Genomic DNA, 115,343 nt, shown 5'->3' on the forward strand with positions numbered 1-115,343 from the left:
ACTTATGCTGATTATTGTTTTCTGCTGTACCAGATGCTTGAGTTCTTCTTCAATGCTGTCTTCTGCTATACTTGGTAGCTAGCTTTCTTCCTCAGTTTTATACTTGCCTTGTTTCAGCTTTGGCTTTGGAGCGCTCCAAGCCCGCGAGGGCTCGTCCTTTGCCATCGCACTGTGGCGTGAAGCTGCCCTAGCGGGCTGCCTTGCAGGCACCGCAACACACCAAGGCGCTCAACCCAAGGACTGGGATCAATCCGATAGCTACTGTTTATACTTTAGTATAAGTATAAGCTTCAACTTTATCAGCATTGTATTTACGTAGGGACAGGTCGCGACCTGTCCGCGCGATGGCAGCTGCCATGAAACTTCAGCCAAAGTATAGCAGAAGCAGAAAGTCCCCCTTTGAAGGGGGTAGGGGGATGTTCTTTCTTTATCCGAAACTAAGCAGCTTATTCTTCGGCTCAAGTATAAACTTACTCTTCATGCCTCTTTCCTATTCTGTCATCCTGAAAGGATCTTGGTGGAAGGGAGTTTAAGCTATTACTACAACGCTTATACCTCAACAGCAGCAACGAAAGGCTCCCCTCCTGGGGGTAAGGGCACTCTTAAAAACAAGGAGGGATCAGGGTGGTTGGACCCGGTACTACTCCGTTTATACTTGTAAAGAGTAATAACCTACCCCCTCACCTATTTGAGAGTGGAGGACAATTAAAGTTAAACAAATACGAATAAAAACAGCAGATACACTACAACACCCGCATTTCGATACGACGGTTCTGCTGCCGGTTTTCTTCGGAAGTGTTAGGTTTTTGGGGTTTTGTTTCGCCGTAGCCTTTGTAGCGGATGCGGTTTTTAGAAATGCCTTTTGCAGCCAGGTAATCTACTACGGCCTTCGCCCGCTTCTCCGACAGCACCAGATTATCCGAATCAGAGCCCACATCATCGGTGTGGCCCGAAATCTCTACTTTCACCTGCCCGTTCAGCTTCAGGAAAGCTATCAGCTTGTCGAGCTCCGTTTTGGAATTCTTTTTCAGGTCGTAATTACCCGAGTCGAAGAACAGGTTATGGAGCACCACTGCGGCGCCTGCTTCCAGGGGCTCCAGGTATACATCCAGCGCTACCGGTGTCAGGGCTTTTTTTGAGGTATAATCGAAGCTCAGGCTGTTCATCAGATAACGCGGCGCGCTCACGTATAGGGCATACTGCTTGCCTTCAGTCAGCACCACCGTATACTCGCCCGAAATTTTATCGGAGCCTACCTGCTGCACCAGCGAGTCGGCTTCCACATCGTAGAGCTGCACCTGCGCCTCCACAGGTTTCTTTGTTTTGATATCCAGCACGCGGCCCTGAGCATATGTACTGTTCACGCTGCTGCGCCACTCCTGGGGTACCTCAAACTGGTAGAGCTGGATGGTGCCATACCCATCGTCCGAATTTATCTGCCGCGAGTAAAAGCCGGCCTTGTTATCCGACGTAATGAACAGGGAGCCTTCATCGGCCGGGGTATTGAGCGGGTAGCCCAGATTTTTGGGGGCCGACCACTGCTTGGTAGCCTCTCTGGTAGCCATAAACACATCCAGGCCGCCCATACCCGGGTGCCCGTCGCTTACAAAGTATAAGGTAGAGCCGCTGCTGTGGATGGACGGTGCCATGTCGCGGCCGGTGGAGTTAACCGGCTCGCCGAGATTAACGGGTTTTGTCCAGGTGCCATCCTCGTTGAGCTGCGTCAGCCATATATCTTCTTTGCCCACACCGCCGCCACGGGTAGAGCTGAAGTATAACGTGCGGCCATCGGCCGAAAGACTGGGCTGAGAATCCCAGGCTTTGGAGTTGACCGGGTTACCGATATTTTTGGGCTTGCTCCAGTCATCGCCTGTCCGGAACGAAATGTACAGATCGCAGTCACCCTGGCTGTCGGGGCGGTTACAGGAAGTAAACACCAGTGTCTTGCCATCGCCCGAAATAGTAGCTGCCCCTTCGTTAGCCGACGAATTGATAGCATCGGAGATAGAAACAGGCGCCTGCCAGCTATCGCCCTTGCGCTGGCTCACATAGATGTTTTCGTCTTGCTCGGGCTTTATTCCCACGCGCGCGGTATAAATAAAGAATCGCTGGTCGGCAGTTGTATACGGGAAGTATTGAAGTCGGAAGCTGTTGATATTTTGGGGCAATGCCACGGGCTTAAAGTCGATGGGTTGCTGCATGGCTTTTTCAGCAAAATCAGCGGAGGCCATTTGCTGCTTTGCCCAGGCTACGGCAGCAGGCTTGCGCGGCTTTGCTTTCAAGAAGTCGGCATACCGTTCTTTGGCCTGCTGGTACTTGCCCTGATCAAAGTATAGCTCAGCCAGTTCGAAATAATAATTGCCCAGCGTTGCACTGTAAGGCAGCAGTTGCAGCCCTTTCTCCAGGTTCTGGAAAGTAGCCGCTTTGTTGCCCATCATTTTGTGCAGGTTGGCCGCCTTCAGATATGCTTCCGCAAAGTTGGGATCTTTGGAAGTTGCTTCGGCCAGGGTGGCCAGCGCCCGGTCAAAATCACGTGCTTTTACGTACTCGTCTGCTTTATAGTATAAGCGCTCCGCCTTGGTCGAGCTGGTGCTCAGGGGACTTGTTTGGCAAAAACCAGAACCGGTTGTTCCCAGAAACAGGAAAAGCGCGGCGAGTAGAATTTTATACATAAAGGCTTACGGGATATCCATGTACTTGTGCGTCTGCAACGACACACGCCATTGGGGGTTATTTTTGACGTATTCTACTAATAAAGGCATTAATTGGTTAGCCTTGCTCCACTCGGGCTGCAGGTATAGCTTGCAGCCTGCCCCTACCCGGGCGGCATGTTCCTCGGCCCAGGCAAAATCGCTTTTGTTAAAGATGATCACCTTCAGTTCGTGGGCAAATGGATACACCGAGGTGTCCGGCGCCTTAAACTTCTTAGGCGACAGGCACACCCAGTCCCAATGGCCACTGATGGGATAAGCACCCGACGTCTCAATCATTGTTTTGATGCCGCGCTCCTGCAGTTGCGTGGTGAGCGGGTGTAAGTTATAAAGCAGCGGCTCCCCTCCTGTGATCACAACTGTTTTGCCCGGAAAGGCATCGGCCATGTCCACGATGGCTTCTACCTGGGTGAGCGGGTGCAGTTCCGCATCCCAGCTTTCCTTCACGTCGCACCAGTGGCAGCCCACGTCGCAGCCACCCAGCCGGATAAAATATGCAGCCGTGCCGGTGTTGCCGCCTTCGCCCTGTATGGTATAAAAAGCTTCCATCAACGGTAATTCGCTGCCGTCTTTGGGCACCGCATGAATAGAGGCTGTCTTGTATGGTTTAATTGCTTCCAAAATTCTAAAATCGCCGGTCATACTTTGAAAGTATAACCCCTTGGTTAAGAGTAAAAGTGATTGTGTGCAGTCCTTGTTATAAAAGCCATGCCCAACTTGCAAAGGTAGCTAAAAAAGCAACAAGATAGGTAGTGTCTTCTGTTCCGTTTGGAGTGATTAAGAAGGATGGTGATGTGGTTGTTTTAAGGTTAGTGAGAGAACTGATATCCTAATAGCTGGCCATATTCCTCAGTTTTATACATGGGATATACTTAGTATCTGCATGTTTTACTTAGTTTTATACTTAGGCTTTACTTGCTAGCTGCTTGTATTCCTCAGTCTTATACTTGTCCTGTTTCACCTTATACTTTGGAGCGCTCCAAGCCCGAGGGGGCTCGTCCTTTGATATCGCGCTGTGGCGTGAAGCTGCTCCTCGCTCATGCTGCGGGCTGCCCTACGGGCACCGCAACACACCAAGGCGCTTAACCCAAGGACTGGAATCAACTCGATAGCTCCTGTGTATACTTCAGTTTAAGTATAAATTCTATGTATTCTGATTTCCTTTATTCTCCTCTTCTTTGTCATCCAGAAAGGACTTGGTGGAAGGGAGGTTAAGCCATTACTAAGCAAGTATTCTGTTGCACTTCCCTCAGCCCAAAGTCCCCCTTTGAAGGGGGTAGGGGGATGTTCTTCTTTATCATAAACTAACCTGTTTATACTTTGGCTCAAGTACACTTGTGTCCCCACATGCAAAAACCACAGGCAAACTGTCATTTCGACGATAGGAGAAATCTGTTACAGACAGATGAAGTGGTTTTCAAACAGATCTCTCCTTGCGTCGAGATGACAGTATGGCGGGCGTGATTCTTTTCGCTTTAGCCTAAACCTACAACGCTTATACTTCCCAAACAGCAATTACAGGCTCCCCTCCTTCAACAACGAGGGGTTAGGGGTGGTTTGACCCGGGACTGCAATACCTCAACTTCAAAAAGAACCAACAGCCTATTCCCTCTCCTTTTATGGTGGTAATGGCCCTCGATACAAGTGGAGTGCTGGAGTAAAACCAGAATGATAAATCTGTAAGCTATCTCCCCTACCCACCAACTCAAAATAAAATAAGCTAGAATCAAATACAAAAAAGCCTCGCAGCATCAACGAGGATATTGCGAGGCTTTTATACTTTATAAAACGTGCTTAGGCGTATACTTCCTGCTTGGCTGCTTTCAGGGTGTTTTTCAGCAGCATGGCAATAGTGAGCGGCCCTACACCTCCGGGAACCGGGGTAATGAAGCTGCACTTTTCTGCTACGCTGTCAAAATCCACATCGCCACGCAGGCGGTAGCCAGCCTTACGTGTGGCATCAGGCACACGGGTGGTGCCTACGTCGATTACCACGGCGCCATCTTTTACCATATCAGCCGTTACCAGGCCGGGCTGCCCCACGGCAGCAATGATAATATCTGCCTGGCGGGTATAATTGGCCAGGTCCACGGTGTTGCGGTGGCAGAGCGTAACAGTGGCATTTCCAGGGTAAGCGGCTTTGGCCATCAGGATGCTCATTGGGGAACCGACGATGTTGCTGCGGCCTATCACTACGCAATGTTTTCCTTTTGTCTCGATCTGGTAACGCTCCAGCAACTGCAGGATGCCGGCAGGCGTGGCTGGCAGGTAAGCGGGCAAGCCAGCCACCATACGGCCCACGTTTGTTGGATGGAAGCCGTCCACATCTTTCCGCGGATCAATCGACTCGATCACTTTTTCCGAATCAATATGCTTTGGGAGCGGCAGCTGCACAATAAAACCGTCTATTTCCTCATCCTCGTTCAGCTCCTTTATTTTTTGAAGCAGCTCGGCTTCGGTCACGGTGTCTTCGTAGCGGATAAGCGACGAACTGAAACCCACTTTCTCGCAGGCCAGCACTTTGTTGTTTACATACGTTACCGATCCGCCATCATTGCCCACCAGTACGGCTGCCAGGTGCGGCGTTTTGTAACCATTGGCTTTAAGTTCTGCTACTTCTGCAGCAATTTCATTCTGGATAGCTTCGGATGTTTTTTTACCGTCGAGCAGGGTCATCTTTTTGGAATTACGAATTAAGAATTATGAATTACAAATGGGTTTCTGTTTGGGAGAGGTTGGCTAAAAGCGACAAGCCCCGGCGTGCAGCAGCACACCGGGGCTTGTTTATACTTGTTAATCCAGTTTGAGCACAGCCAGGAAGGCTTCCTGCGGAATTTCTACGTTGCCGACCTGGCGCATACGTTTCTTTCCTTTTTTCTGCTTTTCCAGCAGCTTGCGCTTCCGCGAAATGTCGCCGCCGTAGCATTTGGCCAGTACGTTCTTGCGCATGGCTTTTACCGTTTCGCGGGAGATGATCTTCTGCCCGATAGCTGCCTGGATAGCAATCTCGAACATCTGGCGTGGCAGCAGCTCGCGCAACTTTTCGCAGAGGCGCTTGCCCCAGTCGTAAGCTTTGTCGCGGTGCACAATGGCGCTCAGCGCATCCACTTTCTCACCGTTAAGCATAATATCGAGCTTGACCATGTTGGAAGGCCGGAAGCCGATCAGCTCATAGTCGAGTGAGGCATAGCCCCTGGAAATGGTTTTCAGTTTATCAAAGAAGTCGAACACGATCTCGGCCAGGGGCATTTCAAACGAAAGCTCCACACGGTCGCTGGTCAGGTAAGTCTGGTTCTTGAGGATCCCGCGCTTATCCATACAAAGCGTGATGATGGGGCCCACGAACTCGGACTTGGAGATGATCTGCGCTTTGATGAACGGCTCCTCGATATGATCGATATAGTTAGGCTCCGGCATTTCGGACGGCGCATTCACCTTGATCATTTTCTCTTTGGTAGTATAGGCATGGAACTGCACGCTCGGCACAGTGGTGATCACCGTCATGTCGAACTCGCGCTCTAGGCGCTCCTGCACAATTTCCATGTGCAGCATGCCTAAAAAGCCGCAACGGAAACCAAAGCCTAGCGCCGCCGATGTTTCTGGCTCCCATACCAGCGAGGCGTCGTTGAGCTGCAGCTTTTCCATTGAGGCGCGCAGTTCTTCGTACTCGCTTGTTTCTACCGGGTAGATACCGGCAAACACCATCGGTTTCACATCCTCAAAGCCCTGTATACTTTCACCTGGCTTATCAACATGCGTAATGGTATCACCAACTTTTACCTCTTTGGCATTTTTAATTCCCGAGATCAGGTAGCCCACATTGCCGGCGCCCATTTCCAAGCGCGGCTCCTGGTTTAGCTTCAGCACACCAATTTCATCGGCCTCGTAAGTCTTGCCGGTGTTGATGAACTTTACCTTCTCCCCTTTCTTCAGAGTGCCGTTAAAAATACGGAAGTATACTTCAATGCCACGGTAGGAGTTAAACACCGAGTCGAAAATGAGTGCCTGCAGCGGCGCGGCCGGATCGCCTTTTGGCGCAGGAATACGGTCGCAGATGGCCTGCAGGATCTCCTCAATGCCGATGCCCGCTTTGCCCGAAGCATGGATGATGTCCTCCCGGTCGCAACCGATCAGCTCAATGATCTGGTCCGAAACCTCTTCCGGCATGGCATGAGGCAGGTCTATCTTGTTAAGCACCGGAATAATTTCCAGATCGTTGCCGATAGCCAGGTATAAATTCGAGATCGTCTGCGCCTCAATACCCTGTGAGGCATCCACGATCAGCAGTGCGCCCTCGCAGGCGGCAATGGAACGCGATACTTCGTAGGAAAAGTCCACGTGGCCGGGGGTATCGATGAGGTTAAGGACATATTCTTCGCCTTTATAAGGGAAGTTCATCTGGATGGCGTGGCTCTTGATGGTGATGCCGCGTTCCCGCTCCAGGTCCATGTTGTCCAACAGCTGGTTTTGCATCTCACGCTCGGCTACCGTCTGGGTAAACTCCAGCAGGCGGTCGGCCAGGGTGCTTTTACCATGGTCGATGTGGGCGATGATGCAGAAATTACGAATGTTCTTCATATAGTAGTAATACGAAACAAAGTTAAGAAGAAAGTGGCTTTGTTGCAGCTTCTGGCGGTAAGATTTATAGAATACAGGTAAGCCGCAGGTTCGGATCAGAGCACCTGAAGGAAATAATTGCTGCCAATACCGCTGGTTCAATTATAAAAGTGACTGAAAAAGCCGTCACTAGCCCAAAAATCACCTTCGCCCTACTCTCCCGGCCCGTATACATCAGCGTTATTTATGAAAATGTTATGAACACACGCGAAGACAATAATACCGCTCCTGACGAAACAGGAAAAATGACGGAGGTGGTGGAGCGGAATATCAAGGCTTTGCTGGAACGCAAGCAGCAGGAAGACCGCAAAAGACCGTTTCAGGACAAGGTAGCCGATGCCATTACCCGCTTTGCCGGCAGTATGGCCTATGTTTACATTCACCTGGTGATCTATGGCCTTTGGGTGATCTGGAACCTGGGCTGGTTAGGCCTGAAACCGTTTGACGAATCCTTTGTGGTACTGGCTATGATCGCCTCGGTGGAGGCCATTTTCCTTTCCACGTTCGTCCTGATCAGCCAAAACCGGATGGCCGCCCAAGCCGATAAACGGGCCGAACTGGATCTGCAGGTCAGCCTCTTATCGGAACATGAAGTAACCAACCTGATCAAATTGGTGCGCGCTATTGCACACAAAATGGACATCAAAGAAGCACTCAACCCGGAATATGATGAATTGTCCAAAAACGTTGCTCCCGAAAAGGTGATGGACCGCATGGAAAAGCACGAGCAGGATATAAACGGCAAAACAGGCAGCTAATACTTCTTTCAATCATAGTATCCGGCACGCTTCTGACCAAATGCTACAGCAACCGGTAACTTCCGGTCTGGCGGGCAGGGCTGTTGCAGGGACTTGCCGCCTTCTGAACTTCATACCTTAAAAGTTGCTATATTCGCATCAAATTTGAAAAAGTACTGTTAAGTATATATGACCTATACTACTGTAGAACCATATAAGCCTGTTAACCATATCCGTATTGTAACAGCAGCCTCTTTGTTCGATGGCCACGATGCAGCCATCAACATCATGCGCCGTATTATTCAGGCCTCGGGCGCCGAAGTAATTCACCTGGGCCACAACCGTTCGGTGCAGGAAATCGTGGACTGCGCCATTCAGGAAGATGCCCAGGCCATCGCAATCACCTCCTACCAGGGAGGCCACATCGAATATTTCAAGTATATGCACGACTTGCTCGAGGAGCGCGGCAGCGGCCATATTCGGTTGTTTGGCGGCGGCGGCGGGGTTATACTACCTTCCGAGATCGAGGAGCTGCAGGGCTACGGCATTGCCCGCATTTACTCGCCGGACGACGGTCGCGCAATGGGCCTGCAGGGTATGATCAACGACATGCTACAGAAATGCGACTTCCCGACAGGCAAGAACCTGAACGGTGAGTTTAAGCAACTGAAAGAAAAGAACCCCAAAGATATTGCCCGCCTGATTTCTGCCGCAGAGAACTTCCCGGAAGAAGCCAGAGCAATACTGGACGAGGTAAAAGAGCAGGCAAAAGAAGTGAAAACACCTGTGCTGGGTATCACCGGTACCGGTGGTGCCGGCAAATCATCGCTTGTAGATGAGTTGGTGCGCCGTTTCCTGCAGGATTTCCCGGACAAGAAAATAGCCATCATTTCGGTAGACCCATCGAAGCGTAAGACAGGCGGCGCCCTGCTGGGCGATAGAATCCGTATGAACTCGATCTCCAACGAGCGGGTATACATGCGCTCGCTGGCAACCCGCCAAAGCAACCTGGCCCTGAGCAAGTATGTGCAGGATGCCGTGGACATCGTGAAGGCTGCAGATTTTGACCTTATTATACTAGAGACTTCCGGTATTGGCCAGTCGGATACTGAAATTATCGAGCACTCAGATATGAGCTTGTATGTGATGACGCCAGAATATGGTGCCGCCACGCAGCTCGAGAAGATCGACATGCTCGATTTTGCTGATGTGATCGCCCTGAACAAATTTGACAAGCGTGGCGCACTGGATGCTATCCGCGACGTGAAGAAACAGTACAAGCGCAACCACCAGCTCTGGGACGTGAACGATGATGCTATTCCGGTATTTGGCACCATCGCCTCGCAGTTCAACGACCCCGGCATGAACCGCCTTTACCGTGCCGTGATGGCCAAGATACAGGAGAAAACCGGCGTGGAGTTCAACTCCAACCTGCATACCTCGCAGGAGATGTCGGAGAAAGTATACATCATCCCTCCTGCCCGCACCCGTTACCTTTCTGAAATTTCGGAAACGATCCGCAACTACGACAAGTGGAGCAAGGATCAGGCAGAAGTAGCGCAGAAACTATACGGCATTAAGAAGTCCATTGAAGCAGTTCAAAGTATAGATATCGCGGATAAAGACCGTCTGGTAAAGCAATTGGAAGAAGCTTATGCTGAAGTTGCTTTAAGCCTGGATGGACAGAACAAAAAAATACTGGAGAACTGGAAAGACAAAGTACAGGCCTACAAGAACAAGTTCTACGTGTTCAAGGTGCGCGACAAAGAACTGAAGATAAAAACCCATACTGAATCGCTTTCGCACCTGCAGATACCTAAAGTATCCACACCACGCTATGAAGCCTGGGGCGATTTGCTCAAATGGAACCTGCAGGAGAACGTACCGGGCGAATTCCCTTACACGGCGGGCGTGTTCCCGTTCAAGCGCGAAGGCGAAGATCCTACCCGTATGTTTGCCGGCGAAGGCGGTCCGGAGCGTACGAACCGTCGCTTCCACTACGTGAGCCTGGGCATGCCAGCGAAGCGTTTGTCAACAGCTTTTGACTCGGTAACGCTCTACGGCGAAGACCCGGATTTCAGACCGGACATTTACGGTAAGATCGGTAACTCCGGCGTTAGCATTTGCTGCCTGGATGATGCCAAGAAACTGTACTCCGGCTTCAACCTGGCCGACCCGATGACTTCGGTTTCGATGACCATCAACGGTCCCGCTGCTATACTTACCGGCTTCTTTATGAACGCCGCCATCGACCAGCAATGCGAACTATACATTAAAGAGCACGGCCTGGAAGAGGAAGTAAACGCGAAGATCGAAGCCATCTACAAAGAGAAAGGCGTGGCCCGTCCGCGCTACCAGGGCGAGCTGCCAAAGGGCAACGATGGCCTTGGTTTGATGTTACTCGGCGTGACTGGCGACCAGGTACTGCCGGCCGAAGTATACGAGCCGATCAAAACGCGTACGCTGGCAGCAGTGCGCGGCACCGTGCAGGCCGATATTCTCAAAGAAGACCAGGCGCAGAACACCTGTATCTTCTCCACGGAGTTCTCGCTGCGTTTGATGGGGGACGTGCAGCAGTACTTCATCGATAAGAACGTACGTAACTTCTACTCGGTGTCGATCTCGGGTTACCACATTGCAGAAGCGGGTGCCAACCCAATCTCGCAGCTGGCCTTTACACTGGCCAACGGCTTTACGTTTGTCGAGTACTACGTGAGCCGCGGCATGGACATCAATAAGTTTGCGCCGAACCTGAGCTTCTTCTTCTCCAACGGCATCGACCCGGAGTACGCGGTGATCGGCCGTGTGGCACGTAGAATCTGGGCCAAAGCGATGAAGCACAAGTATAACGCCGACGCAAGATCTCAGATGTTGAAGTACCACATCCAGACCTCCGGCCGTTCGCTGCACGCCCAGGAGATCGACTTCAACGACATCCGTACCACGCTGCAGGCGCTGTATGCGATCTACGACAACTGTAACTCGCTGCACACCAACGCATACGACGAGGCGATCACCACGCCAACCGAGGCTTCGGTACGCCGCGCGATGGCCATTCAGCTGATCATCAACCGCGAACTGGGACTTGCCAAGAACGAGAACCCGCTGCAAGGCTCCTTCATCATCGAAGAGCTGACCGACCTGGTGGAAGAAGCTGTCCTGATTGAATTCGATAGAATAACAGAGCGTGGCGGCGTGCTGGGTGCGATGGAGACGATGTACCAGCGCGGCAAGATCCAGGAAGAGAGTTTATACTATGAGACACTGAAACATACGGGTGAGTACCCGATCATCGGCGTGAATACCTTCCTTTCGTCAACCGGCTCTCCTACAGTGCTTCCGAAAGAAGTGATTCGTGCCACGGAAGAAGAAAAGCAATACCAGATCGCTATGCTCCAGGCGCTGCAAAAAGGAAATGAGAACCGGTCCGGCGAGATGCTCAAGCGTATCCAGCAGGTAGCCATCAACAACGGCAACATCTTCGAAGTGATGATGGAAACGGTGAAGTTTTGCTCCCTGGGCCAGATCACCAACGCCTTGTTCGAAGTAGGCGGCCAGTACCGCCGCAATATGTAATCCGTTACGAATTATACTTCCGAAATAAAAAAGGTCAGGCGCATTGCCTGACCTTTTTTATACCTGGAGTTAGCTTACCGTCAACAACAATACCGCTGGCCGGTACGTACGTAGGGGTAACATATCCCGGAAGAACATGAAACTGACAAGCCCCCTTTCCCTGGCCCTGGTTGGCACCGCCTTTTTGATCATCGGTGCAGCAGCTTATATTTACCTGACCATCAGCTATGATGAAACAGATGCGGCCATTGATCTGTCAGAGGAAGTGGAAGGCGATTACCTGTAACGGCTTTAAGTATAAGTATAAAATAAAATGCCCGCAGCTGCTCCCAGCTGCGGGCATTTTATTTTAAGCATCTATCTAACCGTTCTTGCGTGCAGTGAGGGAAATCAGTTCAGCATGTAATTCTGCTGCAAGGTACTGGAAGCCGTATTTTTGGAGAAGTAGATTTCTTTAAAGCTGAGCGTTTTGCCCTGCTCCACTCTCCTGAACACCTTGTCAGGGGTAATCGCATCCAGGGAGTCAAATCCGCAAGCTTCCATCACCTCGACGGTGGAATGCATGGTGTTGCCGTGGAAGTTAGCCACCCGCACGCGTTTATCGGCCACATCCAGGCCGCTGTACAGGTTCTTGTCCTGGGTGGCAATGCCTACCGGGCAACGGCCCGAGTCACATTGCAGCGCCTGGATACAGCCCAGTGCAAACATCATCCCGCGGGCGCTGTAGCAGATATCTGCCCCCAGCGCAATGGCTTTGATAATGTCTACTCCCGTAATGATCTTGCCGGCAGCCAGTACCTTTATCTCCTTGCGCAGGCCATACTTCCGCAGCATGTTTTGCACAAAGGTCAGCGCGTCGTAAAGCGGCATGCCGAGGCTATCGGTAAACTCAAGAGGAGCCGCGCCGGTACCTCCCTCCGCGCCATCGATAGTGATAAAGTCCGGGAAGAGCTGGTTGTGCATCATCTCCTGGCAAAGGCGCTCAAACTCCTGTTTGTTACCGATGCACAGCTTGATACCGATAGGCTTTCCATTCGAAAGCAAACGCAGCTTCTCTACAAAGAGCAGGAGCGTAAATTGATCCTGGAAAGCCGCGTGTGCCGGCGGCGAGGCCACCGTCGTATAAGGCTCCACCTTGCGGATAGCAGCGATCTCCGGGGTATTCTTAGCCGCCGGAAGGATGCCGCCATGCCCAGGCTTTGCTCCCTGCGACAACTTGATCTCTACCATTTTGATATTCGGATGCGCAACCTGTTCGCGGAACAGCTCTTCCGAGAAATGCCCGTTCTTATCGCGGCAGCCAAAATAACCGGTGCCGATCTGCCAGATAAGGTCGCCGCCACCCTCCAGGTGAAACGGACTCACGCCCCCTTCGCCAGTATTATGCGCAAAGCCGCCCAGTTTGGCGCCCGCGCTTAAGGCCGTAACAGCTGTTTTGCTGAGCGAGCCATAGCTCATGGCTGAAATATTATAAATGCTGGCGCTGTAGGGCTGCGTGCAACGGCTGCTTCCCACATTTACGCGCAGGGCTTCGGCCTTTACTTTCACCGGGAACATCGTATGGGCAATCCACTCATATCCTACCTCCTGGCTATTGCTCTGCATACCGAAAGGCACCGTCTGCCGTTCGTTCTTTGCCCGCTGGTACACAATGGAGCGCTGGCGGCGGCTGAAGGGCTTACCGTCTGTATCGGACTCAAAAAAATACTGTCGGAACTCCGGACGAAAGCTCTCGAAGATATAACGCAGATAGCCTACCAGCGGGTAGTTGCGCAGCAGCGTATGCCGGTTCTGGCGGATATTGCGGAAGTATAGCAGGTGCAGGGGCGCAATAACGGCCAGCAGCCACAGCATGGAAGGCGTTAGAATGGAAAAGAATAGAATTACCAGGTACGTTGCGATGAACGCATACGAAAGCGTCTGCCTGACGCTGATCTTACTTGCCATGATTGAATAGGATTTAGAATGCTTTGCTACTTGCTTTAGACAGGTTTCTCCCAGAGTTGCCGGCTAGTGGCAAACGCTGGCTTACTTGTTAAAGGCTTTGGGCGTAGTTAAAAAGCAGAGGCAATACCCGTTCAGCACATCATGCAGGGATACATGATGCGAAGCGGCAACAAGCCGTACAACCGGTTGCTGCTGCCCTAAGGTTTTTGTTCGGGATAGGAATGGTGCCATATACTGCATAGTGCAATTAAGTTACAAAGGTAGTAGAAAGAAAAATGAAAGCCACATATTCCGGCAAGATAAATCATACCTTCTTCCGGCAGGCCGCCAATACCTCCGCGCTGCTTCTAAAACACTTGCAGGTAGCTGTTTAAGGCAGCAGCCACTTACTTGGGGCAGAGGGCTGATTCCGAATAAATTGGTAGATAACTTTATACTTATATTCCCGTTTAGAGATATAATTTTCCTCCCCTAAATCCTGCTTATATGAGAAAAATTTCGACACTTTCCTCTTTGTTTTTATTGGGCACTACTGTAAGCCTGCTCATGAAGAACTGGCTGCTGCTGCAGGCCCTCAAACCAGGCACCCCGGAAGATGAGTATCACCTGTATCTTTAGTATAAACGACCTATAACGCAAAATGCCACACCCCGAAAAGGTGTGGCATTTTGCGTTTAAACCGAAGCGGGCTTAATGCACGTCCGTTGGAATGTTGGCGTTGCGCTTAAACTTCTGGGTAAACACCAGCGGAATGGCGCACAGCATCACAATACCGGAGATCCAGTAGGCATCCAGGTAGGTAAGCAGGTAGGTTTGCTTCAGCACCATGCCTTCAATGGCCCGATAAGCGGCTTTCTGAGCCTCCAGTGCCGAGTAGCCCTTGGCTACAAACGTATGGATCAGCCCCTGGAAACGCTGCACAAAGGCCGGGTTATACTCGTTTATATTAACCAGCAGGTTGTTGCGGTGGATGCCCTGGCGAATGTGGATGAGCGTGGTCAGGGCGGCGATACCAAAGGAGCCGCCGAGCTGGCGCATCATGTTGTTAAGGCCTGTTCCCTGCCCGATCTCCTTGCCCCGCAAATCCTGAATAGCCAGGGTTGTGAGCGGCACAAAGAGCAGCGCCATACCAATGCCCCGCACCACCAGCGGCCAGAAAAACTCTCCGGTGCCGGAAGCCAGCGAGGAATTGCTGAGCATCTGGGAAAAGACAAAGAACAGGAGCATGCCCGTCGCGGCCATAAACTGCGCCGGTACGCCTTTCTTGAGCATGGTGCCCACAAACGGCATCATGGCAATGGTGACCAGGCCGCCGGGCAACAGGATCTCGCCGGTTTGCTGCGCCGAAAAGCCCAGCAGGTTCTGGCAGAACACCGGGAACACGAACATCGAGCCGTACAGTCCAAAACCTAGCACAAAGGAAGTGAACATGCCGATGGAAAAGCTGCGGTGGCGCATGATCTTGAAGTTCACCACCGGGTAATCGATCGTCATCTCACGCCAGATAAAGAGGATCGTACCCAAAACGGCTACAATCACCAGCACCGTAATATAAGTGGCTTCGAACCAGTCTTCCGACTCTCCTTTTTCCAGCACTACCTGCAGGCTGCCTACGGCCAGCGCCAGCAGGGCAATGCCCCACCAGTCGATCGGCTTGCCCTGTTGCTCGCGGGGTGTTTTCCGGATAAAAGTATAGGTGGCAAAAGCCGCCAGCGCGCCTACCGGTATGTTCACGTAAAAGATCCAGGGCCAGGAATAATGATCCGTGATATACCCGCCAATAGTTGGGCCTACCGTAGGACCCACCACGGCACCAAGGCCGAACAAGGCCGTGGCGATGCCCACCTCAGCGGGTGGCCAGGTTTCCAGCAGAATGGCCTGCGAAGTGGAGATCAGGCCGCCGCCCGCCAGTCCCTGCAAAATACGGAAAGCAACCAGTTCCTCCAGCGTCGTGGCGTTGCCACACAAAAAAGAGGCAATGGTAAACACGATAATCGAAGCCAGGTAATAATTTTTCCGCCCGAACATACTTCCCAGCCAGCCAGACATCGGAAGGATGATCACGTTGGCTACGGCGTAACCAGTCGTAATCCAGGCAATATCTTCCAGCGTGGCCCCCAGGTTGCCTTGAATCTGAGGTATGGACACGTTCACGATCGTGGTATCAATCAGTTCCAGCAGCGCTGCAACAATAACCGTAATGGTGATGATCCATTTTCTTGCACCTGTTTCAGCCATAGTATACTTTAGTCTTCTTTAACAAGCACCGAAACTTTCACGCTCATACCCGGGCGCAGCTTCTGAATGATTTCTTTGTTGGCGTTGATCTTGATCTTCACAGGCACGCGCTGCACCACTTTCACAAAGTTACCGGAGGCATTATCCGGCGGCAGTAACGAGAACCGTGCACCCGTGGCTGGCGAGAAGTTGTACACCGTACCATTGATGGGCGTATCCGGAAAAGCATCTACTACGAGGTTGACATGCTGCCCTTCGCGTAGTTTTTCCAGTTGTGTTTCCTTAAAGTTGGCCGTCACATACAGGCTGCTGTCGTTCACGATAGAGAACAGCGTCTGGCCCGGTTGAATGAGCTGGCCCACCTGGATGTTCTTTTTAGAAGTAACGCCGCTTACCGGGGCTTTGATAGTGGCATACGAAAGCTGCAGTTTGGCAAAATCCACATCTGCCTGGCGCTGGTCCACACCCGTGTGCGACACAGCCAGCTGCGATTTAGTGGTTTGCACCTGCTTAAGCGCTGCCTGGTAGTTATCCTGAGCGGCCTGGTACGACGCCTGCGCGGCATCGCGCTGCGCTTTTGCCTGCTCAAACTGCTGCTGTGTTACCGAGCCGTCTTTCACCAGGTTGGCGTAGCGCTTGTAATCCTGGTCTGCCTGCCAGAGCTTTACTTTGGCCGCCTCGGCATTGGCACGGGCAGTTGAAGAATTTGCCTGGGTGGTACTGATCTGCGACTGCGCCACGGTAGTACCTGCGGCTGCGCCCTGCTGGGCGGCCTGCGCCTGCTCGAGCTTGATCTGGTAATCGCGCTCATCCAGCTTCACCAGCGTCTGGCCAGCCTGCACATGCTCGTTTTCCTCAAACATGATTGCATCCACATACCCACCTACCCGAGCCACAACCGGGCTGATGTCGGCGTCGATCTGCGCATCATCCGTATCTTCGTGCTTGCTCAGGTATAGGTACTCCCGAATACCAAAGATGGCCCCTACCAGCAATACCAGTCCAAGAATGACGGGGATTATTTTCTTAGATTTTTTCTTTTCGGTCTCCATGATGCGTTAAAGCTATTTTTGTGTTAATGTTCCGGTTGATTTTAATAAAGTATAATAGGCTACGCCGGCATCGGCTTTGGCCAATTCCAGGTTTATCTCGGCCTGGAAGAGTTGGGTCTGGGCATCGATGCGCTCGGTAGCCGAGACGATGGCATTCTGGTATTGCGATTCCATCATGCGGTCGTTTTCGCGAGCCTGTTCTATAGCCGACTGAGAAATGCGTATCCGCTCCAGGGCCTGCTGGTATTTCTGATAACTTTGGTTCACCTGTGTTTTTACCAGGTCAAGGGCCGCATCCCGGCTGATCTCCACTTCTGTCTTTTTCACTTTGGCTTCGGCCACTTTGTTTTTGTTCAGCCACAGCTGGTCAAAGTTCCAGGCCACCGTCAGCCCAGCCGACAGAGGCGCCAGGTAGCTGTTTCCTGGCGGAATAAACGAGCCGCTCGGGTTAATATAATTGGCACCGGCGCTGGCCAGCACGGAAGGCATTACCTCCGCCTGCACGGATTTGATCTGATTGTCGGCCACTTTGCTTTGCAAGCCCAGCGCCTTAAGCTCCTGACGGTTTACGAGGGCCGTATCCACATAAGTTGCCAGGGTAGCCGCCAATTGGTCAGGGGTTTTAATCTCATCTACCGCCAGGTCGGTATCCACGGGCAAACCCAGCATAATGTTGAGGTTGTAGACCACTATTTTGCGGTTCGTTTCCAGGTCCACGCCTGTCAGCTCCACGTTGCTGCGCTGCAACTGAAACCGCAGCACATCGTTGCGGGTAACAAGGCCTTGCTCAAAAAAGCGTTTGGCCTGTTTGATCTGGCGGTCTATCGCTACCAGGTTCTGGGTAACGACCTGGCGGCTCTGCTGCAGCTTATAAAGGTTAAAATAAGCGTTGGTGATATCGAACACTAGTTCGTCTCTGTCCTTTTCGGCATCCAGGCGGGCCACCTGCGTCAGCAGCTCAGTAGAGGCGGTGGCATACTTGAGGCGGTTGGCGCCAAATATCACTTCCTGCAAGGAGATGGAACCCAGGAAAGCATCGGCTCTTCTGGGCAGGTAAAAAGGCTCGGCTTTATCAGAAAGCTGGAAAGTAGTGGTTGGAATCTCGGCATGGTTATAAGTATAACTCACGCTGCCGGTAGGCAAGGCATTGTCTTTCGTTTGCTCGTAGCGGGTCACCGCCTCCTCTATCCTGGCTTGCGACAATTTAAGTTTGTTACTGTTCTGGGTGCCAAGTGCGATGGCCTCCTGCAAGCTCAGCCTGCGCATGCTCTGGGCCGAAACAGTACCGGCAAACAATACCAGCAGGGCCAGCAGCCCCCACAGCTTTCCACGGAAATGCACCTGCCCGCCCGGTAAGCGAAAAAAAGAATTACTGCTTCTGCAAATCATGATTGGTTAAATATGCTTGTAAATAATCGTGTAAAAACTTTTTGATCCTGGGCCTTACTTCTGTTTCCATCACCTCCGGTTGCTGAAAATCGATATTGAGCAGGCGCGCGGAAACAGCACGGGAATTGATGATATAATAAATGGTACCCATGATATTGGCGACGGTCATCTCCACATCCACCTTGCGAAAGGCACCGTTCTGTACACCTTCCCGAATAATGTCGCGGAAGGTCTGGACATTCATAAACACATTATCCGAGATCTTATCGCTCAGCTCAGAGCGCTGGTTCAGGGAAATCTCGCGGTGGATAATGCGGTGAAAGCAGTTATTGGTGCTGATCCGGTTCACGTATACTTCCAGCGCTCGCATGAGCTTCTCCCCGGCTGGCAGCAGCATTCCCTTTACCTCCTCGAGCAAGTTGCGCATGCTCACAATGCGGCGTTGCAGAACGGCCTGCAGCAGGCCATCTTTCGAGCCAAAATAATAATTGATCATGGCCATGTTCACCCCTGCCTGGCTGGCAAGAAAACGCGTAGAGGCACCTTCGTACCCGAATTCTGCAAAGACTTTCTCGGCAGTATCCAGTATATGCTCCTTTTTATCTTCTTTACTCATTTGGGTCACAAACTTTAAGCGGGTGCAAAATTAATCAATCGATTGATTAATAACAACAGCACGTTTAAATTATTGTTTAACTGTCTCGGCCTTGAGTATAGGTAGTAAGCCAGATTGCTAAATAACTGTGGGCAAGGAAATTCCCTCTTTTAAGTGCTGCCGTGCAAGTGTCAAAAGGAAACACGGATACCAGGCAGTAGAAATATTTTTCGGGAACAGAGCGCCTGAAGCGCAGGAAGATGCCCGCTTAAAGTAGAGCAGGTAACTCCCCTCCTGCACTTTGCGTTTCTAAAAATGTGTAGCTTTACGGTTTGTGCCGGAAGCGGCGCAATTTTTAACCGCATCCCGCGGGGTGCCAAATAAACGATTCATGAAACCAGAGAACCTCAAAGACAAGATCAGCTACATCATTGGCCGCGACATGGCCACCAATCTTCAGAAACAAGGCATCAGCATTGAGCCAGATGCGTTTATGCAAGGTATAAAAGAGGTGCTGGCCGGCACGCCTTCTTCCCTTTCGGCAGATGATGTACAGCAGGCCATGATGGCTTTGCAGCAGGAAATGGGGCAGAAACAGAACGCCCAGGGTGCGGAAAACAAGCAGGCGGGCGAAACGTTCCTGGCCGAAAACAAGAACAAGGAAGGTGTAAAAACCTTGCCAAGCGGCCTGCAATACCAGGTGTTGAAAGAAGGTAACGGCAAATCGCCCTCCAAGTCAGATACGGTTACAACCCACTACCATGGTACCCTGATCGATGGTTCGGTGTTTGATTCGAGCTATGAGCGTGGCCAGCCGGCTACGTTCCCGGTAAATGGCGTGATTGCAGGCTGGACAGAGGCGCTGCAACTGATGCAGGAAGGTGCTAAGTGGCGCCTGTTCATCCCCTCAGACCTGGCGTATGGTGCCCAGGGAGCCGGCGATGCCATCGGTCCAAATGCCACGCTTATTTTTGATGTGGAGCTTTTATCTGTAAAGTAATCCCAGCGAAGGCTTAAAAAGAAGAAGGCGAAGCAGGAATCCTGCTTCGCCTTCTTCTTTTTTGCTGTTTAAACGATTATACTTTCAGATTCATTTCTTCCATTTGCAACAGCCAGCGTTGCGCCTCCTGCTCATACAGGAAATGATGGATGATCATGAAGTTATCTTCCTGCATCAGTTCATCTCCGCTAAGCTCGTTCACCAGGCTATGAAAAGAGTAGACCGGGAGAATGATCGCCACAAACACATTCTGACAGATACACTGCAGCGCCTTCGAAAACACATGTGTGAACACCCAGCGCTGGTCTTCCCGCCGGATCAATTCCCGTTTATGCAGGTCGAGCAGCCATTTGGTAGGCTTGTGTGCTTGTACCAACTCCATCACCTGTTTATACCCTTGTCTGACTTCCTCCGAGCTCACGCTTCCCTCCCATATTACCTGTAGGGTATGGCTTTGTTCCAGGTATTCAACCGTGAGCCTGTTCTCACCATACTCGCTTGATTCTGATAAAAGCCCGTCGTCATAAAATTCTATGCTAGAGCTCCCCTCCATTTTACTTTCCCGGATCATAAGCTTTTGCTGATTTAACCTGTTGAATGTCTGCTTTATACTTCTTCCCTGTGCAGCTTTGCAACGGATAGATGCAAATTTGACTCCATTTAAGTTTAGAAACAAGCATCTTGTAAACTTATTTTTATATATATTCTATGATTTGTTTCAAATCGCAACTTGTAAACGGAACTTAGCCAATATTATTTTACATCCATATCAGAAGCCCTTTTTGGCCAAGCAGAATTGTTAAACCTATCCCCCATATAACCGTTCTAAAATCATTTAATGCTTATACCAAAAACCAAATTTGTATGGCAAACAATCCAAACGAAGGCAGGCAATTCCTGGATAGTGTTCTGCAGTTCTTTGATCACGCGGCCTCTTTTTCGCGCTTAGATGCCGGTATACTGGCGCAGATCAAAGCCTGTAACAGTGTATACAAGGTCTCGTTCCCGGTAGAGATTGATGGTAAGATAGAAGTGATAGAAGGAATACGGGTACAGCACAGCCACCACAAACTTCCCTCCAAAGGAGGTATCCGCTACAGCATGCAGGTAGATGAAGACGAGGTAAAAGCGCTGGCCACGCTCATGACGTTTAAATGTGCCGTGGTCGATGTGCCTTTTGGCGGCGCGAAAGGAGGCGTGAAGATCAACCCGCGTACGACCTCGGTGAAAACGCTGGAAAAAGTAACCCGCCGTTACGCAGCTGAACTGATCCGCAAGAATCTGATCGGTCCCGGCATTGATGTACCCGCCCCGGACTATGGCACCGGCAGCCGCGAAATGGCCTGGATCGCGGACACCTACCAGGCACTAAACTATGGCGAAACAAACGCGCTGGGCTGTGTAACAGGTAAACCTGTAGGCCAGGGAGGCATTCGGGGCCGCGCCGAAGCAACCGGTCTGGGCATTTACTTTGGCATCCGGGAGGCACTAGCTGATACGGACCTGCTCAAGGGCAAAGGGCTGGATGGAGGCACGCTGGAAGGAAAGCGCATTATTGTGCAGGGCCTGGGAAATGTGGGCTACCATGCCGCCTATTTCTGCCAGCAGGATGGCGCCCTGATCGTGGGCATTGCCGAACGGGAAGGTGGCATTTACAATGAAAATGGCATCGACGTGAAAGAAGCCTTTCAGCACCGCAGTGAAAAAGGCTCCATCCTCGACTTTCCGAATGCCAGAAATTATGAGAACTCACTTGAGCTGCTAGAAGTAGAATGCGACATCCTGATCCCGGCAGCCCTGGAAAACCAGATCCATAGCGGCAATGCGGCTAACATCAAAGCCAAGATCATAGCCGAAGGCGCCAACGGCCCTGTGACGCGCGATGCGGAGCAGGTACTCCTTCAGAATGGCATTATTATCCTACCGGACCTGTATTTGAATGCTGGCGGGGTTACGGTTTCGTATTTCGAATGGCTGAAGAACTTATCGCATGTTCGCTTCGGGCGAATGGGCAAGCGGGCCGAAGAAGCTAGTTTCAAACGCCTGGTAGGCGCCATCGAATCGTCTTCAGGTAAAAGCATGTCGGCCCAGGAGCGGAAGTTTTTAACTCAAGGCTCTGATGAGGTAGACCTGGTACGTTCGGGACTGGAAGATACGATGATCAATGCCTACCACGAGATCAGGGATGTGATGATCCAGAAAAAGATACCGGATCTGCGTACAGCAGCCTTTCTGACAGCCATCGAGAAAATTGGTGTAAGCTACGAGGCGTTGGGTATTTTCCCTTAAACTATACTTGCATAAAGGTCAGGGGCAGTTACACAGAAACGGCATCCTGACCTTTTATATTTTGCAGCCAGTGCAGCGCCTCCTCCACATTGGTAAAGTAAGTAAATTGGATAAAGTGATGGTGCGTATCTGGTATAGTAACCTGGTAGTTGGTGACAATCGCTTTGAAGTGTTCTTCAGAAAATACTACGGCTACATAAATATCATCCTGGATAAGGTCATAAGCCTTCGGGTAATATTCTAAGTTAAGCCACGACTCCTGCTCCCGGTCCAGGGCACCAATACTGCTTAAATCGGTACAATAAAATTTAATGACGTTTGCGGTAGTTACCACCTTCAGCAACTGCAGGTACGCCTCCTCGAAAATAGCCGCGTTGGGTTTCACTAACCACTTTATTAACAGACAGTCCGTGCTGGTGTAATAAACGATTCGAACCCATAAATTTTCGACAACTACCATGAATAAAACAGAACTAATAAGTACTAAAATATCCGAAATCTAAAAAATGCGGTTATAATAACCAAACTTTCTTTTTCAAGTTTATTTGGTATCCATGGTATATATAATTTATAATTATTTTAAATATACTTTAATAACTATATAATGGCGGCAGTGCAATCTTTTGCACTTGCATGCAAAGCAACAACCATTATGGGGTATAAATAGTATAATAAACATATTATATAGTAACCATACTATGAAAAACGTCTCTCAGCTTGTGCTGGCCACCATGGTATTAGGTATCAGTTTTATTGTTTGTACCCTGCTTTTCGGCACTTTTCTTAAAGCCCGGTCAAGAGCAAACCAGACAATAAATGTTACCGGCTCGGCAAAACGTGATATTGTTGCGGACTTGGGGATTTTAAGAGGGAATCTGCAGGCAAGCGGCGCCTCAGCTGAACAGGCCTACCAGCAATTACAGCAACAACGGCCTGTTTTGATCAATTACCTCAAAAGCCAAGGCTTTGCAGAAGCGGCCATCAACCAGAATACGATCAACCTTAACCCGGTTTATGAACTGAGCAAGCAAGGCTTCCCGAGTAATATCATACTTTCCTATACGGCCAGTCAGATGATCGATGTGCAGTCGAAGGACGTGAAGAAGCTTAAAGCTATTTCGCTGGATATCACCTCTCTGGTAGAAAAAGGCGTTAACTTTTCGGTTAGCCCGCCGGAGTATTATTATACCCGCCTGGCCGATCTGAAAGTAGAGATCCAGGCAGATGCTGCTAAGGATGCGTTGAACAGGGCCCGTAAAATAGCAGAAGCCACCGGTTCAGACCTGGGTCCGATTACGACTGCCCGGATGGGCGTGATCCAGATCACGCCGGTCAACTCCAACATGATCTCAGACTATGGCATTAATGATGTCTCCTCAATCGATAAGGAAATCACGGCGGTGGTCAGCGCTTCTTTCCGGCTCGAATAAAACAAGGCACCTGTATCCCTTCCGCCCCACTTCAGGAATTAACCCGTTAGCTGCTTATGTATTTTAACGTAGCAAGATGATGCCCGCTACAGCAGGAGTTTATACTTGGGGTAAATATAAAAAAGGAGGCAGCTGCACTCCTGCAGCTGCCTCCTTCTAGTAGTAAATAAATAATAAGGCCTTAGCTGTTCTCGACTGCTAGCCAGGTATTATAGATCTTTTTCTGCAGATCGGTTGGGTTTTCTACCTGCTCAAAATGGTAGCGGATGGACTCGTCTTTCAGCAGCGGCACCTGCAGCGTTGCTATTTTGCCGTCGCGGTTTACCAGTACATCCAGCTTATCCCCAACTTTCTGCTCGCCCAGTACGCGGGTAAGTTCATTGGCATCTACGCGGTAGCCATTGATGGCGATGATTTCGTCGTTCACGTTCAGGCCACCCTCCCAGGCGCTGGAGCCGCGTTTTACGCTGCGTACCAACAATTTGCCATCGGATGAAGCCGTAGAAGCTCCCCAGCCCGGCAGGTTACTGCCTGCTTTCTCGTTTACAAGCTTTAATCCGGCCGCATCAAAATAGGTGTTATAATCAGGCATTTTGATGCCATCCACATAATCCCTGAAAAAGGCATCCATGTTATGACCGGTCATTTTTTCTACCCCCTGCTTAAACTCCGCCTGCGTGAAACCACGCTTCAGCTGCTTGTAGTAGCGGTTATACATGTAGCGCATCACATCATCCAGCGACTTTTCGCCTTTGGTGCTTTTAAGGATTTCCATGTTCAGCAGCAAGCCCAGCACATCGCCTTTGCTATAGTAGGAGATTTCGGCGTTGTTGGAGTTCTCTGTCTGGCGGTAATATTTGATCCAGGCATCGTAACTGGATTCTGACGCGCTCTGCACCTTGTTGCCCGGCGTATTCTCTACATTGCTGATACTGGCAGCAACCCTGTCGAGGTATTGTTGCGGAGTGGTGAAACCAGCCCGGCGCACAATCATATTGGCATAATAGCTGGTAAACCCTTCCGATACCCACAGCAGGTCCGTGTAATTCTCCTCGTTATAGTTGAAAGGGCCTAAGGGCAGCGGGCGCAGGCGCTTTACATTCCAGAGGTGAAAATATTCATGCGCTACCAGGCCCAGGAAGCCATTGTAACCCGCCTCTGTGCCATAGGTCCAGCGCGAAGTTTCCAGGGTGGTGGAGTTCAGGTGCTCCAGGCCGCCGCCACCGCGGTTCAGGTTATGCACAATAAACACATAGCGGTCTACAGGCAACTCTCCTATTACTTTGCCGGCTTCTTCGGTTACTTTCTGCATATCGGCTACCAAACGCTTGGGGTCGAAATTACCTTCACCATACATGGCCACTTCGTGCTTCACGCCATTGGTGGTAAACTCGTATACCGGGTGGTTGCCGATTTCCAGCGGGGAGTCCGCCAGTATATCGTAATTGGGGAAAGTAAAAGTGAACTTACCGTTGCTTTTAAGCCCGGTAGAAACCTTATCCCAACCCTGGTAAGGTTGAACAACAAGCGTTCCGGCTGTTTTCTCAAATCCTTCGGGGTACATAAATACGCTTGTGCCGTTTACATAGCCATGCGAGGCATCCAGAAAGCTGGTGCGTACCGATACTTCAAAGGCATATACATTATAGGCCACGTGCACCGCTTTGGATTTGTTGCTGTAAACGCGCCATGTATTTTTATCGATTTTTTCGGCGCGCAGGCTTTTGCCGGCCTGGTCGGTAGCCTCAAAACCATCGACATTTTTAGCAAACTCCCGCACCAGGTAAGAACCCGGAGCCCAGACAGGCATGGTGAAGTCCACATACTTTTTGTTGATGCCGGACAGGTCAGCCGCTACCTTAAAATAGTGCGTATGCGGTTCAGGCATAGCCAGAGTATAGCGGAGTTCCGCAGCCAGGGCAGCGGCGGCATTGCAAAGGCAGAAAAAGGCAATTAAGAAGAGGGATGCTGTAAATCTCTTTTGGTGGAGCATGTTATGGTTTAGAATTTTGTTAAAGTTCAGGCATTTTACAAAAATTACCCTGCTTTACAAAATTCCTGCACCTGCCGCACCACGGGTGCTGCATCCCTGTTTGCATCCGCAAGCTTATGCGGCCTGCGGCCGCTGGCTATTTAACCAGGCATTGGCCTCATTAAGCTGGTAAAAATTATGCAGGATCACGAAGGAGTTAAAACTGCAAAGCCCCTGCTGGCCAACCTCCATCAGCAACCGGTTGTAGCACGACTGGGATAATAGTATGGCCAGATAGTTCTCACTTCCGAGTGTGATCATGATCCGTGGAAAAAGCTGGGTAAATACCCATGTTTCATCTTCTTCGGTCAGCTCCCCGATTTCCCGCAGGTCCAGCAGCCAGTGTTTTATGTCATGCTCACCGGCAAACTGCAAAGCATCTAAAAGCACTTGCCGGAAGTCGGCAGAATCCAGACTTTGGCTGCACTGCAACTCTAACCGAACCTGTGTTGCATCAAAGATGACTTCCGATGTTTTGGTCTTACTCACCATCATTCCTTCTCCCTAATGTATTATACTAATGACCAAAAATACAAATATTTACAATGCAAATTTAATGCATCTAACAAAATGTTTCATTTTTTTAATTATTTAAGTGAGTATAATAAGTATTAGGGTTAAGCTTTAAAAATAAGGGGTGAACATAGTATAGCCTAAAGGTTATATACACCCTTTCGATATAAAGGTGCTCCTGTTCGGTTTAGCAGCGTATACTTAAGATAGCAGCCACTGCTGAATAACTGGCATGATATTGTATACTATTCTCACAACCAAGCACAAGTAGCTATGAAAAGAATAATCTTGTTATTTTTATCGCCCCTGTTGCTCTTAACGATCATTCTTTTAGCCCGACCCCGGAAAGAAAGCCTGATCACCTATACTTATACTGCTGCTCCGGGTACCGGCATGGCAGCTACGCCTGCTCCGGCTGCTGTTAAAGCACACGCAACCGCTCCTGCCAAGGCCGACGAGCTGGTAGATTATGCCCTTGGTTTGCAAGGCAGCCCGTATGTATATGCCGGCATCACGCCCGAGGGGTTTGATTGCTCTGGTTTTGTAACGCACGTTTTCGATCATTTTGGAATGGATGTACCGCATTCTTCAGCGCTACAGGCGGAGGTAGGTATGCCTGTGTCCCGGCAGGAGGCCCAGCCCGGAGACTTGGTGATTTTTACGGGAACAAACGCCAGTGTGCGCGAGCCCGGTCATGTGGGGATTGTTGTCTCGCAGCCCGGTTCGGTTATCTCGTTTGTGCATGCTTCCTCTAACGGCGGCGTAAAGGTAAGTGAGGTAGAAGGGACCCGCTATGATGTGCGTTTTCTCGAGATCCGCCGCGTGCTGAACTAGCCTCTTACGCCAGGAAGAAAACCTATTGCTACATTTTCGTACATAATCCATGGAGAAAGGACGCAATAGCGTCCGCAGCTACTTAAATAAGAGGCGCCATGGTACATCCTTACAAAATAAATGCCCTGAATGGCCTGCTTTTAATCCTGCTGGGCCTGGTTAGTTATTTTGTAGTGGCAGACCAACCCGCAACGGCCCTACTACCATCTGCCTTCGGGTTGCTGCTGCTGGCCGGCACTTACCAGCTGCGCAAGCACAACCGTTTTGTCTTTCATACGATTACGTCGCTAACGCTGCTGGCGGGCATCCTGCTGTTACTGCAAACCCGGAGTGGTTCTCCGGAATGGACCAGCTATGAAATCCTGCTATTGTTGATGGGTGTGAGCTGCTTTCTGGCAGCAGCCTGTTTTATCGGCACCTTTGTGCAGGAAAGGCGTCTGCGCGACAATTCCATCTACAAAGACGATCTATAGTCTATAAAAAGGAAAAGCGCCAGATGTAGCCCGTCAAGTTACATCTGGCGCCCAAAAATCCTTCTTCATCTTAACAAGCGGCGCCCTGTTATGCAGCGGCACCATCCGAAGACCAAAGGCAAATTACTGCGTAAGCAGTAAGGACTGCTTACTAAGCCAGTTCACTGTTTAGGTGAACAACATTACCTGGGCTTACTAAGACGTCTGATGGATTAGACATAGCACCTCCTTTCTCTTTAGTCCGACATACACTCTGCCTGCTTTCTTCAAGCGACTTGGGTCAGAGCCGTAGCACTCGCTACAGTTTATTAAAGATAAATTAACGCGCAAAAGTTCACAAGGTTTGGCACATATTTTTTATACTTTTTTTCGCCGCCTTTCTGCTAAACAGCAGGAAAATAACTGAATTCGCACACCAGAAGCTAATAGGCTTTAAATCAAGTTAATACAAATTTGCACCAATCTGATAGCACCACCTGATACCCTGGTTTTATACTTGGTGTTTGTGCGAATAGCGTTCTTTCTAAAGATGTGTGACTTTGAAATCCGAAAGGAAAGTATAACAGCAGGCAAAGGTTGACTCCTCTGAAAAGTAACTGGCAGAGTAGGGATGAAACAGATTCAACGGATGGATTCCGTCCGTCTTCAGCCATACTTGTTTTAAAGGTCTGGCATCCTCATTTCTGGTTCTAAATTTGTATAAGCTAAGTATAGCCGTCCTTTTAAGCAGGTTCTTAAAATCAACGCATGTATTTTCTTAAATTTTTTAATTATATTTAGTACGTTGGATACTTAAACAAAACGCAACTATACATGAAAAAGCATCTGCTCACGCTTGTCGCACTCCTGCTGTTCTCCACCTTGGCATGGGCTCAAAAGCTTTCGCCACTCGGTACCTGGACAAATGAAGATGGCAAGGCAAAATTCGAAATTTATAAATGCGGCGATAAGCTGTGCGGCAAAATTGTGACTTTACGGGAGCCCTTACGAAATGGCAAACCAAAGATGGATGACAACAACCCGGACAAAAAGCTTCGCAACCGTCCGCTGGAAGGGATGGTGTTTATGAAAGGCTTTGCCTACGATAGCGAGCACAAATGGGATAACGGTACAATTTACGACCCGGAAAGCGGCAAGACATATTCCTGCTATATGAAGATGACCGGCAAAAACACAATGGAGGTGAAAGGCTATATTGGCATCTCGCTGATCGGGCGGACACAGAACTGGACGCGGGTTGACTAGGAAAGTATAAAAACAACAAAGGCTAGCGACAATGCTAACCTTTGTTGTTTTCAACCCTTTACATTTCTATTTACTCCATCCAAAGAAAAAGGTTAGGTCTACAGGGTATATTTCGCTTTTTTTTCTAAAATTTATAGGCTTTACGGGCATTCTTTAAGAAATCTGCAGAATCTTATAGGTCTTGTCGCGAAAAGTAAAGCTCTCGCCGGCACTTTTACCAGCCATGGCCTTATACAGCGGCGACATGCCAGAGATGGCATAGTATGATTCGCCCTCCACTTTGATCTCTCCCAGGCTTACGCCAATAAAATAATTCTGCAGCTCCGTTTGCACTACCGCTCCCAGCGAGACATCATGATTCGATTTGGTGGCATTAATGCGCTTGAGCACGCTCATAGTCGTAATGAGCTCATCGAGCTGCCGCGCATACATGTCGCGCTGTATCTGACAGGCTTCTCGAAACGACTCAAACTTATCTTCCATGGCGCCCTGGTGCTCGTTGGCACTCTCCTGCGCCTCGTCCATCGCATCTTTGGCGGCTTTTATCTGCATATTCAGCAGTTTTGTGCACTCCTGCAGCAAACGCCGCTTCATTTCAAGTTCCTGTGTAAGCATATCCATAGTTTAACAGATCTTAAAGCCCTGCTTCCGCGGCAACCTGCACCTGGCATACATCGGTTGGGGGCTGATTTTAACTCGTTTAAGGTACTTTAATTGTAATTTCGGGTAAGTGACAAGGTAAATAATTTAACTATTCAGGGCTTAAACTATTTAAAACAAAAGATGTTTTAAAGTAAATTATCAAATGCCGTTTAACGAATTTTTAAAACGATTGTTGGGGTGGCCAGTCAATTCCCTGACATGCCGTAAATTAAAACGCACAGCCAGCTATGAGGCGGCCTACAAAAAGTGGGTGGCGGCTAAGACCTATCTTACCTGGACAGGGCCTTACTATAAAGCCTATCATTACCGGAAAGCGAATCTGACCGGCCAGTACCGCGTGCAGGTAATTGAGGATCAAAGCCGCGAAGGCGTTGTTTTTTATCATGATCCCGCTATCGGTAAGAGCAACTTCAACTTTCTGTTCGATTTTCTGAAAGACCGGATTCTGCTGCAAGGCTACCGGCTGCATAGTATGGACAAGCAGGAAGTCAGGCATGCGCGTTACAATGAGCAACTGGAGAAATATTTCTTGTTGCCTCCTGCCGCCGATGCTCCCGGCTCGGACCTCTGCAACCAGCTCTACGGCAACATCACCTTGGATTATATCAAAGTAAACAAACATCCTGGCTATATTCGGTTACTGGTCAACTCTTACACGGATCCCTACTTCTCTGCCCCTCTCCCCTTTACCGACCTGCTCGAAAAAGTGCTGCGGCCGGAAGAGCAGGCGGATCAAAAATAACAGGCATCGGGAACAGACACATTTACAGGAAGCTACGTACAAGCAGAAGCAATGATTCTTGCTATAATATCATCTAAATTTTTTATATTTATATGCCTGCTGCTGTCTGATATCTCACCTTCAGTGCCCTGCTTATGCTAAAACGTATACTCCTGCTGCTGCTTTGTGGTCTTCTTTTATCGGTAAAAGCCTGGGCTACGCACATTGTGGGTGGTGAGTTTGAGCTCGAGCACCTGCAGCAAAACAATTACAAGTTAACCTTGAACCTGTACTTCGACGACGTAAACGGCAGCCCGGACGCACTGGATCCTTATATCACGGTTAATATTTATAGCAAAGCAACCAACCGGTTAATGCAGAGCAAAACAATGCCGCTGCGTCAGCAGTCGTTTGTGCCGTATACAAATATTGACTGCACAGTGGGCAGCCTGCGCACCCGTAAACTGATTTACGACGAACAGATCATGCTGCCAGCCAGCCAGTATAATGACCCTGCCGGCTACTATATTACCTGGGAGCGCTGCTGCCGCAACAGCACCATTAATAACATCGTCTCGCCTGAAAGCGCTGCCCAGACCTTTTACATGGAGTTTCCGCCGGTTGTGAGCAGTGGCCAACCTTTCATCAACTCCTCGCCCAAGCTGTTTCCGCCCCTCAGCGACTATGCCTGCGTAAACGAGCTTTTTTACTTCGATTTTAATGGCTCTGATCCGGATGGCGATTCGCTGGTTTATGACATGGTGACGCCACTGAATGGATTTACCACCGATCTGAACCCGAATGCTCCCAGCCAGCAGATTCCCTATTCTCCGCGACCCGGTCCTTACCCCGAAATAAGGTGGTTGCCAGGCTTTAGCCGCGATGTGCAGATCAAAGGCAATCCGGCTATGAAGATTGACCCACAAAGCGGCCAGCTTACCATGCGCCCGCAAAGCAAGGGGCTTTATGTGTTTGGCATCCGTTGCCAGGAGTTCAGGAACGGGGTGCGGATAGGCGAAGTGCGCCGGGATTTCCAGGTGCTGGTGCTGGATTGTAACAGCAATAACTCGCCTGAGGTAATGGCACGGGAACAGGGCAAGAAAGCATTTTACCAGAAAGGCGATGTGTTACACATTGCTCCTACAGGCAACCGCTGTATTGAAGTGCTGTTTACAGACCCTGATCTGAAAGAGTATGTGGAGCTCCGCGCCAGGCCGGTTAATTTTACCAGCCAGGATTTTACCTTTAGCGGGTCAACCAGCGGTATGATCAACCAGGCGGCAAGCGCCAGCGATACGCTCCGCGCCACACTCTGCTTTAACGAATGTTTTGATACCGGGGGCAAGGTATACAAGCTGGACCTGATCGTGAAAGATGACGGGTGCAGCCTGCCGAGGCAGGACACGGTGCAGCTGAATTTTGTCATCGATCCCTTGCCCGATGCCCCTCCTGCCGTTGCCCTTTCCACGCCGGCGCGAGTATTTGAGGTGCAGCAGGGCGACGTGCTTACTTTTGATGTTACCGGCTCCGACAGCGACGGGCAGGACGTAACGATTTCCGCCAAAGGCCTGAACTTTGACCTGTCATCCCAGGCTATTCAATTCGAAGGCAAGACCGGAACGGCAACGGTTACCTCGCCTTTTTCCTGGCAGATAGATTGCAACACCGTAAAGCAGGAAAACTACCAGGTAGAATTTACTGCCAGCTCGGTGGTTTGTGGCAAAACCATCGAGAAAAAGGAAGTAGTAGAAATCCGGCCAACCTATAAAAACAATATTCCCGTCATCAGCTCTGATCAAAAGGTGCTGGTCGTCACGTTAGTGCCTGGCCAAGTCTACCAGGCAAAGCTATTTGGCAAAGACGTGGACCTGGATGCGCTGGCCCTGTCGGCCGCGGGCCAAGGTTTTAACCTGGCCGACCTGGGTATGGACTTTACCAGCACTGGAGGCAAGGGCAGTGCCGAAGGCGTATTTAATTGGGTAGCTACGTGTAATGCCGCTACCGGAAACATCCTGCGGGTAGCTTTTAATTTACAGGAAGATGCCTGCATCCCTTCTCCGGAGCAGCAACTGGTGTTCGAATTTCATGTTGATGCCCCAAATGATGCGCCTGTGATCTCTACAGATAAACAGGTGCTATCCTTCGACCTGAAACTGAACGAGCCTTTTGAAGCCAAGATCTTCGGAGAAGATGTAAACATGGACATGCTGCAGCTGGCAGCGGAAGGCGATGGCTTTGACCTGTCGGCCTATGGCATGGCCTTTACAAGTACCAACGGAAAAGGTAAAGCCGATGGCACCTTTACCTGGACAGCCAATTGCCTGGCCGCCCAACAAGGTGTGCTGCGGGTAAACTTTAAATTGAAAGAGGATGCCTGCCGGCCTTTTCCGGACCAGGTACTGGTCATGGAGTTTCGGGTGAGCGTACCGCAGCTAACGGATTTTATCCCGCCTAATATTTTCACGCCGAACGACGATGGACTAAATGACCAATTTGAAATACCGGGACTTCCGTCAGAGTTCTGTTCGGCTGTGTTCACCAGCATCACTATCTTTAACCGGTGGGGCAAAGAAGTATACCGCGACACGCACAGCAGCTTCAAATGGGATGGCAAAAACGTAAACGACGGAGTATACTTCTATGTAATAGACTACGGTACCAGCAAGTATAGAGGTAGTGTCACGCTGGTGCGTTAGCGGCCCAGGTAAAAGATCGCGGCTTCCTGCTACTGTATTTCGCTTCCCTTTTACTGACCGATTCTACGAGAGTTTTCCTTACTTCAGCATAGCACAGGTTTATACTTTACCTAATCAGAAATTCTAAAGCATGTGCACAGAAAGTATAGCCAGCAAGATAGAGCTTAACCTGGTATACTTATTTACAGATTAGTCAAAGGACAGACGCCAATCAAATGGTTTCAAAGCACGCAGATGCGCCGAGTATCTGTTTAAAAGCTCAGCCTAGCAACTTATCTGATCAGGCCATGAAAAGGAACACCAGGTAAAGGCCCAGCCATAAGAAATCCATAAAATGCCAGTAGCCACACAGCATGGTAAGCTGCAGGTGGCGGTAAGGGTCGCGGATAAAGATCAGGCTCCGAACCCCGTCAGTTGCGACATGGGCTGTTTTAAAGAAAAGAAAGGAAAGGAAGATGATGCCGCCCAGTAAATGCAGCACGTGGAGTGCCGAGATCAGGTAAAGATAGGTGCCCGAGGCTTTCCCGGTAAAGTAGACCCCACTTCTGACCATTTCATTCCAGCCAATAAACTGCGCGCCTACAAATAACAGCCCCAGCACTAAGGTCAGGCCCAGGTAGCGCGTCATTTTGTGTAGTTTGTCTTTTTTATAAAAACGGGGCACCCGGCTGATGGCATAACTGCTGAAAAGCAACAGCACCGTACTGACGCTGAAAAATTTAGGCAATTCGAAGGAGGTTTGCGGAAACCCGCCGGTACGCGCAAAAGCTACGACCAGTATAAAAAACAAGACTCCGATGCCGATCATACTCAGGTAGAGCAGCATACGGATAGGGTGCATCTTCTCTATTTTACTGAACGCAGAGAGTTGCCTGGCGTAAATTTTATTTTTCTTATCTGGATCCATTCCCAACCTTTTGAAAGGCGATTTACAAGCCTACTAAGTCATTTACCGGTAAGTAGCACTATCACTATCTTTTATACTACCTATATACCCTGCAAGCGGAAGGATAGTTTTGCAATTAGGGTATTATATTTCATGGTGCAGCCCCTGCTTCTTCCTTAACAGGCTTTCGCCTGAAAAGTTGTGTTAAAGGCGTTAAAGCTATCATTTCCGCGCATATAATAGGGTAAGCAGCACTTACCTTTCTACGGGCATTTGCGTTTATAACAATAAGCTTAATCCGCGCTAAAATGGCAAAATTTTTATCTTATGCCTCCTATGTTCTGACTGTCCTATTTTGCCTGACGGGGCAGCAGGTAGCAGCCCAAACCGAGAACACCTATACCAGTGGCAACACGATCTTTTTAACGATCGAAGGGACCAAGCGGCTTTTCGACTTTAGCTCCAATAAGTTGCTCGTTAACTATAACAAGGAAACCCAGAAGCTGGAGTGCGTACTGGATGTCAGCAGTCTGCTACCGCTTACCGATAATGTGCCGCCCGAAATGGCCTACGAGATACTTTATGGCGCAAAGTTCCCGAACCTTTACTTCGAAATCGACCTGCCAGCAGCACAAGTGAAGAGCCAGGATACTTTTCTAAAAGCTATTCCGCGCGTTTCCAATATTAACCTGCAGGGCGTTTTAAGTGAAACCGTTATACCCCTTGTTATAGCACCGGATCAACAGGCCTTGGTCTTCAGCACCAACTTTGACCTGCTGCTTCAAAACTTCCAGGTGAACCTGCCTGTCAAGTATGTTCCGCTGCTTACAGGCCGCCTGCTCTTCACGATCCGCAATGCCCGCTGGACAGATCTGACCGTCCGGTAAGGCTGCTTCTGGTTGTAAGCTTTTAAACGCGGGTAAAGGGTAGGTTATTTTACAAATGCTATCCCAGGAGCAGGCAGATCCATGTCAGCAATTAATCTACCCTTTGATAAAACCGCTCCCTTAAGCCAGCACGAATTCCGCACCCGATCACCAACTTTACCTCTTTTGCACAAGAAGTAAATGCTGTAATCAACAAAGTAGAGCTACGAAGTATAGACCAAACCAATTTAAAGTTATACAACAAGTATAATAAGCCAACTTATTTGTTTTCAATCAACTATTAAGTATAAAATAACATTGGATCAGCTTGATTCCCGTATGGGCAGCAACTATCCTTTTTTAGCTATAGATGACAGTATGGAAATCCCAGATCAGGAGCAATAAAGTAACTACCAAAAGCTTCATTCAGCTAACCAAAGCAATGTTTTACACAAAATTTACACAGCTAACCCATAATACAACTTTTGGAACATTATAGATATTATATTTTATTGATATTCATACTATTGACATACTTATTAATAAGCTATACTTTATATTAGATAAAAGCTTGAATTCAGAATTAACTATACCTCCTAACTAGTTACTGCCTACCAGTTGATAGAGCGTAGCATGCCAGCAGGAATAAACACCTCATCTATCCTTAGGGAAAGCCCCTGTGAAGCGTGTTAGCCTGGGGAGGCAAAAGCTATCTGAACCTTCCCTATGTTTCCTTAGCCATACGCCTGCTATACCTTCTATCCCTTGGGTAGCCTTATGTAGCAAATCATCTGCTTGCCGCAACTCCGGCTTTATACCAAGCATTCGTAGCAGGCCTACACTTCTTGCCGAACACTTTATCCAGCCTGATGTCTATACTTGCTATGTATACCTGGTGTTTTTACTTGCTATGCACGCCGGCTATCTATACTTGCGCTGCATACAGGGAGCCATACTCAACCTTGAACTTTACCTTATCTAATCTTATACTTATACTTAATCAACAGCATCCTTAAATTCTGATTCTGAATCATTTGTTTGCTCAAACAAGCCGTCCTTAATTATTGATCAAAACACTTTATTGCAAGGGCGAGCGCACAAGGATATGCTGTTCAAGAACCATTTGCGCTTTTTCCTTTTTAAGCCTACTTCTTGCCCACCCCGCTACAGCCGGCTGTTTCTATGCCATTAAATTTCGTAACTATACGGTCCGTTTCTTATTTTTACGAAGTATAAAACAGACCTACAATGGCATTACAGAAAGACCCGGCACTGGAACTGCAGGAACTGACAGATCGAATAAATTACCTCAACTACCAATATTACCAGAACAGTGTTTCCGAAGTATCGGACTATGAATTTGACCAGCTGCTGAAACGGCTGCAGGAACTGGAAGAACAGTTTCCGGCCCTGCGGCAGCCCAATTCACCTACCTTGCGCGTGGGCGGCACCATTACTAAGAACTTCGAGACCGTTTTCCACAAATACCCCATGCTCTCGCTGAGCAACACTTACTCGGAGGAGGAACTGCGCGAGTTCGATAACCGGGTACGCAAGGCCATTGGCAGCGACGTGGAGTATGTCTGCGAGCAGAAGTTTGACGGTGTGGCCATCAGCCTGACCTACGAAAACGGGCAGTTTGTGCAGGGCGCGACCCGGGGCGATGGCACCCGCGGCGATAATATCACAGCCAATGTGCGCACCATCCGGGATGTACCTTTGCAGGTGCACGGAGAAGGTTTTCCGGAGTTGTTTGAAGTGCGTGGCGAAGTGTTTATGCCCTTGCCTGTTTTCCAGCAGCTGAATGCGGAACGTGAGGAAACCGGCGAGCAGCTGCTGGCCAATCCACGCAATGCCACCTCGGGTACCCTCAAGCAACAGGATTCGGCCGTTGTTGCCAGCCGCAAGCTGGGTTGCTTCTGTTATAGTTTCCATACATTCCAACCCCTGTTCGACTCTCATTCCGAAAGTCTGCAGGCTATCCACAAGTGGGGTTTCCAGGTATCGGATACCTGGCGCAAGTGCAGCTCTATAGAAGAGGTGCTGGCTTACGTGAACGAATGGGAAGTGCGCCGCACAGAACTGCCCATCGCTACTGATGGCGTAGTGGTGAAGGTAAACAGCTATGCGCTGCAACAGGAACTGGGGTTTACTTCTAAAAGTCCCCGCTGGGCCATTGCCTACAAGTATGCCGCAATGAGTGCCGCCACCCGGCTGCAGGGCATCCAGTACCAGGTGGGCCGCACAGGAGCTGTCACGCCGGTAGCGCTGCTGGAGCCTGTCCTGCTGGCCGGCACCGTGGTAAAGCGCGCCTCGGTGCATAATGCCAACGAAATCCAGCGCCTGGACCTGCGCCTGGGCGATATGGTGTTTGTGGAAAAAGGCGGCGAGATCATCCCCAAGATCACCGGTGTAGACCTGGCCCAACGCCCTGCAGACAGTCAACCCATCTTATATCCGACCAACTGCCCCGCCTGCGGCACGCCGCTGGTGCGCTCCGAGGGTGAAGCCAACTTTTACTGCCCGAATGATACAGGTTGCGAACCGCAGATACTTGCAAAATTCGAGCATTTTATCTCGCGCAAAGCGATGAACATCACCGACCTGGGTCCTGAAACCATTGCCCAACTTTATAGAACAGGCCTGGCCCGCAATGTCGCCGACTTGTATGATCTAACATTTGAACAATTGTGCGTGCTGGAGCGCATGGGCGAAAAATCAGCCAACAACATTCTGGCCAGCCTGGAACGGTCTAAAGCCACGCCGTATGACCGCGTTTTATTTGCGCTGGGCATCCGGTTTGTAGGCAGCACCGTAGCGCGCAAGCTAGCCGAGCAACTACCTGACCTGGAAGCACTGCGGGGCGCAACATACGAGGAACTGCTTGCCATCAACGAGATCGGTGAACGCATTGCCAACTCCATCATCACTTATTTCCAGGACCAGGACAATGTGCAGCTGGTAGAGCGGCTGAAGCAGGCCGGCTTAACGTTTAAGTCTTCGTTTAAATCCCCTGAAATGGAAAGCGACCGGCTGGAGGATAAAACATTTGTGATCTCAGGCGTTTTCCAGAGTATGAGCCGCGAAGAATTGCAACAGCTCATCCTTAGCCACGGCGGCAAGGTGGTCAGCTCCATCTCCGCTAAACTAAACTACCTGGTAGCCGGCGATAAAATGGGCCCCGCCAAGCGTGAGAAAGCCACCAAGCTGGGCGTGCCGATTCTCTCGGAAGACGAGTTTTTAGAAATGATAAAGTAACTGGGGCTTCTGGCTATTCGCAGACAGGAGGTATTAAGCTTATGTTGAAGTGCTGGCTGGTTGGGCAACACTGCTAACAAAAAAGATGGGGCCAACTGCAATTGGCCCCATCTAAAACAACTAAACTAAACTTGTATCTACAGGCTGTTCTCAACCCCCATGCATCACCTCTTTTTCGCTTCTGAGCGTTCAGGTTGATGGCGCTACCGCTTTCTTCAACAGCCCTATGGACTTTTACGAAAGCGCTAATACTTTGGCTTTTATCTGGCGGTAAAAAACTTCCTGGAGGTCATAAGCGCGCTTTTCAGCACAACCCTTTACCAAAAGAGGAAAATCTAGGGCGCAAAGCAAAACGGAATAGACCAATGCCGTTAAATACTAGCTAAACAGGTTTTTAGATAGCTATACCTGTTTTATCTGGTTAACGGCAGCCTTCATCGCCACAAATGGTGCGTTGGTAGAGACGCATTCGGGGAAGCACTGCAATGTCAGGCACTTTGCTTATCTTTAAGAGTAAACTATATACCGCTCTCCGGCACCCGGCACGCAGCAGCCATACTTTAAATCAACATGAATATTGCTTTGCAGCAGGTAACCATGAAAAAACGCTATCAGATAGCCTTGCACGTAGTGGCATGGTTGCTTTTTGGCGCCTGGGTATTTTACTTTTTGCAGGCAAACCGCACCTTGTCGGTGGCCAAGGTGCTGGATGTGGCCGTGGGGCTGGCTTTTCAGCTGGTTATCTTTTACTTTAACTGGTATGTGCTCATCCCACGTTTTCTGGCGCGCAACCACCTGTTGCTCTACATTGCCTCGGTGCTCACTACCCTACTCGTTTTTGCGCTGGTGCGCGCGCCGCTCGACTACTTCGTTTTCCGGGAGTTTAATCCCAATATGAAGGCCCTCTATACCACCGAAAGGCTGCTACAGTATGCCCTGGGAGGTCTGGTGACGGTTTTTATCAGCTCGGCCCTGAAAGTAACCGGCAACTACATCCGTAACGAGCGCCGCAACAAGGAACTGGAAACGCAGAAGCTCACCGCCGAGCTGGCCTACCTCAAATCGCAGGTAAACCCGCACTTCCTGTTCAACACCCTGAATAACATCTACTCGCTGGCTTATAAGCAGCACCCCGAAACGCCGGATGCGATCATGAAACTCTCGCTGCTGATGCGCTACATGCTCTATGAAAGCAACGACACGCTGGTGAGCCTTGAAAAAGAGGTCGATCATATCAACAACTTTATTGATCTGCAGAAGCTGCGCCTGCGCGAGCAGACAAGTATAAAACTGCATGTGGAAGGCGACCTGGCCGGCAAGCAGATTGCCCCAATGCTGCTGATGACGCTGGTCGAAAACGCCTTTAAGCACGGCCTGGTGAGCCGCAACGAGATCGGCATTATCCTTAACCTGCAGGTGCAGGAAGACGCCCTCCTGTTTAGCACGGTGAACAACAGCAGCACCCATAAAAAGCGTGAGTTCGGGGGCATTGGGCTTGAGAACCTGCGCCGCCGCCTGAACCTGCTTTACCCCGACCGCCACCAGCTGACACTCGAGGAGAAAGAGGGGACATTTTTCGCTACCTTAAAGTTATACTTCAGACCTAACCACAAATAAACCTATGACGATCACATGCCTTGCCGTAGACGATGAGCCCCTGGCCCTGGATATCATCGAGAGCTACGTAAGTAAACTGCCTTTCCTGCACCTGGTAAAAACCTGCTCCAGCGCCACAGAGGCCATGCAGGTGCTGCAGGAAGAACAAGTGGATCTGATGTTTCTGGATATCGAAATGCCGGAGCTCACAGGCATCCAGTTTCTGAATATCCTCAAGCACCAGCCGCTCATCATCTTCACTACCGCCTACCCCGATTATGCGCTGGAAGGCTTTAACCAGGATGCGGTGGATTACCTGCTCAAGCCTATCCCCTTCGATCGTTTTCTGAAAGCCGTAACCAAAGCCCAGGAGCGGCTGCAGCGAAATGGAAAACCAGCCGAGCCCCATGCCATCGCCTCACCGCCGGCAGCAGAGCAGGATTTCATGTTTGTGAAGGCCGACTATAAAACCATCCGCGTGGATTTTAAAGACATCCTCTGGATCGAAGGCCTGAAAGATTACATCATTATTCAGACAAAAGACCAGAAGATCATCACGCTGCTCTCGATGAACAAGATGATGGAAAAGCTGCCCGCTGCAAAATTCCTGCGGGTGCACCGTTCCTTTATTGTGTCACTGCAAAAGATCGACAGCATCGAAAAAAGCCGCATCCGCATCGGCAATAAGGAAATACCGATCGGCGAAGTATACAAAGACCAGTTCCTCAGGTGGGTGGAGGAGAACAATATCCAGTAGCGTTCCTAAGAGTTACGAATTACGAGTTGGAAGTATAAGTTGATCTACAAGTATAGGTTAGCCGCTTAAAATTGTGCCCCCTTTTCCTGGCATCATTTGCAGAAATCAATTCATACTTCGTACTTCGTATTTCGTAATTGATAAAGATGATCAGAGAAAAATTAAGAGGTACAGGCGTGGCCTTGGCTACGCCTTTCACGAAAGAGCTGGCGGTGGATTACGGAGCCCTCCGCAAGCTGCTGGAATTTGTGTTGGAAGGAGGCGTAAACTACCTGGTCATAAACGGCACTACGGCAGAGTCGGTGACCACCACCACGGATGAAAAGGCCGAGATCCTGCGCTTTATAAAGCAGGAGGTAAATAACCGGGTGCCCCTGGTGTATGGCATTGGCGGCAACAATACCCAACACGTGTTGGATACCATAGCAGAAACAGACCTGCATGGCATAGCGGCCCTGCTTTCGGTAAGCCCTTATTATAATAAGCCCTCGCAACAGGGCATTTACCAGCACTACGTGGCCATTGCCAATGCCTCGCCGGTGCCGGTTATACTTTATAATGTGCCGGGCCGCACGGGCAGCAACGTTACCGCCGAAACAACCCTTAAACTGGCCGTGCACGAGAACATCATCGGCACCAAAGAAGCCTCCGGGAACCTGGAGCAGTGCATGTACATTGCCCGCCATAAGCCCAAAGACTTTATGCTGCTCAGCGGCGACGATATGCTGGCTGTTCCGATGGCATCTTTTGGAGCAGAAGGCGTGATCTCGGTACTGGCCAATGCCTTCCCTGAAAAATTCAGCCGCATGATGCAGCTGGCCCTGACCGAAGACTTTAAAGCAGCCGCCGAGCTCATGCTCTCGTTTGTAGACATAAACCCGATGATGTACGAAGAAGGAAACCCAGTAGGCGTTAAAGCAGTGCTGGAGCGGTTTGGCGTTTGTACGGCCGCTGTTCGGCTACCGCTGGTAGAAGCCTCTTCCGGCTTAAAAGACAGATTATACAAGTTACTCTAAGGTACTTTCCCATCTAAACAAAAAGGCCGGAAGCTCCTCTTCCGGCCTTTTTGTTTTCTTCTGTTGGCAATTTGGTGCGCCCTATGCCGGTAAAGCATTAAAAATAAGACGCATCTATTGCTTTAGAGGGGATAAGGCTTTTCCTTTGCGGTCATGAATAAAAAAGGCACAGCCTTGCGAAAGCAGATTTCAGTGCTCATAGTTGTGTTTGTGTGTAGCCTATTGGCACTCGCAATGCCCTTTACTGCCGCAGCAGCTGTGTTTCCTGCTTCCGGCGAGCTGCAGATAACACCTTCAGCCGCTGAATTTTCTGATGCCGTTGTGCTAACCCAACGGTCCTCGGTTGCCACGAAAAGGGTGCTACCAACCGGCAGACAGCTGCTAAAGCCGCTAACCGCCGTGCTGCCAAACGATTTTCCGCAATGGCCCGAAAAGTATGCCCGGCAATACGCTTTTTTCCCGGTGCTGGCAAACGTCCGTTTTCCGGTCCGCTCTAATGGCCCCTGATCGGTTAGCCCCGCAACCAGTTTAAGCTCCTATGCCACCGGGGTACGCTCCCAAAACATACTTACTACATTTAAACGACCCTTTTCCGGGGCTATTCCTTTACCAAGTTCATTTATCAGGCAACAGCTCCCCTGCCTCTGCCTGTCGTTATACTTTCTTATACTTATGATTGAGCTTTTACAGCAACTGATAGACTTTGTGCTGCACATCGACAAGCACCTGGTAGAGTTAACACAGCAGTACCATGGCTGGGTGTACCTGATCGTATTCCTCATCGTGTTTTGTGAAACTGGCCTGATTGTTACCCCTTTCCTGCCCGGCGACTCGTTGCTATTTGCCTTGGGTGCCCTGGCTGCCTTGCCCGAATCGGGCCTGCATATCGTCCTGATCCTGGTCCTGATGTGTGTGGCTGCTATCCTGGGCGACTCAGTCAACTACCTGTTCGGGCGAAAACTCGGAGACCAGGTATACCAGCGCAACTACTGGTTCCTGAAGCGGGAGTACCTGGACGAGGCCCAACTTTTCTATAACCGCTATGGCGGCCGTACCATTGTGTATGCCCGTTTTATCCCTATTGTGCGCACCTTTGCCCCTTTTGTGGCAGGTATCGGCAAAATGCATTACCGTAACTTTGTTGTCTACAATGTGCTAGGAGCGCTGGTGTGGGTATTTTTGTTTTGCCTGGCAGGCTATTTCCTGGGCAACATCCCGGTCGTGAAGGAGAACTTCTCGCTACTCGTGATCGGCATCATCGTCATATCCATTATGCCGCCCATTATCGCGCTTCTCAAGAAAAAAACCTCCTCCAAAGCATAACACATTTTAGTATGACGGGATTAAACTTAACACCTTGTTAAAGTTGTTCTGCGTCAGGTTTATATTAATATTTCTTTTACATGGAGCTTAAACACAAGGCTGGCGCCGTTTCTACCGCCGGCCTACTGATTTCCCTGGGCATTATTTACGGAGATATCGGCACTTCGCCGCTCTATGTAATGAAAGCCATCATCGGGGGAAACCCAATCTCTGAGATTCTGGTGTACGGCGGTATTTCCTGTGTTTTCTGGACGCTTACGCTGCAGACCACTATCAAGTATGTGCTGCTTACCCTGCAGGCCGACAACAATGGCGAAGGCGGTATTTTCTCGCTTTATACCCTAATCCGCCGCCGTGCCGGCTGGCTGATCATCCCGGCCATGCTGGGAGGTAGCGCCCTGCTGGCTGATGGCATTATTACACCTCCTATTTCCGTTTCTTCGGCCATCGAGGGGTTACGCATCCTGTACCCCAACATTCCGACTGTGCCCATTGTGCTGGCCATCCTTACCGGCTTGTTTGTGATGCAGCGCTTCGGCTCTGAAATCGTGGGCAAGGCGTTTGGACCGATCATGTTCCTGTGGTTTACCATGCTGGGCTCATTGGGTGCGCTGGGCGTGGTGAGCCACCCGGAAATACTCAAGGCACTGAACCCCTATTACGCTTACAACATGCTGGTAAACTACCCCAACGGCTTCTGGCTGCTGGGAGCGGTATTCCTGTGTACGACCGGGGCGGAAGCATTATACTCGGACCTGGGCCACTGCGGCCGTCCCAACATCCGCCTGAGCTGGACCTTTGTAAAAACCTGCCTCCTGCTCAATTACCTGGGGCAGGGCTCCTGGCTGATGACGCACGTGGGCGGGCAGCTGAACGAGAACCCGTTTTATGGCATTATGCCCGGGTGGTTTGTGCTGCCGGGTGTCGGTATTGCTACCATTGCCGCTATCATTGCCAGTCAGGCGCTGATCAGTGGTTCTTTTACCCTCATCAGCGAGGCCATTCGCCTTAACTTGTGGCCGAAAGTAAAGCTGGTATACCCAACAAATATGAAGGGCCAACTATACGTACCAAGTATAAACTGGCTCCTGTGGCTGGGCTGCTGCGGCGTGGTGCTCTACTTCCGCGAATCAGAAAAAATGGAAGCGGCCTATGGCCTGGCGATCACCATGGCGATGCTGTCCACCACCATCCTGATGAGCTATTACCTCTACATCAAGAGCCACTCGCGCATCCTGGTAGCCTTGTTCCTGGTGCTGTACATGAGCATCGAGGCGGCTTTCCTAGTGGCGAACCTGAGCAAGTTCCCGCATGGCGGCTGGGTATCGCTTATGATCGGCGGGCTGCTGCTCACGGTCATGTATATCTGGCTTAATGCCCAGCAGATCAAGCGCAGCCTTACCGAGTACGTCCGCCTGAAAGATTACCTGCCGGCCCTGCGCGAGCTTAGTGCGGACGAGACCATCCCTAAGTATACCACGCACCTGGTGTTTATGACGAGTGCCTCCAAGCCTAGCGAGATCGAATCGAAGGTGATCTACTCGATCTTCCAGAAACGCCCGAAGCGCGCCGATATTTACTGGTTTGTGCACGTGGAAACCACCGACGAGCCTTATACTTTAGATTACCAGGTGCGCAAGCTGGACGAAGACGATGTGATCCGCATTGATTTCAGGCTGGGCTTCCGGGTAGAACAGCGCATCAACCTCTTCTTCCGCAAAGTAGTGGAGGAGCTGGTCGAAAACGGCGAGGTGGACATTACCAGCCGCTACAACTCGTTGAGCAGGCAGCATCTTATCGGTGATTTCCGGTTTGTTGTTCTCGAAAAGTTCTTATCTTACGAGAACGATTTACCTTTTAAGGAACGCCTGATTATGGAGTGGTACTTTAACATCAAACAGTTTACCAGTTCCGAAAGCAAGTGGTTCGGCCTCGACAGCAGCTCGGTAAAAGTAGAGAAAGTGCCCTTGGTTATTACGCCGGCACAACTGCCGCAGCTGAAGCGAATCCTGGTTTAATTTTTGATTACTGCCGGTATGGCCCTCTCCCTCCAGAAATTACAGTCGCAGTTTTCTGTGCGCCGCCTGCTCCTGCCCATGCTGCTTGGCCTGGGCGTGGTGGGCTATATGCTGTATCGTAACTACCAGCCCGATCAGCTGCAGACGCTGCTGAATGCTAACCTGGGCTGGCTAGCTGTGGCGCTGCTGGTCTTGTTTATCCGCGACTTTGGCTATATTTACCGGATCCGCCACGTAACCGATAAGGCCCTGAGCTGGCGCCAAAGCTTCAGTGTGATCATGCTCTGGGAGTTTGCCTCCTGTGCCCTGCCCTCGGTGGTGGGCGGCTCTACGATTGCCGCTTACATCCTGTTCAAAGAGAAGATCCCGCTGGGCAAATCCATCGCCCAGGTGATGGTGACGGCCATGCTCGATAATTTATACTTTGTGGCGGCGGTTCCGCTGGTGCTGCTCTTTACCCAGGGCCATGTGCTGCCCGAAATGGAAGGCCTTAACCCGGCGCTGCGCGAAAGCCTGGGGGTTGCCTTCTTTATCAGCTATCTGCTGATCGCGCTCTACGCCTGCGCCATGTTTTACGCGCTCTTCATTAATCCCAAAGCGGTAAAACAACTGTTGCTACGCCTGGCCCGCATGAAACTGCTCAGGCGCTGGAGCCCCGCGCTCTTCCGCCACGCCAACGAGCTGCTGATCGCCTCACAGCACCTGCACCATAAGCCCCGGGCGTACTGGCTGCGGGCCAGCCTTTCGACCTTCTTTGTATGGACCGCCCGCTACGTCATCATCGGCTGCCTGATCGCAGCCTTTGCTCACCTGAGCCTGCATGAGCACCTGGTGATCTTCTCGCGCAACCTCATTTACAAGATCGTGTTGTTCGTTTCTGTGACGCCAGGTGCGGCGGGCATTGCCGAAGTTGCTTTTCCGGCATTCTTTGGTGCCTTTTTAGGTGGATTTACAACTATTGTTGTGTTACTTTACCGTTTACTGACCTATTATTTATATTTGCTTGTAGGCGCATTTGTTTTCCCGAGGTGGGCGGCCCGCGTGTTTAAGCACGAAACGCCAAGTTTGGAGAATGCTTCTGCGGCTGCCTTTACCAAGAACCCTATACTACTAAACCGATAGCTGTTTAACCAGCTTTGCCCATGAACGAACTGCTCAAAAACATCCGGCGCCGCAAAAACGCTTCGGCCATGCTTTCTGACTACCACAAAAGTGGCGAAATTGCCGGCACAGACCTGGTACGCACCTTACAGCTAAAAGACCTGGTATCCTTTGGTATTGCCGCCATTATCGGGGCAGGCATTTTCAGTACCATCGGCAACGCCAGCGCAGCAGGTGGCCCGGGGGTTTCGCTGCTTTTCATTTTCACCGCCATTGCCTGCGGCTTTTCAGCCTTATGCTATGCGCAGTTCGCGTCCTCTATCCCTGTTTCGGGCAGTGCCTATACCTATGCCTATGCTTCGTTTGGCGAGCTGGTCGCCTGGATCATTGGCTGGGATCTGTTGATGGAATACGCCATCGGCAACATCGCTGTGGCCATCTCGTGGTCCGATTATTTTACAGCCGTGCTGAACGGCGTGGGCCTGGGTATTCCCAAATACCTGTCGATGGATTACCTGAGCGCCTCCCGCGGCTATGCCGAAGCGGTCGCGCAACTGGCGCAGGGCAATGCCCTCTCCTCGCTGCCTTTCAATATTCAGGAAGGCTACCTGGCCTGGCTCAATGCCCCGGCGATCGGCAACTTTAAACTCATTGCTGATATCCCCGCCCTGGGCATCACCGCCCTCATCACGTACCTGGTGTATGTGGGGGTAAAAGAATCAAAACGCACAGCCAACATGCTGGTGCTCCTTAAACTGATCGTAATCCTGATTGTGATCTCGGTCGGTGCTTTCTACATCAACCCCGACAACTGGAGCCCTTTTGCGCCAAATGGTGTGAGCGGCATCCTGAAAGGCGTATCGGCAGTGTTCTTTGCCTATATTGGCTTTGATGCCATCTCTACCACCGCCGAAGAATGCGAAAACCCACAGCGCGACCTGCCCCGGGCTATGATCATTGCCCTTATACTTTGTACGGTCCTCTATGTGATCCTGGCGCTGGTACTCACCGGCATGGTGCCTTATTATGAGCTGGCTGTGGGCGATCCGCTGGCGTTTGTGTTCTCCCGCGTTAACCTGGATGCCATTGCCGGTATCGTAGCGGTGAGCGCCATTGTGGCCATGGCCAGTGTGTTGCTGGTGTTCCAGTACGGGCAGCCGCGCATCTGGATGAGCATGAGCCGCGACGGCCTGTTACCCAAAGTGTTCTCCCGCATCCACCCCAAGTATAAAACACCTTCTTTTGCCACGATCGTAACCGGTTTTGTGGTGGCTATTCCGGCGCTGTTCATGAACCTGACCGAAGTGACCGACCTGACAAGTATAGGCACCCTGTTTGCTTTTGTGCTGGTTTGCGGGGGCGTGCTTATTCAGGAAGATTACCACGAGGTACCGGCTGGTAAGAAGATATTCCGGGTGCCCTACATCAATGGCAAGTATATTCTGCCGCTGCTCATGATTGTGGGGTTAGGCGTACTGTTTACCTACAACCGCGAAGGCATCGACACCTTTTTAAGTATGCGCAATGGCACCGAACAGGGATGGGACGTTTTTAAACACAAGATTCCGTTGATCGGCTTTTTTATCGTTACTGCCGTGATCACCGTGCTCACCTTTACCCGCAATTTCTCGCTTATACCGGTGCTGGGTCTGCTGACCAACCTCTACCTGATGACGGAACTGGGCATTACCAACTGGAGCCGCTTCTTAATCTGGCTGGTGCTGGGCCTGATCATTTACTTCTTCTACGGGTATAAGAACAGCAAGCTGGCTAAAGCGGAAGAACCTGTAAGCGTATAACTACTTTTTTCGTTTCAGAGTAAACGCCTGGCAAAACAAGCTCTTTATTTTCAAGCTAGTTTTGCCAGGCGTTTCGGTTTTACATCCAGGTACATCGCTTCGGAGCTGGTGAAATAACCACTTGTCCCAAGCCAGGCAAAAGCCATCCGTTAACAGGGTGGCTTTTGCTTTTTTAAGCAGGTATACTCCCTCCGAAAGTTGACCTGTGGAAGTATTATTTACCCGATATGAACCCTACTTAACTTTCAATATATTTAATATAGTATATTAATTTTCTTAGGTCCGCCTGCCAAACATTTGAGTAGCGACGCCGTATTGAAAGAGACATTAACCACATTTCTAATCTATTGAGAACAAACTAATTTTAAATCTATGGCACAAACAGTAATAGGCATTTTTGATAATGCAGGAGAAGCGCAAGCCGCTGTAGCAGAATTAACCCGCAACGGCTTTAACCGCAATAACATTGACGTATCGGACCGCCGCAATGCCGATGTTGCCGCTACGGGCACTGTGCTGGACACACATGAGGAAGAAGACACCGACAGCATCGGCGAATTCTTCAGAAACCTGTTCGGAAGCGACAAAGACAAACACGAACATTATGCTGAAGTGGCCCGCCGGGGCTCTATCGTGACTGTGCATGCCCAATCGGCTGATGAAGCAGAACGTGCAGCCGACATTCTGGATAACCATGGCGCCATCGATATAGACGAACACGCCACAAAATATCAGGCAGGTGCAGGGATGGGCGCCGCCGCAACCGGACAGGCCATGGGAGCTGCTGCTACCGACAAAAACCTGGATGTAACAGGAACTGACCGCACCAAATCTATTCCTATTATTGAAGAGAACCTGCAGGTTGGCAAGCGCGAAGTACAAACAGGTGGTGTGCGCATCCGCAGCCGTATTGTAGAGCGCCCGGTAGAGGAGCGCCTGCGCCTGCGCGAGGAGCATGTATGGGCAGAACGCCGTCCGGTAAACCGTCCGGCTACAGAGGCAGACCTGAACAGCTTTAAGGAGGGCGAGATGGAAATGACCGAACGAGCCGAGGTGCCGGTGGTAAACAAGGAAGCCCGCGTGGTGGAAGAAGTGAACCTGGGTAAAAAAGTAGAGGAACGCGAGGAAAGTATAAAAGACACTGTTCGTAAAACCGACGTGGATATCGAGAAGCTTACGCCGGAGGAAGAACGTAACAGACTTCGCAATACTGACCGCCCCGGACCTGGTGGACCTGGACCTGACCGTCCGGGCAACGTATAATTACTTGTATCCTAGCAAACCTATTAAGAAGCGGCAACCTGTAAACAGGCTGCCGCTTCTTTCATAAGCGATACACCTCCATTCAATGACCGAATCCGAACCTTTTTATAAAAAGAGCACGACCATTTTGTTCGGCCTTATCCTGCTGGTCTATGTGCTCTACCTGCTCGCCGACATACTTGTTCCGCTGGCTTTCTCGGTTTTACTGGCCGTGTTGCTCAACCCCCTCTACAACCTGCTGCACCGGCTGCGCATACCCAAGCTCCTGGCTATTATCCTGACGTTGCTGATTGCCATCCTCATACTGGCCGGGCTGTTATACTTTCTCTCCTCCCAGATCATCCAGTTCGGGGAGATGGTGCCCCAGCTCAAAGAAAGGTTTAGCCTCATCCTTTCGAACCTGAATAGCTGGATCGAAACGACTTTTGGTATCACGATCGAAAAGCAGATGGAACTGGTTAAGGAGGCGGCTAACAGCAGCAAGGCCCTGGTAGGGCAAACACTGAGCGGCGCCCTTGGCATGTTCAGCGTACTGGTGCTGATACCCGTTTATATTTTTCTGCTCCTCCTGTACAAACCCCTTCTCCTGAATTTTATTTTTGAAGTGTTCTCTAAAAAGAACTCCGAGAATGTGACCGTGATACTGGGAGAAACCAAATCAGCCATACAAAGCTATATTGTGGGCCTTCTGATAGAGGCTGCCGTTGTAGCCGTGCTGAATGCGGCCGCCCTGCTTATACTGGATGTACGGTATGCTATTCTGCTGGGCGTAATAGGCGCTATCCTGAACATGATTCCCTACATTGGCGGCCTGATCGCGATCCTGCTGCCTGTGCTGATCGCTACTGTTACTAAGGAGGGGTATACCACCCAACTGGCCATAGTAGGGGCTTACATCCTGATCCAGTTCATCGACAACAACATACTTGTGCCCCGCATTGTCTCTTCCAAAGTGCAGATCAACGCGTTGGTTTCTATCCTGGTGGTGCTGCTGGGCGGCGCGCTGTGGGGGGTATCGGGCATGTTTCTCTCCATCCCGATTGTGGCCGTGATCAAGATCATTTTTGACCGCATCGAGCACCTCAAGCCCTGGGGAAAACTCCTGGGAGATCAGATCCCGAATGAGTATAAGGTACAGGCCAAAACCTCGAAGACTTCCTGACGCGCGTGTATACCTGGCTTGCGCCTGCAAAGCAGCTCTTCACACATCAACTTCTTATAACCAAAACAGCCGCAGCTTAACACTGCGGCTGTTTTGATTTTAAGATTTACGCATTCATTTTAAGTATGCGCCTTAGTGATTTACCGGTTATACCCTCCCATGTAGCCAAAGTTGCGGTCATTGTTGTTGGTCTGGTCGCGGGAGCCATAATGATCGTTTCCAAAATCCCGGAACTCGTCTTCGTTGCCATAGGAGGCATCGTGGCGGTAGCCATGGTTGCCGCGGCTGTCGAAGTTCCGGTACATGTCGCCTTCTTCCGGATTGTCGTAGTTGGGATTATAGCCCTCCGAGTAGCGGTAATGTCGCGGCGCCCGGCCATATGGTCCTTCAGCATACGGGAAGTAATCGATGCGGTCGAGGTCATTCTCGGCCGCTCCGTGGCGCTGGCCATACTCCATGCTGCGCGGGTTATCCGAATAATTGGAGATATCATACATTTCGTTGTAGCGGTCTTCGCGGGTGCCTGCCTCTCCCCCGCTTCGGCCATACTGGCGGCTCTGCTGGATACGGTAGTGCTCGCCGGGCTCGTGGCGGGTATCCCCTAAATAAGCATTACGCCGCCCCTGGTAAGGGCCGCTGTTCGGATGGTCTTGTTCGTTGTTGCGGTATTGGCGGTTATAGTCGCCATAAGTATGCTCTCTGTAGTTATTCATAGGTTTAGAAGTATCAGGCGGCACCTGGCGCAAAGCCCGGTGCCGCTTTCTGGTTTAAAAATGCATTTTATCTGTTGCGGTTGCTACCGGCATTATGTTGGTCATACCTGTCGTGGCGCTGGTCGGCATGGCCCTTGTTCCAGCGATCCAGGTTGCTGTAATAGCTGCCTTCGCCATAATGTGTCTGGCCTTCGGAATAGTTGCGGCCGGCAAACCCGCCGGAATAGTCGTTGTCATAGTTAGGATTATGCTGCTCGTAACGGCGGTAAGACTCCTCATCACCGCGCGAGTTGCGAGCCCGGTTCTCGCCTGAATTACCTCGGCGCACATCGTGCCCGAAGCGTTCATCAGCCATACCATACCTGTTATCCGAAGTCCGGTTGTGGCGGAAAGCATCATAGTCCCTGTCGCTGTAATCTGCGCGGGCATCATAGTGCCGGCCGGAATTATAAGCATCATCCCCAGTATAGGTCATGCCGTAGGGGTTATTGCTGTGGCTTTGGCGGGTAAAATCTTCGCCGCTATATTGGGCGCCGCCTGCCTGAAACCTACCTTGCGGAGACATTTGCTCCTGATCGGCGTTGGAGTTAAAGCTGTTGGGGTCGCCCCACTGGTTGTCGGCATTATCACCGTAGCCCCTGTTAAAATGCGTGTCCAAGGTATAGTTGCCGCGGTCTGAATTTTCGCCCCGGTGATAGCCGTGCAGCCAGTGGGCATTATCAAAATCACGGTCGTTGTACGCTTCTTGTCTGTTTCTCATAGCATGTATGTTAGGTTAATTGATCACGGGTATTTCCCTTATGTGTACGGCAGGTAAGGGGGAATAGGTTAACCGAGAACAGCAGTGCGCCTAACCCTGTGTTGCGCTATGCCGTTTAAAAAGACAGGACCAAACTATGAAAAAACGATGGAAGGAAACGATTGGTATAACAGAACCGGCTATACGGATTACCGAAACCACCTTGGCGGCGATGACCGCCCGATAGACCAGGACAGATTCAGGGGATCTTACCGGTTCGATAACGAAAGCCCCGACCGCAACGAAACCACCTACAATGGCTTTGATCGAAGCGAGCACCGCCAGCAGCCACAGAACAGAAGAGCCGGTGAGCTGAGCAACCGCCGTGATTTTGAACGCGATTGGAGCGGCACCTATCACAACGACCGGAGCCCGGGCCATGATTTTGAACACGACAGCAAGTATACGTTCCGCGACGAGCGGGGCCATTCCCGTAACTGGAACACGCAGTTCCAACCTACCAGTGGCAGCTATGGCAGCCGCTCAGGTGGCAACGCGGATCAGGAGTATAACCGCAGCCAGAACGAGGACTGGCGCCGGTCAGGCCACAGTAATTTTAATGCTACTTATAACCCTGACCACTATGGCAGCGGCCATGGCGAGAACTATGGCAACATGGCTGGTTCGCTAAGCTACGGCTATGATGGCTCTACGACCTACAACCAGGACTGGAACAGACGGTACGATCCGCTGAGCGGCGAGTTACGCAACTCACGGCCTAGTTACCACGGCCATTACACCAGCCGGCATCCCGACTTTTACAGTGAAGGCGAACGCCGCCGTAACTCAGAAGATTTCCGAGACCTGGACCGATACTAAAAAATAAACTAAAGGACGCTTGCGATTATACTTCCGCCAGCGCCTCACACCATAAAACATAAGCTATGAAGAACGATAAGAATGCACCTAAAAAAGATATGCTCAAAAAGGAGGATACGAACAAAACCACGCCCACTGGTGCCAGCGTACCCAATATTCATCCCACCGGAAAGCCGGAGAAAGTAAACGAAGAGGAGCTGATGCGTGGGCAGGTAGGCGGTGTGCCGTCGCAGAAAAGCGGCAGCAGGGGCAGCGCCGATGGGCAGGATGGCGGGCAGGATACGGGCAGCAGTGCCGGCAGCCATTAAGGTATAACTTTAGCTAATGCGCTCCGATGCCCGGAACGCAAACTGTGTATAAACAGCAAAGGGGGCAGCCATGATGGCTGCCCCCTTTGCTGTTTATAATCTCCGTTGTAAGGAATCTATTAGTTGCCCGTTGTGCCTCCGCCAGTGGTTGTACTGCCTGTAGTACCGGAAGTAGTAGAACCGGCTGTTGTGGCTGAGGTTGTTGTTCCGGACGTTGTACCACCTGAGGTCGTTCCTCCGGATGTAGTCATACCACCAGTACCGGATGTAGTAGTGCTGCCTGCTGTGGTGCCGGTTTTAGCAGTGTCAGTACCAGTGGAATCGGTGATGTCGCCATAGCCCGTCAGGTTGTCGGTAGACTCGGGAGCGCTCTCCGTGGTATTCTTATAATTATCTTCCGAAGGCATGTCGCCGTTGTTGCCGCCACAAGAAACCAAACCCATGGTTAGGGCCAGGGTGGCTACCGATAAAATTCCTTTGCAGTATCTTTCCATAAAATTCAGTTTAAGTTTGTTCCGTGCATTACGGCGCTCGTTCCTGCCTACTGATTCTAGTATGGCAGCGAAGCCGTACCGGTGTATACGGCCCGACTGACCTTTCGCTTTATTATACTTCAAATACCTGGCACAATACAAATATGCTCGGCTGCAAAACTTATAGGTAAGACGGAAGATGATAATTACTGTAGCTCTTCCTGCTCCATGTACTCCCAGACAGCATCTTCGCTGAGGCCCTTTTTGGCCGCATAGAGCAACATGGTCGTATAAACTGTTATTAAAAGAAAGCTGAGCGGAATGGAAAAGATAAATGAGAGAATGAGGGTTTTTACCGGATCAGGTTTCACTTTTACCTTGGTAGAGGCATACCAGAAAAATAAAACATTAAATATCCCGGACAGGGCTATAAAATTAATAGCATCTACCATTATCGCTAAGTTAAATAATATGATTTTCCCTTGAGTTATTTCCTGCACAACCCTGCCCTGTGCTGCTGCCAGCGGGCGTATGCAAGTATAAAGACGCTGGCTTTAATGAAAGTAGCTGTTGCAATTTAACGGACGAGTTGCTGAACTGCAAGCATTTATTTCATAATTTTTCCACTGCTCAGGGGTAGCAGCAACCAGGTGCCGGCAGGCGACTGCGCTGCCCGCCGGCTTCCCTTTAAAGTATAAACTAGGTTTGTATTGGCGATGGTTCGGCTACTTTCACCAACTGCTTGCCGGTATTTTCGCCGGTAAACAAGCCGAAAAAAGCGTTTGGCAGATTCTCAAACCCTTCGATAATATGCTCCTGGTACTGCAGCTTCCCTTCCTGCACCCACCGGGCCAGGTCCCGGGTAGCTTCCCCGAAGTGGCTGGCATAGTCGCTAACAATAAACCCCTTCATCAGGGCACTTTTTTTCAGCAGCGTTCCTTCCACCCGCGGCCCGACAGGAGGCGTGGTGGCATTGTACGTCGCGATCTGGCCGCAAATAGCAATGCGGGCGAACTTGTTTATCCGGGCATAAACGCCATCAGAGATCTCCCCTCCCACGTTGTCAAAGTATATGTCCACACCATCCGGACAGGCTTCTGCAATGGCTGCGCCAATGTTGTGGGTAGTTTTATAGTTAAGAGCAACATCAAAGCCGAGCTCCTCGGTCAGGTAGCGGATCTTCTCATCCGATCCGGCAATACCTACTACCCGGCAGCCATTGATTTTTGCCAGCTGGCCCACCACCGTCCCCACGGCCCCGGCCGCACCGGACACCACCACGGTCTCTCCGGCTTTTGGTGCGCCGATCAGAAACAGGCCGCAGTACGCTGTAAGGCCTGGCATGCCCAGAATACCCAGGTAATAGCTGAGGGGCGCGACCTTTTGGGGTAACTTGTTCAGCCCGGAGCCATCTGAAATGCAGTAGGTTTGCCAGGGAAGCGTACCCAGTACCACATCGCCTTTTGCAAAGTGCGCGTGCCTGCTTTCCACCACTTCGGCCACCACGCCGCCCGTGATGGGTTCGCCTACAGCATAAGGTGCTACATACGATTTGGCATCGCTCATGCGTCCGCGCATGTAGGGGTCCACCGAAATATATAAGGCTTTCAGCAGCAACTCTCCCTCTTGCGGCGATGGCATTTGCTGCGCATCAAATGCAAAGTTTTCTAAGGTGGGCATACCTTTGGGCCGGCTTGCCAATCGTATAATTTTTGCTTCCATCGTGTTTCCAGTCAAAGTATAGTTTACGTGTACCGGCGGGCATAGGAGCATTTCTTTGAACTTTTACATTGATATGAGCCCGGAAAGAGCCAGGCGCGCTGGAATTATGAACAAAAATCTTCTGTTTAAAGTAGTTGTTATTTATATATATTACTTTTATTGTACTAAAAGAAAATTCCTCCTTTAAGCATACCTCTCTCTGAAACACAAACAACTATGCGGCAAACCCTTACTATCATTACATTTATCTTCTTACTCCCTTTGCTGGCAGCGGCACAATCAAACTTCCGCCCGGGCCTGGTTGTTACCACGCAGGGCGATACGCTGCGCGGCTACATCGACTACCGGGAGTGGCGCAACAGCCCGGAAACCATTACCTTCAGGACCACGCCAGACGCAGGCACCGCACAGCAGCTCACGCCCGAAAACAGCCGCTACCTGGAGGTGAGTGGCCTGGAAGCATACCAGCAGTATCATGGCCCCATAAGTATGGACCAGATCCAGTATAACCACCTGACGGTGGGCCCGGATACCAGCAGACTTACAGCCACCGTATTTATGAAAGTAGTTTCAACCGGAAAGAACCTGCGCCTCCTCTCATATACAGATAACATCAAAACCCGCTTTTTTTTGGCGGAAAGGCCCCAAGGCCAAGTATACGAACTGGGTTACCGGAAATACTTTGTGAACACAAACCAAGGTAGGAAAGTGAATACCCTAAATCTTTATGCCGGGCAGCTGGTGCTTGCCGCTGCCAAGTATGGGCCGGTTTCAGAGGAACTGAAGCAGCAGATTTTCGGGGCAGATTATTCCACCGCTGCTTTGGCCGCGGTAGTAGCTGCCATTAACGGTGCGCAGAAACCTGTAAGTGAGAAAGCCGGCTCCCGACCTTCCTCCCTCCGGTTTTTTGTAGGCGCAGGTCTGACAGCAAGCAATGCCCGATTTAAAGGTGCTGAGGTGATGGCAGCAAGCGGTGGCCCGCAAACTACGCTTGCCCCTACGCTTATACTGGGCTTTGATAAGTTTGCAAACCCTAATACCAGGCGCCTATTCTTCCGGGCAGAGCTATCCTATACAGCTCCCTCACACTTTGATTTTTATGCCCGCGAGCACAGGTACGGAAGTACGCTAAGCTACTATGATCACAACTACAGCTTTTCACAGCAGACGCTGTCCGCCAGCCCGCAGGTCATGTATCATCTTTACGCCAAAGGCAACATCAGATTCTATGCAGGCGTGGGTGCAGGCTTCAATTTAAGCGCTTATGCCGGGAACGAATACAAGATAACGTACATCATCAACGCAGAGCAGGGAGTTGCCCTGGCACCGGATAAAACACCGGACTATGCCTCTTTTAATACCTTGTGGATGAATTTTTCAGCGAAAGCCGGCCTTGTTTTGTTCGACAGAGCGGAAGTAGCCTTTGCTTATGCGCCACCGGTTCCCATCGCCCATTCAGCTAACTATACGCTAATGGAATCGTGCTTACAGGTGGGCTTTCGTTATTACCTAACCAGGTAAAATGTATCTTGCCCGGAGATTTATACTCTTATGATGCAGACACTACCAACTTTAAAAAAGGTCACCACTACTGCCCTGGTGCTGCTGGGGCTGCTAACAGCCAGCTGTAAAACAACGCCGGCCACGCAAAGCCCTGCGCAAGGCGCGCTGGTCAGCGCCCAGGACAGCCACATTGCCTACCAGGGCCGCATCGGGCACGCCGGGCCGGATGCAGCCGAACTGTACTGGTCGGGGACTACGATCCGCCTCAATTTTGAGGGCACCACGGTGAAAGCGTGGCTCAAAGATGAAAGCGGAGATAACTACTATAATGTGATCGTGGACGGTGACAGCCTGCACCTGCTGCGGCCGGACACAACCCGCAGGGCGTATACCTTAACATATAATCTACCCGAAGGGAAACATACGCTCGAGCTCTTTAAGCGCACGGAATACGACCGGGGCAAAACCCAATTTTATGGGTTTGAGCTGGGCAGCGATACCAAGTTACTGCCGCCACCGGCACCTCAGAAAAGACGAATCGAGTTCTATGGCAACTCCATTACGGCCGGCTATGCCGTGGAAGATAATTCCGGCAAAGACCAGCCCGACAGCACCTACACCAACCACTACCTGAGCTATGCGGCCCTGACAGCCCGCCATTTTAGTGCGGCCTCTCACGTCATCTGCAAAAGCGGCATTGGGGTGATGGTGAGCTGGTTTCCGTATACCATGCCCGAGATCTTCGACCGCCTGAATCCGGCCCTTCCGGAAAGCAAATGGGACTTCACAAAGTATAAACCCGATATAGTGGTCATTAACCTGTTGCAAAACGACTCGTGGCTGGTAAAGCGGCCGGAGCATGATGAGTTTAAACGAGTGTTTGGCACCACGCCGCCTTCGCAGGAATTTATCGTCAATGCTTACCGCTCCTTTGTGCAGCAGATCCGGGCCAAATACCCGGATGCGCAGATCATCTGTATGCTGGGCAATATGGATATTACCAGAGAAGGCTCACCCTGGCCCGGGTATGTACAGCAGGCGGTAGCAGGTATGCACGATACGAAGATCCATACCTTGGTGGTGCCCTACAAAAACACGCCGGGGCACCCCGACCGACAGGAACAACAGCAACTCGCCAACAGCCTCATCCGCTTTATAGAAAGTAATATAAGCTGGTAGGTGCCACCTGCCATAAAAAAAGCGGCTCCCTTACCCGGGAGCCGCTTTTTTTAACCAACAAGTATAAATGCTGTTTACGCCAAAGCCAGTGGTTGTGGTATACTTTGCTGATACGTTGTCAGGAAGGTTGCCAGTTTGTCCATGGTATGGGCCAGCTGGTTTGCCTCCGGCAGGTATACGATGCGGAAATGGTCGGGCTGCTGCCAGTTAAAGCCGCTGCCCTGCACCAGCAGCACGTGTTGTTCGCGCAGAAAATCCAACACCAGTGCCTGGTCATCCTGAATGTTATACTTGCGCACATCAATTTTAGGGAACAGGTAAAATGCGCCTTTGGGCTTCACGCAGCTTATACCCGGTATGGCTGTGAGTTTCTCGTAGCAGAGATCGCGCTGCATCCGCAGCCGGCCGGTGGGCAGCACCAGTCCCTGCATGGTGTGGTCGCTCTCCAATGCTGTTTTAATGGCGTATTGGGCTGGCACATTGCTGCACACGCGCAGGCTGGCCAGCGTATTAAGGCCATCCAGGTAAGCAGCTGCTTTGGCACGGGCGCCACTCACCACCATCCAACCGGCCCTGAAACCCGCTGCCAGGTAGTTCTTGGAAAGCCCGCTAAAGGTTACGGTCAGCACCTTGTCCGAGAAACTACCCGTGGCATGGTGCACCGCCTCGTCATACAGGATCTTATCGTAGATCTCATCCGAAAAAAGCACCAGTTCATGCTCTTCGGCCAGTTGCACCAGCTGCTGCAGTACCTCGCGGCTATACACCGCGCCGGTCGGGTTGTTGGGGTTGATGATCACCAGCGCCCGTGTGCGGGATGTGATCTTGCTTCTGATGTCTGCCAGGTCCGGGTTCCAGTCTGCTTCCTCATCGCAAAGGTAATGCACGGCCTTGCCACCCGAAAAGCGCACAGCTGCTGTCCAGAGCGGGTAATCGGGGGTGGGCACCAGCACCTCGTCCCCGTCGTTGAGCAGCGCCTGCACCGCATGCAGGATCAGCTCACTTACGCCGTTACCAATAAAAATATCATCGGTGTGGACGCCCAAAAGGCCCTTACCCTGGTAATATACCTGCAGTGCCTGACGCGCTTCGAGCAGGCCTTTATGATCGGAGTAGCCCTGGGCCAGCGTTAAATGCTGCACCAGCTGCGCCACCAATTCCGGGGCGGCATGAAAGCCGAAGGGAGCCGGGTTCCCGATGTTCAGTTTGGTAATCGTATGCCCTTGCTGCTCCAGGGCTTTTGCCTGCTCATAAACGGGCCCGCATAGTTCGTAATGAACACTATCCAGGCGTGTGCTGCGCTGTATCATATGCTGAAAAAAATTTATCAAAAGTAATGTTTTGCCCCGATTATAGTAGAATGCTTTGGCCCCGAACAAAAAAATTGCCAACCGCATTCCCGCAACAGCTAACCGGGCCAAAACCTTTTCCGGGCGCAACGACTAAAACAGAAGGATGAAGTGCCCGATGCACGCGATTCGGAACCCCTATAAGGAGTTTTTCAGGAGAATAACTACCTTTGTTTTGCAACACACGAAAAACAGCTTTACTTTTACTCCCTTAATCAAAATTTAGCAACAGATTATTGTATGGCAAACACCGCTGATATTAGGAACGGATTGTGTATGGAGTTCAACAACGACCTGTACGTTGTGATCGATTTCCAGCACGTAAAGCCAGGAAAAGGCCCTGCCTTTGTTAGAACAAAACTCCGAAACATAAAGACGGGCAAGGTAATCGACAACACCTTTTCTGCCGGACATAAGATCACGACTGCCCGGGTGGAACAGCGTCCGCACCAGTTCATTTATAAGGATGACCTGGGCTACAACTTCATGGACATGAACACTTTTGAGCAGGTGACGCTGGAAGATGCCATGGTTCCTTTTGCGGACCTGATGAAAGAAGGCCAGGAAGTAACCATCCTGTTTCATGCCGAAACCGAGACACCGCTGACCTGCGAGATACCTCCTTTTGTTGAACTGACCATTACGTATACCGAGCCGGGCTTAAAGGGCGATACTGCTACCAACGCCTCCAAGCCGGCTATAGTAGAGACTGGCGCTACCATCCAGGTGCCTTTGTTCATTGGCCAGGACGAAAAAATCAAAGTAGACACTCGTACTTATTCATACGCTGAGAGAGTAAAATAACCCATGAAAGCTAAAGAAATCCAGGATCTGATCGACTTTATCGCCAAGTCTGGCCTTAACAAAGTCAACATCGAAACAGAAGAGTTTAAAATTTCGGTGCAGCGCGAGCCTAACCAGAAAGTGAAGTATGTAAGCGAGCCAGCACCGGCAGCCGCAGCTCCAGCCGCTGCGCCCGCACCACTGCCTCACCCGGCAGCAGCTGCTACGCCTGCGCCAGCCCCTGCTGCTGCGCCCGCCGCTTCTGACGACAGCAAGTATATTGCCATCAAAGCGCCGATGATCGGAACGTTTTACCGCGCTTCCAGCCCGGAATCGCCTATTTTTGTGAACGTAGGCGATGAGGTGAAAAAAGGCCAGGTGATCTGCATCATCGAAGCCATGAAACTCTTCAATGAGATCGAGTCGGAAGTATCCGGCAGAATTGTAAAAGTGCTGGTAGACAATGCCAGCCCTGTCGAGTACGATCAGCCCCTGTTTCTGGTAGATCCTAGCTAATTTTCCAATTTGAAAATTTGGAAGTGCGAAAATTTGGAGATGGAGATGGTCTTATAAACGTCTCCATTTTCATTATTCATACTTTTCAAATCTGCAAATCTTCAAATCTCCAAATCTGAAACCATGTTTAAGAAGATATTGATCGCCAACCGAGGCGAAATAGCATTGCGCATTATCCGTACGTGCAAGGAGATGGGCATTAAGACGGTAGCCGTATACTCTACGGCCGACAAAGAGAGCCTGCACGTGCGCTTTGCCGATGAGGCAGTTTGCATCGGGCCTCCCCCCAGTGCGCAGTCGTACCTGAACATTCCCAACATCATTGCGGCCGCCGAGATCACCAACGCCGACGCCATTCACCCGGGCTACGGCTTTTTGTCTGAGAATGCCGAGTTTTCGCGCATCTGCGCCGAAAACAACATCAAATTCATCGGTGCCACGCCCGAGATGATCAACTCCATGGGCGATAAGGCATCGGCCAAGGCTACGATGAAAAAAGCCGGTGTACCAACCATTCCGGGTTCCGAGGGACTGCTGAAGAACATGGAGGAAGGTATAAAGCTGGCTCAGAAAGTGAAGTACCCGGTTATACTTAAAGCAACAGCAGGTGGCGGTGGCCGCGGCATGCGCATTGTGCGCAACGATTCTGAGTTTGAGAAAGCCTGGAACGATGCCCGCACCGAGGCCAAAGCCGCTTTCGGAAACGACGGCATTTACCTGGAAAAGTTTGTAGAAGAGCCACGCCACATCGAGATACAGCTCATCGGTGACCAGCACGGACACGTAGCGCACCTTTCGGAGCGCGACTGCTCCATTCAGCGCCGCCACCAGAAACTGGTAGAAGAAACGCCTTCGCCGTTTATTACCGACAAGCTGCGTGATAAAATGGGCGAAGCCGCCATTGCCGGCGCCAAAGCCATCAATTACGAAGGCGTGGGTACAATCGAGTTCCTGGTAGACAAGAACCGCGACTTCTACTTTATGGAGATGAACACGCGTATCCAGGTAGAGCACCCGATCACGGAAGAGGTAATTGATTACGACCTGATCAAAGAGCAGATAAAGGTAGCCGCCGGCGAGAAGATCTCAGGCAAGAACTACTATCCGAAGATGCACGCCATCGAGTGCCGAATCAATGCTGAAGACCCCAAGAACGGCTTCCGTCCGTCGCCGGGCAAGATCACGACGCTGCATGTGCCGGGTGGCCATGGTGTTCGCGTCGATTCGCACGTTTACTCTGGCTATACTATCCCGCCGAACTACGACTCGATGATCGCAAAGCTTATCGTAACGGCCCAGACGCGGGAAGAGGCTTTGGTGAAAATGAAGCGCGCCCTGAGCGAGTTCGTGATCGAAGGGGTGAAAACCACCGTGCCTTTCCACCTGAAGCTGATGGATGATACTGGTTTCAAGGAAGGAAACTTCACCACAGCTTACCTCGAGAATTTTGATTTTGATGCTTTGTAGCAGCAATATATTTCCTTTTATAAAAGAAAACCCGCAGCCACTACCCGGCTGCGGGTTTTCTTTTATACTTGCATAGTTTATACTTCAGTGATGACCCTTTATCGTTCAGGAGTCGGAATCTAGGTTCTCTTTATACCTTGTCCATACTTCTGTTACGAATGCCAGGCGCTACTCGGTGGCATAAGGGAAGTTACGGGAAACCTTGCGCATCATGCGCTCCACCATATCGTCGGTAGAAGCCAGGATGTCATCATCCATGGTCTTAAAGAAGCGCCAGAGCAGTTCGCCGTCTTTTCCGTCACTGATCGTCATGGTAAGTGAGCCTGAACCGGTTTTGCCTCCCAGGCCGCCCAGCACCACAGCTGTCGCCAGTGCGGCTCCTTCTGATTTAGACTGCTCCATATCGAACTTGCCGCCGATCACGGCATCCACGCCCAGCACTTTGGCAATTTCATCGCGCGTATACTCCTGCAGGTGCTCAAACATGCCGGCTTTTCGCAGCAGGATGTTGGTTTTCTCTACATCCTGGAAGCTCACCGAATAGGCCTTGGACTTTCGCAACAGGTAGGTATACATGCTGTTCTGGATGTTCTGCGCCAGCGTAATTTCCTGGTCGCGGTTCGCTGCGGCGCTGAAGTTCTTCGGCTGCTTTTTGTAAGTGATCTTCGCCTCGAAGGGCAGAATGGCCACTGTCTTGTGGTGAGGCAGCGCGGAACGCAGGTTCGGACTCTCAAAAACCTGTTTGGTGCCTTCTCCCCGAAAAACCTGCGCCTGGGCAAAAGAGGCAATCAAGGCGATAACGAACAATAGATAATATCTTTTCATTTTAGAATGACTTTAAGGTGATGATAATAATTGATATCAGAGTGTAGCAGGGCGAGGCAGTTCCAACTGCCCCGCCCTATCCTACTCCTTTTACTGCAGGGAAAGCTGCGGCTTCAGGCCTTCGCCGTCGTCATCTCCCTCGATCAGGGTAAACTTGCCGCTGTAGCTCCCTTTAAGCACCTTACCGCCTGCTGTCTGCAGGTTGTAAGACATTGTCAGGTTCGGCAGGCTGCCGCTCACGTCGATGGTGCCCCCGGTAATTTCAATGTCAGCCTCCTCTTCCCAGTTGCTGTCCCCATCTGAGTCGATCATGACCATTGTTTGAAAGAAGAAGGATTTTCCGCCATACTTGGCTTCCAGTTCAACTTCCTCCAGGTCGGTATCCGCAGATAGGTCCGCATATACAAAATGGCCTGTTTTAAAGCTGTTGCCACCGGCCGAGAAAAGAGGAGTAAGTATCGCGATCTTGCCGTTCTGGAGATCATTGACCTCGCCATTGCTGCCAATGGTTGGCGTGCCGTCCGTTATCAGGAAGTAGTCCATGTAGTGGGTATCGTCCCCTCCAAACAAACTCAGCGAGCCGCCATTCAGGTAAAAGCCATTTTTGATGGTATAGCCCTGCCCGTTATACTCGGTGTTGCCCGAGGGTGTAGGAATAACATCCGTATCCTGGTCATCATCTTGGGAGCAGGAAGTAGCCAACAGACCAAGAGACACAGCCATAACGGCAAGCGGAAAGCGAAATAAATTTTTCATAGTTGTAGATTTTATAATAGTATATGATTTTGTTTTAAATTCTTGAAGGGGGTTTTGTGCGACTGGAACAGCACCTTAGAACTTTGCCGCTACTCCGAGGCGCAGGGCGGTTACGCCATACCCCACTTCAGCAAAAGCGCCTACTTTATCGGTGAACATGTAGCGGCTACCGACGTGGATGCCGGCAAAAACACCGCCGGCATAGGGACTTTCGAAATCCGTATCCGACTGGTTATCGCTGTACCAGGCTGTCCGCACGCCTACAGAAACCCCGGCATACGGATCCCATTTGCTGGCTTCGTTGCCGGAAAGCACGTCAATCAGGTGGTAAGAGCCGCGGGCGCCGAAATAAACAAAATTATAATGCCAGCTATAGCCGCCTGCCTTGTAGCCGTAGCGGGCATAATCGACAAAACCGCCTGCCGATATATTGTTTTTGATGTCTACTTCCAGCGAGGCACCGATCGGTATGCCGCCGGCCGTATAAGCGCCAATACCGATGCCGGCATTCAGGTACTTGTTCCGGGCAGTAATTTGCGCCTGCGAAGGCAAGGCCAGTGCGGTGGCAGCGGCCACACAGAGAAACGAAGTAATGATCTTTTTCATAGTGTTAATTTTTAGCGTTGAATAAGTATGGATTTAGTTTTATAGTTATCCGGGTCAGGCAAAGGGTTGAGGGCAGCAGATTTTAACATGAAAGGGCGTGGAATGCCTGCCCAGGAAAATAAGCGTAACTGCCTATAATGCTGGGTTAGAGTGTGCTTGGAAGCAGGTTTAAAATCTTGCTGTGAACTTTTATCCTTAAGCTGCCTTTGCGGCTATATATTATATCTCAGGCAGTTAGCGAATAAATTCTTAAAGTAGTTAGCGAAGGAATCTGATCGGAAATTGGAAGTACTACAGCCTCCTAATTTTTAGTTGATAAGCCCGGGCCAAAGGGATTAGGGCAAAACCTGCATAGTCGTCTGACAGGTTAAAACAGACGGCCCAGCTATTCATCTCGCTGTGTATCTGCTGGTCTAGGTGTATACTTTCTCGTTTCATAATTCATTTTATACTTGGTTTTTTCACATTTGCAAAGTATATGCCAAACTGTTATATTATTGACATTCAATTTATTATAAATATTTACTATACTTGACAGCTCGAATAGTTGTCCAGAACTGAACAAGCTCTGTCCGGAACTGAACAGGCTGAAGGATTGGGAATATAGCTTAGCGAAAACCGGACACAAGGGGCATAAAAAAAGAGCCCCACCTGTTAGTGACGCTCTTTTCCCATTGTGTTATACTTCCTCTTAATATCAGACCTTCGCGTTGTTTCCTTCTTCCTCGGCTACAAGTTGCTCCAGCTCCTGGTACCAGTCTTTGCCATACTTGCGGATAAGCGGCTCTTTGAGGAACTGGTACACACGTACGCCCACGTCCTCGCCAAAGCTGCAGGCCGGGTTGCAGATATGCCAACGATCGTAATTGAGGGCTTCAAAATCATCGTATTTCGTGATGCGGATTGGGTATAAGTGGCAGGAAATCGGTTTCTTCCAGTCGATCACGCCGTCTAAATACGCCTGCTCTATCGCACATTTCAGCACTTTATGCTCATCATAGATCGCGTACGCGCACTCGCGGTCCCCGATAGTTGGGGTGGAGTAATCGCCTTCAAAGTCCATCACATACAGGCCCTGCTCCTCGATGGCCTGTTTGCCGGCACCTGACATATAGGGCTTTATTTTATCGTAATGCTGCTCCAGCAGGTTGAGCTCACTGCCTTCCAGCGGCGCGCCAAGGTCTCCCTCCACGCAGCAGGCGCCCTTGCACCGCTCCAGGTTGCACACAAAAAATTTTTCGCGGATGTCGTCGCTGATAACGGTATTCTGAAGGACTATCATGGTTTTTTATTGACGAAAGACAAAGGACAAAAGAGCATAAAGCTTTTTACGTTCATCCTCTTTAAGTATAGAGGAGACAAAGGTAGCGGGAAAATAGTTTAAAATTGCTGTTTCAGCCCAAGCCATACTTCCCGAAGCAACAAGGGCCCTTATCTTTCAGCCTTTGATTAAAAGCTTATAGTTGACCCCTATTGCCTGGGTTGCGGCGAGCCGGCTGCCAGCAAAATGTTCTGCACGTTTTCGTGTTTAGTAAAATCGATGGCGGCCTTGCCATTGTTGTCGGTCAGTTTGGGGTCGGCGCCTGCCTGCAGCAGCGCAAGGATGATCTCGTAGTTGGCATCCATTTCGCAGGCCAGCATCAAGGGCGTTTTGCCATCCTGGTTGCGGATGTTTGGGTTAGCGCCCGAAGCCAGCAGCTTGTTCATCTCCAGAATACCGATATGCTGGCCAATGGTAGCCTGCAGGGCCTGCGCCAGCACCGTATTGCCCTGCTTGTCGGGCACATTCGGATCAGCGCCGTAGCGAAAAAGCGTGTCGAGCAACTGCACCTGTTCCTGCTCAAAAAACTCCGTCTGGATGCGTGAGCAGTTCACCACATAATGCAAGGCTGTTTTTCCATCCAGATCCTGGGCATTTACTTTGGCCCCTTTCCGAAGCAGCTGGCTGGCCGTTTTCAGTCTTACTTCCGGCTCATATACTACGCCGTAATCTTCCAGCAGCATCGGTATAAAAACGGTATGCATCAGCGGCGTACGGCCATGCAGGTTGGCTTCGTAATCATCGGGTACCGCCTGGGTGTTCACATTGCCGCCGGCGGCAATCGCCCGTTTCAACATGTCCGGGTCGCGGTTAATGGCCGCAATCACCACCTTCTGGTCGGCAGTCTGGTTGATGTAGCGCAGCTGCTCATAGGCGCTTATACTTCCTTTAGAAACAGCCTGGCGGTAAAGCTTACGGGCTTCAGGAATGTTCACCTCCCCTATCGTGCCTTCTTCATATAGCAACGCCAGGGTATAGAGTGCCTCCCGGTCGCCGGCGGCCGCTCCTTTTTTCAGGTAAGCCACCGCTTTTTCGGTATCTTTTTTCACGCCTTCCCCATCCAGGTACATGTTGGCCAGGTAAGTATAAGTCACCACATCGTTCTTCTGCGCGGCCCGGTTCAGATAATTCAGTGCCAGACCCAGGTCCTTCAGTTCCCCGAAACCGGTGTAGTACATGCTCCCTAAAATGCGGTTACAAAAGGCATCTCCTTCCACAGCTTTCTCCCGTATCTCGATAGCCGCCGTGCGCATGTGTTGCAGAAAACGCTGCTTGTCTTCCTGCGTCTGCAGGATCATCATCTCCGCCTGGCCCAGGTGCCCCAGCACGCTGCCGCTGTCTACGGCCGCCTGGTAGTAATAAGCAGCAGAATCTTTGTTGGCAGCAAAAAATTTCTCAGCATTCTGGATCTGTTGCAGCGTATCGACCTGCACATCTTTATACTTGAGCTGGCGGTACTGGTGCATGCGGCCAATAAAGTATAAGGCATCACTATCGCCTTTGCTGGCGCCCTCCTTAAACTTAGCGTATGCTTCCGGAAATTTCAGCGAAGTATAATAGGCCAGGCCTTGCTGGACGGCAGGGCTGCGCCAGATCAGCTTCTCAGCCTGCACCGGGGCTGTTGTAACGGCTTTGGTGGCCGCTTTACGGGTGCCTGTTGCCGCTTTTTTAGCAGGCTGGGTGGTTTTTGCTTTAGCGGGAGCAGCCTTTGGTTTGGTCTGGGCAATCGCTAGCGGGCTCATCAATGCAAAGCACAACAGCAACATAAGCGTTTGCAGGGCGAAACGGTTATGCTTTTTCAAAAGAGTGTCGGAAATATGTTTCATGTGCCTCAAAATTACAGCTATCATGGCTCTAAATCAAAAATAGCACCAGAAAGCCTTTTTTTCTGTTTTTAAGCCCCGTGCTAAACGCTTTGTGGCTGCCTGTTGTTCATCTGTTAAGGTATGGGCGCCTGTTGCTGCCGGCAAAAGTGGCCTTGCCATTCTGAAAACGAAATTGTATTTGTAACTTGCATAGATTTTAAGATGCACGCGGAAGAGAAGAAATGGATTACTTAAATTTATTGAACGAATCGCAGCGCGGCGCGGTGCTGCACACCGAGGGCCCGGCCATGATCATAGCGGGTGCCGGCTCGGGCAAAACCCGGGTGCTCACCTACCGGATCGCCCACCTCATCAGCCTGGGGGTGGATCCGTTCAACATTCTGGCCCTGACCTTTACCAACAAAGCGGCCAAGGAAATGCGCCACCGGATCGAGAAGGTGATCGGCAACGAGGCCAAAAGTATCTGGATGGGCACGTTCCACTCAGTCTTTTCGCGCATCCTGCGCGCTGAGGCAGAGAAGATCGGCTACCCCAAAAGCTTTACCATTTACGATACCGACGACTCCAAGACGCTCATTCGCAATATTGTGAAGGAGATGATCCTGGACGATAAGCTGTATAAGCCGAACGTGGTGCTGGGCCGTATTTCCTCAGCCAAAAACAAGCTGATCTCGGTGCGGCAGTACCTCAACGATGCCGTGATACAGGCGGACGACGAAGCGGCCATGCGGCCCAAGATCGGCAAGATTTACGAAATGTACCAGAACCGCTGCTTCCGGGCTGGCGCTATGGACTTTGATGACCTGCTGTTCAACACCAACGTGTTGTTTAAAGACCACCCGGATGCGCTGAACAAGTATCAGAACATCTTTAAGTTTGTGATGGTGGACGAGTACCAGGACACCAACTACTCTCAGTACTTGATCACGCGCAAACTGGCTGCCCAGAACCGTAATATCGTGGTGGTAGGCGATGATGCCCAATCGATCTATGCCTTCCGGGGCGCCGATATTCAGAACATCCTCAACTTTGAGCGCGACTACCCCGAGCTGCAGGTCTTTAAGCTGGAACAAAATTACCGTTCCACTAAAAACATTGTGCACGCGGCCAACTCGGTGATCAAGAACAACCAGGCGCAATTGCGCAAAGATGTTTATACCGACAACGAACAGGGTCCGCTGATTGAAGTAATAAAGGCCAACTCGGATAACGAAGAAGGCAAACTGGTGGCCACCACTATATTCGAGGAGAAGATGAACAACCACTTCTCCTATGACGATTTTGCCATCCTGTACCGCACCAATGCGCAATCCAGGGCCATGGAAGAAGCCCTGCGCCGCATGAACATCAAGTATAAGATCATCGGTGGCCTGTCGTTTTACCAGCGCAAGGAGATCAAGGACCTGATCGCTTACCTGCGCCTGACGGTGAACCCGAATGATGAACAGGCCCTGCGCCGGGTGATCAATTACCCCAAGCGCGGCATTGGTGAAACCACCGAGCAGAAGCTTTTTGTGCTGGCCAACGAAACCAACCACAGCGTGTGGGAAGTGGTGCAGAATGCCAGCCAGTTTATGGGCAACCGCGTGGGCAACGCCATCGAGAACTTCGCCATCATGCTCAAGAGCTTTGCCGTAATGACCGAGCAGAACGATGCCTTTGAGGTAGCCAAGCACATCGCCAAGCACTCAGGCATAGTAGACGATCTGTACCAGGATAAAACCGTAGAAGGCCTGGCCCGTTATGAGAACATACAGGAGCTGCTGAATGGTATAAAAGAGTATGTGGACGATCCGGAGAAGGAAGACAAAAGCCTTTCCTCGTTCCTGCAGGACATTGCCCTGATAACGGATGCCGATACAAAGGCTGATGATGGCGGCGAATTTGTGACCCTGATGACGATCCACTCGGCCAAAGGCCTGGAGTTTAAGAACGTGTTTATCGTGGGGATGGAAGAAAACCTGTTCCCGAGCCAGATGATGCTTAACTCACGGGCCGACCTGGAGGAAGAACGCCGCCTGTTTTATGTGGCGATCACGCGGGCCGAGAAAAAGTTATACCTGACGTACGCCACCAGCCGTTACCAGTGGGGCAACCTGCGTTCCTGTGAGAAGAGCCGCTTCCTGGATGAGATCGATCCAAAGTACCTCAACTTTAAGTATGGCGAGGCAGTAGCCACAGGCAGCGTACTCGATAGGGTATTGCAGCGCAAGAGCAGCATCGGTAGCCTCGTAACGCCGCCGCCCCGCAAGCAGGCAGCAACCAACTATACGGCCCCCGCTGATTTTAAGGCCAGCGACACCTCCGCCCTGGCAGCAGGCATGAAGGTAGAGCATCCCAAATTCGGTTTCGGCGTAGTAACCAAAATGGATACCCAGGGCAACAGCACCAAAGCCATCATCAACTTTGACGAAGTAGGCGAAAAAACCCTGCTGCTGAGCTTTGCCAAACTGCGCATACATGAGTGATTTAATTATAAATTATGAATTAAAAATTAGAAATTGGAAGTCTAAGATAGAAGTATAGCGAATTACTTCTGTGTGTTGCCTCATCCGAAATCCTTAATTCTTATTCATACATGCACGTTGTGCGTATCTATCATTTCTAATTCCTAATTTTGAATTTCTTAAAAAGACATAATGGAAGCTAGTACCACCTTTAAACAAGACCTGTTATTGCGCGAGTACGGCCGGAATGTGCAGGACCTGGTAAATTATATCAGCAAAGTGGAAGACCGCGCAGAGCGCACTCGTCTGTCGCAATTGCTCATCAACCTGATGGCCAAGCTAAACCCGCAGCTGCGCGAAACCCAGGACTACCAGCAAAAGCTCTGGAACCACTTGTTCGTGATGTCGGGCTCTACGCTGGATGTGGATGCGCCCTACCCGCTGAATGCGATGGAATACCTCAACGACAAGCCGCAGCGCATGGAGTATTCGCTGGTAACGCCTCGCTTTAAGCACTACGGCACCAATGTGGAACTGCTGATACAGAAAGCTATTGAGCTGGAGGACGAGAAAGAACGCGAAAGCGCCACCATCTCCATCGGCAAGCTGATGAAGACCCTGTACCGCTCCTACAACAAAGACAGCATTACGGACGACGTGATCCTGGACGACATCCGCTCTATTTCCAAAGGCAAGCTTAACCTGGATCTGAAAACGGTTGAAAGCAACAACCTGTTCGAATCCAATATGAAGCCGCAGCAGCCTGATAACAACCCACGCAGCATGCAGCAACAAAACCGCGGCGACAACAGACCCCGCAAAAACAACCCGAAATCTTCTTCTAACAACAGAAATAAGTAGTACTAAATGGCTTCTTTCGAAGTAATTGGCGGCAACAGGCTGCACGGCGATATTATTCCGCAGGGTGCAAAAAATGAGGCCCTGCAGATCCTTTGCGCAGTGTTGCTCACCTCCGAACCTATTACCATCTCCAATATCCCCGATATCCGGGATGTGAATAAACTAATTGAATTGCTCCACGACCTGGGCGTATCAGTAGAGCGCAATGCCCCTGACACCTATACCTTTAAAGCGGACAAGGTGAACCTGGACTACCTGGAAACAGCGCAGTTTGTGGAACAGGGCCGCGCTATCCGTGGCTCTGTGATGATCGTGGGCCCGATGCTGGCGCGTTTTGGTGTAGCTAAAATGCCAAAGCCCGGTGGCGACAAGATTGGCCGCCGCCGCCTTGACACCCACTTTATTGCCTTTGAAAAGCTGGGGGCGCACTTCAGCTACGACTCGCAGGACAGTTTCTTTAACGTAACCGCCAGGGATGGCCTGAAAGGCGCCTACATGCTGCTGGACGAAGCTTCCGTAACCGGCACGGCAAACATCCTGATGGCCGCTGTACGGGCCGAGGGCACCACCACTATTTACAATGCCGCCTGTGAGCCTTACGTGCAGCAGCTTTGCCGCATGCTCAACCGCATGGGTGCCAAAATCAGCGGCATCGGCTCTAACCTGCTCATGATCGAGGGGGTAGAGAAATTGGGTGGTACAGAGCACCGCATGCTGCCCGACATGATAGAGATCGGCTCTTTTATCGGGCTTGCTGCCATGACGGGCTCTGAGATCACCATCAAAGATTGCCAGATACCGGAGCTTGGCTTGATCCCGGACACGTTCCAGCGCCTGGGCGTGAAGATGGAGTTCCGTGGCGATGACATCTATATTCCGCAACAGGACCATTACGAGGTCGATACCTACATCGACGGCAGCATCCTGAACGTATCGGATCATACCTGGCCGGGCCTTACGCCCGACCTGCTGAGCGTGGCGCTGGTAACCGCTACACAAGCCAAAGGCACTGTGCTGATCCACCAGAAAATGTTCGAAAGCCGCCTGTTCTTCGTTGACAAGCTTATCGACATGGGTGCTCAGATCATCCTTTGTGACCCGCACCGCGCCACTGTGATCGGACAGAACAAGCATATTCCGCTGCGGGGCATCCGCATGACCTCGCCCGATATTCGTGCCGGGGTGGCCCTGCTGATTGCAGCGCTTTCTGCCGAAGGTACCAGTATCATCGATAACGTGGAGCAAATTGACCGCGGCTACCAGAACATCGATGGCCGCCTGAACGCGATCGGCGCGCAGATCAGAAGGATCTAACTCGTTTTGCTACAAGTATAAACAGGAAGAGCATCCAGAAATGGGTGCTCTTTTTTTGTGATGATTTGTCTCGTTTATACTTTATATATTAGCTAAATTATATTCGCAGATATACTTCTTACTAAGGCAAGCCTGAGTTAGAGTATGACGGGCTTCTTATGCTCCGTACATAGGGCATACCAGCGTATGTGGTCGTTAATACATTAGTTAGCGGGCAAATCAAAAAATGAAAAACTTATTATTGATAGTAGTTATGTGTTTCTGTTCCATTGTTGTATTAGGACAGCAAAGGAAAGATTGTGACGACATCAAGCTGATAAAGGAGAACTGCCCTTGTGACACAACTCTATTGAAGAACCTGAGCAAACTTTATTACCATGCAAATTGTGAATCTGTTTGGCTTACTTTAGAAAATATAGTTGGAAGTAAGAAAATCCTTTACTCCTTGGAAGCGGATTTATCTGCCTACACCTATAGATTAGGTTACCAAATGCCAAAGGAGTACGATAAATATTTGCTTTTTAGAAGTGGCTGCCCAGCAAACGGATCTTGTAATTTCATATTAGTGGATAAAGAATCAGGGGTAATATTAAAAGAATTGGGAGAGCTTATCTACAACCATGAAACGGGCATCACAGAGGATTTCCTTGTTTATTTCACAGATGAAAATCTATGCTCCCCGACTATGGATTACATAGACTCAGATAAGAAGTATAGAATACCAGTTAGTAGCAAGTCATTCAAAGCAGTAATTCCTCAATACGAAATTGCATACCATGTAAAGGACGATATTCTGACTCTTGCTTATGGTGAAGGTAAGAAGGAGAAGAAAATCATTATAGATTTGAAAAAATACATCCGTTAACAACACCTAAACGACGGGCTAGCCCGTCGTTTAGCTCATACCTTCGCATTCATCCTAAAAAAGGAACAAACCATAAACAATTAAAAAGAACCAAATGAGAAAAGTTATTTCATTTATGCACATCTCGCTTGACGGTTTTGTAGCAGGACCAAACGGTGAAATGAACTGGATTAAAGTTGATGAAGAGATTTTTGATCATATCGGGAAGCGGATAAGCGAAACCGACGCAGCCTTATATGGACGGGTAACCTATGAGATGATGGAAAGTTACTGGCCTACAGCAGGCGATGAGCCGGATGCAAGCAAGCACGACGTTGATCACGCAAAGTGGTATAACAAAGCGCATAAAATTGTTTTATCCAGATCAATGAAAGACGCTGATTTGCCTAATACAACAATTATCAGCGACAATCTTACAGACAGCATAAATGAGATAAAACAGCAGGCAGGTAGTGAGATCCTGCTTTTTGGTAGCCCGACAGCAACACATGCCCTTATTCAACAGAACTTAATAGACGGCTACTGGCTTTTTGTTAATCCGGTTATTCTTGGGGAAGGCATTCCATTGTTTACAGGCATCAAAGACAAAACAAAACTAAAACTTATAACCACCCGTCAATTTACCAGCGGAGTAACTGAGCTGAATTACACTGTGGATACACAATAACAACCAACTGTTAGCAGCCGCTTGGCAACAGGCGGGCTGACATACTTTCCAGACCAATGTATGCGAGGTTGAATATTTCGGCCTGGTACTAATTTTAGTGCTAAGAATCTCAGCCTGCGCCAAAACATTAGCGTTAGTTTTAACTAAAACGAAACAACAAACAGAAAGAACTTAAACCTTAGGGCTATGAAAAAGATTACCTTAGTTGCTTTAGCGCTATTCTGGATGCTTAGTTTGACGCTTCTGATCATTGCCTTAACGGACTTGTTTCCCGACAACATCCTCAAAAACTATAGGGTATTAATAGGGACTGGGTTTTTAGCAGTAACTGGATTTATCAGAATTGCTTATCAGAAGCTAATAAAAACAGAGTAGCCGCAAAACTTTCGGCCTGGTTGGCGGTAAAGCACCTTATTAGCAGTCACTAGTCATTGTTCTATCCTTCTACACGCACGAACTTACTATCCGAAATGTCCGATACCTATAACCTACATCGCTTCTTAGACGCACAGGAAAATGCTTACCAGGCTGCGCTGACCGAGATAAAAAACGGGCGAAAAACCAGCCATTGGATGTGGTTTATTTTTCCGCAGGTGGCTGGCCTTGGCTTTAGCGAAACGTCTAAGTTCTACGCCATTAAAAGCCGGGCTGAAGCTGTTGCCTACTTAAACCACCCGGTTTTAGGAAAACGATTGTTCGAAATTACGGAGGCTTTATTAACCTTAAAAGGCAAGTCAGCCAGCCAGATCTTCGGTAGCCCGGACGATATGAAACTGAAATCCAGCATGACGCTTTTTAACGCGGTAAGCACAGGCAATCCTGTATTTCAGAAGGTGCTGGACAAATACTTTAACGGGGAGCCCGATCAGAAGACCTTGCAATTACTTGCGCAGGAAAACTAACGCTCGAATTTATACTTGCACGCTCCCGCTTCCGGAATCCACTTTCTGCTTGAAGGAATGTGCATCAAAATCATTTGAGCCGAAGTATAGAAAAGCCTAACTTTGGGTTTTAACAGCTAGAGATATGAGCAAAGCAAATTGGGTAACCGTGAAGGAATACCAGGATATAACTTACAAAAAAGCCGACGGCGTAGCCCGCATCGCTTTTAACCGCCCGGATGTGCGCAATGCCTTCCGTCCTAAAACCGTGTTCGAACTGTTCGATGCCTTTTTGGATGCGCGCGAAGATACAAGTATAGGCGTGGTGTTATTATCGGCGGAAGGTCCTTCCAGCAAAGATGGTGTTTATAGTTTCTGCAGCGGCGGCGACCAGAATGCGCGCGGCTTCCAGGGTTACGTGGATGAAGAAGGCATTCCGCGCCTGAACATACTGGAAGTGCAGCGCCTGATCCGTTTTATGCCCAAAGTAGTGATTGCCGTAGTACCGGGTTGGGCAGTGGGCGGCGGCCACAGCCTGCACGTAGTATGCGACCTGACACTGGCCAGCAAAGAGCACGCAATCTTTAAGCAAACGGATGCCGATGTGACCAGCTTCGACGGTGGGTATGGCTCGGCTTACCTGGCAAAAATGGTCGGCCAGAAACGTGCCCGTGAGATCTTCTTTTTGGGCCGCAACTACTCGGCGCAGAATGCCTACGACATGGGCATGGTGAACGCTGTGATTCCGCATGCTGAGTTGGAAGACACCGCTTACGACTGGGCCCAGGAGATCCTGGCGAAATCGCCCACTTCGATCAAAATGCTTAAGTTCGCCTTCAACGCTACGGACGATGGTATGGTAGGCCAGCAGGTTTTTGCCGGCGAAGCCACCCGCCTGGCCTACATGACCGAAGAAGCCAAAGAAGGTCGCAACGCTTTCCTGGAAAAGCGCAAACCAAACTTCAAGAACATCCCCTGGATCTCGTAATCTGAAGTATAAAATAAAAACAGAGAAGCCTGCTACAGTGATGTAGCAGGCTTCTCTGTTTTTGATTACGATAGGATCACTTTATACTTCCTTTACCTGCTCTTCTCCCCTTTTACTGCCTCTATAGAGTTCATACTTAAGCAGGCGGCAGTCGATGGAACCATTGAAAAGCGGAATGCGGCGCGAGGTGCGCAGGCCGATACTTTTGGCGGCCTCCAGGTTTCCCGTAAACACGAATGCATCGTAGCCTTGGTAGTTATTTTTCAGCGCATCGCCTATATTCTTGTAAAGCAGGTTAATATCATCCGATAAGATCCGCTCGTTATAAGGCGGGTTCATTACCACGACACCTGGCGTGGCCGGAGCCTGGGTTTTAAAGAAGTCGGCCTGTTCCACCCTGATCACATGCTCCAACCCGGCATTGCGGATGTTGACCATGGCGGCTTCTACATAGTCCGGGTCAATATCGAAACCCAGGATAGTTGCCTGTGGTTCACGCTTCACTTTGGCTTCGGCTGTATTCCAGATCATCTCAAACAGGCTGTCATCGTAGTCTTTCCATTTCTCAAAGCCAAACGGATCGCGGCGGAACAGGCCCGGGGCAATGTTCTGCGCCATCATGGCCGCTTCGATCAGGAAGGTGCCCGAGCCACACATCGGGTCGATCAGCGTTGCTTTTTTATCCCAGCCGGTCAGCGCGATAATGCCGGCAGCCAGCACCTCGTTCAGGGGCGCCACGTTTGTCTGAAGGCGGTAGCCGCGGCGGTGCAGCGAGTCGCCGGACGAATCCAGCGAGAGGGTTACCAGGTTTTCGTGCATGTGCAGGTTTAGGCGCACGTCCGGGCGGATGCGGTCTACGGAAGGGCGCTCGCCGGTGGCTTTGCGGAACTGGTCCACAATGGCGTCTTTGGTGAGCTGCGCCAGGAAAAGCGAGTGCTCAAACGTGGAGTGGCTCACCGAAGCATCAATTGCAAAGGTCTGATCCAGGTCCAGGTACTCGGCCCAGTTGGTTTTCTGCACCTGCTCATACAGCTCTTTTTCGTTACGCGCTTTAAACGTGAGGAAGGGTTTGAGCACCCTAATGGCAGTGCGGCACCACAGGTTCGCCTCGTAAAGCTGGCGCAGCGTGCCGGAGCAGGTTACGGCGCGGTGCCCCACCTTGATATAGTCCATATCCAGGGCCTGCAGCTCTGCGGCCAGCACCTCTTCGAGGCCTGCCAAGGTAGTGACCGTAATATTGAAATTGCCGTTCGGGTTCTGTTTCGCCATGTTCTTATACCTTAATAGGGTGCAAAGATAGGGGGAAAAAGTTAGAGAGTTAATAAGTTAGAAAGTTAGAGAGGGATGAGTTAGAAAGTTAAAGGCTTAGTGCGCTTGTCGCTGAAGTATGAACTCAATTATACAATCCGGATAAAAACTTAACAGCTATACTTACCTTTCTACTCATACTTCTCTATACCTCATCACTCTCTACCTTTTTAACTTTCTAACCCTCTAACTTTCTAATTCAATAGCCCTATCTTTGCAGCAAATTACCCGCTATGAAAATACAGTCAGACGTTTCGCTTCAGCCCTATAATACCTTTGGCATTGCAGTAAAAGCCAGGCTCTTTGCCCGCTTTGATAGTGTGCAGGAGTTGCAGGAACTGCTCCAGATGCCCGAACTGGCCAGAGAAGAAAAGCTGGTGCTTGGTGGCGGAAGCAACCTGCTCTTCACAAAAGACTTTGCCGGCGTGGTGCTACAAAACGGCATTAAAGGCATTGAAAAGGTGAGCGAAACAGACTCTTATACCTTGGTGAAAGCCGGCGGCGGCGAAGTATGGCACGAGTTTGTACTTTATACCTTGCAGCATGATTTAGGCGGGGCCGAGAACCTCTCGTTGATCCCGGGCACGGTTGGTGCTGCGCCGCTACAGAATATCGGGGCATATGGCGTGGAGCTGAAAGATATCTTTTACGAGCTGGAGGCTGTCCATATCGAAACGGGCCAGGTACAGACATTCGATCATGCGGCCTGCGGGTTTGGCTACCGCGAAAGTGTGTTCAAAGGCGAGTTAAAAGGCCAGTTCATTGTAACAGCGGTTACCTTTAAGCTGCAGAAAAAACACACGCTAAACACCTCATACGGTGCCATCCAAAGTACCTTGGAAGAGATGCAGGTGCAGCAGCCTACCATACAGGATGTGAGCAGGGCGGTGTGCCACATCCGCCAGAGCAAACTGCCCGATCCGAAGACAATTGGCAATGCCGGCAGCTTCTTTAAAAATCCGGAAATACCGCTGAGCCAGTATGAAAGCCTGAAGGCCCAATTCCCGGATATTCCTTCTTACCCGGTTACCCCCACCACCGTGAAAGTACCTGCCGGCTGGCTCATTGAGCAGTGCGGCTGGAAAGGAAAGGTGATCGACAACTATGGCGTGCATAAAAACCAGGCCCTGGTGCTGGTCAATTACGGCGGCGCTTCCGGCCAGGCGGTACGCCAGCTGGCTTATACCATCATCGATTCGGTAGCGGAAAAATTTGGCATCCGACTGCACCCGGAAGTTAACATTTTGTAGCCGGTTGGGCCGCATTTCAAAATAAGCTGGCCTGGGCCCAACTTTAAGCGCCGCCGCTGCGATATAAGGTGGGTTAACCCACAAATTTGATCTATATGAACGTGAAACATTTACGTTGCCTGCTGCTGACTTTTTTTGCAATTGCATTGCTCACCTCCTGCGACAACGAGAAAGACAAAGAACCCTCTAAAACTGCTTTCCTGGTGTCGCATGCCTGGGTTGGCGATCAGGTCCTGATCAACAACATCAACGCTGCCCTGATTCCGGGGGTTGGCAGCAACTTTGAAAGCTTTAAATCGCTCCAGCTCGAGTTCAGGGAAAATAATACTTATACTTCTACCTTCTCGCTGAACGGTTCGCCGCAGACGCAGGAAGGCAACTGGGCCCTGAATGCTGCCGGCGATACGCTTACCCTCGACATGATGGGCAAGCTCAGCGTGCTGACGCTCACCGAAGAGAACCTGAACCTGGGCACCACCATCAGCCAGGACAATGTACAATTAATTGCCCGGCTGCTTGGCGTCGATCCAAACCTGATCAGCCTGTTTACAGGGGGCAATGCCGTAAAAACAGAGTTGCGCTTTATAAAGCCATAGGTTAAGGAGTATAGGTAAGGTTTATCAGAAGCCGGGTTTTGAAGTGCCGGTTTTTTGAATATATTTACGGCCCTTACCCATACTTCCCTTTATTTATGACTAAACACCTGTTAAACTACCTATTTGCCGCTGTGCTGCTTGTAACGCTTTTTGGTTGCAGCAAAGACGACGACAAAGACACGGCTCCTACCCCGGCTGCTTTGTTAACCGCTCAAACCTGGCATGGCGCTAAGCTCTACATCAATGGCACAGCTGCTACGGACAATGCTCAGATAAAAGACATCCTGTTCGATATTAAGACAGTTGCCTTAACATTTAAGGATGACCGGGAATATACCGCCACCTATAGCCAGATACACGAAGGCGGGGTGGTTGAAGATTTCAGGGATGAAGGTACTTGGGATCTGATCGAGAATAATACCAAGATCCGGTTCAATTTCTTACCAAGCGATTCAGAGATCAAGAAACTAACAGCCGATGAACTCCACATCAGCTCGGTGCTGGAAAATCCTGATGGCGATATTACCTTTGAACTCCGTTTTGTAAAGTAATTCTTTACACTTTCTGTAAAACAATAAAGGCTCCCTTCGCGGAGCCTTTATTGTTTTATACCTACCCTATAGCTGCCGACTTGCCTGAAACCGGAAAACACCTTGCTCCTGCTTTTATACTTGTTTGCCTGCCCTTTGCTTCAATTGGCCATAAAAGCTCCGGCCTGTCAGCCAGGCTACGGCGCAAATAAGTATATATTTCTATTTATCCCTTTAAATGCACCACTCACCTAAAATTAAAACTTATGAAAAAACATCCGTTACTCGCATTCCTGTTTGTGGTCCTATCTGTGCTGTCACTTGCCAGCTGCGGCAACGACGATGACGACGACAAAGATCCCTCTAAGCGTGCGCTGCTAACCGGCGGCGAATGGAAGGGCCAGATGGTCTTGTTTGATGGCGTAGATTACAGCGACTCATTAGAAGCTGTCGGTCTTGACGTCTCCAATTTCAGGCTACTCTTTAAAGATGATGGCACGGGCACCTCAAACTTTCTGGGTCAGACTAGCAATGGCAGCTGGGAGTTTGGAAGCAACGAACAAAGTATCATCTTTGGAAAAGGGACGGCAGACGAGTCGCAGGCCACCATCAAAAAGTTAACTGCCACCGAGCTATACCTCGAATTTGCGGCTGATGAGCTGGGAGCAAATGATCCGAATGATCCCGTACAGGTAGAGAAAGTGGAGATGCGCTTCGGCAGATAAAAAAACAGCAAAGGCTCCTTTCTAGGAGCCTTTGCTGTTTATACTTATGCTGCTTACACGAGCAGGCTCAGCAGGTCCTGCTTGCCGTTCAGGTATTCAAAGTCGAACCCTTCTTCGCTCATCCGGGTTTTGATGGCCTCCACATCGTGCGGCGCCTTTACTTCGATCCCTAAAAAGACAGGGCCTGTTTCCTTGTTGTTCTTTTTGATGTACTGGAAGTGGATGATATCATCCTCCGGGTGCAGTACCTGGTTCACAAAGGTCCGCAAGGCACCGGGCTGCTGGTTAAAGGTCACCATAAAGTAGTGCTTAAGCCCCTGGTGGCGCATGGCCCGCTCTTTGATGTCCTCCATTCGGGTAATGTCGTTGTTGCTGCCGCTGATGACACAGACCACGTTTTTACCCTTTATCTGATCGGCATATGCAGTGAGCGCCGAGATGCTCAGCGTACCGGCAGGCTCCAGCACCACACCTTCCTCGTTATACATCTTCAGGATGTCTTCGCATACTTGCCCTTCGGGTACCAGCACAATATCATCCAGCAGTTCCCGGCAGATTTCATACGTGAGCTCGCCAGGGCATTTTACGGCAGCGCCATCCACAAAGCTGTCGATGGTCTCCAGCGTCTGGCGCTGCTGCGCCCGGATGGAATTGTACATGGAAGGAGCGCCGGAGGGCTGCACTCCCACGAGCCTGGTCAGCGGACTAAGCTGCCGGAACACGCTCGATAGGCCGGAAGCTAATCCTCCCCCACCGATAGGCATGAACAGGTAGTCGATCCCGAAAGAGGCCTCTCTGAGGATTTCCATCCCTACAGTAGCCTGCCCGGTTATCACAGCCAGGTCGTCAAAAGGAGCGATAAAGGTACTGCCCCGGCTATCGCAAAAGGTCTTGGCGGCCGCAAAGGAATCATCGTAGGCAGCGCCCGTCAGTATGATCTCTACTTTATCTTTCCCAAACAGCCGTACTTTATTCACCTTTTGAGCCGGCGTAGCGGCGGGCATAAAGATATACCCTTTAATGCCCAGCAGCTGGCAGGCATAAGCCACCCCCTGCGCATGGTTGCCTGCGCTGGCGCAAACAATTTCCTGCTCGCGCTGCGCCGGTGGCAGGGAAGCCATCTTGTTATAAGCCCCCCGTATCTTGTAGGAGCGCACCACCTGCAGGTCTTCCCGCTTCAGGTAAACTTCCGCGCCATACTTCTGTGACAGCCAAAGGTTTTGCAAAAGGGGCGTTTTGGCGATCACCCCTTTGAGCCTTTGCGCAGCCTGCTCCACCTGCTGCAGCGAAACAAGGAATTGCGTACCGGTCAGTGTTTTACCCACGTTGCTTTATTTACTCAGCGTGCGCAGCTCTCGTACCTTGGCGCCCGTTTGCCATAATTCTGATTCGCGCAGTTCCTGTAGTTCTGCTTCCAGCTCCTTGCGGTAACCTGGCGTAGAGCCTCGCTGGATGGTGCGCTGTGCTTCGGCCCCCGATGCCACGCTGTCGTAAAGATCATTTAACACAGGCAAAGTGGCTTCTCTGAATTTACCTTTCCAATCAAGGGCACCCCGCTGGGCAGTTACCGAGCAGTTAGAGAACATCCAGTCCATGCCATTTTCGCCTACCAGCGGCACCAGGCTCTGGGTGAGTTCTTCTACTGTTTCGTTGAACGCTTCGGATGGCGAGTGTCCCCGCTGCCGTAGCACCTGGTACTGTGCCTCTATGATGCCGGCCAAGGCACCCATTAGCACGCCACGCTCCCCGGTCAGGTCACTGTATACTTCTTTCCGGAAGTCGGTCTCGAAGAGGTAGCCGGAACCAATGCCGATGCCCATGGCCACCGCTTTCTCATACGCCTTGCCTGTGGCATCCTGGAACACGGCAAAGGAAGAATTCAGGCCGCCACCCTGCAAGTATAGCCGGCGCAGGCTGGTGCCGCTTCCTTTCGGAGCTGCCAGTACCACATCAACATCCGCAGGGGGCACAATGCTGGTATGCTCCCGGAAAGTGATGCCAAAGCCATGGGAGAAGTATAAGGTTTTACCGGCAGTGAGTCGTTCTTTGAGCGTAGGCCACACGGCGATCTGCCCGGCATCGGAAAGCAGGTTGGCGATGATGGTGCCACGTTCTGCCGCTTCCTCTATCGTAAAGAGCGTTTCGCCCTCTACCCAGCCGTCTGCCAATGCTTTTTGCCAGGAAGCGGAATCCTTACGCTGCCCTACAATTACGTTGAAGCCGTTGTCGCGCAGATTGAGCGCCTGGCCGGGGCCCTGCACGCCGTAACCGATCACCGCGATCACTTCGTTTTGCAGCACTTCCCGTGCTTTTGAAAGCGGAAATTCATCACGGGTTATCACCGTTTCGTCTACTCCTCCGAATTTGATAGTTGCCATAAGGTTTGTTCGTTATTTAAAGTGTCTATAATTGCTAAGGGTTATGATCAGGCGGTTAGCGCCTGTTTTGTTTTTGCAGTTAAGCCCAGGCTTCCCTGGTTTGAGAATTCCTGCACGCCATACGGTTGCAAGGCCTCCAGCAGGGCATAAGCAGAGCCGGTATTTCCGGTCTTTTCCAGCACAAAGCTATCTTGATCGGATGTCAGCAGACGGGCCTGGTGGGCCAGCAGGATGTGCTGCAGCACAGGTTCGGGCAATTGCCTGCGGTTGATCCGGTACAGGGCCACCTGCTTCTGCACCAGTTCCTCCTGCCGCAGGAAAGCGGCATGGCCTACCCCGATGATCTTGCGCAGCTCTTTGGTGATCTGCTCGGCCCAGTGCCGGGTGGTGTTGGCCTCGATGCGAAAGCTGTAGTGCGCTCCATCATCCGGCCGGGAGGCGGTCAAATTTTCGAACGCGATATTGCGCCGCGTAAAAAGCATCAGTACCCGGCTCAGGATACTCTTGTTCTCTGCCGCACTGATCGTGAATATGAAGGACTCCTGCATGTTCTTACTTGTTTATGTTACTGAAAAGCGGAAGTATAACGTGCCCTTCCACCTGGCTTATGCTGCTAAAAATTAGTGGCAGAGGTACTTACTCCAGCCGCATTTCGGACACGCAGGCCCCGGTGGGGATCATCGGGAAAACATTGTCTTCCTTGCCTACCACCACTTCCAGCAGCTCGGCATGCGGGCTGCTAAGTACCGCCTGCAGGGCTTGCTGCAATTCCTCCCGCTGGTCCACTTTCCTGGCGCTGATGCCATACCCCTGGGCTATTTTCACAAAGTCAGGGTTATCCATCTCCACAAAAGAGTAGCGTTTCTCGAAAAAGAGCTGCTGCCACTGCCGCACCATCCCCAGGTAATTGTTATTCAGAAGGATGATCTTGACGGCGATCCCTGTTTGCATAATGGTCCCGAGTTCCTGGATGTTCATCTGAAAGCCGCCGTCCCCTATCACGGCAATGACTTGGGCTTGGGGGCGACCGGCTTTGGCGCCGATGGCAGCCGGAAGCGCAAAGCCCATCGTGCCGAGGCCTCCGGAGGTAATGTTGCTTTTCTGCCGGCGGAAGTTAAAGTAGCGGGAAGCGACCATCTGGTGCTGCCCCACGTCCGTTACCAGAATACTATCCTCCTCTGCAACCTCGTTTACAAGGCGCAGCACCTCCCCCATACTTATCTTGCGTTCCGGGGCCGGGAAAAGATCATGCCGCACTACTTTCTCATATTCCTGCTCCATGCAGGTTCTGAATTCCTGCAGCCAGTCCCGATGTTCATTTTCTTCCACCAGCCCGGTGAGCGCCGCCAGGGCTTCGCGGGCATCTGCTACCAGGCCCACATCGGCTTTGATGATCTTGTTGATCTCGGCCGGGTCCAGGTCAATGTGGATGACATTGGCCTGTTTGGCATAGGTATCTGTCCGGCCGGTTACGCGGTCATCAAAGCGCATTCCTACCGCAATGATCAGATCGGCTTCATTGGTTTTGATATTGGGGGCATAGTTGCCATGCATCCCAAGCAAACCCACATGCAAGGGGTGGTCGGAAGGGATGGCCGACAAACCCAGTAAGGTCGTGGCGACCGGTATGTCGGCTCTTTCGGCCAGGGCCAGCAGTTCTTCATGTGCGCCGGCCAGGTGTATCCCCTGCCCTGCCAGGATAAGCGGTTTGCGGGCACTGTTGATTAGCGCGGCCGCCTGTTGCGCAGCCATAGGGTCCAGCAAGGGTTTGGGTGTATAGTATGGCACCTGCTCGCACTTCTCATACCGGAAAGGTACTTTGGCAAACTGGGCATCTTTGGTGATATCGATTAGAACCGGCCCCGGCCTGCCGCTCTGCGCCAGGTAAAAGGCCATGCTGATCACGGCCGGAATATCAACTGCATTGGTGACCTGTATATTCCATTTGGTAACAGCGCTCGTCAGACTGATCACATCGGCCTCCTGGAAGGCATCCGTGCCCAGCAGTCCGGATGCAACCTGCCCCGTAATGCAAACGACCGGTGTGGAATCGGCTTTGGCATCTGCTAGCCCCGTGATAAGGTTGGTTGCTCCCGGCCCCGAGGTGGCCAGGCAAACGCCAGCTTTACCGGTTACGCGGGCATAGCCTTGGGCAGCATGGATAGCACCCTGTTCATGGCGCACCAGGATGTGGTTGACCTGATCCGCATAGTCAAACAAGGCATCGTATACGGGCATGATCGCCCCTCCCGGGTAGCCGAAGATCGTATCTGCTTTCTCGGCCAGCAGGGAAAGTATAACAGCCTCCGCACCCGATACTGTTTTCGCCTGATCAGGCACGCTGAGGGCTGGTGTCTCTTTCGTTAACATAGGCTTCTTCTAAATCAGTTATACATCCTTTGCTAGCGTCGCTCACGGTGCGCATATACTTGAGCAGCACGCCCTGATTGGTTCTCGGGGCCGGCCGTTCCCACTTGTCCTGGCGCAGGCGCAGCAGCGCGTCCTCCACGTGCAGGTGGATGGTGTTGGCATTGGCATCCAGCGAGATCCAATCCCCGTCTTCTACCAGGGCCAGTGTGCCGCCCTCGTACGCTTCGGGGCAGACGTGGCCAATCACAAAGCCATGCGTGCCGCCGGAAAAACGGCCATCGGTAATCAGGGCCACTTTGTCTCCCAGCCCGGCTCCCATAATGGCTGAAGTCGGCTTGAGCATTTCCGGCATACCGGGGCCGCCTTTGGGACCTACGTAGCGGATTACCACCACCTGCCCGGCCTTGATCCTGCCACCGGCTATACCTTGATTCAGTTCTTCTTCGGAGTTAAACACGATCGCCGGTCCTTCGAAGGTCAACCCCTCTTTGCCGGAAATTTTGGCTACGGCCCCCTTCGGCGCCAGATTGCCATACAAGGTCTGAATGTGGCCGTCTGTTTTAATGGGGTTGGATAGCGGACGAAGCAGGTCCTGCTCCTGACCTAGCGGCGCAACTTCTGCCAGATTTTCCGCTACGGTCTTTCCGGTTACGGTTAGCAGGTTGCCCGTAATGAGGCCTTCGTTTAGCAGGGTCTTCATCACAGCCGGCACACCCCCGAGGGTCGAAAGGTCTTCCATGAGGTATTTGCCACTTGGCTTGAGGTCTGCCAGCACCGGCACCCGGTCGCTAACGGCCTGAAAATCCTGCAAGGTCAGCTTTACGCCTGCGGCATGCGCAATGGCTATCAGGTGCAGCACGGCATTGGTCGATCCGCCCAGCACGGTGATGAGCACCAGGGCATTTTCGAAGGCTTCCCGTACCAGGATATCCCGCGGTTTGAGATCCCTCTCCAGCAGGCGCAGCAGGTAAGCACCAGTATCCAGGCACTCGTCTTTTTTAGACTGGCTAACCGCCGGCGAGGAGGAAGAGAACGGCACCGACATTCCCAGCGCTTCCGCTGCTGAGGCCATGGTGTTGGCCGTATACATGCCGCCGCAGGCACCCGGCCCGGGACAGGCATTCCGAATGATACCTTTGTAATCCTCTTCTGAGAGCTGCCCGTTCAGTTTTTTGCCATAGGCTTCGTAGCAGGAAACGATGTTAAGCTTTTCGCCTTTAAACTCGCCGCCTTTAATCGTGCCGCCATATACCATCAGGGCAGGTCGGTTGAGGCGGGCCATTGCCATCAGCGATCCGGGCATGTTTTTGTCGCAGCCTACCACGCAGGCCAGGGCATCATAGTTGTGCGCCCCGGTTATGGTTTCGATGGAGTCAGCAATGACCTCTCGCGACACCAGGGAGTAGTTCATCCCCTGGGTGCCATTTGTAATGCCATCACTCACGCCAATGGTATTGAACCGCAGGCCCACCATACCGAGTTTATTCACGCCCTGCTTTACTTCATCAGCCAGCCCATTGAGGTGCATGTTGCAAGTATTGCCATCAAAGCCCGTTGAACAAATGCCTACAAAGGGTTTGTGCAGGTCTGCCTCCGACAGGCCGGCCCCGATCAGCATGGCCTGCGACGCTGGCAAGCTGTCGTCCTGGGTATAGATGCGGCTGTATTTATTTAATATCATAGTTATTCGCTCGCTATTTTATTTCTGTCAGCGTTCCTGTTTCGGGCTTTAGCGCCGGAAGCAGGAACGCTGTACGGCTTCCTTTTCAGCTGAAATCAGTAGAAGATACCACTTCTGATTTCAATTTGGGGTGCGGTACTGGATGCAAGTACCATCATTTTATACTCCCACCTAAACCGTTTCGCTACCCCTTTACTATTTCCAATCGTTGCGCTTTAAAGTATAACTTACTGTCATACTGACTCCTACAAACAGCAGAAATACGGTCGCCAAGCAATCAAAATCAATTATTTTATACTTTACCAGCGGCCCCGGGCATGCCGGAAAGTGCTATACTTCCTGCTCCCCGACCAGCTGACCGGCAGCCTGCCCGGTTACCAGAGCGGTGTATTTCCTGGCCAGTTTCGCCCCGAGGGTAGCCGAGAAAGGCTTTTCAAAAACATGGTTGTCTATGCTCGACACGCCTACAACTTCTGCAGCGGTGCCAGTGAGGAAAGCGCCTTCCGCCTCCTGCAATTCCGCGGGTGTGAAGAACCGCTCGTGCACCTTGATGCCAGCCTCCCGGGCAAGGTCGATGATGGTGCTGCGGGTGATGCCCTGCAGAATGCTGCCAGCCGGTGCCGTAAACAACTCGCCTCCTTTTTCATAGAAGAAGTTTGAGCCCGGCCCCTCGGCAACAAAGCCATTCATATCCAGCAGCAGCGCCTCGTCATAGCCCTTGCGCTTAGCATCGGCGCTTGCAATGATGGAGTTGGCATAATGGCCTGATATCTTGGCTTCGATGGGCACAGCTTTGGGGTTGGGCCGCTCGTAGGGAGAAACCATCAGGCGCAGGCATTGGTCCCCAAGGTATTTGCCCCATTCCCAGGCGGCGATAAATAAATTGCTTGTATCAGGCGTTTTAATCCCCATGTTGGGCTCCCCGGCATACACCAGCGGCCGGATATAGGCATCTGTAAAATTGTTTTTTTCAAGTAGCTTGTAGGTGATCTCCGTCATCTCCTGTACCGAATAAGCCAGTGGCAGCCCTACGGCCTGGCAGGAATACTGCAGCCGCTCGTAATGTTCTTCTGCCTTAAAGATCCGGGTGCCTGCCGGGGTGCTGTAGGCTCTAAGCCCCTCAAAAGCGGCATACCCATAGTGCAATGACTGGGCATAGACACTACAACCGGCCTGATCGGCTTTTACAAAATTGCCATCAAGGAAAACAAGCGTGTCGTTGTTAAAATACATCGTAGCTAGTTATTTGTGTTTAGGTTTGATAGGTATAAACTATATGGTTTCCTTTACCTGCCCGTCAGTTATAGTGTGGTAGAAGACCGGTATTTTTTCTTGCCCGACATCCTTCATTTGGTTTCGCTGTTGCAGATAAAAGCTATACTTCGATGGCAAGTAACGCCGCAGCAGGCACCTTTTAAAACAAGTTTCTCAGAAGCTTACTATTTCCAGGAACGGAACCAAAGCATTCATGTAATTGAATATCAATAAGTTATTATAGTTGACAATATAACGCCTGACGGTGCAAATGATCGGGTTTTTAGCTGAAGAAGTTGCCGGACAACTTCCTGAAAATGGGATTTCCCTGATTTAGCTGGCAGGTGGTGGCTCCGTTAGCCTGCCAACCGGAGCCTGTATAGGCCCGGTGCTTGAGCTGCCTGTATAAAACAAAAAGGCTCCCGGATGGGAGCCTTTTTGTGTAAGAGGTTATACCTATACTTATACTTATTTCAGCACGGCCAGTGTGGCGCCATCGCCGCCGCGTTCTTCCACCTCACTGCTCAGGCTGGCCACTTCACGCACCGAGTACAGGTAATCACGCACCACCTGGCGCAGTACGCCGTTGCCGCGACCATGTATGATCTTGATCTCGGGGATGCCCAGCATAATGGCCTCGTCGGTAAAGTTCATCACCTTGGTCAGGGCATCTTCGGCATATTCTCCCCTGATGTCGAGGGTGCTGCCAAAGCCGGCCATGCGTTGGGTAATGTTCATGCCGCGGGTATAGCCTTCGGCCGTTTCCACCTGCTCCTTTTTCTTTCTGGTAGCAACCTGCCCTTCCACTTTCTCCAAGTTATCTACCTTCACAATGGTTTTCAGGCCGCCGAAAAGCACCTCCGCCGTTTTGCCTTTGATACTGACCAGCTGCCCTACAGAGTCCTGCCCTACCAGCGCCACATTATCGCCGGGCTTGATACTGCCGCTCACCACGCGCTTGTGCGCCGGGCGCGGAGCCTCCTTGCGAACTTCGATGGCAAAGGTTTCCAGCTCCTGGCGCGCCAGCTTTGTTTGCTCTTTCTCGGCCTGGCTCTGCTTTATCTGCTGTATCGTGGACTCTATCTTCTGATTGGCATCCTTCAACAGCAGTTTGGCCTTGCCTTTGGCTTCGCGCATTACCTCCTGCTTGCTTTCCTCCAAGTAATTTTTCAGGTCGTTATACTCTTTCACGTTGCGTTTCAGCTTCTGCTCCAGCACAGTGGCCTCCCGCAGCTTCTTCTCCAGCTCCTGTTTTTCTGTTTCCAGTTCTTCCAGCAAGCGGTCGTAGCGAATCTTGTCCTTTCCTACCAGGCTGCTGGCTTTGTCTACAATATGCTTGGGCAAGCCAATTTTGCGGGCAATCTCGATGGCAAACGACGAACCGGGCTTGCCGATCTCCAGTTGGTAGAGGGGAGCCAGGTTTTTATGGTCGTAGCGCATGGCGCCGTTCACAATGCCCGGGTTGCGCTCAGCAAAGTTTTTCAGGTTAGTATAGTGGGTGGTGATCACGCCGTATACTTTGCTGTCGTTCAGGGTCTGCAACACCGCTTCGGCAATGGCACCTCCCAATACCGGCTCTGTACCTGTTCCAAACTCATCTATCAGCACCAGGCTTTTGTTATCAGCTACGGTCACGAATTTCTTCATGTTGGTCAGGTGGGAGCTGTAGGTACTCAGGTCGTTTTCAATCGACTGCTCATCGCCAATATCAATAAAGATATCCTGGAAAATACCTGCTTCCGAACCGTCCGCGGCCGGTATCAGCATGCCACATTGTAACATATACTGCAACAGGCCTACTGTTTTCAGGCTCACCGATTTACCGCCGGCGTTGGGCCCCGAGATCAGCAGCATGCGCTGGTCGCGGTTCAGCTCCAGGTCCATGGGCACGGTGGGCTTGCCCAGTTGCCGGTGCGCCAGGTATAAAAGCGGGTGAAATGCCTGCTTCCAGTTGATGTGCGGGTATTTCTGCAGCTGCGGCAAGGTAGCCTCTACGCGGCGTGCAAAAGCAGCCTTGGCGCGTATAAAATCCAGCAGGCCCAGGTACTGGTAGGCTTTGCGCAGTTCCGGTATGTGGTTGCGCAGTGTATTGGTTAAACCGATCAGGATGCGCACCAGCTCGCGGTGGTAGGCGTTCTCCAGGTCTTTAATATCGTTGTTGAGCTCAAAGATCGATTCGGGCTCAATGTATACCGTCTGCCCGGTGCTCGACTCATCATGGATCAGGCCTTTTACACGGCGCTTGTGCTCGGCCAGAACCGGTATTACCAGGCGCCCGCCCCGTATGGTCGGCTCCACATCGGCCGGTGTCCAGCCTTCGTTTTTGGCATGGCGAATAATGCCGCTGATCTGCTTGCGCAGGATGCCCTGTTGCCCGATCAGCTCGCGCTTGAGGCGCTGCAGTTCGGGTGTGGCATCTTCGCGTACGGCACCGGCATCGTCCACTACTTTATCTAAGGCAGCGATCAGGTTACGCTCCACGGTGATGTTGGCGCCCAAGGCTTTTAAGGCTTCATACTTGCCTTCCTCAGCGCCGGAAATAAAGCGCAGCGAGTCGCGGATGGTCCGCAGCGACATCTTTATCTCGAAGAAATGGAGCACGTCCAGGTAAGTGCCTTCTATGGCAGCGCGGTCCAGGTAAGCGGTTACGTCGAAGTAATGCTGCAGCGGAATTTCAGCATCCGACTCAAGCAGTTGTTTGAATTCGTTTGTCTGGTCGAGCAGGCGCTGAAGCAGGTCGTGGCGGTTCAGGAAAGCCATCCGGTTTACGAACTGGCGCCCCAACGAACTCAGGCAAAGCTCCGAGAGCATCTCGCGCACTTGTGCAAACCCGATCTTTATTTCAAAATTCTCTGGATAGATCAATTGTTATCTCTTAATTTAACGCAAATTTAGCATTTTATAACAAGTAAAACCTGCGGTTTAGTTCTGAGTCTCGCGTTCTGAGTTTCGAGTTTTTTCAAATCATTAACGCGAGACTCTGAACGTGTGACTCAGGACGTTATACTTTGCTGTTTAAAGAAAATGTAATTCGTAATTCGTAATTCGTAATTCGTAATTCGTAATTCGTAATTCGTAATTCGTAATTCGTAATTAAAAAATATGATCTTAGATAAACTAGCCAATGCTGGGCGCTACACGTGCCTGCACCCTTTGTTCGAAAAAGCGTTTGCATACCTGCTTCAAACCGACCTGGCTGCCGCTGCCACTGGGGTGCACGAAATTGAAGGGGAGAGGCTTTTAGCCATCCTATCAGAAGCGACCGGCCTGACAGAGCAGGAAGCAAAACTGGAAGTTCACCGCAAGTATATCGATATCCAGTACATTGTTTTCGGCACTGACCACATGGGCTGGAAAGACCTGGCGCAATGCGCTGCTCCCAACGATCCGTACCAGGAAGAGCGCGATGCGGCTTTCTTTCCGGACAAACCAATGAACTGGTTTGATGTGCCCGCCGGCTCTTTCACCATCTTTTACCCCGACGATGCGCACGCTGCCATGATCACCACGGAAAAGATCCGCAAGGTGGTACTCAAGATTGCCGTGGAAGGTTGATCGAATTGCCGGACAAGTATAAGCAACCATTTCTTCCACAATCGAACTGCTTACTGCCTGCCATGTATAAAACTGCCGCCATACTTGCTCTGACTTTGCTGCTGCACGTGCATGCATGGGCACAAACCCATCCGAAATTCTACCGGACCGAAGCCGGCAAGGTTTACACCCAGGCGCAGAAGGACAGCATTGTGCAGACAGGCACGCCGGTCGGTATGCTGCGGGAGGAGATTATCCACGATACGGCTTTTGCTTTGATCGAGATCCTGCGCGTGGAGGACTTCCATGCGTTTGTGACCCGGTATAAAGGCCAGCCGCTGCCTGCGCTTACCTTTAAAACGATGACCGGCGAAACGATCCGCACGGCTGATCTGAAAGGGAAAGTAGTGCTGCTCAACTTCTGGTCCGTAACCTGCGGCCCCTGCCTGAAGGAAATGCCGGAATTAAACCGCCTGCAGCAAGCGTATGCCGGTAAGGTCATTTTCCTGGCACCGCTACCCGAAGACCAGGCAAGGACTAAGAAAACGCTGGCCCGCCACCCGTTCCAATTCACGGTAGTGCCTGGTTCAAAAGCCGTTTTTGATACACTCGGCATAGACGATTACCCGAAGAACTTTTTTGTTAACCGGCAGGGCATCATACAGGAGGTAACCGAAGGCACGCCCATGAAACGGGATGCCGCCACTGGCACATGGCACCTCGCTGTTTACCAGGACTACGGCAGGATTCTGGATGAGCTACTTGCTCAGCCCTAGCTGCTACGGCGCCTGCTGCTAAAACTTTTCCTCAATACCCAGCCCAAACAGCGCATAATCATACTTCACCGGATCATTGGGGTCGAACGCGCGCAGGTGGGTTGTCAGCTCTTCGGCGGTTTGCCAATCCATCCCAGGACGTGTAATAAGGCCCAGCTTGCGGGCCACGCGCTCTACATGCACATCACAGGGGCATACCAACTCGGCAGGCTGCATGGTTTGCCAGATGCCGAAGTCTACGCCGCAGTTATCCCGGCGTACCATCCAGCGCAAGTACATATTCAGGCGCTTGCAGGCCGATTTGCGGGCTGGCGTAGCAATGTGCTTGCGCGTGCGCTGCGGGGCATCCTCGAGGCTAAACACCAGGTTATGAAAATGCTCGAGCCGTTCTTTCTGCGAGGTTAACTCATTTTGCTGTCCTGTAAAAGCCCTTTCCAGGCTTTCGTGCTGCCGGTAATACTGCTGAAAAAAGTGAAGCAAGTATAAAAGGTCAGTATCGTTAAAGGTGCGGTGCTTAAACCCCAGAAAGCGCTTTAGGTCCTGCTCCTGGTGCTGCAGGATAAAGTCATGGGGCGCATTGTCCATCATATCCATTAACTTGAGGCAATTGTTGATGATGGTCTTGCGCTGGCCCCAGGCAAGTATAGCGGCAAAGAATCCGCTGATCTCGATGTCCTGCTTTTTGCTGAACCGGTGCGGAATGGAAACCGGATCGTTTGGTATAAACGCTGGCCGGTTATACTTTTCCACCCGGTCGTCAAGCAAAGCTTTGATAGCACCAAAATTTTGTTTCATACCCCTAAGTACGGCGTTCTGGTCTAAGTTGGCAAGCTGGGTTTGCTCTGCGGCAGTACTACCCTAAAAACAGAAGCGGGAGTTCGGCTGATGGTTCCTTTGAAGTATAAGCGTTGAAATACCGGGTTGAACTGCCCCTGGCCGCTCCTTGTCTAAGGAGGGGCCCCTACCCACAGGAGGGGAGTCTGGAATTGCTGTGGGGAAGTATAAGCGCTGTTTTTACGGATATTCAGGGTCATCCCCTACCCCCTTCAAGGGGGATTTTCTGCTCCGAGTAGTTTATACTTGCTCTCCAGTCGTAACAGCTTAACCTCCCTTCCACCAGGATCCTTTCAGGATGACAAAAAGGGAAGAGACATGGAGATAAGGTTTATAATTATACTTGAGCTGAAGTATGAACAGCTGCTATTGAACAGATCCCAGTCCTTGGGTTGAGCGCCTTGGTGTGTTGCGGTGCCACGATAGTGGCAGCCCACAGCGCGAGCGAGGAGCAGCTTCACGCCACAGCGCGAAACGCAAGGACGAGCCCCCGCGCCTGAGCGCTCCAAAGTGTAAGATGAAACAAGGCAAGTATAAAACTGAGGAAGACAGCTAGCTACCGAGTATAGCCGCAAGTATAAACGGAGAACGACAGCCGCTAGCAAGTATAGCTGAAACAAAAAAGAGATCCTGCCATTACCAAGATGGCTAGAACTTCTGAAACCGAAAGCGCCCGGGCTTCTAAAGTCCGGGCGCTTTCGGTTTAAAAATATCTTATTGGCCTTACGGCATGTAAGAAACTTCTACTCTGAATTTCTGATCCACAGCGCCCAGCTTCTGATAAGCTTTCTTAGAAATGCGTACAATCACTTTATCGTTGGCGCCAGTTTCGGGTAATTTGCCGATCACGCGTACGTAAACCACCTGTCCGTTTGCCGCGTTTTTGACCTGCATGATAGTGCCCACCGGAGCGGTTTTGTGCAGGGCCAGGTACTTGTTGGTGTCTGCTTTCGGGTCGATCATCTCGGCCATCCCGCTTTCAATCATTTTCTTCACACCTTCCGTGCTGCCGGCATTGTCCTCCTCCTCGCGCTCATTTACCTCGGCCACCGGGGCAGCTTTCGGCGTTGCGACTGGGGCAGCAACCGGCTCGGCTGCTTTAGCAGGGGCGGCCGTAACTACCGGCTCCGATGCTTTCGGCTTGGTCATTTCATCATCTGCTTCGGGCACGTACACCGGCTTTTTGGTTGGCGTGGCGCCTCCTTTGCTTACAATGAGTGTTGTGCCTGCGCTGATGCTGTTTGAAGTCAGCTTGTTCCAGCGCTTGATGTCATCCACGCTCACATTATAAAGGCGGGAAATGGCAAACAAGGTTTGTCCGCCCTGCACGGTATGCGTCTTGTTGCCGCTCTCGCTCACCGTATAGGTGCGGTTGCTGGCAGCAGGCGCAGCGGCTGGGCTCGCTTTCGTGGCTGAGGCTACCGCGCCGGCAATTGCCGTGCTTTTGCGCGGAATTAATACGATCTGCCCAACTTTGATATCGGATTGAACGCTGGGGTTTGCCTCTACGATCAGGTTTACCGGCACACTGTATTTGCGGGAGAGCGCGTAAAGTGTTTCGCGGGGTTCTACCTTGTGCTGCACAAACAGTTTACCGTTCTTCCGCTCCACACCTACCGAATCACGAACAGCGGTCACGCCCATGGCGCTTGCCGAAAAAGAAAGCAAAGGTGCCACCAACAAGGCGGTAAATAAAACTCTTACCATGGCTAAAATCTATCTATAAAAGAAGTCTGTATACTTGTAAACTATCCTTGTTTTGGATAAAGTATAATTTATGCCTAAAGATAAAAAAAGTATCCGTACCAATGCCACTTAATCCTTGGCCAAGAAAGGTATTTAGTTGCAGATCAGCCTCAAAATTAAAAACGACAAGATAATTATCCAGCTTCCCGTCCGGCGTCTCCACATAATAACTTACCACCAGCAAGCTGTCGGTTTCGGCATACTCCAGCGCCTTTACCGGCCGGTGGCCCTGTAGCGCAACAATAAAGGCCTGCACCTGGGTAAAGTACTCCTCTCCTTCCAGGTATACCATGGGGTAGCGGCACTCCTCGTAGCGGCTATGGCTGTAGGTGTCTGTTGCCTGGGCGGCCGCTTCGGGGGTGATGTGTTCGCCAACTGTTTTCCCGGTAGCAGTAGCCAGCAACACATACACCTGCTGTTCGTTGACCACGGGGTGCGCGATAATGCCGCTTTCGCTCAGTCCATAAAAAACCATGTCCGGTGTTTCCCATACTACTTTATTCTGGGCGCTGTTTAGGGCCAGGATGCCTTTATGTTGCCCCAGTTGGCGGTCGGCATAGCCATGCAGGTATACCATGCCGTGCGCGGCATCTTCCAGGCCCTGCCACCAGGTGAGCGCCTGCGGCAATGTGAGTTGCTGCAAAGTATGGGTCGCGCAATCGAAGGTATAAAAGTAAGCCAGCAGCACGTCGGCATCCCGCACCTCCAGCGCCAACCGGCCGGCCTCGGCATCGATGCGGATGCGCCACACGGCGGCGCCAAAATCGTATTTAAACAGGAGCGGAAGGATAAGCTGGAATATTTTTGTTACCTTATATAAAACTCAGCCTGCAATGTATGAAAACTCGACCAAAGCACTGGCATTTAATGTGGCGCGCTACTTTGTTCTGCCTGCTGCTGCTCCCCTTTTTCTCGTTTGGCCGGCAGCAGCAGAAAGTATTTATAATGGAGGTGCAGGCAGAGATTGACCCACGCACCAACCGCTACATCAAACAGGCCCTGCAGGAGGCCACACAGATCGGCGCCGACCATGTGCTGCTGGTGCTCGATACCTTTGGTGGCGCGCTGCAGGATGCCGATGAGATCCGTAAACGCCTGCTCGAATACCCCAAACCGGTGTATGTGTTCATCAACAAAAATGCCGCTTCGGCGGGGGCGCTTATTTCCCTGGCCTGCGACAGCATTTACATGGCCCCGGGAGCCAACATCGGGGCAGCCACGGTAGTAGGTGCCGATGGCGCGGCTGCACCGGGCAAATACCAGAGCTATATGCGCTCTATTATGCGCTCTACCGCCGAGGCCAATGGCCGCAACCCGCATCTGGCCGAAGCCATGGTAGAAGCCAGTGTGGACAGTACCCTTTCTGCGGGGCAAGTGCTGACCCTGACCACCACCGAAGCGGTGAAGTATGGCTTCTGCGATGGCGTGGCGACCAACGTTGCGGGCGTTCTGAAGCTACTGCACCTGCAAGGGGCCGAAGTGATCCGCTACGAGCCCGGCACGGCCGAAATGATCGTGAGCTTTTTCCTAAACCCGGTGATCAGCGGTATTTTGCTGCTGGTCATTATCGGCGGTTTATACTTTGAGCTCCAGACGCCCGGCATCGGGTTCCCGTTGCTGGCAGCCATTGTGGCGGGGGTGCTGTACCTGGTGCCCTATTACCTTACCGGGCTGGCCGAAAACTGGGAAGTGCTGCTCCTGATCGTCGGGCTTATTCTTATTGCGCTGGAGGTTTTCGTAATTCCGGGGTTTGGCGTGGCGGGCATCAGCGGCATTCTGCTGGTGTTTGTATCGCTGGTGCTTATCATGCTCAATAACCAGGACTTTGACTTTACCTTTGTGGGCACCGATGCACTGCGCAAGAGCTTGCTGGCCGTAGTAGCAGGTATGGTTGGCGCGGCCGTGCTGATTGCCCTGACCTGGAACCGCCTGGCAAGCAGCAAAGCCATGGACCAGGTGGTGCTCAAAAACACTTTCGACAGCCGCGAAGGCTACCGCTCCTCTAACACCGCGGCACACCTGATCGGGAAAACAGGGATTGCCCACACCCGCATGGCCCCATCGGGCCGCGTGCTGATCGAAGATACGCTTTACGATGCACAGGCCCGCGATGGCTTCATCGACAAAGGCGAGGCGATACAGGTGATAGACCAAAGCACGTTTGCCCTGCGCGTGAAGAAAGTAAGCTGATCATATTATGGATAGGGGGCGATTCAGAACACCATAGATGCAACCTTTGCCGCAGCTACCGGGTCATGTTACGGAACGTAACCCACTGCTTATGCAATCTATCCTTACTTTCTGCCTTACGCTGCTCTCCGCGTTACTGCTGCTTTCCTCCTGCAATGACGACGAGGATGACCTTTCAACCATCGAGCGGGTGGACGCCCAGCTGGTATGGAGCGATCCGGCTGTGGATGGTTGCGGCTTTTTGCTTCATGTTGGCCAGCAGGAGTATAAGCCTGTGAACGAGAGCGCCATTGACGATAGCTACAAAGACCAGCCCCTCACCGCAGTAGAAGCCACCTTTATCAACTACCACAAGCCAGTAAAGGCGCCCTGTGGCTGGAACCAGGAACGCGAAGTTGCCGGCATCAAATTAATTTCACTTCACCGGAAGTAAAAAATTGGCACAATCATCTTTCCTGGCCACTGGTATACTTGCCCGACTTGTGTAACTTTGGAAAACGCCGCCAGGCGGCAAACCTCAACCCAAAGCGCACGATGATGGAAGTACTCGGAATTATACCTGCACGCTATGCCAGCACCCGGTTCCCTGGCAAACCCCTCGCCGACATCAACGGCAAATCCATGATCAGGCGGGTGTATGAGCAGGCTAAAAGCGCCGGCTTAACCGAAGTACTCGTCGCCACCGACGATGAACGCATACTGAGCCATGTGCAGGCATTCGGGGGAAAGGCGGTGATGACGTCGGGAGCGCACCAAAGCGGCACCGACCGTTGTTTTGAAGCTTACCAGCTTTTAAACGAGCCTTACGAATTCATCATTAATATTCAGGGTGATGAGCCGTTTATCCGGCCAGACCAGATCCACCTGGCGGCGGCCTGCTTTGAGCGCCCCGGCACGCAGCTGGCCACGCTGATCAAGAAAATAAACACGCCGGATGAGCTCTTTAATGTAAATGCCCCCAAAGTGGTCATCAGCAAGGCAAAAGAAGCGCTCTACTTTAGCCGCAACCCCATTCCATACTGCCGCAACGTGCCAAACGATATCTGGCACCAACAGCATACTTACTACAAGCACATCGGCATTTATGGCTACCGCGCCGACATTTTGGAACAGATCACCCAATTACCTCCCTCGTCGCTGGAGCTGGCCGAATCGTTGGAGCAGTTGCGCTGGTTGGAAAATGGCTTCCGCATCACCACGGCCTTAACCGAATTCGACACCATCGGCATCGATACGCCCGAAGACTTGCTGAGAGTTACGAGTTCTGAGTTCCGGGGTCCGAGTTAAATATTAGATACTAGACATTAGAAGCTAGACCTCAGAAAAAGGACACAAGACATAAGACACAGGATAAAAGACTTTATACTTGTTCTTAAGCTTGTACCTGGTTTTGTATTTAGCGGAAATGAGAGTATACTTCTAATGACGCTTATGCCCATGTGAGCTTTTACCAGCAAGTATACTTTGCCAGCAGCGTAAAAAGGCAGTGATGCGCTTGGAGAGACTGATGTTATACTTCTTTTGATGGATAACTCCCATAGTGGCAATGTATAACTGCCATGCTTTCGGGTAGCAAGTATAAATTGAGGTTGAAGTGTAAGTATGGCTGCCATAATTCTGCGCGCACTGCTGCTCCCGCAGAGCATCTGACTGCTAGCCCTTTTACAGGCGCACCGAAGCTAGAATTCCGGGACTTGCGTTATTGTGCATATGACTGCAACCACACAACAACTCGGAACTCAGAACTCGAAACTCAGAACTCTCTTCTCATCCTCCTGCTTTTTTGGCTTTGTAGCCGGCAGCCTGCAGCACCTGCAGCACTTTGTCGCGGAAATCACCCTGGATCAGTATCTCGCCGTCTTTGGCCGAGCCGCCAACGCCGCACTTGCTTTTGAGCAACTTGCCAAGCTCCTTCAGGTCCTCATCGGTCCCGATAAAGCCTTCCACCAACGTTACCTGCTTGCCGCCTCGGCTCTTTTTATCGAGCATCACTTTCAGGTTCTGCTGCTGCGGCGGCAACGTTTCGCTGGTTTGCTCCTGCTCATAAGTATAATTAAAATCGGTGCTAGTAGAGTATACCACGCCTTGCCGGCCTTTCTTATTTTTGTCTTTCATAAACTATTTTTAACAATTGCGCTCCTGCTCTTTATACGCCATCCCGAACCAGGAACGCTATCTAAGTATAGCTTGCGCAATAATTTATACTTTCCCTGTAAGCTGTGGGTAGGTGCTTTTTGTCTTTCAATGCTGAAGCAAAATCCCTCTGTTCGGCAAGCCTTTCTGCACAGTTGCATTATCAGCCAGATAGCTATACTTATGTTAATGGCGCCACCACTTTCAGCGAGAGTGGCTCCAGGTATACTTTAAATGCGGAGGACTTGCCTACATACTCGCCATCGGCATGGTACATCATGGGCTCCTCTGTTTCGATCACCACATCCGTCGTTTTAAAGTATTCGGCGCTGCCGGGATGTGCCAGCTGTTTGGTGAGCATACAGTAGCTTAGGTTCAATGCTTTGCGGATATCCAGTTGCCGCACCAGGCATACGTCCAGCAACCCGTCCCGGATATCGGCCATTGGGGCGATGTACGCATTGTTGCCATACTGGGCCGCGTTGGCAAAAGCCATTACAAAACAATCCGTCGCAATGGTGTTGCCATTGATGCTGACCTTTACCGGCAGGTGTTTATAGGTACGCACCTCTTTTAATACCAACTCCACATACGTTTGTAGCCCGCGCTTGCGGTTACCGGCAAACACAGAACTGATGTAGGCATCGAAGCCGATACCGGCTGTTGTAAAAAAAGCATGCCCGTTGATGTTGCCGCTGTCAATAAGCATGGTTGAGCCCTGGTTGATCAGGCGCAGGGCGGCGTCCAGCTTCAGCGGGATCTGCAGGTGGCGCGCCAGGCCGTTGCCAGAGCCTTTCGGCAGGATGGCCAGTGCCGTTTGGGAGTGCAGCAGTCCGCGGGCCACTTCGTTTACAGTGCCATCGCCACCCACAGCTACTACCACTGCGCAACCCTCCTGCGCTGCCTGGCGGGCAAGCTCCGGGGCATGGCCGGCATGGGTAGTATACACAATGTCGTGGCTATACCTGGCGTGGTCGAGGTGCAGCTGAATACGGGCCGCCACATCCACCCTGCTTTTAGGGCCGGAAACGGGATTGACGATAAACCGGATGTGCGGACGTTGGCTCATATGTTTGTAGCAAAGTGGCTGCTCCTGCAAAAATACCCAATCCGGCGAAGAATAAAAAAGCCTGCCGTATTCCGACGGCAGGCTTCAGGCATTAAGCTTATACTACGTTACTTTAAATGTAGCGTAAGCACCGGGATGTTGGTATGGTTTACCAGGTCTTCGGCTATACTTCCGCTTAACAGGTGCGCAAAACCGGTGCGGCCATGGGTGGCCATCATGATCAAATCCGCGTTAATGTCCTGCGCAAAATGCAGGATGCCGTCTTCTTCTATGGTATCGTTATAGACATTAATAGTATAGTTGCGCAGGCCATAGCGCACAGCCGCCTCCTGCAGCTTGTTACGCAGCACACCACTTGCCTCAAAAGCGCCGGGTGTGTTGATGTAAACCAGGTGCAGGCGCGCATCATAGAGATTCTGGAAATACTTAAACTTTTCTACTGCCGGGCCCATATCGCGCTTAAAATCAGAGGCCAGCACCACTTCGTGTACATCAAAATCAGGCAGGCGCTGCTTTACGGTCAGCACAGGGCAGTCGGCCACGCGAACCACTTTTTCGGTATTCGAACCGATCAGGAATTCATCCATCCCGCTTGCTCCTTTAGAGCCCATTACCACCAGGTCTACCTTGTCCTCTTTTATGGTTTGCTTGATGTTATTGATAACCCGGTCCACCTCAACTTCTTCCACCACTTCTACCCCGCTGTGGTTTACCGCATTGCGCAGTTCCTTCATCTGCACCTTACTCATCTCTAGAAGCTGCATGGTATACAACTGATCCATGTTATTGCCTACCAGCACATCGCCGGTAGCGCTGAAGTTGGCAGTACGCGTTACTTCCACAATATGGAGCAGCTTAATGGCGCCACCGGCTTTGCGGGCGATCGCCACGGCTACTTCGAAGGCATACCTGGATTGGTCGGAGAAATCAACGGGGACTAAAATTCTTCTCATGGTTCAGGGGGTTAAGGCGTCATGGTTATATTTTGCATAGATACGTTCCTAATTGAGGAGGAGCTATGACAATTATCATTTTTAAATATACGCTATTAAATAACAAAAGCCCATTCGTTACCGAATGGGCTTTTGTTGAAGCATCAGAATCTTTTATACTTACCCCAGACGGGCGATCAGGTCGGCAGCACGGTTAGAATAACCGGTTTCGTTGTCGTACCAGCCTACTACTTTTACCAATGTTTCGTTGGCAGAAGTCAGTTCCGCGTCGAAGATACAGGAATGCGGGTTGCCTACGATGTCAATTGAAACGATCGGGTCTTCGGTATACTCCAGAATGCCTTTCAGGTCACCTTCTGCCGCTTTCTTCATTACGGCATTGATCTCCTCCTTAGTGGCTGCTCTTTTCAGGATACAGGTAAGGTCAGTCAGTGAACCATCCGGAATAGGAACGCGCATGGCCACACCATCCAGCTTGCCTTTCAGGTGAGGCAACACCAGGCCAACAGCTTTTGCTGCTCCTGTAGAGGTAGGCACAATAGAATAGGCAGCAGCACGAGCTCTGCGCAAGTCTTTGTGCGGGCCATCCTGCAGGTTCTGGTCTGCTGTATAAGCATGTACGGTGGTGATGTATCCTTTCTCGATTCCGAAGGCATCGTCCAGTACCTTGGCCATTGGCGCAAGGCAGTTGGTTGTACAGGAGGCATTCGAAACGATGGTTTCGTCGCCAGTCAGAATATCTTCGTTCACACCTAACACAACGGTCGGGATATTGCCTTTGGCAGGTGCAGAGATCACTACTTTACGGGCGCCTGCTTCCAGGTGGCCGCCAGCGCTTTGCTCATCCACAAAACGGCCGGTAGACTCCAGCACAACGTCAACGCCAAGCTTGCCCCAGGGCAGGTTCTTTGGCTCGCGCTCCGCTGTGATCTTGATCTCGGTACCATTTACAATGATACCATCTTTTGTAGCCTCCACTGTGCCACTAAACCGGCCGTGCACGGAGTCATATTTAAGTAAATGCGCAAGCGTGGTGGTATCTGTAAGGTCGTTGATAGCTACTACTTCTACGTTTTCTTTCGCAAGCAGTGCCCTAAAAGTAAGCCTGCCAATACGGCCAAACCCGTTTATTGCAACTTTTATTTTAGACATAGGTTCAGTTTTTGAGATGTTTATGAATGCTGCGAAGTTACTATTCCGTCGTTTTAAAACCAATATATTTTTTCTGTATTGATACTGAGCGGGTTAGTAACCGATTAAAAAAATTACGCCCATTTATTTTGCAACTTCTAAAAGCGCCGTATATTTGCACCACAATACAACAGTAGCACGGTCCGTTCGTCTAGGGGTTAGGACTTCAGATTTTCATTCTGGCAACAGGGGTTCGATTCCCCTACGGACTACAAAACCCGCAAACAAGGGAAACAAAAGGAAGGCTAAAACGGCCTTCCTTTCTTGTTTTAGCCCATTTTCGACTTTTCTCTTTCTCTTCTTTGCCCTTGTTTGCGTTGTTTCTGTTACTCTCTTGTTACCCGTTTCTTTGTACTTTGCTTCCACTAAAGGAATGTTTTAAGCAGAAATAAAGACGGATATGAGTGTAACTTTAAGAAAGAAATCTCTTGCCAGCGGCAAGTATAGTTATTACCTGGACTACTATATTAATGGGGAAAGAAAGTATGAATTCCTCAAACTCAAGACCCACAAGCGTCCTAAAGACGAAACTGAAAAGCAACATAACAAAGACACCACCATGTTGGCAGAGAGCATCCGCTCGAAGCGGGAGCTACAGATCAACAGCTCCGAGCATGGCTTTGAGGCAGTTCTACAGAAGAGCATTAACTTCCTCTCCTACTACGAGCAGTTCGTGGCCAACTACCCTAAGAAGGACAAACGCCTGGCTTCTGCCTCCCTGCAGTACTTTAAGACATTTATAGGTAAAGACTATATCAAGCCTGCTGATGTTACCGAACAGCTCTGCATTGACTTTAAGGAGTACCTCTGCCAGAAACTCAATGGAGAGACTCCGGTCAATTATTTTTCCAAGTTCAAGAAGATGCTCCGCCAGGCTGTACGCGAGAAAGTACTGACAACCAATCCTGCGGCAGATGTGCTCAACAGAAGAGGTATAAGCGTGAAAAAAGATATCCTGTCAGTAGAGGAGATCCAGAAGCTGGCAACTGTCACGTGCGGCAATGCCGAGGTAAAGCGTGCCTTTCTTTTCGCCTGCAACACCGGCCTGCGCTACTGTGACATCAAAGAGCTCAGTTGGGCCAACATCAACGAAAGCATCCTGAAAGTAACCCAGGCCAAGACAGGCAAACCCGTGATCATGCTGCTGAATAAATCAGCAAAGCGACTCTTAGCACAGCCAGCAGACATAGAGGAGAAAATCTTTACCCTGCCCTCCCATACTGGTATTTCGAAATCACTGAAAAGCTGGGCCAAGAGAGCAGGCGTGCAGAAGCATATCACCTTCCACGTAGCGCGCCATTCATTTGCCACCAACCTGATCATATACAAAAACGACGTCAATACCGTATCATCTCTTATGGGACATTCATCACTAGTCGAGACACAGAAGTACGTGCGTGTGGTGAAGGCACTAACGGAGCAGGCTGTGAACAGTCTGCCTGAACTGACATTTTAATTATAATTATCATTACCTGAAATCAACTATCAGGATATGGAAATCAGCAAAGCACACTTTGTTTCCTATTACAGAGGTCCATATGATCTAAATAAGCGGGAATCCTTACATCTGCCAAGTCTCGGAAACAGAGAAAGTGAGAATGAAAAATTCTTTGATCCATTGAAGGTATTGCAGCAACAACTTGGTTATGATCCGAGAAGGTTTATCTACGAACTCATTGATGAACTTTATGTGGATACAATGCTCGAGTTTAAAAAATTACGAATAAAACACTTACCCAGATTGAGAGAAAAGTATCAGTTAGATCCTCAGTTTGAGGATTTCCTGGAGTGGTACATGATACATCGTTATGAGCCATTGATACGGAGACTCAGGCCAAAGATACTCTGGACAGTAACAACCAGTTTTGAAGACACCATTCCCTACCGAGACACCCTCCCTTACCGGATTGAGGGTAAACTTGATCTTCCACTTTCTTTTCGGCCTAGTGTTACTATTGTGGATTTACTAGCATATAGTCGTAAAGAAAAAGAAGAAACAGATGAAATAGAACGACAGTTCATTGATGGAGTACCTATCCATGTTAAATACATAGAGCAGCATAATGAAGTGCAGGAAACGCTTCATTGGTTAGGTACTGAAGCCCAATTACGTACATTGTACCACACCATGGAGGGGAAACAGGTGAAGTGCAGTTTTGAAGTCTTTGCTGGTGTATTAGGCATGGGAGAATATGCAGGACCAGTAACATGGACAGGAGGAGTCAGGGAATTGATTATTTTAATCAAATTTCTACGAAGTAAAATATTCATAGAAATTTTCAAAGAATTCCCCTTGACGCTAGTTCAGAGCCTGTTTATTCGAAAAACAGGTAATATTTTTAGCTATAATAGCTTAAAAACTACCAGTAACGATGTTGGGTTAGATTCCCTCACTGCGCCGCTTAAGGATCTGATTAATAAGATTTCAGAAAATTTATAATACTTTCCTTAACCTGATTACTTTACCTTTACCTGCCTCATTTACCATTAATTGGTAAAGCACTTCGCTTGGTATTCTTCCTCAACTTTGCGTCAGAACAAAAACGTGAAGTTGATCATGAATGTACAAATCAAACTGGCAGAGTGCCTTATTAAACTGGAGGCACTCATCACCAAAATTAACCTGAGCCAGAAGAAGGTTTTTACGCTGCAGGAAGCTGCTGCTTATAGCGGCCTTTCAGAGTCTTTCCTGTACAAGCTCACCTCCAACGGGCTTATACCGCATTATAAACCTGAAAAGAAGCGGATATACTTTGACCGCGAGGAACTGGAGGCCTGGCTGTTGCGCAACCCCGTAAGGACAGCAGAATCGATAGAGGCTAATGCTGCCACCTATGTGACACTGAACAGGAAAAGCGCATAACCATGCCCTGTACCTCAGTGAAAATTACTATGGGGAAAGAGTGCCTAAGGCTCAAAAGCAATAGCCCCATCCGGCCTCCGTAAGCGGAAGGAGTGCAATAGTGTCTACAAGTATTTACAATTAACCATACACTATGCTGCACCCAACTCTCTACCGGAGGCCAATATAACACAAGATAAACGAAGAGTTGCAAATAAACCTTCACAGGCCATTCACAGCTTAAAAAGGGCTGTTCTCCTTATTGTATGCTCAGCAGCTATAGGGATATACAGCAGCAAACAATACAGGATATAAGGATAGTATTCAGGAAGTTTCTGTCCTGTAGTATAGGACTAATGCATGCACAGGTGTGGTTGATTCAGTTACAACAACGACAGTACTTCAAGTAAAAAGCAGTTATGGTATAGACGTTCATGCAAAAGTGGTTGTTTGGTATAGACGTCCCTGAAAAAGATGCTTCTATTACGCTTTAAGGCCTCTTTTTTCAGCACGTACATCCCATAACTTAACGTACATCCCACAACCAAACGTCCATACCATAACAGGATTTCGACTACAATATTAAGGCTAAAAGATCAGCCTAAGGTATATCCTTATTCATCAAAATTTTAAAGTGAAAAGATTCGGCTCCAAAGTTGAATGCTGATTACATTCTACAACTATGTTTATTACCAGTACCAACAACTGTCCTTCCGACAGGAAAGCTAAACCTTATATCCTGCTGCACATTCCCTCTAAGCTGGCTCTTGAGACAATGCTGCAGGAAAAGAACAAGAGCAAGTTACTTCATTCCTATGCCTATATCTGCCATACCATCCTGCAAGGCTACTTAAGCAATCTAAAGCTGAAGTCTGCGGTTGAGGACCGCCGGGCCTGCAGCAAGTATGTGCCACTAGACAGCCGTATACTGCGCAAGATGCTGACACGCAACAAAGCAACTGCAATTATTAAAGATCTGATCGCATGGCGTGTTATAGAACGCAATGATACTTATTCGGTCACCACGGCCACCATATCCGGCAGCTGCAAGGGATACCGGTTTACCGAGGGGTACCGCAACAGCGACATCAGGTGGATTCAGCTGCAGAACAGGCCCATGTGGAAGAAACTACAACAGCAACGGGAAGAGCAGCAGCTCAGACAGCAGCTTCAGAACTCCACTGATCATACTTTAACGTTTCTTCACCAGCAGCTCCATAAGCTTAGAATCAACCTGCCAGCGGCCTTTGAGCAGGTGCTGAAGCAAGAGGGGAATATAGTCCCTTCTGCAGAAAACACCATCTATCGTATCGGTAGGATGCGGCCTGCAGAAGCTACACCCGGTCAACTTCATACTCCAGATACACCAGTTCTTCCTCATCTGCTCTTCTCTGATATAACACCTCCTTCCTCTTCCTCCTGTACCCCCTATCTCCCCTCTTATGTGGTCTCTTTTTCAAACTTTATGAGGCTGGGAAGGCTGAGTAAATTCTACCGGTCCAGTACAGGCCAGGAACCATGGGAGTTTAAGGTAGACAGGAAAACGGGGCGCCTTTTTACCAATCTGACGAATCTCCCACGTACATTCCGAAAGCACCTGTACCTGGAAAGCCACGAGAGGATGGTGGTAGTGGATATAGGAGAATGCCAGCCGTTCATGTTCTCTATTATGCTGATGAAACGTGCCAGGGAGATATGGGGAGAGATCGTGCCGGAAGACGTACAGAAATACATCCAGCTGACAGGGAGCAGAAACTTCTACAGGTATATCATGGATAAGTGTGGCGTAGCAGCTGAGCAGCGTGATGTCTTTAAGCAGCAGGTATTCGGCAGTATCTTCTATTGCTCTAAATGGATAGCAGAATCGGAAGGGAATAAGCCAGGATCCATATTTATTTCCAGCTTTCCTAACGTATACCGCATTTTGAACGAGAGCAAAGGCAATGGCGGTACAAATGAACTACCTGTCCGGCTCATGCGACTGGAGAGTGAGATTATCCTCCATGATGTATGCGCCAGGACCGCGCAAAACGTGAATGACAGCTTCTTTGTGGCCACCATACACGACGGCATCGTGACTACTGCCAGCCGAGCTCAGCAGGTAAAGCTGATGATCGAGGAGGCATGCCGCAGGCGGCTGGGCCATATTCCGACCGTCAAGCCAGAGCCATTCAATTATATGGAAGATGAATTGATAAGCGCATGAAAGGGACCGTATCGCTGGTAACGTCTTACAGATTCATAATACGGGCAAGAGGCGGTTGCCTACTATGCAGGGGTTCTCCTGTTAATTCAGTTCCTTTCAAAATACAACTCCTGCTTTGAGGTTAGTGTCAAAAGAAGATCCAGTCAAACCAGCAGGTTCATGCTGAACTGTTTCAAACAAGAGGGGTACATTCCTTAAAGATTTGCTCCCTGATCTGCTTTCCGCAAAATGTGCGATACCTCTGCTAGTTATTACTACTAAGCAATTAAAGCGTAGTCATTCCACATCCAAGCATGTACAGTTTTAAATATTTAGCCCAAACTTTCAGAGTCCCTTCCGAGCTTACCTTAAGGCTGTAGAGCGCATAAGAGCTTGTACAGGAGCTTGTACAGGCTCGCCCGCCCCGCTATGAGAGATCAACAATGGCTTCACAAGATGTATCACCTACCGAGCTATAATCCTTAAAGCTGCCGCTCTCTCCTTTAACGGATTAGTACAGGCTGTGAATGAGGCAAAGCCGAATATGGAGCCTGTGCCTTGCTGGGCGATGCTTACTCTATTCTTACGCTCAAGGTATCTTGGTAAGGGAAGTAGAAGCTGGGAAGGTGCTCTACCTCGCAATCACTGTATTTGTAATCCCCAGCTCGTAGTCCTGTTCTGTTGCAGAGAACTTTGGTTATTTTGTAGTTCCGCTCTGGCAGCACCTGCACGTACCGTGTTGTGCTGACTGCCTGATGCTGGCGCACGGTGTCCCACAGGACGTCCCCCCCTAGCCAGTTTCCCTCTGAGTCAGCGGTGCTAAAATCTATCTGGAGGTAGTTCTTGTTACGCTTGGATGTCTCAATCTCAATCTTCAACACTTGGTAGGGAATAGTTGTCAGATTGACGATATTGGCCTTGCCCTCCTTCAATCCGACTCCCTCATAGCCCCTGTGAAAGGAGGTGTACTCTTCGGTCCTGCCGACGCCCACTTTGTAGTACTTGCCCTTCCTCGTCTTGAAACCCACTTCATATTGGCCACCATTGGTCGTCAGGGTCGATGTCAGGGAGTCGCACATAGAGCTTTTAGAGAGTCCGCTGGAACACTCGCACACCTCGATCGGGACGCCAACCACCCCTTTCCCCGTGATTTGGTTTGTCAGGATGCCCTTTGAGGTGGTCAGTTCGCCATCACTGTCCAGGCTGCAGGAGACCAACCCGGCAGTAATAACAATCAAAATCAAACCAATAGAGTATCTCATATTTTTATGTTATTGCCCAACGGATTGATATAAGCGGCTTGCGAGGCTTTAGCCGAAGTAAGAAGTATATACATGGTTGTGCTAAGTGTTATTTCATTTAATCTCAACGGTTATATCCTTGATTATTTCCTCCCAATTATCTGAATTGCTTACTTGTCCTTCAAAATCAACAACTATAACATCTGCCCATCCTACCTTTTCAGGATTATTTATGAAATGAGATTCTTCTAAACTAAACCATTCATTCTTACCGTCCCAAACAAAGCGGTAGCAGTGTTTGGTCTTGTAGTTGATCCAAACCCAATACCTTGACTCAAAAGATTCTGGATGATGCTCCTCCTGGGTCACTTCATACCCCTTATTTGTTAGTATAACGTCAATCTCAGTCTTGCACTGTTTACCGAATTGGTTAATTTGTTGAAGCTTGCTTTTTATCATTTCACATTAAGCCTAACGTGTTTAGCTATGAGGTGGCGCAGCTACCTTATAGGTTTTGTTGTGCTTCGTTTATTTTTCCAGCCTTTTTATATGATAACCTATTGCTGTACCTATACCTAAGCTTACTTCATTAAAAGAATTGAGCTTGTAGAACTTCGTGAAAAAAAGAATGCCTTTATAACCACCTTGAACAGAAGCCTGATATTCTATATTGTCCTTATACAACGATACCTTTCCAACGACTGTAGGGTAAAGAGGCTGGCCTAAAGTGGTCCCAAAGCCAATCAAAACCCCTGGTGAAGTTTTTGTGCCAACTACTTCAATATTATCAAAATTCAAGTGGGTATATCCTGCAATCAGCTTGAGGTCCCTAAAGTTATAGTCTGTCTCAAAAGAGTAGGCGTTGGAGTTAAATTCTTTATTGAAGTTGACCTGGCGATAGTTCCATTTAAAATCCATGTCAAAGTCACAGGTAGAAATGAAATGGCTTAACTCAATGTGCCCGTTCTGAAGTTCGTTTTGAGTTAAGTTGGTCTGGTAACTATAAGAACCTTTGATTACACCACCAAAAAATAGATAAGGTGTTGCTACTTCAATTTGTCCGCCTAACGGGGTGTTGATTAACCCACTACTGGCATACGCCTTTATCTTATTCGCGTCAAAGAAGTCTTTGTTGCAATCCCACTTGGTTTCAACAACTATATGCCTTTGTCCCTTCAATGTGTACTCTTTTGTTTTCATGCCAATGAAGGAGAAAACAAGAGTAGAGTTAGGGTCTGTTACGTTAATCGAAAACGTGCCGTCAATGTCAGTCGTAGTTCCGTTACTTGTGCCTTTCTCAATTATACTAACACCTGGGATAGGTGATTCATCAACTTTGGCAACGACTACCCCTGTTATAGTCACTTGACTCCAAGCAGTAAGGGAGCTTAGAAGCAGGCTAAGTATGAAAATCAGTCGCTTTGTCAAGATTTTACCTTTATTTAATGCTGCCCAACGTTTAGTACATAAAACGAGCAAGGTTTAACTGAAGCTTGGTTTATGTGCAGGGTTATGCATTGTTATTCTTCAGTTAGTTTCTACTTTAACTTATAGAATAGCTCCCACAAATTTTATGGAGGCTATTAAAACAGCGAAAGAGGTCAAGAACATCAGTATTGACAAGATGAAATTCAGAATCCTTTGCTTTCTCGAAATCTGCTTGTAAGTCCTTTCTAACTCATTTAGGTTAACAAGTTTAGATAAAGGCTTCTTCAATAGCACGTAAAACGTTAGGATATATACCACTACCCAAAGAGTACCCCACACAGGAGAATTTCCTTCAAGAAGCAAGAATATAAAAATCGGTATTGCTGATGTTGATACAGAAATTTGAGAAATGAGAACGTTGATTAAGCCTTTATGAGCATACTTCCTTTGCCACTGACCGACAACCTGGCCACAATAATGAATGAAGACCCAATTCCACACAAACCTGTCTATAAAAGAAGCTCTTGTCGATTTTATAAGTGTTCTCAAATTTTCTTTTTTTAATTCAAATACTGCCTAACGTTTAGTACATGAGGTGAGCAAGGCGTAGCTGAAGCTTGGCTTTTGTACATTGTTAGCAGCTCTAATTTAAAAAGACTGGTTAATCAAGAAGAGTAACAGGAGAAAACCTCCAATACTTGTTAAGATTTTGAGCCATTTTGGAAAGTATTTAACTTTAATATTCTGGTCTGCCTCAACCACAGAAGCAATTGCTTTTGTTAGCTCATAATAATTCTCAAATTCCTTTGCTCCAAGCGTTATCTGCTTACCTCCACTAAACTGCAATAAGATTCCATGGCTTCCGAACAGGTAATCCGCTCTTCTTACTTCTTTGAATGGATAACGTTGCTCTATAAGTCCGAAAAACCGGCTGACAACAATCTTATCATTGGTTATACTGACCACTTTATGTTGCTGAAGTATTATGTATAGAAACCCAGTCGGAAACCAAGTATAGAGTAGGAAGAAAACTACCAATTCATACTGAAAGAAGTTTTCTTTATTCGTGTCAATGATAACATAGCTAATAAAGTAAAGGACTGTAATGGGTATCAATAAAAGAAAGTACAGAAAAAGGACTTTTTTAGAGTATCTAGATTTAATTATCATCTATTATTACTTATTACTGCTAACGGACTTGGCTTTGCGGTGGCACAGCTATCGTGAAGGTGTGGTTACCATATGTTTTTATTTCGCTTTGTTGATTTATATGGTTCACTTGCACTCTTTAAGATTCTCTCTTCAAAATCCTGCGGAAATAGCTTCATTTCTAATTTTGATTTTAAGTCTGCTATTTGGTTTAAAAGAGTATTTCCATTTCCCCGTAAGTTTTGTGCTTCTTTTCGAGTCAACACTTTATCTATACTTTTCACCACATCAACCTTTATCAATGGAAATTCAGGAGTGTTTTCATCGGTCAAGGTTACTTGCTGTTCTAAAGCCCAACTGATTGACTGCATAAATTTCTCTACCTTCTCAAAGTCTTCAACAGAAGTTATCTCTTTTGGGTCAATGTCAAACTCTATTTGTTCCGATAAGAAGAAATGACAATTAACATGTATTCCACCAAGGTCAATAGTAGTACTCCTGCAATACATTTCGCCTGTTTCATCAGTTAGGTAACTGAGTGCGTCTTGCTTATCTATTTGGCTTGCACTTCTTTCTTCTCCTGCTATTCCATACTTCAACGGATAGTTTTCATTCAGGAAGTCAATTAATTTCTCCCAATCTGAAATGGAAACATCTTGAACATAGATGTCTCTCAAAGAACCATCAGGTTCAAATATCCATACTATATCTTCCCAATTTCTTTTCATTCAAATTAATGGTAACGTTTTGGCTATGAGCAGTACGAAGTGCTAGCGAAGTATTGCTCATAGGTTTTGTTGATGGGCGTATTTTTCTTTTTGTTATAACTCCTTAATTGTTTTGAAAACAATTTTTCCTGAATAATCAGATTTCATTATTTCAACACATAATGTTTTCCTTTGCTGGTTGTCATTTAGAACTTCTATGATTCTATGAGCGAAGGTCTTGCCTACAGAATCAATGGGAATATTATTAACCATAACTGTCACTCGAGGTGTCCAATCTAGGTATTCTAATGCCTCTTTTAATTTTAATGGTCTTTCATTTAATAATTTAAGACCTCCCATGGCTAGTTGTTCCTTGATTCTGGGTCCCCATCTTATTGACCTTCGATATACCGTTCTTGAGGTCCAGTAAATTGGAACAATAGCAACTAAAATAATTATTAAGAAATAACTGTTGTTTGAAAACCCAGCATATTCTTGAACAGCCAATACTAGGCAAGCATGCACAAACAAACCTAAGATCCCTACTAATAAATACCTGATTTTAGTTAACATTATTCTTTTATATGCCCACCAACGTTACTCGTGTAGCAGAATGGCGAAGCGTCAGCAAGCCGTACTGCTATACTTTGTTATGCTAAGTCATTTTAATCAATATTGATAGGAAAGTTAAAGCTAACAGGCGCAATACAATCGGCATTATTAATACTTTTCAACTTAATATAATCAACATGCTTTATAAGTATTGGCTTTAGTTGTGCTATTTTCTTTTCATCAGGAATATACTGTTTTCCAGAGCCATCATGAAGAAGTTTTGTCATTACTACTTCATATCTGGTGAACTCTAAGCTTGCTGTGTCATACTCTGCTTTAAGAATCACTTTTCCATGAAAGCCTAAGCCTAAGTGCAGAGGCTTAATAGGTTTGTCATCTGTAAGTTGATAACAAGGGGTTTGCAGTGGGTCTGCATAAACACCTGATAAAGGCTGCTGTTGAGAAGCAGTATCCTTATCTATCTCTACTTTGCTTTTTGAGCCGCATGACACCAATAGAAATGAAAGCACCAGGTAAGATTGAGCAAGTATAGCAGCTTTCTTCATTCTTAATTTACATTAAGCATAACGTGCTCGTGTATACCTTGTGTAAGGCGTTGCCGAAGCATAAGGTATAAACTGTGTTGGGCTACGATTTTTTCCTTATTTACTTAGCACAAGTGTAACGCCATTGAATTTGTCTCCCGTTTTAAGAGTTACATCTCTGTCTTTATAATAATAAGGTTCCCACTTTTCAATTATAGCCTTATTGTCACTTGTCCAGCCTAAAGTTTTGTAGCCGTCTGGTAGTATATATTCCTTTAAGTTAATATTTTCTTTGTTAGCAGGTGCAATAGCCCAAAACATTCTTGAGTAGCCATGTGCTCCTTGATCGAACTGGTATTCTACAATTCTGAACCCTTGGTTAGGTGAAATTGACTCTGAACGCATGACAAAGGCTTTATCATGTTCATAATGCTCTGGGTCACTCTCAAAGCATGAGGTTAAGAATAAGAAAAGAGGCAAAAAAAAAGAATATTTTCTTCATAATTACAATTGACGCCCAACGGACTCGTGTAAACATCGTGCGAGGCCGTCGGCCGAAGTATGCTGTTTACACAATGTTGGGGTGAGTTATTCTTTTTTAAATTCAGAGATAAGGAGCGTATTAAATAGGCCGTTACTTGAATGTTCATTTAAAAATAAACAGAATAAGTGTGTCTCTTTGCCCTTTTTTATTTCTTTATTGAAGGACTTTTCTAATTGTTTCTGGATTGGTGCCCAAAACTGGGTTTCCCCAATCTGGAATAAATATTCGTTATCGATGAGTCCGTCTAATTGAGTTGAACTTCCGGAAAAAAGCTTAAAAACGTTTTTCATTGAACGCAAAACCTGAGGATCGATTTTTCTTTTCTCACCTAAGAAAGTTGCATTGAAACGGTATTTGTCTGTCCGAGTATAATATGCACTTGCCCCTGACTTCATTTCTATACTATCAGCGTATTTCCGTTCAAATTGAAGTATCTTGATGAGGTTTACTTCTTTGTAGTTTCTATTCCATTCATCAAAACCATCTTGGGAGTAGCCCGCTGTTGTAAAAGCAATAGTGAATGCCAAGATTGCAAATAAAGATTTTATCATTTTATATTTTTAATTTACCCCAACGGACTTGGCAATAAGGCGGCGTAGCTGGCTTATGGGTGTGGTTGTAGGGTGTTGTTCTTCATTTTGTCTTGCCATAGCAACTTCATAGAAAGGAAGTAATCTGATTCAAAAGCAATAGCTCTGATTACATTTATCTCAAATTCATAATCATACTTTACTTCCACAGAACCATCTGCTTTAATCATGTCGATTTTTAAAAGACTATCAGTTACTTGTGATATTTTACCATAGAAGGCCTCTGTTTCGCTGTTGTCCTGAAACTCGAACAGACCATACTTTTGCTCTGACCATTTCAGCAGGTGAACAGTTGAGCCAAACAGGTTAATAGTGGAACCGAAGCTGAAACCTTCTGGATATTCTACCTTAACACCTTTTAGTCGTAGGACATTCTCTATTGCTGCTTCCTTCGAGGAACGACTTCTTTCTTCGATGAAGGCTTTTTTATAGATTTTATAGCCATCTATTTGATAATCCACAGGTATATACTTCACCAGAACCCATTCGTCATTTTCGTCAATGACCAGACCTGTTTCTGGTTCTTCCCATGAAGCAATATGAAAAGTCTCTACTTTCATAAATTTCTATACCCTACAACGGTTAGTATAAAAAACGTGCGAGGCCGTCGGCCGAAGTATGATTTTTATACCTTGTTAGGGTTTGATTTTCTTCACACAAGCTACCACTTTTTCTTCCTTTGCTTAAAGCTTCTGATGCTGAAGTTACTACTTGTCCTTACTTTCTGAAACTGCATAGTAAACAAAAGATACTTTGGTCGGTGGTGCATAGTTAAATCTTGCACGTTTAAAGGAGAAATTCTTTTAATTCTGCACGGTCTTTACGTCAATTCATTTTGCACGTATTGCGGAAAAATCTCTTATAATTCTGTACTTACCGGACATCAATTCTAAATGCATTCACTTGCTGACTTTTTTAACTAATTATTTAAACGAGCCAATGATAACAGAAGTCAAAAAGCCAAAAAGCAAAAGTCCAAAGAGTATGGCGAAGAATTTTAGTGACAAAAGCTTCCCTGCGTTACTATAGCTTCCTTCATATTTTTCTTCCAGTACTTTAGCAATGAGTTCTTTTTTCCTGTATCTCAATAGCAGGTATAGCCTTCCAATTCCAGATTGTAAAATATCGAAAAGTAAAAACTCCATTTCTTCTTTGATTTAATTTTACCCTAACGGACTTGTGTAGACGATGTGCAAGGCGTAGCCGAGCATAAAGTATACATGTGGTTGGCAGAAGTTATTTTAGAAATCAATTTGAAAGTAGTAAAAGTCCTCCATGTAGCTTCCGTCAATGTTCTTGCGGAAATAAATCTTTTTTTCTTTCCTATCAATAATTGCCTCTTGAGCGATAAAGTCATTATCAATTACAGGAGTAGTTAAAAATTTTATTGTGTCTCCTTCCATACTGTACTTCCCTTCAAATCTTTCCTCTCCAAACATCCAGTTAGAGAATATAATATATGTCCCATTTTTATATAGGGCTAAATCCATTCTGCTTCTGTCATCCAAGAAAGCGGCGTCCAGAACTTTTCCACCTTCAAACATTCCATTTCTACTTCCAAAAGTTAGTAAGTAGCAGAATGCTATTGCACAAGTAACTAAAGTAGTTGACTTTTTGGGGAGTTGCTTTGTTTTTGCTAAAGCTATGACAACTTTGAATATGTATACTATGCTTCCAATTAATGTCGCGAATAAGGCAAGGTCTACAAATATTTCATAGATAGGGATGAAGTCATATGCTACCACAATGTATAGAGCATAAGAAATGCTTAGTATAAGCAAAAGCAACTTTGTATCCTTTTCTATACTTTGGGTTTGATTCATCTTTTAATTAGAAATTACTGCCAACGTACTTGTGTAAACGACGCCGAAGGCCGTCGGCCGAGGTGAGGTTTACACGTTGTTGTGCCAAGTTATTTTTTAAACGCCTATAGAGGAGGCTATTTTTATTTCATTTACTGCTCCATCATTTAAGAATACTTCCAACAACTCCGTCAAAGCTTCAACAGGGGCAGTTCCTAAGTCAATGGCCGTAGTTATCCTGCTGTTTTCTTCAATTGGCCTAGTAACATTGTGAATCAATCCAGAAAAGCCATTCTCGTCTTGGGCGTATTCATCATCTATGGCAATCCATTTTTTTATCCATTCATGGAATTCATTCCAGTCGTTGAGGTCGTTGTCAATGAATATCTCACAATTATTCCACACAAATGGGTTTATCTCAATTCTTGAGTTTCCAACCTCAAACTCAA

General features: G+C 49.7%; 107 protein-coding genes and 1 tRNA gene (1 of these 108 running past the window's edge). 53 read left to right on the top strand and 55 right to left on the bottom strand.

The window, feature by feature from the left end:
- Positions 1-743 precede the first annotated feature (743 nt).
- From LWL52_RS10250 to lepA, 4 genes are all read right to left on the bottom strand, one after another.
- The gene (locus LWL52_RS10250; protein ID WP_242919485.1) at positions 744-2,672 is read right to left on the bottom strand and encodes an OmpA family protein; all 1,929 of its coding nucleotides are present in this window, start codon (positions 2,670-2,672) and stop codon (positions 744-746) included.
- Between the two features lie 6 nt (positions 2,673-2,678).
- Complete coding sequence (locus LWL52_RS10255; protein ID WP_242919487.1) at positions 2,679-3,332, bottom strand: 7-carboxy-7-deazaguanine synthase QueE; 654 nt, start codon at positions 3,330-3,332, stop codon at positions 2,679-2,681.
- Positions 3,333-4,505: 1,173 nt separating this feature from the next.
- On the bottom strand, positions 4,506-5,387 hold the full coding sequence (locus tag LWL52_RS10260; RefSeq protein ID WP_242919489.1) for a bifunctional 5,10-methylenetetrahydrofolate dehydrogenase/5,10-methenyltetrahydrofolate cyclohydrolase: 882 nt from the start codon (positions 5,385-5,387) through the stop codon (positions 4,506-4,508).
- 117 nt (positions 5,388-5,504) lie between these two features.
- The gene (gene lepA, locus LWL52_RS10265) at positions 5,505-7,289 is read right to left on the bottom strand and encodes a translation elongation factor 4 (protein WP_242919491.1); all 1,785 of its coding nucleotides are present in this window, start codon (positions 7,287-7,289) and stop codon (positions 5,505-5,507) included.
- Between the two features lie 236 nt (positions 7,290-7,525).
- Between lepA and LWL52_RS10270 the strand changes: the two genes are divergently transcribed.
- The 3 genes from LWL52_RS10270 to LWL52_RS10280 all read left to right on the top strand — a co-directional run bounded on the left by LWL52_RS10270 (position 7,526) and on the right by LWL52_RS10280 (position 11,927).
- On the top strand, positions 7,526-8,086 hold the full coding sequence (locus LWL52_RS10270; protein ID WP_242919493.1) for a DUF1003 domain-containing protein: 561 nt from the start codon (positions 7,526-7,528) through the stop codon (positions 8,084-8,086).
- A gap of 168 nt (positions 8,087-8,254) precedes the next feature.
- Positions 8,255-11,641, top strand: a complete 3,387-nt coding sequence (locus LWL52_RS10275) for a methylmalonyl-CoA mutase family protein (RefSeq protein ID WP_242919495.1) — start codon at positions 8,255-8,257, stop codon at positions 11,639-11,641.
- A gap of 136 nt (positions 11,642-11,777) precedes the next feature.
- Positions 11,778-11,927, top strand: coding sequence for a hypothetical protein (locus LWL52_RS10280; protein WP_242919497.1), 150 nt, complete (start codon positions 11,778-11,780; stop codon positions 11,925-11,927).
- A 104-nt stretch (positions 11,928-12,031) separates the two neighbouring features.
- Here the strand turns inward: LWL52_RS10280 and LWL52_RS10285 are convergent, their stop codons facing one another.
- Both LWL52_RS10285 and LWL52_RS10290 read right to left on the bottom strand, forming a co-directional pair.
- On the bottom strand, positions 12,032-13,588 hold the full coding sequence (locus LWL52_RS10285) for an FMN-binding glutamate synthase family protein (protein WP_242919499.1): 1,557 nt from the start codon (positions 13,586-13,588) through the stop codon (positions 12,032-12,034).
- 81 nt (positions 13,589-13,669) lie between these two features.
- Entirely contained in the window at positions 13,670-13,819 is a 150-nt protein-coding gene (locus LWL52_RS10290; RefSeq protein ID WP_242919501.1) for a hypothetical protein, read from the bottom strand.
- Positions 13,820-14,074: 255 nt separating this feature from the next.
- On the opposite strand from LWL52_RS10290, the gene LWL52_RS20525 reads away from it, so the two are divergent.
- Positions 14,075-14,206, top strand: coding sequence for a hypothetical protein (locus tag LWL52_RS20525; RefSeq protein ID WP_255748992.1), 132 nt, complete (start codon positions 14,075-14,077; stop codon positions 14,204-14,206).
- A 72-nt stretch (positions 14,207-14,278) separates the two neighbouring features.
- Here LWL52_RS20525 and LWL52_RS10295 read toward each other — a convergent pair whose 3' ends face one another.
- From LWL52_RS10295 to LWL52_RS10310, 4 genes are read right to left on the bottom strand one after another with little or no spacing between them, the layout of a single operon-like run.
- Positions 14,279-15,826 carry a DHA2 family efflux MFS transporter permease subunit gene (locus LWL52_RS10295; protein WP_242919503.1) on the bottom strand — a complete coding sequence of 516 codons (1,548 nt, stop codon included), beginning with the start codon at positions 15,824-15,826 and terminating at the stop codon, positions 14,279-14,281.
- An 8-nt stretch (positions 15,827-15,834) separates the two neighbouring features.
- On the bottom strand, positions 15,835-16,878 hold the full coding sequence (locus tag LWL52_RS10300) for an HlyD family secretion protein (RefSeq protein WP_242919505.1): 1,044 nt from the start codon (positions 16,876-16,878) through the stop codon (positions 15,835-15,837).
- Positions 16,879-16,890: 12 nt separating this feature from the next.
- A complete protein-coding gene (locus tag LWL52_RS10305) occupies positions 16,891-18,267 on the bottom strand; it encodes a TolC family protein (protein WP_242919507.1) in 1,377 nt (458 codons plus the stop codon).
- Positions 18,248-18,883, bottom strand: a complete 636-nt coding sequence (locus LWL52_RS10310; protein WP_242919509.1) for a TetR/AcrR family transcriptional regulator — start codon at positions 18,881-18,883, stop codon at positions 18,248-18,250. Before LWL52_RS10310 ends, LWL52_RS10305 begins: the two co-directional genes overlap by 20 nt.
- A gap of 370 nt (positions 18,884-19,253) precedes the next feature.
- On the opposite strand from LWL52_RS10310, the gene bamJ reads away from it, so the two are divergent.
- Positions 19,254-19,862: a BamJ family beta-barrel-assembly machinery protein gene (bamJ, locus tag LWL52_RS10315; RefSeq protein WP_242919511.1), complete on the top strand. Its 609-nt coding sequence runs from the start codon at positions 19,254-19,256 to the stop codon at positions 19,860-19,862.
- Between the two features lie 76 nt (positions 19,863-19,938).
- Here bamJ and LWL52_RS10320 read toward each other — a convergent pair whose 3' ends face one another.
- Entirely contained in the window at positions 19,939-20,415 is a 477-nt protein-coding gene (locus LWL52_RS10320) for a hypothetical protein (RefSeq protein ID WP_242919513.1), read from the bottom strand.
- Positions 20,416-20,726: 311 nt separating this feature from the next.
- On the opposite strand from LWL52_RS10320, the gene LWL52_RS10325 reads away from it, so the two are divergent.
- Complete coding sequence (locus LWL52_RS10325) at positions 20,727-22,151, top strand: Glu/Leu/Phe/Val family dehydrogenase (RefSeq protein WP_242919515.1); 1,425 nt, start codon at positions 20,727-20,729, stop codon at positions 22,149-22,151.
- A gap of 28 nt (positions 22,152-22,179) precedes the next feature.
- Here the strand turns inward: LWL52_RS10325 and LWL52_RS10330 are convergent, their stop codons facing one another.
- Positions 22,180-22,536 carry a hypothetical protein gene (locus LWL52_RS10330; RefSeq protein ID WP_242919517.1) on the bottom strand — a complete coding sequence of 119 codons (357 nt, stop codon included), beginning with the start codon at positions 22,534-22,536 and terminating at the stop codon, positions 22,180-22,182.
- A 313-nt stretch (positions 22,537-22,849) separates the two neighbouring features.
- Here LWL52_RS10330 and LWL52_RS10335 point away from each other — a divergent pair, with 313 nt between their 5' ends.
- On the top strand, positions 22,850-23,581 hold the full coding sequence (locus LWL52_RS10335) for an SIMPL domain-containing protein (protein ID WP_242919519.1): 732 nt from the start codon (positions 22,850-22,852) through the stop codon (positions 23,579-23,581).
- A gap of 181 nt (positions 23,582-23,762) precedes the next feature.
- Here LWL52_RS10335 and LWL52_RS10340 read toward each other — a convergent pair whose 3' ends face one another.
- Positions 23,763-25,574 carry a M61 family metallopeptidase gene (locus LWL52_RS10340; RefSeq protein ID WP_255749005.1) on the bottom strand — a complete coding sequence of 604 codons (1,812 nt, stop codon included), beginning with the start codon at positions 25,572-25,574 and terminating at the stop codon, positions 23,763-23,765.
- 114 nt (positions 25,575-25,688) lie between these two features.
- Positions 25,689-26,108, bottom strand: a complete 420-nt coding sequence (locus LWL52_RS10345) for a hypothetical protein (RefSeq protein WP_242919523.1) — start codon at positions 26,106-26,108, stop codon at positions 25,689-25,691.
- A gap of 291 nt (positions 26,109-26,399) precedes the next feature.
- On the opposite strand from LWL52_RS10345, the gene LWL52_RS10350 reads away from it, so the two are divergent.
- The 3 genes from LWL52_RS10350 to LWL52_RS10360 all read left to right on the top strand — a co-directional run bounded on the left by LWL52_RS10350 (position 26,400) and on the right by LWL52_RS10360 (position 28,678).
- Complete coding sequence (locus LWL52_RS10350; protein WP_242919525.1) at positions 26,400-26,960, top strand: C40 family peptidase; 561 nt, start codon at positions 26,400-26,402, stop codon at positions 26,958-26,960.
- Positions 26,961-27,058: 98 nt separating this feature from the next.
- Positions 27,059-27,433 carry a hypothetical protein gene (locus LWL52_RS10355; protein ID WP_242919527.1) on the top strand — a complete coding sequence of 125 codons (375 nt, stop codon included), beginning with the start codon at positions 27,059-27,061 and terminating at the stop codon, positions 27,431-27,433.
- 813 nt (positions 27,434-28,246) lie between these two features.
- On the top strand, positions 28,247-28,678 hold the full coding sequence (locus LWL52_RS10360; RefSeq protein ID WP_242919529.1) for a DUF2147 domain-containing protein: 432 nt from the start codon (positions 28,247-28,249) through the stop codon (positions 28,676-28,678).
- 153 nt (positions 28,679-28,831) lie between these two features.
- On the opposite strand, the gene LWL52_RS10365 is transcribed toward LWL52_RS10360, so the two are convergent.
- Complete coding sequence (locus tag LWL52_RS10365) at positions 28,832-29,299, bottom strand: hypothetical protein (protein ID WP_242919531.1); 468 nt, start codon at positions 29,297-29,299, stop codon at positions 28,832-28,834.
- A 211-nt stretch (positions 29,300-29,510) separates the two neighbouring features.
- On the opposite strand from LWL52_RS10365, the gene LWL52_RS10370 reads away from it, so the two are divergent.
- On the top strand, positions 29,511-30,083 hold the full coding sequence (locus tag LWL52_RS10370) for a hypothetical protein (protein ID WP_242919533.1): 573 nt from the start codon (positions 29,511-29,513) through the stop codon (positions 30,081-30,083).
- Between the two features lie 134 nt (positions 30,084-30,217).
- A complete protein-coding gene (locus tag LWL52_RS10375; RefSeq protein ID WP_242919535.1) occupies positions 30,218-32,758 on the top strand; it encodes a T9SS type B sorting domain-containing protein in 2,541 nt (846 codons plus the stop codon).
- Positions 32,759-33,038: 280 nt separating this feature from the next.
- Here the strand turns inward: LWL52_RS10375 and LWL52_RS10380 are convergent, their stop codons facing one another.
- Positions 33,039-33,665, bottom strand: coding sequence for a cytochrome c oxidase subunit 3 (locus LWL52_RS10380; RefSeq protein WP_242919537.1), 627 nt, complete (start codon positions 33,663-33,665; stop codon positions 33,039-33,041).
- A 287-nt stretch (positions 33,666-33,952) separates the two neighbouring features.
- Between LWL52_RS10380 and LWL52_RS10385 the strand changes: the two genes are divergently transcribed.
- The 12 genes from LWL52_RS10385 (at position 33,953) to LWL52_RS10440 (ending at position 49,803) form a co-directional block, all read left to right on the top strand.
- Positions 33,953-34,531 (top strand): hypothetical protein, encoded by a 579-nt coding sequence (locus LWL52_RS10385; protein WP_242919539.1) that lies wholly within the window; start codon positions 33,953-33,955, stop codon positions 34,529-34,531.
- Between the two features lie 1,227 nt (positions 34,532-35,758).
- Positions 35,759-37,768 carry an NAD-dependent DNA ligase LigA gene (ligA, locus tag LWL52_RS10390; RefSeq protein ID WP_242919541.1) on the top strand — a complete coding sequence of 670 codons (2,010 nt, stop codon included), beginning with the start codon at positions 35,759-35,761 and terminating at the stop codon, positions 37,766-37,768.
- A gap of 570 nt (positions 37,769-38,338) precedes the next feature.
- Positions 38,339-39,385 carry a sensor histidine kinase gene (locus LWL52_RS10395; protein ID WP_242919543.1) on the top strand — a complete coding sequence of 349 codons (1,047 nt, stop codon included), beginning with the start codon at positions 38,339-38,341 and terminating at the stop codon, positions 39,383-39,385.
- A 4-nt stretch (positions 39,386-39,389) separates the two neighbouring features.
- Positions 39,390-40,121, top strand: coding sequence for a LytR/AlgR family response regulator transcription factor (locus LWL52_RS10400; RefSeq protein ID WP_242919545.1), 732 nt, complete (start codon positions 39,390-39,392; stop codon positions 40,119-40,121).
- 146 nt (positions 40,122-40,267) lie between these two features.
- A complete protein-coding gene (dapA, locus tag LWL52_RS10405) occupies positions 40,268-41,137 on the top strand; it encodes a 4-hydroxy-tetrahydrodipicolinate synthase (protein ID WP_242919547.1) in 870 nt (289 codons plus the stop codon).
- A gap of 234 nt (positions 41,138-41,371) precedes the next feature.
- A complete protein-coding gene (locus LWL52_RS10410) occupies positions 41,372-41,644 on the top strand; it encodes a hypothetical protein (protein WP_242919549.1) in 273 nt (90 codons plus the stop codon).
- 165 nt (positions 41,645-41,809) lie between these two features.
- A complete protein-coding gene (locus LWL52_RS10415) occupies positions 41,810-42,460 on the top strand; it encodes a DedA family protein (protein ID WP_255749012.1) in 651 nt (216 codons plus the stop codon).
- Positions 42,461-42,540: 80 nt separating this feature from the next.
- On the top strand, positions 42,541-44,478 hold the full coding sequence (locus LWL52_RS10420) for a KUP/HAK/KT family potassium transporter (RefSeq protein WP_242919551.1): 1,938 nt from the start codon (positions 42,541-42,543) through the stop codon (positions 44,476-44,478).
- 18 nt (positions 44,479-44,496) lie between these two features.
- Positions 44,497-45,600: a lysylphosphatidylglycerol synthase transmembrane domain-containing protein gene (locus LWL52_RS10425; protein ID WP_242919553.1), complete on the top strand. Its 1,104-nt coding sequence runs from the start codon at positions 44,497-44,499 to the stop codon at positions 45,598-45,600.
- A gap of 20 nt (positions 45,601-45,620) precedes the next feature.
- Positions 45,621-47,378 (top strand): amino acid permease, encoded by a 1,758-nt coding sequence (locus LWL52_RS10430; RefSeq protein WP_242919555.1) that lies wholly within the window; start codon positions 45,621-45,623, stop codon positions 47,376-47,378.
- A 372-nt stretch (positions 47,379-47,750) separates the two neighbouring features.
- A complete protein-coding gene (locus LWL52_RS10435; RefSeq protein WP_242919557.1) occupies positions 47,751-48,641 on the top strand; it encodes a YsnF/AvaK domain-containing protein in 891 nt (296 codons plus the stop codon).
- Between the two features lie 85 nt (positions 48,642-48,726).
- Positions 48,727-49,803 carry an AI-2E family transporter gene (locus tag LWL52_RS10440; protein WP_242919559.1) on the top strand — a complete coding sequence of 359 codons (1,077 nt, stop codon included), beginning with the start codon at positions 48,727-48,729 and terminating at the stop codon, positions 49,801-49,803.
- A 140-nt stretch (positions 49,804-49,943) separates the two neighbouring features.
- On the opposite strand, the gene LWL52_RS10445 is transcribed toward LWL52_RS10440, so the two are convergent.
- A complete protein-coding gene (locus LWL52_RS10445) occupies positions 49,944-50,516 on the bottom strand; it encodes a hypothetical protein (protein WP_242919561.1) in 573 nt (190 codons plus the stop codon).
- A 67-nt stretch (positions 50,517-50,583) separates the two neighbouring features.
- On the bottom strand, positions 50,584-51,276 hold the full coding sequence (locus LWL52_RS10450; RefSeq protein ID WP_242919563.1) for a hypothetical protein: 693 nt from the start codon (positions 51,274-51,276) through the stop codon (positions 50,584-50,586).
- 147 nt (positions 51,277-51,423) lie between these two features.
- Between LWL52_RS10450 and LWL52_RS10455 the strand changes: the two genes are divergently transcribed.
- Both LWL52_RS10455 and LWL52_RS10460 read left to right on the top strand, forming a co-directional pair.
- Complete coding sequence (locus LWL52_RS10455; RefSeq protein WP_242919565.1) at positions 51,424-52,134, top strand: hypothetical protein; 711 nt, start codon at positions 51,424-51,426, stop codon at positions 52,132-52,134.
- Positions 52,135-52,199: 65 nt separating this feature from the next.
- Positions 52,200-52,442: a hypothetical protein gene (locus LWL52_RS10460; protein WP_242919567.1), complete on the top strand. Its 243-nt coding sequence runs from the start codon at positions 52,200-52,202 to the stop codon at positions 52,440-52,442.
- Positions 52,443-52,561: 119 nt separating this feature from the next.
- On the opposite strand, the gene LWL52_RS10465 is transcribed toward LWL52_RS10460, so the two are convergent.
- The 3 genes from LWL52_RS10465 to LWL52_RS10475 form a co-directional block, all read right to left on the bottom strand.
- Positions 52,562-52,936 carry a hypothetical protein gene (locus LWL52_RS10465; RefSeq protein WP_242919569.1) on the bottom strand — a complete coding sequence of 125 codons (375 nt, stop codon included), beginning with the start codon at positions 52,934-52,936 and terminating at the stop codon, positions 52,562-52,564.
- 185 nt (positions 52,937-53,121) lie between these two features.
- A complete protein-coding gene (locus LWL52_RS10470) occupies positions 53,122-53,367 on the bottom strand; it encodes a hypothetical protein (RefSeq protein ID WP_242919571.1) in 246 nt (81 codons plus the stop codon).
- A 247-nt stretch (positions 53,368-53,614) separates the two neighbouring features.
- A complete protein-coding gene (locus LWL52_RS10475; RefSeq protein WP_242919573.1) occupies positions 53,615-54,637 on the bottom strand; it encodes an NADP-dependent oxidoreductase in 1,023 nt (340 codons plus the stop codon).
- Positions 54,638-54,853: 216 nt separating this feature from the next.
- On the opposite strand from LWL52_RS10475, the gene LWL52_RS10480 reads away from it, so the two are divergent.
- The gene (locus tag LWL52_RS10480; protein WP_242919575.1) at positions 54,854-56,158 is read left to right on the top strand and encodes a hypothetical protein; all 1,305 of its coding nucleotides are present in this window, start codon (positions 54,854-54,856) and stop codon (positions 56,156-56,158) included.
- 30 nt (positions 56,159-56,188) lie between these two features.
- Positions 56,189-57,319: an SGNH/GDSL hydrolase family protein gene (locus LWL52_RS10485; RefSeq protein ID WP_242919577.1), complete on the top strand. Its 1,131-nt coding sequence runs from the start codon at positions 56,189-56,191 to the stop codon at positions 57,317-57,319.
- Between the two features lie 74 nt (positions 57,320-57,393).
- Here LWL52_RS10485 and LWL52_RS10490 read toward each other — a convergent pair whose 3' ends face one another.
- The gene (locus LWL52_RS10490) at positions 57,394-58,629 is read right to left on the bottom strand and encodes a pyridoxal phosphate-dependent aminotransferase (RefSeq protein WP_242919579.1); all 1,236 of its coding nucleotides are present in this window, start codon (positions 58,627-58,629) and stop codon (positions 57,394-57,396) included.
- 279 nt (positions 58,630-58,908) lie between these two features.
- Here LWL52_RS10490 and efp point away from each other — a divergent pair, with 279 nt between their 5' ends.
- From efp to accC, 3 genes are all read left to right on the top strand, one after another.
- On the top strand, positions 58,909-59,472 hold the full coding sequence (efp, locus tag LWL52_RS10495) for an elongation factor P (protein WP_242919581.1): 564 nt from the start codon (positions 58,909-58,911) through the stop codon (positions 59,470-59,472).
- Positions 59,473-59,475: 3 nt separating this feature from the next.
- Positions 59,476-59,967, top strand: a complete 492-nt coding sequence (gene accB / locus LWL52_RS10500) for an acetyl-CoA carboxylase biotin carboxyl carrier protein (RefSeq protein ID WP_242919583.1) — start codon at positions 59,476-59,478, stop codon at positions 59,965-59,967.
- A 123-nt stretch (positions 59,968-60,090) separates the two neighbouring features.
- Positions 60,091-61,434: an acetyl-CoA carboxylase biotin carboxylase subunit gene (gene accC, locus LWL52_RS10505; RefSeq protein ID WP_242919585.1), complete on the top strand. Its 1,344-nt coding sequence runs from the start codon at positions 60,091-60,093 to the stop codon at positions 61,432-61,434.
- Positions 61,435-61,602: 168 nt separating this feature from the next.
- Here accC and LWL52_RS10510 read toward each other — a convergent pair whose 3' ends face one another.
- The 5 genes from LWL52_RS10510 to LWL52_RS10530 form a co-directional block, all read right to left on the bottom strand.
- Positions 61,603-62,259: a hypothetical protein gene (locus LWL52_RS10510; RefSeq protein ID WP_242919587.1), complete on the bottom strand. Its 657-nt coding sequence runs from the start codon at positions 62,257-62,259 to the stop codon at positions 61,603-61,605.
- Between the two features lie 90 nt (positions 62,260-62,349).
- Positions 62,350-63,015 carry a hypothetical protein gene (locus tag LWL52_RS10515; protein ID WP_242919589.1) on the bottom strand — a complete coding sequence of 222 codons (666 nt, stop codon included), beginning with the start codon at positions 63,013-63,015 and terminating at the stop codon, positions 62,350-62,352.
- A 75-nt stretch (positions 63,016-63,090) separates the two neighbouring features.
- Positions 63,091-63,621: a hypothetical protein gene (locus LWL52_RS10520; protein WP_242919591.1), complete on the bottom strand. Its 531-nt coding sequence runs from the start codon at positions 63,619-63,621 to the stop codon at positions 63,091-63,093.
- 697 nt (positions 63,622-64,318) lie between these two features.
- Complete coding sequence (locus LWL52_RS10525; RefSeq protein WP_242919593.1) at positions 64,319-64,903, bottom strand: DUF3109 family protein; 585 nt, start codon at positions 64,901-64,903, stop codon at positions 64,319-64,321.
- Between the two features lie 188 nt (positions 64,904-65,091).
- The gene (locus LWL52_RS10530; protein WP_242919594.1) at positions 65,092-66,744 is read right to left on the bottom strand and encodes an ankyrin repeat domain-containing protein; all 1,653 of its coding nucleotides are present in this window, start codon (positions 66,742-66,744) and stop codon (positions 65,092-65,094) included.
- 245 nt (positions 66,745-66,989) lie between these two features.
- Between LWL52_RS10530 and LWL52_RS10535 the strand changes: the two genes are divergently transcribed.
- The 8 genes from LWL52_RS10535 to LWL52_RS10570 all read left to right on the top strand — a co-directional run bounded on the left by LWL52_RS10535 (position 66,990) and on the right by LWL52_RS10570 (position 74,791).
- Positions 66,990-69,236: an ATP-dependent helicase gene (locus tag LWL52_RS10535; RefSeq protein WP_242919596.1), complete on the top strand. Its 2,247-nt coding sequence runs from the start codon at positions 66,990-66,992 to the stop codon at positions 69,234-69,236.
- Positions 69,237-69,407: 171 nt separating this feature from the next.
- Positions 69,408-70,076, top strand: a complete 669-nt coding sequence (locus LWL52_RS10540) for a DUF4290 domain-containing protein (RefSeq protein WP_242919598.1) — start codon at positions 69,408-69,410, stop codon at positions 70,074-70,076.
- 6 nt (positions 70,077-70,082) lie between these two features.
- Positions 70,083-71,390, top strand: a complete 1,308-nt coding sequence (gene murA, locus LWL52_RS10545) for a UDP-N-acetylglucosamine 1-carboxyvinyltransferase (RefSeq protein ID WP_242919601.1) — start codon at positions 70,083-70,085, stop codon at positions 71,388-71,390.
- A gap of 226 nt (positions 71,391-71,616) precedes the next feature.
- Positions 71,617-72,255 carry a hypothetical protein gene (locus LWL52_RS10550; protein ID WP_242919603.1) on the top strand — a complete coding sequence of 213 codons (639 nt, stop codon included), beginning with the start codon at positions 71,617-71,619 and terminating at the stop codon, positions 72,253-72,255.
- A 94-nt stretch (positions 72,256-72,349) separates the two neighbouring features.
- The gene (locus LWL52_RS10555; RefSeq protein WP_242919605.1) at positions 72,350-72,922 is read left to right on the top strand and encodes a dihydrofolate reductase family protein; all 573 of its coding nucleotides are present in this window, start codon (positions 72,350-72,352) and stop codon (positions 72,920-72,922) included.
- A gap of 186 nt (positions 72,923-73,108) precedes the next feature.
- Positions 73,109-73,297, top strand: coding sequence for a hypothetical protein (locus LWL52_RS10560; RefSeq protein ID WP_242919607.1), 189 nt, complete (start codon positions 73,109-73,111; stop codon positions 73,295-73,297).
- 95 nt (positions 73,298-73,392) lie between these two features.
- Positions 73,393-73,824, top strand: coding sequence for a DUF1810 domain-containing protein (locus LWL52_RS10565; protein ID WP_242919609.1), 432 nt, complete (start codon positions 73,393-73,395; stop codon positions 73,822-73,824).
- A gap of 124 nt (positions 73,825-73,948) precedes the next feature.
- Positions 73,949-74,791, top strand: coding sequence for a 1,4-dihydroxy-2-naphthoyl-CoA synthase (locus tag LWL52_RS10570; RefSeq protein ID WP_242919611.1), 843 nt, complete (start codon positions 73,949-73,951; stop codon positions 74,789-74,791).
- Positions 74,792-74,872: 81 nt separating this feature from the next.
- On the opposite strand, the gene LWL52_RS10575 is transcribed toward LWL52_RS10570, so the two are convergent.
- Positions 74,873-76,060, bottom strand: a complete 1,188-nt coding sequence (locus LWL52_RS10575; RefSeq protein ID WP_242919613.1) for a THUMP domain-containing class I SAM-dependent RNA methyltransferase — start codon at positions 76,058-76,060, stop codon at positions 74,873-74,875.
- A gap of 272 nt (positions 76,061-76,332) precedes the next feature.
- On the opposite strand from LWL52_RS10575, the gene murB reads away from it, so the two are divergent.
- The 4 genes from murB to LWL52_RS10595 all read left to right on the top strand — a co-directional run bounded on the left by murB (position 76,333) and on the right by LWL52_RS10595 (position 79,200).
- Positions 76,333-77,349, top strand: a complete 1,017-nt coding sequence (gene murB / locus LWL52_RS10580; protein ID WP_242919615.1) for a UDP-N-acetylmuramate dehydrogenase — start codon at positions 76,333-76,335, stop codon at positions 77,347-77,349.
- Between the two features lie 95 nt (positions 77,350-77,444).
- Positions 77,445-77,945 carry a hypothetical protein gene (locus tag LWL52_RS10585; RefSeq protein WP_242919617.1) on the top strand — a complete coding sequence of 167 codons (501 nt, stop codon included), beginning with the start codon at positions 77,445-77,447 and terminating at the stop codon, positions 77,943-77,945.
- A gap of 95 nt (positions 77,946-78,040) precedes the next feature.
- Complete coding sequence (locus LWL52_RS10590; RefSeq protein WP_242919619.1) at positions 78,041-78,496, top strand: lipocalin-like domain-containing protein; 456 nt, start codon at positions 78,041-78,043, stop codon at positions 78,494-78,496.
- A 245-nt stretch (positions 78,497-78,741) separates the two neighbouring features.
- Positions 78,742-79,200, top strand: a complete 459-nt coding sequence (locus tag LWL52_RS10595; protein ID WP_242919621.1) for a DUF4923 family protein — start codon at positions 78,742-78,744, stop codon at positions 79,198-79,200.
- A 53-nt stretch (positions 79,201-79,253) separates the two neighbouring features.
- On the opposite strand, the gene ilvA is transcribed toward LWL52_RS10595, so the two are convergent.
- The 7 genes from ilvA to LWL52_RS10630 form a co-directional block, all read right to left on the bottom strand.
- Entirely contained in the window at positions 79,254-80,525 is a 1,272-nt protein-coding gene (ilvA, locus tag LWL52_RS10600) for a threonine ammonia-lyase IlvA (protein WP_242919623.1), read from the bottom strand.
- 6 nt (positions 80,526-80,531) lie between these two features.
- The gene (gene ilvC / locus LWL52_RS10605) at positions 80,532-81,578 is read right to left on the bottom strand and encodes a ketol-acid reductoisomerase (RefSeq protein WP_242919625.1); all 1,047 of its coding nucleotides are present in this window, start codon (positions 81,576-81,578) and stop codon (positions 80,532-80,534) included.
- A gap of 47 nt (positions 81,579-81,625) precedes the next feature.
- Positions 81,626-82,126: a hypothetical protein gene (locus LWL52_RS10610; protein WP_242919627.1), complete on the bottom strand. Its 501-nt coding sequence runs from the start codon at positions 82,124-82,126 to the stop codon at positions 81,626-81,628.
- Between the two features lie 88 nt (positions 82,127-82,214).
- The gene (gene ilvB, locus LWL52_RS10615) at positions 82,215-83,948 is read right to left on the bottom strand and encodes a biosynthetic-type acetolactate synthase large subunit (protein WP_242919629.1); all 1,734 of its coding nucleotides are present in this window, start codon (positions 83,946-83,948) and stop codon (positions 82,215-82,217) included.
- Positions 83,911-85,629 (bottom strand): dihydroxy-acid dehydratase, encoded by a 1,719-nt coding sequence (ilvD, locus tag LWL52_RS10620; RefSeq protein ID WP_242919631.1) that lies wholly within the window; start codon positions 85,627-85,629, stop codon positions 83,911-83,913. The genes ilvB and ilvD overlap by 38 nt, the downstream gene beginning before the upstream one ends.
- Before the next feature lie 330 nt (positions 85,630-85,959).
- The gene (locus tag LWL52_RS10625; RefSeq protein WP_242919633.1) at positions 85,960-86,862 is read right to left on the bottom strand and encodes a branched-chain amino acid transaminase; all 903 of its coding nucleotides are present in this window, start codon (positions 86,860-86,862) and stop codon (positions 85,960-85,962) included.
- 489 nt (positions 86,863-87,351) lie between these two features.
- Positions 87,352-89,748 carry an endonuclease MutS2 gene (locus tag LWL52_RS10630; protein ID WP_242919635.1) on the bottom strand — a complete coding sequence of 799 codons (2,397 nt, stop codon included), beginning with the start codon at positions 89,746-89,748 and terminating at the stop codon, positions 87,352-87,354.
- Positions 89,749-89,985: 237 nt separating this feature from the next.
- Here LWL52_RS10630 and LWL52_RS10635 point away from each other — a divergent pair, with 237 nt between their 5' ends.
- Together LWL52_RS10635 and LWL52_RS10640 are read left to right on the top strand one after the other, a co-directional pair.
- A complete protein-coding gene (locus LWL52_RS10635; RefSeq protein WP_242919637.1) occupies positions 89,986-90,438 on the top strand; it encodes a NanQ anomerase/TabA/YiaL family protein in 453 nt (150 codons plus the stop codon).
- Between the two features lie 62 nt (positions 90,439-90,500).
- Positions 90,501-91,193, top strand: coding sequence for a TlpA family protein disulfide reductase (locus LWL52_RS10640; RefSeq protein ID WP_242919639.1), 693 nt, complete (start codon positions 90,501-90,503; stop codon positions 91,191-91,193).
- A gap of 18 nt (positions 91,194-91,211) precedes the next feature.
- Here LWL52_RS10640 and LWL52_RS10645 read toward each other — a convergent pair whose 3' ends face one another.
- The 3 genes from LWL52_RS10645 to LWL52_RS10655 all read right to left on the bottom strand — a co-directional run bounded on the left by LWL52_RS10645 (position 91,212) and on the right by LWL52_RS10655 (position 94,524).
- Positions 91,212-91,988 carry a TIGR02757 family protein gene (locus LWL52_RS10645; protein ID WP_242919641.1) on the bottom strand — a complete coding sequence of 259 codons (777 nt, stop codon included), beginning with the start codon at positions 91,986-91,988 and terminating at the stop codon, positions 91,212-91,214.
- 762 nt (positions 91,989-92,750) lie between these two features.
- A complete protein-coding gene (locus LWL52_RS10650; protein ID WP_242919643.1) occupies positions 92,751-93,734 on the bottom strand; it encodes a septal ring lytic transglycosylase RlpA family protein in 984 nt (327 codons plus the stop codon).
- 13 nt (positions 93,735-93,747) lie between these two features.
- Positions 93,748-94,524: a DUF4905 domain-containing protein gene (locus LWL52_RS10655; RefSeq protein ID WP_242919645.1), complete on the bottom strand. Its 777-nt coding sequence runs from the start codon at positions 94,522-94,524 to the stop codon at positions 93,748-93,750.
- A gap of 86 nt (positions 94,525-94,610) precedes the next feature.
- Here LWL52_RS10655 and LWL52_RS10660 point away from each other — a divergent pair, with 86 nt between their 5' ends.
- From LWL52_RS10660 to kdsB, 3 genes are all read left to right on the top strand, one after another.
- A complete protein-coding gene (locus LWL52_RS10660) occupies positions 94,611-95,963 on the top strand; it encodes an NfeD family protein (RefSeq protein ID WP_242919647.1) in 1,353 nt (450 codons plus the stop codon).
- Between the two features lie 91 nt (positions 95,964-96,054).
- Positions 96,055-96,396, top strand: a complete 342-nt coding sequence (locus LWL52_RS10665) for a hypothetical protein (RefSeq protein ID WP_242919649.1) — start codon at positions 96,055-96,057, stop codon at positions 96,394-96,396.
- A gap of 104 nt (positions 96,397-96,500) precedes the next feature.
- Positions 96,501-97,250 carry a 3-deoxy-manno-octulosonate cytidylyltransferase gene (kdsB, locus tag LWL52_RS10670; protein WP_242920689.1) on the top strand — a complete coding sequence of 250 codons (750 nt, stop codon included), beginning with the start codon at positions 96,501-96,503 and terminating at the stop codon, positions 97,248-97,250.
- 480 nt (positions 97,251-97,730) lie between these two features.
- Here kdsB and LWL52_RS10675 read toward each other — a convergent pair whose 3' ends face one another.
- The 4 genes from LWL52_RS10675 to gap form a co-directional block, all read right to left on the bottom strand.
- Positions 97,731-98,078, bottom strand: a complete 348-nt coding sequence (locus LWL52_RS10675) for a translation initiation factor (RefSeq protein ID WP_242919651.1) — start codon at positions 98,076-98,078, stop codon at positions 97,731-97,733.
- Positions 98,079-98,277: 199 nt separating this feature from the next.
- A complete protein-coding gene (locus LWL52_RS10680) occupies positions 98,278-99,165 on the bottom strand; it encodes a diacylglycerol/lipid kinase family protein (protein WP_242919653.1) in 888 nt (295 codons plus the stop codon).
- Between the two features lie 107 nt (positions 99,166-99,272).
- Positions 99,273-100,118, bottom strand: coding sequence for a universal stress protein (locus LWL52_RS10685; protein WP_242919655.1), 846 nt, complete (start codon positions 100,116-100,118; stop codon positions 99,273-99,275).
- Positions 100,119-100,277: 159 nt separating this feature from the next.
- Complete coding sequence (gene gap, locus LWL52_RS10690; RefSeq protein WP_242919658.1) at positions 100,278-101,270, bottom strand: type I glyceraldehyde-3-phosphate dehydrogenase; 993 nt, start codon at positions 101,268-101,270, stop codon at positions 100,278-100,280.
- 179 nt (positions 101,271-101,449) lie between these two features.
- Between gap and LWL52_RS10695 the strand changes: the two genes are divergently transcribed.
- The 5 genes from LWL52_RS10695 (at position 101,450) to LWL52_RS10715 (ending at position 106,357) form a co-directional block, all read left to right on the top strand.
- Positions 101,450-101,521 (top strand) — tRNA-Glu (locus LWL52_RS10695).
- A gap of 188 nt (positions 101,522-101,709) precedes the next feature.
- The gene (locus tag LWL52_RS10700; protein WP_242919660.1) at positions 101,710-102,765 is read left to right on the top strand and encodes a site-specific integrase; all 1,056 of its coding nucleotides are present in this window, start codon (positions 101,710-101,712) and stop codon (positions 102,763-102,765) included.
- Between the two features lie 36 nt (positions 102,766-102,801).
- Positions 102,802-103,749 (top strand): hypothetical protein, encoded by a 948-nt coding sequence (locus LWL52_RS10705; RefSeq protein ID WP_242919662.1) that lies wholly within the window; start codon positions 102,802-102,804, stop codon positions 103,747-103,749.
- A gap of 117 nt (positions 103,750-103,866) precedes the next feature.
- A complete protein-coding gene (locus LWL52_RS10710; protein WP_242919664.1) occupies positions 103,867-104,172 on the top strand; it encodes a helix-turn-helix domain-containing protein in 306 nt (101 codons plus the stop codon).
- A gap of 661 nt (positions 104,173-104,833) precedes the next feature.
- Positions 104,834-106,357 carry a hypothetical protein gene (locus LWL52_RS10715; RefSeq protein WP_242919666.1) on the top strand — a complete coding sequence of 508 codons (1,524 nt, stop codon included), beginning with the start codon at positions 104,834-104,836 and terminating at the stop codon, positions 106,355-106,357.
- A gap of 551 nt (positions 106,358-106,908) precedes the next feature.
- Here the strand turns inward: LWL52_RS10715 and LWL52_RS10720 are convergent.
- The 13 genes from LWL52_RS10720 to LWL52_RS10780 all read right to left on the bottom strand — a co-directional run.
- The gene (locus tag LWL52_RS10720; RefSeq protein ID WP_242919668.1) at positions 106,909-107,598 is read right to left on the bottom strand and encodes a hypothetical protein; all 690 of its coding nucleotides are present in this window, start codon (positions 107,596-107,598) and stop codon (positions 106,909-106,911) included.
- A gap of 93 nt (positions 107,599-107,691) precedes the next feature.
- Positions 107,692-108,036 (bottom strand): hypothetical protein, encoded by a 345-nt coding sequence (locus LWL52_RS10725; protein WP_242919670.1) that lies wholly within the window; start codon positions 108,034-108,036, stop codon positions 107,692-107,694.
- Positions 108,037-108,105: 69 nt separating this feature from the next.
- Positions 108,106-109,005, bottom strand: a complete 900-nt coding sequence (locus tag LWL52_RS10730) for a carboxypeptidase-like regulatory domain-containing protein (RefSeq protein ID WP_242919672.1) — start codon at positions 109,003-109,005, stop codon at positions 108,106-108,108.
- A 648-nt stretch (positions 109,006-109,653) separates the two neighbouring features.
- Complete coding sequence (locus LWL52_RS10735; protein WP_242919673.1) at positions 109,654-109,971, bottom strand: hypothetical protein; 318 nt, start codon at positions 109,969-109,971, stop codon at positions 109,654-109,656.
- Positions 109,972-110,240: 269 nt separating this feature from the next.
- Complete coding sequence (locus tag LWL52_RS10740; protein WP_242919674.1) at positions 110,241-110,882, bottom strand: hypothetical protein; 642 nt, start codon at positions 110,880-110,882, stop codon at positions 110,241-110,243.
- Positions 110,883-110,975: 93 nt separating this feature from the next.
- Entirely contained in the window at positions 110,976-111,434 is a 459-nt protein-coding gene (locus LWL52_RS10745) for a hypothetical protein (protein WP_242919675.1), read from the bottom strand.
- 92 nt (positions 111,435-111,526) lie between these two features.
- Positions 111,527-111,979, bottom strand: coding sequence for a hypothetical protein (locus LWL52_RS10750; RefSeq protein ID WP_242919676.1), 453 nt, complete (start codon positions 111,977-111,979; stop codon positions 111,527-111,529).
- A gap of 96 nt (positions 111,980-112,075) precedes the next feature.
- The gene (locus LWL52_RS10755; RefSeq protein ID WP_242919678.1) at positions 112,076-112,363 is read right to left on the bottom strand and encodes a hypothetical protein; all 288 of its coding nucleotides are present in this window, start codon (positions 112,361-112,363) and stop codon (positions 112,076-112,078) included.
- A gap of 183 nt (positions 112,364-112,546) precedes the next feature.
- Positions 112,547-113,053 carry a hypothetical protein gene (locus LWL52_RS10760; protein ID WP_242919679.1) on the bottom strand — a complete coding sequence of 169 codons (507 nt, stop codon included), beginning with the start codon at positions 113,051-113,053 and terminating at the stop codon, positions 112,547-112,549.
- Positions 113,054-113,106: 53 nt separating this feature from the next.
- Positions 113,107-113,652: a hypothetical protein gene (locus tag LWL52_RS10765; protein ID WP_242919680.1), complete on the bottom strand. Its 546-nt coding sequence runs from the start codon at positions 113,650-113,652 to the stop codon at positions 113,107-113,109.
- A gap of 363 nt (positions 113,653-114,015) precedes the next feature.
- Complete coding sequence (locus LWL52_RS10770) at positions 114,016-114,237, bottom strand: hypothetical protein (protein WP_242919681.1); 222 nt, start codon at positions 114,235-114,237, stop codon at positions 114,016-114,018.
- A 96-nt stretch (positions 114,238-114,333) separates the two neighbouring features.
- A complete protein-coding gene (locus LWL52_RS10775) occupies positions 114,334-114,915 on the bottom strand; it encodes a hypothetical protein (RefSeq protein WP_242919683.1) in 582 nt (193 codons plus the stop codon).
- A 96-nt stretch (positions 114,916-115,011) separates the two neighbouring features.
- Positions 115,012-115,343: the 3' portion of a hypothetical protein gene (locus LWL52_RS10780; RefSeq protein ID WP_242919685.1), read on the bottom strand. Its footprint extends 229 nt past the window's final position; 332 of the gene's 561 nt are visible here — the last part of the coding sequence; its start codon lies beyond the right edge, outside the window; the stop codon is at positions 115,012-115,014.

The organism is Pontibacter liquoris (assembly GCF_022758235.1).
Taxonomy (GTDB): Bacteria; Bacteroidota; Bacteroidia; order Cytophagales; family Hymenobacteraceae; genus Pontibacter; species Pontibacter liquoris.

Coding starts and splice junctions, on each gene's coding strand:
- LWL52_RS10490 (WP_242919579.1), bottom strand. CDS start 58,629: ATGATACAGCGCAGCACACGCCTGGATAGTGTTCATTACGAACTATGC.
- ilvC (WP_242919625.1), bottom strand. CDS start 81,578: ATGGCAACTATCAAATTCGGAGGAGTAGACGAAACGGTGATAACCCGT.
- LWL52_RS10460 (WP_242919567.1), top strand. CDS start 52,200: ATGAAGAACGATAAGAATGCACCTAAAAAAGATATGCTCAAAAAGGAG.
- LWL52_RS10745 (WP_242919675.1), bottom strand. CDS start 111,434: ATGTTAACTAAAATCAGGTATTTATTAGTAGGGATCTTAGGTTTGTTT.
- ligA (WP_242919541.1), top strand. CDS start 35,759: ATGGCATTACAGAAAGACCCGGCACTGGAACTGCAGGAACTGACAGAT.
- LWL52_RS10340 (WP_255749005.1), bottom strand. CDS start 25,574: ATGCTCCACCAAAAGAGATTTACAGCATCCCTCTTCTTAATTGCCTTT.
- LWL52_RS10385 (WP_242919539.1), top strand. CDS start 33,953: ATGGCAAAATTTTTATCTTATGCCTCCTATGTTCTGACTGTCCTATTT.
- LWL52_RS10350 (WP_242919525.1), top strand. CDS start 26,400: ATGAAAAGAATAATCTTGTTATTTTTATCGCCCCTGTTGCTCTTAACG.
- LWL52_RS10480 (WP_242919575.1), top strand. CDS start 54,854: ATGCGGCAAACCCTTACTATCATTACATTTATCTTCTTACTCCCTTTG.
- LWL52_RS10300 (WP_242919505.1), bottom strand. CDS start 16,878: ATGGAGACCGAAAAGAAAAAATCTAAGAAAATAATCCCCGTCATTCTT.
- kdsB (WP_242920689.1), top strand. CDS start 96,501: ATGGAAGTACTCGGAATTATACCTGCACGCTATGCCAGCACCCGGTTC.
- LWL52_RS10415 (WP_255749012.1), top strand. CDS start 41,810: ATGATTGAGCTTTTACAGCAACTGATAGACTTTGTGCTGCACATCGAC.
- LWL52_RS10465 (WP_242919569.1), bottom strand. CDS start 52,936: ATGGAAAGATACTGCAAAGGAATTTTATCGGTAGCCACCCTGGCCCTA.
- LWL52_RS10675 (WP_242919651.1), bottom strand. CDS start 98,078: ATGAAAGACAAAAATAAGAAAGGCCGGCAAGGCGTGGTATACTCTACT.
- LWL52_RS20525 (WP_255748992.1), top strand. CDS start 14,075: ATGAGAAAAATTTCGACACTTTCCTCTTTGTTTTTATTGGGCACTACT.
- ilvD (WP_242919631.1), bottom strand. CDS start 85,629: ATGATATTAAATAAATACAGCCGCATCTATACCCAGGACGACAGCTTG.
- LWL52_RS10610 (WP_242919627.1), bottom strand. CDS start 82,126: ATGCAGGAGTCCTTCATATTCACGATCAGTGCGGCAGAGAACAAGAGT.
- LWL52_RS10410 (WP_242919549.1), top strand. CDS start 41,372: ATGCCCTTTACTGCCGCAGCAGCTGTGTTTCCTGCTTCCGGCGAGCTG.
- LWL52_RS10705 (WP_242919662.1), top strand. CDS start 102,802: ATGGAAATCAGCAAAGCACACTTTGTTTCCTATTACAGAGGTCCATAT.
- LWL52_RS10345 (WP_242919523.1), bottom strand. CDS start 26,108: ATGATGGTGAGTAAGACCAAAACATCGGAAGTCATCTTTGATGCAACA.
- dapA (WP_242919547.1), top strand. CDS start 40,268: ATGATCAGAGAAAAATTAAGAGGTACAGGCGTGGCCTTGGCTACGCCT.
- LWL52_RS10680 (WP_242919653.1), bottom strand. CDS start 99,165: ATGAGCCAACGTCCGCACATCCGGTTTATCGTCAATCCCGTTTCCGGC.
- LWL52_RS10435 (WP_242919557.1), top strand. CDS start 47,751: ATGGCACAAACAGTAATAGGCATTTTTGATAATGCAGGAGAAGCGCAA.
- LWL52_RS10570 (WP_242919611.1), top strand. CDS start 73,949: ATGAGCAAAGCAAATTGGGTAACCGTGAAGGAATACCAGGATATAACT.
- LWL52_RS10445 (WP_242919561.1), bottom strand. CDS start 50,516: ATGAATAACTACAGAGAGCATACTTATGGCGACTATAACCGCCAATAC.
- LWL52_RS10660 (WP_242919647.1), top strand. CDS start 94,611: ATGAAAACTCGACCAAAGCACTGGCATTTAATGTGGCGCGCTACTTTG.
- lepA (WP_242919491.1), bottom strand. CDS start 7,289: ATGAAGAACATTCGTAATTTCTGCATCATCGCCCACATCGACCATGGT.
- LWL52_RS10270 (WP_242919493.1), top strand. CDS start 7,526: ATGAACACACGCGAAGACAATAATACCGCTCCTGACGAAACAGGAAAA.
- LWL52_RS10425 (WP_242919553.1), top strand. CDS start 44,497: ATGGCCCTCTCCCTCCAGAAATTACAGTCGCAGTTTTCTGTGCGCCGC.
- LWL52_RS10275 (WP_242919495.1), top strand. CDS start 8,255: ATGACCTATACTACTGTAGAACCATATAAGCCTGTTAACCATATCCGT.
- LWL52_RS10310 (WP_242919509.1), bottom strand. CDS start 18,883: ATGAGTAAAGAAGATAAAAAGGAGCATATACTGGATACTGCCGAGAAA.
- LWL52_RS10510 (WP_242919587.1), bottom strand. CDS start 62,259: ATGAAAAGATATTATCTATTGTTCGTTATCGCCTTGATTGCCTCTTTT.
- LWL52_RS10355 (WP_242919527.1), top strand. CDS start 27,059: ATGGTACATCCTTACAAAATAAATGCCCTGAATGGCCTGCTTTTAATC.
- LWL52_RS10535 (WP_242919596.1), top strand. CDS start 66,990: ATGGATTACTTAAATTTATTGAACGAATCGCAGCGCGGCGCGGTGCTG.
- LWL52_RS10450 (WP_242919563.1), bottom strand. CDS start 51,276: ATGAGAAACAGACAAGAAGCGTACAACGACCGTGATTTTGATAATGCC.
- efp (WP_242919581.1), top strand. CDS start 58,909: ATGGCAAACACCGCTGATATTAGGAACGGATTGTGTATGGAGTTCAAC.
- LWL52_RS10685 (WP_242919655.1), bottom strand. CDS start 100,118: ATGAGAAGAATTTTAGTCCCCGTTGATTTCTCCGACCAATCCAGGTAT.
- LWL52_RS10725 (WP_242919670.1), bottom strand. CDS start 108,036: ATGATAAAAAGCAAGCTTCAACAAATTAACCAATTCGGTAAACAGTGC.
- LWL52_RS10665 (WP_242919649.1), top strand. CDS start 96,055: ATGCAATCTATCCTTACTTTCTGCCTTACGCTGCTCTCCGCGTTACTG.
- accC (WP_242919585.1), top strand. CDS start 60,091: ATGTTTAAGAAGATATTGATCGCCAACCGAGGCGAAATAGCATTGCGC.
- LWL52_RS10380 (WP_242919537.1), bottom strand. CDS start 33,665: ATGGATCCAGATAAGAAAAATAAAATTTACGCCAGGCAACTCTCTGCG.
- LWL52_RS10360 (WP_242919529.1), top strand. CDS start 28,247: ATGAAAAAGCATCTGCTCACGCTTGTCGCACTCCTGCTGTTCTCCACC.
- LWL52_RS10455 (WP_242919565.1), top strand. CDS start 51,424: ATGGAAGGAAACGATTGGTATAACAGAACCGGCTATACGGATTACCGA.
- accB (WP_242919583.1), top strand. CDS start 59,476: ATGAAAGCTAAAGAAATCCAGGATCTGATCGACTTTATCGCCAAGTCT.
- LWL52_RS10760 (WP_242919679.1), bottom strand. CDS start 113,053: ATGATAAAATCTTTATTTGCAATCTTGGCATTCACTATTGCTTTTACA.
- LWL52_RS10765 (WP_242919680.1), bottom strand. CDS start 113,652: ATGAAAGTAGAGACTTTTCATATTGCTTCATGGGAAGAACCAGAAACA.
- LWL52_RS10325 (WP_242919515.1), top strand. CDS start 20,727: ATGGCAAACAATCCAAACGAAGGCAGGCAATTCCTGGATAGTGTTCTG.
- LWL52_RS10585 (WP_242919617.1), top strand. CDS start 77,445: ATGAACGTGAAACATTTACGTTGCCTGCTGCTGACTTTTTTTGCAATT.
- LWL52_RS10475 (WP_242919573.1), bottom strand. CDS start 54,637: ATGGAAGCAAAAATTATACGATTGGCAAGCCGGCCCAAAGGTATGCCC.
- LWL52_RS10395 (WP_242919543.1), top strand. CDS start 38,339: ATGAATATTGCTTTGCAGCAGGTAACCATGAAAAAACGCTATCAGATA.
- LWL52_RS10775 (WP_242919683.1), bottom strand. CDS start 114,915: ATGAATCAAACCCAAAGTATAGAAAAGGATACAAAGTTGCTTTTGCTT.
- LWL52_RS10595 (WP_242919621.1), top strand. CDS start 78,742: ATGAAAAAACATCCGTTACTCGCATTCCTGTTTGTGGTCCTATCTGTG.
- LWL52_RS10290 (WP_242919501.1), bottom strand. CDS start 13,819: ATGGCACCATTCCTATCCCGAACAAAAACCTTAGGGCAGCAGCAACCG.
- LWL52_RS10295 (WP_242919503.1), bottom strand. CDS start 15,826: ATGGCTGAAACAGGTGCAAGAAAATGGATCATCACCATTACGGTTATT.
- gap (WP_242919658.1), bottom strand. CDS start 101,270: ATGTCTAAAATAAAAGTTGCAATAAACGGGTTTGGCCGTATTGGCAGG.
- LWL52_RS10335 (WP_242919519.1), top strand. CDS start 22,850: ATGAAAAACGTCTCTCAGCTTGTGCTGGCCACCATGGTATTAGGTATC.
- murB (WP_242919615.1), top strand. CDS start 76,333: ATGAAAATACAGTCAGACGTTTCGCTTCAGCCCTATAATACCTTTGGC.
- LWL52_RS10770 (WP_242919681.1), bottom strand. CDS start 114,237: ATGGAGTTTTTACTTTTCGATATTTTACAATCTGGAATTGGAAGGCTA.
- LWL52_RS10635 (WP_242919637.1), top strand. CDS start 89,986: ATGATCTTAGATAAACTAGCCAATGCTGGGCGCTACACGTGCCTGCAC.
- LWL52_RS10565 (WP_242919609.1), top strand. CDS start 73,393: ATGTCCGATACCTATAACCTACATCGCTTCTTAGACGCACAGGAAAAT.
- LWL52_RS10590 (WP_242919619.1), top strand. CDS start 78,041: ATGACTAAACACCTGTTAAACTACCTATTTGCCGCTGTGCTGCTTGTA.
- LWL52_RS10515 (WP_242919589.1), bottom strand. CDS start 63,015: ATGAAAAATTTATTTCGCTTTCCGCTTGCCGTTATGGCTGTGTCTCTT.
- LWL52_RS10555 (WP_242919605.1), top strand. CDS start 72,350: ATGAGAAAAGTTATTTCATTTATGCACATCTCGCTTGACGGTTTTGTA.
- LWL52_RS10740 (WP_242919674.1), bottom strand. CDS start 110,882: ATGAAAAGAAATTGGGAAGATATAGTATGGATATTTGAACCTGATGGT.
- LWL52_RS10250 (WP_242919485.1), bottom strand. CDS start 2,672: ATGTATAAAATTCTACTCGCCGCGCTTTTCCTGTTTCTGGGAACAACC.
- LWL52_RS10485 (WP_242919577.1), top strand. CDS start 56,189: ATGATGCAGACACTACCAACTTTAAAAAAGGTCACCACTACTGCCCTG.
- LWL52_RS10305 (WP_242919507.1), bottom strand. CDS start 18,267: ATGATTTGCAGAAGCAGTAATTCTTTTTTTCGCTTACCGGGCGGGCAG.
- LWL52_RS10540 (WP_242919598.1), top strand. CDS start 69,408: ATGGAAGCTAGTACCACCTTTAAACAAGACCTGTTATTGCGCGAGTAC.
- LWL52_RS10260 (WP_242919489.1), bottom strand. CDS start 5,387: ATGACCCTGCTCGACGGTAAAAAAACATCCGAAGCTATCCAGAATGAA.
- LWL52_RS10285 (WP_242919499.1), bottom strand. CDS start 13,588: ATGGCAAGTAAGATCAGCGTCAGGCAGACGCTTTCGTATGCGTTCATC.
- LWL52_RS10720 (WP_242919668.1), bottom strand. CDS start 107,598: ATGAGATACTCTATTGGTTTGATTTTGATTGTTATTACTGCCGGGTTG.
- LWL52_RS10320 (WP_242919513.1), bottom strand. CDS start 20,415: ATGGAGGGGAGCTCTAGCATAGAATTTTATGACGACGGGCTTTTATCA.
- LWL52_RS10430 (WP_242919555.1), top strand. CDS start 45,621: ATGAACGAACTGCTCAAAAACATCCGGCGCCGCAAAAACGCTTCGGCC.
- ilvB (WP_242919629.1), bottom strand. CDS start 83,948: ATGTTAACGAAAGAGACACCAGCCCTCAGCGTGCCTGATCAGGCGAAA.
- LWL52_RS10575 (WP_242919613.1), bottom strand. CDS start 76,060: ATGGCGAAACAGAACCCGAACGGCAATTTCAATATTACGGTCACTACC.
- LWL52_RS10280 (WP_242919497.1), top strand. CDS start 11,778: ATGAAACTGACAAGCCCCCTTTCCCTGGCCCTGGTTGGCACCGCCTTT.
- LWL52_RS10550 (WP_242919603.1), top strand. CDS start 71,617: ATGAAAAACTTATTATTGATAGTAGTTATGTGTTTCTGTTCCATTGTT.
- LWL52_RS10700 (WP_242919660.1), top strand. CDS start 101,710: ATGAGTGTAACTTTAAGAAAGAAATCTCTTGCCAGCGGCAAGTATAGT.
- LWL52_RS10365 (WP_242919531.1), bottom strand. CDS start 29,299: ATGGATATGCTTACACAGGAACTTGAAATGAAGCGGCGTTTGCTGCAG.
- LWL52_RS10560 (WP_242919607.1), top strand. CDS start 73,109: ATGAAAAAGATTACCTTAGTTGCTTTAGCGCTATTCTGGATGCTTAGT.
- LWL52_RS10375 (WP_242919535.1), top strand. CDS start 30,218: ATGCTAAAACGTATACTCCTGCTGCTGCTTTGTGGTCTTCTTTTATCG.
- LWL52_RS10470 (WP_242919571.1), bottom strand. CDS start 53,367: ATGGTAGATGCTATTAATTTTATAGCCCTGTCCGGGATATTTAATGTT.
- murA (WP_242919601.1), top strand. CDS start 70,083: ATGGCTTCTTTCGAAGTAATTGGCGGCAACAGGCTGCACGGCGATATT.
- LWL52_RS10710 (WP_242919664.1), top strand. CDS start 103,867: ATGAATGTACAAATCAAACTGGCAGAGTGCCTTATTAAACTGGAGGCA.
- LWL52_RS10755 (WP_242919678.1), bottom strand. CDS start 112,363: ATGCGTTCAGAGTCAATTTCACCTAACCAAGGGTTCAGAATTGTAGAA.
- LWL52_RS10750 (WP_242919676.1), bottom strand. CDS start 111,979: ATGAAGAAAGCTGCTATACTTGCTCAATCTTACCTGGTGCTTTCATTT.
- LWL52_RS10440 (WP_242919559.1), top strand. CDS start 48,727: ATGACCGAATCCGAACCTTTTTATAAAAAGAGCACGACCATTTTGTTC.
- LWL52_RS10650 (WP_242919643.1), bottom strand. CDS start 93,734: ATGGTAAGAGTTTTATTTACCGCCTTGTTGGTGGCACCTTTGCTTTCT.
- LWL52_RS10400 (WP_242919545.1), top strand. CDS start 39,390: ATGACGATCACATGCCTTGCCGTAGACGATGAGCCCCTGGCCCTGGAT.
- LWL52_RS10645 (WP_242919641.1), bottom strand. CDS start 91,988: ATGAAACAAAATTTTGGTGCTATCAAAGCTTTGCTTGACGACCGGGTG.
- LWL52_RS10525 (WP_242919593.1), bottom strand. CDS start 64,903: ATGATAGTCCTTCAGAATACCGTTATCAGCGACGACATCCGCGAAAAA.
- LWL52_RS10715 (WP_242919666.1), top strand. CDS start 104,834: ATGTTTATTACCAGTACCAACAACTGTCCTTCCGACAGGAAAGCTAAA.
- bamJ (WP_242919511.1), top strand. CDS start 19,254: ATGAAACCAGAGAACCTCAAAGACAAGATCAGCTACATCATTGGCCGC.
- LWL52_RS10625 (WP_242919633.1), bottom strand. CDS start 86,862: ATGTATTTTAACAACGACACGCTTGTTTTCCTTGATGGCAATTTTGTA.
- LWL52_RS10640 (WP_242919639.1), top strand. CDS start 90,501: ATGTATAAAACTGCCGCCATACTTGCTCTGACTTTGCTGCTGCACGTG.
- LWL52_RS10520 (WP_242919591.1), bottom strand. CDS start 63,621: ATGAAAAAGATCATTACTTCGTTTCTCTGTGTGGCCGCTGCCACCGCA.
- LWL52_RS10420 (WP_242919551.1), top strand. CDS start 42,541: ATGGAGCTTAAACACAAGGCTGGCGCCGTTTCTACCGCCGGCCTACTG.